Origin of the sequence: Microcoleus sp. D2_18a_B4, assembly GCF_036702475.1 — a bacterium.
GTDB lineage: Bacteria > Cyanobacteriota > Cyanobacteriia > Cyanobacteriales > Microcoleaceae > Microcoleus.
The window spans coordinates 1-115050 of record NZ_JAUBTL010000013.1 but is presented as its reverse complement, the minus strand read 5'-3'; the positions used below and the strand labels follow the sequence as shown (position 1 = coordinate 115050).

At 45.2% G+C, this 115050-nt stretch carries 114 protein-coding genes and 2 tRNA genes; 45 read left to right on the top strand and 71 right to left on the bottom strand.

Annotated features, from left to right (window positions below; translation table 11 throughout):
• Positions 1-230: 230 nt before the first annotated feature.
• Together QUB04_RS10615 and QUB04_RS10610 are read left to right on the top strand one after the other, a co-directional pair.
• Positions 231-1499 carry a transposase gene (locus QUB04_RS10615; RefSeq protein ID WP_333283967.1) on the top strand — a complete coding sequence of 423 codons (1269 nt, stop codon included), beginning with the start codon at positions 231-233 and terminating at the stop codon, positions 1497-1499.
• 507 nt (positions 1500-2006) lie between these two features.
• The gene (locus QUB04_RS10610) at positions 2007-3365 is read left to right on the top strand and encodes a D-alanyl-D-alanine carboxypeptidase (RefSeq protein ID WP_333283965.1); all 1359 of its coding nucleotides are present in this window, start codon (positions 2007-2009) and stop codon (positions 3363-3365) included.
• A 281-nt stretch (positions 3366-3646) separates the two neighbouring features.
• Here QUB04_RS10610 and QUB04_RS10605 read toward each other — a convergent pair whose 3' ends face one another.
• Complete coding sequence (locus tag QUB04_RS10605) at positions 3647-4762, bottom strand: N-acetylmuramoyl-L-alanine amidase-like domain-containing protein (RefSeq protein ID WP_333283963.1); 1116 nt, start codon at positions 4760-4762, stop codon at positions 3647-3649.
• Positions 4763-4941: 179 nt separating this feature from the next.
• Here QUB04_RS10605 and QUB04_RS10600 point away from each other — a divergent pair, with 179 nt between their 5' ends.
• On the top strand, positions 4942-6447 hold the full coding sequence (locus QUB04_RS10600) for a serine hydrolase (RefSeq protein WP_333283961.1): 1506 nt from the start codon (positions 4942-4944) through the stop codon (positions 6445-6447).
• A gap of 526 nt (positions 6448-6973) precedes the next feature.
• On the opposite strand, the gene QUB04_RS10595 is transcribed toward QUB04_RS10600, so the two are convergent.
• Together QUB04_RS10595 and QUB04_RS10590 are read right to left on the bottom strand one after the other, a co-directional pair.
• A tRNA-Gln gene (locus QUB04_RS10595) sits at positions 6974-7045 on the bottom strand.
• Positions 7046-7146: 101 nt separating this feature from the next.
• Positions 7147-9951 (bottom strand): GAF domain-containing protein, encoded by a 2805-nt coding sequence (locus QUB04_RS10590; protein WP_333283959.1) that lies wholly within the window; start codon positions 9949-9951, stop codon positions 7147-7149.
• A gap of 741 nt (positions 9952-10692) precedes the next feature.
• On the opposite strand from QUB04_RS10590, the gene QUB04_RS10585 reads away from it, so the two are divergent.
• Complete coding sequence (locus tag QUB04_RS10585) at positions 10693-11079, top strand: response regulator (RefSeq protein WP_015175702.1); 387 nt, start codon at positions 10693-10695, stop codon at positions 11077-11079.
• A gap of 146 nt (positions 11080-11225) precedes the next feature.
• Here QUB04_RS10585 and cheB read toward each other — a convergent pair whose 3' ends face one another.
• From cheB to QUB04_RS10565, 4 genes are all read right to left on the bottom strand, one after another.
• Positions 11226-12314 carry a chemotaxis-specific protein-glutamate methyltransferase CheB gene (gene cheB, locus QUB04_RS10580; RefSeq protein WP_333284006.1) on the bottom strand — a complete coding sequence of 363 codons (1089 nt, stop codon included), beginning with the start codon at positions 12312-12314 and terminating at the stop codon, positions 11226-11228.
• A 163-nt stretch (positions 12315-12477) separates the two neighbouring features.
• Entirely contained in the window at positions 12478-14970 is a 2493-nt protein-coding gene (locus QUB04_RS10575) for a hybrid sensor histidine kinase/response regulator (protein ID WP_333284004.1), read from the bottom strand.
• A 273-nt stretch (positions 14971-15243) separates the two neighbouring features.
• Complete coding sequence (locus tag QUB04_RS10570; RefSeq protein WP_333143889.1) at positions 15244-17127, bottom strand: methyl-accepting chemotaxis protein; 1884 nt, start codon at positions 17125-17127, stop codon at positions 15244-15246.
• Positions 17128-17490: 363 nt separating this feature from the next.
• Positions 17491-18915 (bottom strand): methyl-accepting chemotaxis protein, encoded by a 1425-nt coding sequence (locus QUB04_RS10565; RefSeq protein WP_333283957.1) that lies wholly within the window; start codon positions 18913-18915, stop codon positions 17491-17493.
• Positions 18916-19014: 99 nt separating this feature from the next.
• Here QUB04_RS10565 and QUB04_RS10560 point away from each other — a divergent pair, with 99 nt between their 5' ends.
• Positions 19015-19224, top strand: a complete 210-nt coding sequence (locus tag QUB04_RS10560; RefSeq protein WP_333283955.1) for a hypothetical protein — start codon at positions 19015-19017, stop codon at positions 19222-19224.
• A 305-nt stretch (positions 19225-19529) separates the two neighbouring features.
• Here QUB04_RS10560 and QUB04_RS10555 read toward each other — a convergent pair whose 3' ends face one another.
• The 5 genes from QUB04_RS10555 to QUB04_RS10535 all read right to left on the bottom strand — a co-directional run bounded on the left by QUB04_RS10555 (position 19530) and on the right by QUB04_RS10535 (position 27525).
• Positions 19530-20660 carry a chemotaxis protein CheW gene (locus QUB04_RS10555; RefSeq protein ID WP_333283952.1) on the bottom strand — a complete coding sequence of 377 codons (1131 nt, stop codon included), beginning with the start codon at positions 20658-20660 and terminating at the stop codon, positions 19530-19532.
• A gap of 3 nt (positions 20661-20663) precedes the next feature.
• Positions 20664-22172: a CheR family methyltransferase gene (locus tag QUB04_RS10550; protein WP_333283950.1), complete on the bottom strand. Its 1509-nt coding sequence runs from the start codon at positions 22170-22172 to the stop codon at positions 20664-20666.
• A gap of 557 nt (positions 22173-22729) precedes the next feature.
• Positions 22730-24496, bottom strand: a complete 1767-nt coding sequence (locus tag QUB04_RS10545; protein ID WP_333283948.1) for a R3H domain-containing nucleic acid-binding protein — start codon at positions 24494-24496, stop codon at positions 22730-22732.
• 129 nt (positions 24497-24625) lie between these two features.
• Complete coding sequence (gene ldpA, locus QUB04_RS10540) at positions 24626-25777, bottom strand: circadian clock protein LdpA (RefSeq protein WP_333283946.1); 1152 nt, start codon at positions 25775-25777, stop codon at positions 24626-24628.
• 425 nt (positions 25778-26202) lie between these two features.
• Positions 26203-27525 carry a four-carbon acid sugar kinase family protein gene (locus QUB04_RS10535; RefSeq protein ID WP_333283944.1) on the bottom strand — a complete coding sequence of 441 codons (1323 nt, stop codon included), beginning with the start codon at positions 27523-27525 and terminating at the stop codon, positions 26203-26205.
• A gap of 323 nt (positions 27526-27848) precedes the next feature.
• Between QUB04_RS10535 and iscB the strand changes: the two genes are divergently transcribed.
• The gene (gene iscB, locus QUB04_RS10530) at positions 27849-29120 is read left to right on the top strand and encodes an RNA-guided endonuclease IscB (RefSeq protein WP_333283942.1); all 1272 of its coding nucleotides are present in this window, start codon (positions 27849-27851) and stop codon (positions 29118-29120) included.
• Positions 29121-29309: 189 nt separating this feature from the next.
• On the opposite strand, the gene QUB04_RS10525 is transcribed toward iscB, so the two are convergent.
• Complete coding sequence (locus tag QUB04_RS10525) at positions 29310-29978, bottom strand: hypothetical protein (RefSeq protein WP_333283940.1); 669 nt, start codon at positions 29976-29978, stop codon at positions 29310-29312.
• 96 nt (positions 29979-30074) lie between these two features.
• Between QUB04_RS10525 and QUB04_RS10520 the strand changes: the two genes are divergently transcribed.
• Positions 30075-31244, top strand: coding sequence for an IscS subfamily cysteine desulfurase (locus QUB04_RS10520; protein WP_333283938.1), 1170 nt, complete (start codon positions 30075-30077; stop codon positions 31242-31244).
• A gap of 135 nt (positions 31245-31379) precedes the next feature.
• Here QUB04_RS10520 and QUB04_RS10515 read toward each other — a convergent pair whose 3' ends face one another.
• Both QUB04_RS10515 and QUB04_RS10510 read right to left on the bottom strand, forming a co-directional pair.
• The gene (locus QUB04_RS10515) at positions 31380-32384 is read right to left on the bottom strand and encodes a glycosyltransferase family 2 protein (protein ID WP_333283936.1); all 1005 of its coding nucleotides are present in this window, start codon (positions 32382-32384) and stop codon (positions 31380-31382) included.
• 31 nt (positions 32385-32415) lie between these two features.
• Positions 32416-33174 carry a C40 family peptidase gene (locus QUB04_RS10510; RefSeq protein ID WP_333283934.1) on the bottom strand — a complete coding sequence of 253 codons (759 nt, stop codon included), beginning with the start codon at positions 33172-33174 and terminating at the stop codon, positions 32416-32418.
• A gap of 108 nt (positions 33175-33282) precedes the next feature.
• On the opposite strand from QUB04_RS10510, the gene QUB04_RS10505 reads away from it, so the two are divergent.
• Positions 33283-34221 (top strand): serine hydrolase, encoded by a 939-nt coding sequence (locus tag QUB04_RS10505; protein WP_333283932.1) that lies wholly within the window; start codon positions 33283-33285, stop codon positions 34219-34221.
• A gap of 154 nt (positions 34222-34375) precedes the next feature.
• Here QUB04_RS10505 and QUB04_RS10500 read toward each other — a convergent pair.
• The 3 genes from QUB04_RS10500 to QUB04_RS10490 form a co-directional block, all read right to left on the bottom strand.
• Positions 34376-34464: transfer RNA gene (locus tag QUB04_RS10500), tRNA-Ser, on the bottom strand.
• A 153-nt stretch (positions 34465-34617) separates the two neighbouring features.
• Complete coding sequence (locus tag QUB04_RS10495; protein WP_333283930.1) at positions 34618-35745, bottom strand: patatin-like phospholipase family protein; 1128 nt, start codon at positions 35743-35745, stop codon at positions 34618-34620.
• A 47-nt stretch (positions 35746-35792) separates the two neighbouring features.
• Complete coding sequence (locus tag QUB04_RS10490) at positions 35793-36641, bottom strand: mechanosensitive ion channel family protein (RefSeq protein ID WP_333225227.1); 849 nt, start codon at positions 36639-36641, stop codon at positions 35793-35795.
• Between the two features lie 81 nt (positions 36642-36722).
• Here QUB04_RS10490 and QUB04_RS10485 point away from each other — a divergent pair, with 81 nt between their 5' ends.
• A complete protein-coding gene (locus QUB04_RS10485) occupies positions 36723-36935 on the top strand; it encodes a hypothetical protein (protein WP_333283928.1) in 213 nt (70 codons plus the stop codon).
• A 22-nt stretch (positions 36936-36957) separates the two neighbouring features.
• Here the strand turns inward: QUB04_RS10485 and QUB04_RS10480 are convergent, their stop codons facing one another.
• Positions 36958-37107 carry a hypothetical protein gene (locus tag QUB04_RS10480; protein WP_333283927.1) on the bottom strand — a complete coding sequence of 50 codons (150 nt, stop codon included), beginning with the start codon at positions 37105-37107 and terminating at the stop codon, positions 36958-36960.
• A 58-nt stretch (positions 37108-37165) separates the two neighbouring features.
• Positions 37166-38368, bottom strand: a complete 1203-nt coding sequence (alr, locus tag QUB04_RS10475) for an alanine racemase (RefSeq protein ID WP_333283925.1) — start codon at positions 38366-38368, stop codon at positions 37166-37168.
• Between the two features lie 134 nt (positions 38369-38502).
• Between alr and QUB04_RS10470 the strand changes: the two genes are divergently transcribed.
• Positions 38503-40083: a peptidoglycan-binding protein gene (locus QUB04_RS10470; protein WP_333283923.1), complete on the top strand. Its 1581-nt coding sequence runs from the start codon at positions 38503-38505 to the stop codon at positions 40081-40083.
• Positions 40084-40179: 96 nt separating this feature from the next.
• Here QUB04_RS10470 and QUB04_RS10465 read toward each other — a convergent pair whose 3' ends face one another.
• The 5 genes from QUB04_RS10465 to QUB04_RS10445 all read right to left on the bottom strand — a co-directional run bounded on the left by QUB04_RS10465 (position 40180) and on the right by QUB04_RS10445 (position 44127).
• A complete protein-coding gene (locus tag QUB04_RS10465; RefSeq protein ID WP_333283921.1) occupies positions 40180-41199 on the bottom strand; it encodes an S-layer homology domain-containing protein in 1020 nt (339 codons plus the stop codon).
• Between the two features lie 77 nt (positions 41200-41276).
• Complete coding sequence (locus QUB04_RS10460) at positions 41277-41357, bottom strand: DUF3370 family protein (RefSeq protein ID WP_333284001.1); 81 nt, start codon at positions 41355-41357, stop codon at positions 41277-41279.
• Between the two features lie 24 nt (positions 41358-41381).
• On the bottom strand, positions 41382-42263 hold the full coding sequence (locus QUB04_RS10455; RefSeq protein WP_333283999.1) for a hypothetical protein: 882 nt from the start codon (positions 42261-42263) through the stop codon (positions 41382-41384).
• 140 nt (positions 42264-42403) lie between these two features.
• Complete coding sequence (locus QUB04_RS10450) at positions 42404-43009, bottom strand: DUF1517 domain-containing protein (protein WP_333145013.1); 606 nt, start codon at positions 43007-43009, stop codon at positions 42404-42406.
• Positions 43010-43581: 572 nt separating this feature from the next.
• Positions 43582-44127: a hypothetical protein gene (locus QUB04_RS10445; RefSeq protein WP_333283919.1), complete on the bottom strand. Its 546-nt coding sequence runs from the start codon at positions 44125-44127 to the stop codon at positions 43582-43584.
• A gap of 789 nt (positions 44128-44916) precedes the next feature.
• Between QUB04_RS10445 and rfbB the strand changes: the two genes are divergently transcribed.
• A complete protein-coding gene (gene rfbB / locus QUB04_RS10440; RefSeq protein ID WP_333145016.1) occupies positions 44917-46023 on the top strand; it encodes a dTDP-glucose 4,6-dehydratase in 1107 nt (368 codons plus the stop codon).
• A gap of 248 nt (positions 46024-46271) precedes the next feature.
• Here the strand turns inward: rfbB and QUB04_RS10435 are convergent, their stop codons facing one another.
• Entirely contained in the window at positions 46272-46412 is a 141-nt protein-coding gene (locus tag QUB04_RS10435) for a hypothetical protein (RefSeq protein ID WP_333283917.1), read from the bottom strand.
• Between the two features lie 139 nt (positions 46413-46551).
• Here QUB04_RS10435 and crtA point away from each other — a divergent pair, with 139 nt between their 5' ends.
• The 3 genes from crtA to hpsJ-A all read left to right on the top strand — a co-directional run bounded on the left by crtA (position 46552) and on the right by hpsJ-A (position 48927).
• Positions 46552-47403 carry a cyanoexosortase A gene (crtA, locus tag QUB04_RS10430; protein WP_333283915.1) on the top strand — a complete coding sequence of 284 codons (852 nt, stop codon included), beginning with the start codon at positions 46552-46554 and terminating at the stop codon, positions 47401-47403.
• The gene (locus tag QUB04_RS10425; RefSeq protein WP_333283913.1) at positions 47403-48071 is read left to right on the top strand and encodes a cyanoexosortase A system-associated protein; all 669 of its coding nucleotides are present in this window, start codon (positions 47403-47405) and stop codon (positions 48069-48071) included. Before crtA ends, QUB04_RS10425 begins: the two co-directional genes overlap by 1 nt.
• A gap of 178 nt (positions 48072-48249) precedes the next feature.
• A complete protein-coding gene (gene hpsJ-A, locus QUB04_RS10420; RefSeq protein WP_333283912.1) occupies positions 48250-48927 on the top strand; it encodes an HpsJ-like protein, cyanoexosortase A-associated in 678 nt (225 codons plus the stop codon).
• Between the two features lie 371 nt (positions 48928-49298).
• Here the strand turns inward: hpsJ-A and QUB04_RS10415 are convergent, their stop codons facing one another.
• Together QUB04_RS10415 and rpaB are read right to left on the bottom strand one after the other, a co-directional pair.
• Positions 49299-49940 (bottom strand): cofactor assembly of complex C subunit B, encoded by a 642-nt coding sequence (locus tag QUB04_RS10415; protein ID WP_333154030.1) that lies wholly within the window; start codon positions 49938-49940, stop codon positions 49299-49301.
• A gap of 176 nt (positions 49941-50116) precedes the next feature.
• A complete protein-coding gene (gene rpaB, locus QUB04_RS10410) occupies positions 50117-50848 on the bottom strand; it encodes a response regulator transcription factor RpaB (RefSeq protein WP_071587789.1) in 732 nt (243 codons plus the stop codon).
• A 163-nt stretch (positions 50849-51011) separates the two neighbouring features.
• Here rpaB and radA point away from each other — a divergent pair, with 163 nt between their 5' ends.
• From radA to QUB04_RS10360, 10 genes are all read left to right on the top strand, one after another.
• The gene (gene radA, locus QUB04_RS10405; RefSeq protein ID WP_333283910.1) at positions 51012-52565 is read left to right on the top strand and encodes a DNA repair protein RadA; all 1554 of its coding nucleotides are present in this window, start codon (positions 51012-51014) and stop codon (positions 52563-52565) included.
• A gap of 49 nt (positions 52566-52614) precedes the next feature.
• Entirely contained in the window at positions 52615-52851 is a 237-nt protein-coding gene (locus tag QUB04_RS10400; protein ID WP_333145024.1) for a hypothetical protein, read from the top strand.
• A 3-nt stretch (positions 52852-52854) separates the two neighbouring features.
• On the top strand, positions 52855-53187 hold the full coding sequence (locus QUB04_RS10395; RefSeq protein ID WP_333283908.1) for a type II toxin-antitoxin system PemK/MazF family toxin: 333 nt from the start codon (positions 52855-52857) through the stop codon (positions 53185-53187).
• 78 nt (positions 53188-53265) lie between these two features.
• Positions 53266-53496, top strand: coding sequence for a type II toxin-antitoxin system prevent-host-death family antitoxin (locus tag QUB04_RS10390; RefSeq protein WP_333283906.1), 231 nt, complete (start codon positions 53266-53268; stop codon positions 53494-53496).
• A gap of 102 nt (positions 53497-53598) precedes the next feature.
• On the top strand, positions 53599-53850 hold the full coding sequence (locus tag QUB04_RS10385) for a DUF4258 domain-containing protein (RefSeq protein WP_333283904.1): 252 nt from the start codon (positions 53599-53601) through the stop codon (positions 53848-53850).
• Positions 53851-53863: 13 nt separating this feature from the next.
• Positions 53864-54103 (top strand): DUF2283 domain-containing protein, encoded by a 240-nt coding sequence (locus QUB04_RS10380; RefSeq protein ID WP_333145028.1) that lies wholly within the window; start codon positions 53864-53866, stop codon positions 54101-54103.
• 120 nt (positions 54104-54223) lie between these two features.
• Positions 54224-54382 carry a hypothetical protein gene (locus QUB04_RS10375; RefSeq protein WP_333283902.1) on the top strand — a complete coding sequence of 53 codons (159 nt, stop codon included), beginning with the start codon at positions 54224-54226 and terminating at the stop codon, positions 54380-54382.
• 3 nt (positions 54383-54385) lie between these two features.
• Positions 54386-54643 (top strand): type II toxin-antitoxin system PemK/MazF family toxin, encoded by a 258-nt coding sequence (locus QUB04_RS10370; protein WP_333283900.1) that lies wholly within the window; start codon positions 54386-54388, stop codon positions 54641-54643.
• Between the two features lie 128 nt (positions 54644-54771).
• Complete coding sequence (locus tag QUB04_RS10365; RefSeq protein WP_333145030.1) at positions 54772-55626, top strand: TIGR02587 family membrane protein; 855 nt, start codon at positions 54772-54774, stop codon at positions 55624-55626.
• The gene (locus tag QUB04_RS10360; protein ID WP_333283898.1) at positions 55623-56027 is read left to right on the top strand and encodes a TIGR02588 family protein; all 405 of its coding nucleotides are present in this window, start codon (positions 55623-55625) and stop codon (positions 56025-56027) included. The genes QUB04_RS10365 and QUB04_RS10360 overlap by 4 nt, the downstream gene beginning before the upstream one ends.
• Before the next feature lie 171 nt (positions 56028-56198).
• Here the strand turns inward: QUB04_RS10360 and QUB04_RS10355 are convergent, their stop codons facing one another.
• The 14 genes from QUB04_RS10355 to QUB04_RS10290 form a co-directional block, all read right to left on the bottom strand.
• On the bottom strand, positions 56199-56792 hold the full coding sequence (locus QUB04_RS10355) for a CPBP family intramembrane glutamic endopeptidase (protein ID WP_333283896.1): 594 nt from the start codon (positions 56790-56792) through the stop codon (positions 56199-56201).
• Between the two features lie 234 nt (positions 56793-57026).
• On the bottom strand, positions 57027-58265 hold the full coding sequence (locus QUB04_RS10350; RefSeq protein ID WP_333283894.1) for a DUF3326 domain-containing protein: 1239 nt from the start codon (positions 58263-58265) through the stop codon (positions 57027-57029).
• A complete protein-coding gene (locus tag QUB04_RS10345; RefSeq protein WP_333102814.1) occupies positions 58262-58453 on the bottom strand; it encodes a hypothetical protein in 192 nt (63 codons plus the stop codon). The genes QUB04_RS10350 and QUB04_RS10345 overlap by 4 nt, the downstream gene beginning before the upstream one ends.
• Positions 58454-58510: 57 nt before the next feature.
• The gene (locus QUB04_RS10340) at positions 58511-58828 is read right to left on the bottom strand and encodes a 2Fe-2S iron-sulfur cluster-binding protein (RefSeq protein WP_333054544.1); all 318 of its coding nucleotides are present in this window, start codon (positions 58826-58828) and stop codon (positions 58511-58513) included.
• 243 nt (positions 58829-59071) lie between these two features.
• A complete protein-coding gene (locus QUB04_RS10335; RefSeq protein ID WP_333145038.1) occupies positions 59072-59617 on the bottom strand; it encodes a Uma2 family endonuclease in 546 nt (181 codons plus the stop codon).
• A gap of 286 nt (positions 59618-59903) precedes the next feature.
• Positions 59904-61085, bottom strand: a complete 1182-nt coding sequence (locus tag QUB04_RS10330; protein WP_333283892.1) for a GTPase — start codon at positions 61083-61085, stop codon at positions 59904-59906.
• A gap of 290 nt (positions 61086-61375) precedes the next feature.
• Positions 61376-61873, bottom strand: coding sequence for a DUF29 domain-containing protein (locus QUB04_RS10325; RefSeq protein WP_333054540.1), 498 nt, complete (start codon positions 61871-61873; stop codon positions 61376-61378).
• A 208-nt stretch (positions 61874-62081) separates the two neighbouring features.
• A complete protein-coding gene (locus QUB04_RS10320; RefSeq protein WP_333283890.1) occupies positions 62082-62621 on the bottom strand; it encodes a Uma2 family endonuclease in 540 nt (179 codons plus the stop codon).
• A 55-nt stretch (positions 62622-62676) separates the two neighbouring features.
• On the bottom strand, positions 62677-63060 hold the full coding sequence (locus QUB04_RS10315; RefSeq protein ID WP_333283887.1) for a hypothetical protein: 384 nt from the start codon (positions 63058-63060) through the stop codon (positions 62677-62679).
• A gap of 11 nt (positions 63061-63071) precedes the next feature.
• Complete coding sequence (locus tag QUB04_RS10310; RefSeq protein WP_333283885.1) at positions 63072-63509, bottom strand: CdiA C-terminal domain-containing protein; 438 nt, start codon at positions 63507-63509, stop codon at positions 63072-63074.
• Between the two features lie 302 nt (positions 63510-63811).
• Positions 63812-64270, bottom strand: a complete 459-nt coding sequence (locus QUB04_RS10305; RefSeq protein ID WP_333283884.1) for a hypothetical protein — start codon at positions 64268-64270, stop codon at positions 63812-63814.
• A complete protein-coding gene (locus QUB04_RS10300) occupies positions 64267-65865 on the bottom strand; it encodes a hypothetical protein (RefSeq protein WP_333283882.1) in 1599 nt (532 codons plus the stop codon). The genes QUB04_RS10305 and QUB04_RS10300 overlap by 4 nt, the downstream gene beginning before the upstream one ends.
• Entirely contained in the window at positions 65858-67057 is a 1200-nt protein-coding gene (locus QUB04_RS10295) for a restriction endonuclease (RefSeq protein WP_333283880.1), read from the bottom strand. The genes QUB04_RS10300 and QUB04_RS10295 overlap by 8 nt, the downstream gene beginning before the upstream one ends.
• 349 nt (positions 67058-67406) lie before the next feature.
• Positions 67407-67895, bottom strand: coding sequence for a hypothetical protein (locus QUB04_RS10290; RefSeq protein WP_333283878.1), 489 nt, complete (start codon positions 67893-67895; stop codon positions 67407-67409).
• 151 nt (positions 67896-68046) lie between these two features.
• Between QUB04_RS10290 and QUB04_RS10285 the strand changes: the two genes are divergently transcribed.
• The 3 genes from QUB04_RS10285 (at position 68047) to QUB04_RS10275 (ending at position 68885) form a co-directional block, all read left to right on the top strand.
• On the top strand, positions 68047-68259 hold the full coding sequence (locus tag QUB04_RS10285) for a helix-turn-helix transcriptional regulator (protein ID WP_333102803.1): 213 nt from the start codon (positions 68047-68049) through the stop codon (positions 68257-68259).
• A gap of 54 nt (positions 68260-68313) precedes the next feature.
• Positions 68314-68526: a helix-turn-helix transcriptional regulator gene (locus QUB04_RS10280; RefSeq protein ID WP_333145052.1), complete on the top strand. Its 213-nt coding sequence runs from the start codon at positions 68314-68316 to the stop codon at positions 68524-68526.
• Between the two features lie 146 nt (positions 68527-68672).
• The gene (locus QUB04_RS10275; protein ID WP_106149042.1) at positions 68673-68885 is read left to right on the top strand and encodes a helix-turn-helix domain-containing protein; all 213 of its coding nucleotides are present in this window, start codon (positions 68673-68675) and stop codon (positions 68883-68885) included.
• Between the two features lie 35 nt (positions 68886-68920).
• On the opposite strand, the gene QUB04_RS10270 is transcribed toward QUB04_RS10275, so the two are convergent.
• Positions 68921-69289 carry a hypothetical protein gene (locus tag QUB04_RS10270; RefSeq protein WP_333145053.1) on the bottom strand — a complete coding sequence of 123 codons (369 nt, stop codon included), beginning with the start codon at positions 69287-69289 and terminating at the stop codon, positions 68921-68923.
• Between the two features lie 63 nt (positions 69290-69352).
• Between QUB04_RS10270 and QUB04_RS10265 the strand changes: the two genes are divergently transcribed.
• Together QUB04_RS10265 and QUB04_RS10260 are read left to right on the top strand one after the other, a co-directional pair.
• Positions 69353-69655 carry a DUF2442 domain-containing protein gene (locus tag QUB04_RS10265; protein WP_333145054.1) on the top strand — a complete coding sequence of 101 codons (303 nt, stop codon included), beginning with the start codon at positions 69353-69355 and terminating at the stop codon, positions 69653-69655.
• Positions 69656-69695: 40 nt separating this feature from the next.
• On the top strand, positions 69696-70274 hold the full coding sequence (locus QUB04_RS10260) for a Uma2 family endonuclease (protein ID WP_333283876.1): 579 nt from the start codon (positions 69696-69698) through the stop codon (positions 70272-70274).
• A gap of 295 nt (positions 70275-70569) precedes the next feature.
• Here the strand turns inward: QUB04_RS10260 and QUB04_RS10255 are convergent, their stop codons facing one another.
• The 9 genes from QUB04_RS10255 to QUB04_RS10215 all read right to left on the bottom strand — a co-directional run bounded on the left by QUB04_RS10255 (position 70570) and on the right by QUB04_RS10215 (position 77779).
• Positions 70570-71520 (bottom strand): F0F1 ATP synthase subunit gamma, encoded by a 951-nt coding sequence (locus tag QUB04_RS10255; RefSeq protein ID WP_333283874.1) that lies wholly within the window; start codon positions 71518-71520, stop codon positions 70570-70572.
• A 385-nt stretch (positions 71521-71905) separates the two neighbouring features.
• Positions 71906-73423, bottom strand: coding sequence for a F0F1 ATP synthase subunit alpha (gene atpA, locus QUB04_RS10250; protein WP_333037344.1), 1518 nt, complete (start codon positions 73421-73423; stop codon positions 71906-71908).
• 111 nt (positions 73424-73534) lie between these two features.
• Positions 73535-74080, bottom strand: coding sequence for an ATP synthase F1 subunit delta (gene atpH / locus QUB04_RS10245; protein ID WP_333233762.1), 546 nt, complete (start codon positions 74078-74080; stop codon positions 73535-73537).
• 3 nt (positions 74081-74083) lie between these two features.
• Entirely contained in the window at positions 74084-74611 is a 528-nt protein-coding gene (locus QUB04_RS10240; RefSeq protein WP_333225261.1) for a F0F1 ATP synthase subunit B, read from the bottom strand.
• Between the two features lie 86 nt (positions 74612-74697).
• Positions 74698-75183, bottom strand: a complete 486-nt coding sequence (locus QUB04_RS10235) for a F0F1 ATP synthase subunit B' (protein ID WP_006631106.1) — start codon at positions 75181-75183, stop codon at positions 74698-74700.
• Between the two features lie 97 nt (positions 75184-75280).
• A complete protein-coding gene (gene atpE, locus QUB04_RS10230; protein ID WP_242717122.1) occupies positions 75281-75526 on the bottom strand; it encodes an ATP synthase F0 subunit C in 246 nt (81 codons plus the stop codon).
• Positions 75527-75654: 128 nt separating this feature from the next.
• Positions 75655-76413: a F0F1 ATP synthase subunit A gene (gene atpB, locus QUB04_RS10225; RefSeq protein ID WP_242717111.1), complete on the bottom strand. Its 759-nt coding sequence runs from the start codon at positions 76411-76413 to the stop codon at positions 75655-75657.
• Between the two features lie 55 nt (positions 76414-76468).
• Complete coding sequence (locus tag QUB04_RS10220) at positions 76469-76930, bottom strand: ATP synthase subunit I (RefSeq protein ID WP_333102792.1); 462 nt, start codon at positions 76928-76930, stop codon at positions 76469-76471.
• 399 nt (positions 76931-77329) lie between these two features.
• On the bottom strand, positions 77330-77779 hold the full coding sequence (locus tag QUB04_RS10215) for a nitrate reductase associated protein (RefSeq protein ID WP_333283872.1): 450 nt from the start codon (positions 77777-77779) through the stop codon (positions 77330-77332).
• A 176-nt stretch (positions 77780-77955) separates the two neighbouring features.
• On the opposite strand from QUB04_RS10215, the gene moaA reads away from it, so the two are divergent.
• The 3 genes from moaA (at position 77956) to QUB04_RS10200 (ending at position 79961) form a co-directional block, all read left to right on the top strand.
• Positions 77956-78945 carry a GTP 3',8-cyclase MoaA gene (moaA, locus tag QUB04_RS10210; RefSeq protein ID WP_333283870.1) on the top strand — a complete coding sequence of 330 codons (990 nt, stop codon included), beginning with the start codon at positions 77956-77958 and terminating at the stop codon, positions 78943-78945.
• 94 nt (positions 78946-79039) lie between these two features.
• Complete coding sequence (locus QUB04_RS10205) at positions 79040-79528, top strand: hypothetical protein (protein ID WP_333283869.1); 489 nt, start codon at positions 79040-79042, stop codon at positions 79526-79528.
• Positions 79521-79961, top strand: a complete 441-nt coding sequence (locus QUB04_RS10200; protein WP_333283867.1) for a DUF7689 domain-containing protein — start codon at positions 79521-79523, stop codon at positions 79959-79961. The genes QUB04_RS10205 and QUB04_RS10200 overlap by 8 nt, the downstream gene beginning before the upstream one ends.
• 130 nt (positions 79962-80091) lie before the next feature.
• Here the strand turns inward: QUB04_RS10200 and QUB04_RS10195 are convergent, their stop codons facing one another.
• On the bottom strand, positions 80092-80289 hold the full coding sequence (locus QUB04_RS10195) for a DUF433 domain-containing protein (protein WP_333283866.1): 198 nt from the start codon (positions 80287-80289) through the stop codon (positions 80092-80094).
• 577 nt (positions 80290-80866) lie between these two features.
• A complete protein-coding gene (locus tag QUB04_RS10190) occupies positions 80867-81502 on the bottom strand; it encodes a hypothetical protein (protein ID WP_333283864.1) in 636 nt (211 codons plus the stop codon).
• A gap of 340 nt (positions 81503-81842) precedes the next feature.
• On the opposite strand from QUB04_RS10190, the gene QUB04_RS10185 reads away from it, so the two are divergent.
• Entirely contained in the window at positions 81843-82238 is a 396-nt protein-coding gene (locus tag QUB04_RS10185) for a hypothetical protein (protein ID WP_293206210.1), read from the top strand.
• A gap of 361 nt (positions 82239-82599) precedes the next feature.
• Here QUB04_RS10185 and QUB04_RS10180 read toward each other — a convergent pair whose 3' ends face one another.
• The gene (locus QUB04_RS10180; RefSeq protein WP_333283861.1) at positions 82600-82851 is read right to left on the bottom strand and encodes a hypothetical protein; all 252 of its coding nucleotides are present in this window, start codon (positions 82849-82851) and stop codon (positions 82600-82602) included.
• Positions 82852-83293: 442 nt separating this feature from the next.
• On the opposite strand from QUB04_RS10180, the gene QUB04_RS10175 reads away from it, so the two are divergent.
• Complete coding sequence (locus QUB04_RS10175; protein WP_333283859.1) at positions 83294-83437, top strand: hypothetical protein; 144 nt, start codon at positions 83294-83296, stop codon at positions 83435-83437.
• Positions 83438-83608: 171 nt separating this feature from the next.
• Here the strand turns inward: QUB04_RS10175 and QUB04_RS10170 are convergent, their stop codons facing one another.
• Complete coding sequence (locus QUB04_RS10170; RefSeq protein ID WP_333283857.1) at positions 83609-84877, bottom strand: class I SAM-dependent methyltransferase; 1269 nt, start codon at positions 84875-84877, stop codon at positions 83609-83611.
• Between the two features lie 656 nt (positions 84878-85533).
• Between QUB04_RS10170 and QUB04_RS10165 the strand changes: the two genes are divergently transcribed.
• Entirely contained in the window at positions 85534-88311 is a 2778-nt protein-coding gene (locus QUB04_RS10165; protein WP_333283855.1) for a phycobilisome rod-core linker polypeptide, read from the top strand.
• A 108-nt stretch (positions 88312-88419) separates the two neighbouring features.
• Here the strand turns inward: QUB04_RS10165 and QUB04_RS10160 are convergent, their stop codons facing one another.
• From QUB04_RS10160 to QUB04_RS10145, 4 genes are all read right to left on the bottom strand, one after another.
• Positions 88420-88863: a hypothetical protein gene (locus QUB04_RS10160; RefSeq protein WP_333283853.1), complete on the bottom strand. Its 444-nt coding sequence runs from the start codon at positions 88861-88863 to the stop codon at positions 88420-88422.
• Positions 88864-89078: 215 nt separating this feature from the next.
• The gene (locus tag QUB04_RS10155) at positions 89079-89531 is read right to left on the bottom strand and encodes a DUF732 domain-containing protein (RefSeq protein ID WP_333283852.1); all 453 of its coding nucleotides are present in this window, start codon (positions 89529-89531) and stop codon (positions 89079-89081) included.
• Between the two features lie 159 nt (positions 89532-89690).
• A complete protein-coding gene (locus tag QUB04_RS10150) occupies positions 89691-91031 on the bottom strand; it encodes an alkaline phosphatase PhoX (RefSeq protein ID WP_333283850.1) in 1341 nt (446 codons plus the stop codon).
• Positions 91032-91654: 623 nt separating this feature from the next.
• Positions 91655-92539 (bottom strand): LysR family transcriptional regulator, encoded by an 885-nt coding sequence (locus QUB04_RS10145; protein WP_333283848.1) that lies wholly within the window; start codon positions 92537-92539, stop codon positions 91655-91657.
• A 108-nt stretch (positions 92540-92647) separates the two neighbouring features.
• Between QUB04_RS10145 and QUB04_RS10140 the strand changes: the two genes are divergently transcribed.
• The 4 genes from QUB04_RS10140 (at position 92648) to QUB04_RS10125 (ending at position 97046) form a co-directional block, all read left to right on the top strand.
• Positions 92648-93328: a type 1 glutamine amidotransferase domain-containing protein gene (locus QUB04_RS10140; RefSeq protein WP_333283846.1), complete on the top strand. Its 681-nt coding sequence runs from the start codon at positions 92648-92650 to the stop codon at positions 93326-93328.
• Between the two features lie 592 nt (positions 93329-93920).
• Complete coding sequence (locus QUB04_RS10135; RefSeq protein ID WP_333283844.1) at positions 93921-95285, top strand: P-loop NTPase fold protein; 1365 nt, start codon at positions 93921-93923, stop codon at positions 95283-95285.
• Positions 95286-95511: 226 nt separating this feature from the next.
• Positions 95512-96507, top strand: coding sequence for a shikimate dehydrogenase (locus tag QUB04_RS10130; RefSeq protein WP_333283842.1), 996 nt, complete (start codon positions 95512-95514; stop codon positions 96505-96507).
• 107 nt (positions 96508-96614) lie between these two features.
• Positions 96615-97046 carry a hypothetical protein gene (locus QUB04_RS10125; protein ID WP_333283840.1) on the top strand — a complete coding sequence of 144 codons (432 nt, stop codon included), beginning with the start codon at positions 96615-96617 and terminating at the stop codon, positions 97044-97046.
• A 17-nt stretch (positions 97047-97063) separates the two neighbouring features.
• On the opposite strand, the gene QUB04_RS10120 is transcribed toward QUB04_RS10125, so the two are convergent.
• The 4 genes from QUB04_RS10120 to QUB04_RS10105 form a co-directional block, all read right to left on the bottom strand.
• Positions 97064-97318 carry a hypothetical protein gene (locus QUB04_RS10120; RefSeq protein ID WP_333283839.1) on the bottom strand — a complete coding sequence of 85 codons (255 nt, stop codon included), beginning with the start codon at positions 97316-97318 and terminating at the stop codon, positions 97064-97066.
• A gap of 89 nt (positions 97319-97407) precedes the next feature.
• A complete protein-coding gene (locus QUB04_RS10115; protein WP_333102770.1) occupies positions 97408-97695 on the bottom strand; it encodes a YggT family protein in 288 nt (95 codons plus the stop codon).
• Positions 97696-97925: 230 nt separating this feature from the next.
• Complete coding sequence (locus QUB04_RS10110) at positions 97926-98249, bottom strand: hypothetical protein (protein WP_333283836.1); 324 nt, start codon at positions 98247-98249, stop codon at positions 97926-97928.
• 172 nt (positions 98250-98421) lie between these two features.
• The gene (locus QUB04_RS10105; RefSeq protein WP_333283834.1) at positions 98422-98790 is read right to left on the bottom strand and encodes a YkgJ family cysteine cluster protein; all 369 of its coding nucleotides are present in this window, start codon (positions 98788-98790) and stop codon (positions 98422-98424) included.
• 343 nt (positions 98791-99133) lie between these two features.
• On the opposite strand from QUB04_RS10105, the gene psb30 reads away from it, so the two are divergent.
• On the top strand, positions 99134-99274 hold the full coding sequence (gene psb30 / locus QUB04_RS10100; protein WP_333054512.1) for a photosystem II reaction center protein Ycf12/Psb30: 141 nt from the start codon (positions 99134-99136) through the stop codon (positions 99272-99274).
• Positions 99275-99395: 121 nt separating this feature from the next.
• Here psb30 and recJ read toward each other — a convergent pair whose 3' ends face one another.
• Entirely contained in the window at positions 99396-101492 is a 2097-nt protein-coding gene (gene recJ, locus QUB04_RS10095; protein ID WP_333283832.1) for a single-stranded-DNA-specific exonuclease RecJ, read from the bottom strand.
• Between the two features lie 377 nt (positions 101493-101869).
• On the opposite strand from recJ, the gene QUB04_RS10090 reads away from it, so the two are divergent.
• Positions 101870-102775 carry a bestrophin family ion channel gene (locus QUB04_RS10090; protein WP_333283830.1) on the top strand — a complete coding sequence of 302 codons (906 nt, stop codon included), beginning with the start codon at positions 101870-101872 and terminating at the stop codon, positions 102773-102775.
• A 201-nt stretch (positions 102776-102976) separates the two neighbouring features.
• On the opposite strand, the gene lnt is transcribed toward QUB04_RS10090, so the two are convergent.
• From lnt to QUB04_RS10075, 3 genes are all read right to left on the bottom strand, one after another.
• Positions 102977-104728, bottom strand: a complete 1752-nt coding sequence (gene lnt / locus QUB04_RS10085; protein WP_445301044.1) for an apolipoprotein N-acyltransferase — start codon at positions 104726-104728, stop codon at positions 102977-102979.
• Between the two features lie 195 nt (positions 104729-104923).
• A complete protein-coding gene (gene psbA / locus QUB04_RS10080) occupies positions 104924-106006 on the bottom strand; it encodes a photosystem II q(b) protein (protein ID WP_333283828.1) in 1083 nt (360 codons plus the stop codon).
• Between the two features lie 885 nt (positions 106007-106891).
• Positions 106892-107239 (bottom strand): histidine triad nucleotide-binding protein, encoded by a 348-nt coding sequence (locus QUB04_RS10075; RefSeq protein ID WP_006631073.1) that lies wholly within the window; start codon positions 107237-107239, stop codon positions 106892-106894.
• Between QUB04_RS10075 and QUB04_RS10070 the strand changes: the two genes are divergently transcribed.
• From QUB04_RS10070 to QUB04_RS10060, 3 genes are all read left to right on the top strand, one after another.
• A complete protein-coding gene (locus QUB04_RS10070; RefSeq protein ID WP_333283826.1) occupies positions 107238-107450 on the top strand; it encodes a hypothetical protein in 213 nt (70 codons plus the stop codon). The two genes, QUB04_RS10075 and QUB04_RS10070, sit on opposite strands and share 2 nt — an antisense overlap.
• A 58-nt stretch (positions 107451-107508) precedes the next feature.
• Positions 107509-109038 (top strand): YifB family Mg chelatase-like AAA ATPase, encoded by a 1530-nt coding sequence (locus tag QUB04_RS10065; protein ID WP_333283825.1) that lies wholly within the window; start codon positions 107509-107511, stop codon positions 109036-109038.
• Between the two features lie 951 nt (positions 109039-109989).
• Positions 109990-111375 carry a hypothetical protein gene (locus QUB04_RS10060; protein WP_333283823.1) on the top strand — a complete coding sequence of 462 codons (1386 nt, stop codon included), beginning with the start codon at positions 109990-109992 and terminating at the stop codon, positions 111373-111375.
• Positions 111376-111808: 433 nt separating this feature from the next.
• On the opposite strand, the gene QUB04_RS10055 is transcribed toward QUB04_RS10060, so the two are convergent.
• Together QUB04_RS10055 and QUB04_RS10050 are read right to left on the bottom strand one after the other, a co-directional pair.
• Entirely contained in the window at positions 111809-112651 is an 843-nt protein-coding gene (locus tag QUB04_RS10055) for a hypothetical protein (RefSeq protein ID WP_333283821.1), read from the bottom strand.
• Positions 112652-113414: 763 nt separating this feature from the next.
• The gene (locus tag QUB04_RS10050) at positions 113415-113813 is read right to left on the bottom strand and encodes a DUF4342 domain-containing protein (RefSeq protein WP_333283819.1); all 399 of its coding nucleotides are present in this window, start codon (positions 113811-113813) and stop codon (positions 113415-113417) included.
• A 398-nt stretch (positions 113814-114211) separates the two neighbouring features.
• Between QUB04_RS10050 and QUB04_RS10045 the strand changes: the two genes are divergently transcribed.
• Positions 114212-114337 (top strand): hypothetical protein, encoded by a 126-nt coding sequence (locus tag QUB04_RS10045; RefSeq protein ID WP_333283817.1) that lies wholly within the window; start codon positions 114212-114214, stop codon positions 114335-114337.
• Between the two features lie 244 nt (positions 114338-114581).
• On the opposite strand, the gene QUB04_RS10040 is transcribed toward QUB04_RS10045, so the two are convergent.
• Positions 114582-115050 (bottom strand): transposase (locus tag QUB04_RS10040; protein ID WP_333283815.1); only part of this gene is annotated, 469 nt, incomplete at its 5' end.

The window sequence follows — 115050 nt, the reverse complement described above, 5'->3', positions numbered from 1 at the left end:
CAGGCGCTGAAGATCATACGATTTTAGATTTTAGATTTTAGATTTTAGATTTTAGATTTTAGATTTTAGATTTTAGAATGGCTTATAAGATAAGGGTTTGGAGCTTGCCTAGAGTTGCATTATTTTTGGGAACTTGTATTGTGAAACTTCATTAAGTTTGTAAGCATCAATAAACAATAGTAGTATCCTTTAGTCAGAGAAGTTAGAGAAATGTTGCGAGGAAGTTCTGAATGCAACTAGCAGAGCGGCACATCATTAAATCTACGGAGTACCGTTTCCCTGAGATTGATGAATTAGCTTTTAAATCCAAAAATCTCTACAATGCTGCTAACTACGTCATTCGTCAGAGTTTTGTTTATGGATGGAGTTACATCAATTACAACGAGATGAACAGTTTGATGAAGTCTCATCAAGCATACAAGGCAATGCCCGCAAAAGTCAGCCAACAAATCTTGATGATATTGGACAAGAATTGGAAATCGTTTTTTGAAGCGGTTAAAGCTTACAAAACTGATGCCTCTAAATTTACTGGTCGCCCAAAGCTGCCGAAGTACAAAGATAAGGTCAAAGGGCGAAACATTCTCGTCTACACGATCCAAGCAATTAGTAGCAAACAATTAAAAAAAGGGATCGTCAAGCTTTCGGGTACTCATCTCTCAATCAAAACCAAAGTAAATCCCGATCAAATCTGTCAAGTTAGAGTGGTTCCCAAATGCGATTCTTATGTAATTGAGGTAATATACGATGAACCGGAGTCCACCGCCAGCGACGATAAATTCGTAGCTAGTATTGATTTAGGACTGAATAACTTAGCGGCGTTAACTTCAAATCAGCCGGGCTTTACGCCTCTCCTGATTAACGGGCGACCATTAAAATCAATCAATCAGTTCTACAACAAACGTAAAGCACGGTTACAATCTCAATTGAAAGGAAGTCGCAAGAGTTCACCCCGCATTCAACGATTAACTCGCTGTCGCAACCAAAAAACTGACAATTACTTGCATCATACCAGTCGTTTAATTGTTGACCTTTTGGTCGCCAAACAAATTGGGACGTTAGTAATTGGCAAGAATGCACAATGGAAAACTGAGATTGATTTGGGAAAGCAAACTAATCAAAATTTTGTCAGTATTCCCCATGATCGACTAATTGAGATGTTGGAATATAAAACTCGATTGGTGGGGATTAAGGTCGTTATGCAAGAAGAATCTTATACTTCTCAATCAAATTTTCTCGGTTTAGATCCAATTCCTGTTTATGGAAAAACTGATAAGGATGATGTATTTACTGGCAAGCGGATCAAAAGAGGTTTGTACAAGACCTCAGCAGGTCAATTAATTAACTCCGATGTTAACGGGTCTTACAATATTCTGAGAAAAGCAATCCCAAATGCGTTCAGCAATGGGATAGAGAGCTGCGTAGTTCAGCCAAGGCGGGTCAATCCGCTCAAAGTACAAGCGAAAGGGGAGGGACTTGATGCCTCCCATGTCATGTCATAAATGACTATACTTTTATTAGCTATAACAATACTTCGGACTGTTTTTGATTACCAACCGTAGAATAAGGGTTTCAAGGATCTGCGGCAAGTTCGCTACCAACTGACATCTTGCACCATTTTCAATAAGCTTTTTATGGGGGGGCTCTCCTGCCCAACCCCTACTCCCCACAAAAAATTGCACTTGTTGTGGAACAGGCATCTTGCCTGTTCTTGAGAATGATCCAAGATGTGAGCTACCAACGAAAATTCAGGGTTTCAGATTACGAACTAAAAACAGTCCGGGCTATTGGTATAAAATCCCGCAGTATTGAAACAATATCTATTTAACGAACCACGAAGACGCCTTCGGCGAAGCCGTTCCCGTAGGGTAGAGCGCGAAGAAAGATGGAGAAGAAAATAGCTAATGCCAGCGCTTCCGGATTCTGGTAACGCAGATGCGGATGCTCCAAAACGCGCGGGCTAGTGCTAAACTTTCCATCGGGCGTGCTGACAGACGATCGTACATTTTATGAAAAAAATTAAAGTAATGCTGAAAAACCGCTACTTGACTGCTGCGAGTTCGATCGCCCTTCTCACAATTATTGCCGGATGTGCAGCTACTGAATCACCTCAACTTGCATCTTCTCCCTCTCCTGTAGCTGAATCTTCCCCGCCGCCGGTTAAACCAAGTCAGCCGAAGCCCTTACCCTTAATAGTCTCTGCTAGCAATCCCGAAACCCCCACAAATACCAAAATTCAGCAATATCTCAACGAGTTGGCAGCCCAAGGTTTTGCAAAAGAAAACCAAGGCGTCTGGATACAATCTGGCAATACTTTGCTAGCCAATCATCAAGGTACCGTTCCTCTGTCAGCCGCTTCTATTACCAAAGTAGCCACATCTCTCGTAGCGCTGCAACAATTCGGGCCGGAACATCAATTTATTACCTTAATTGGTACAACGGGAAAAATTGAAAACGGCGTATTAAAAGGCGATTTAATTGTTGGCGGAAGCGAAGATCCGTTGTTTGTCTGGGAAGAGGCGATCGCCCTCGGTAACGCCTTAAATCAAAAAGGCATCAAGCGAGTCAGTGGCAATTTGATAATTGTCGATAAGTTTTACATGAACTTTGAACTTGATCCCCTCAAATCGGGAGAATTGCTCAAACAAGGATTAAACAGTGAAATCTGGCCCAGCGAAGCCGCCGCCCAGTATCAAACACTGCCTCCAAATACGCCGAAACCCCAAATAGCAATTGAGGGTACTGTAAAAGTTTTGTCAGCACCTCCCAATGACGTGCAGCCTTTAGTAAAACATTATTCTTTGCCCCTTGCTGAACTGATCAAAAAAATGAATCAGTACAGCAACAATCTCATGGCAGATATGCTAGCTGATACTGTCGGTGGCGCTAAAACAGTCGCGCAAAAAGCAGCAGCAGCAACCGGAGTTCCGCCCGCAGAAATTCAACTCGTCAACGGTTCGGGATTGAGCGAAGAAAATCTCATTTCTCCCCGGGCTGCTTGCGCGTTGTTTATAGCTTTAGAACGCTATCTTGAACCTTACAGCATGACAGTTGCTGATGTCTTAACTGTAGTTGGTAAAGATGAAGGAATACTGGCAGAACGGGCGCTTCCCCAATTAGCAGTAGTCAAATCTGGCACGTTGGATAATGTTAGCGCTTTGGGCGGAGCGCTACCAACTCAAAAACAAGAAACTGTGTGGTTTGTGATTATGAATGGAGGGGCAAATGTCGAGACATTTCGCACTCAGCAAGAGGTTTTGCTGAAAAGCTTTTTGAATGAGTGGGGAAGTGTTCAAGTTTCGCCGCCCGAATTAACGCCAAATCCTACTAGAAAGAGTAAGGTATCTCGCAGCGAAATTGTCAATTGATTTGAGGCTTACGCATGGGGCCCAGAAACCGGGTTTTTTTAGAAAAAGACACGTTGCAACCCGCAAGTTCGGCAAAAAACCCGGTTTCTCTACTTGGTAGGGTGCGTCATATCGTTTCCGGTTGCATCGGAATGATTTAACCGCAGAGGGCGCAGAGAACGCAGAGGGAGAGAATACAGAGATGAATAATTCCGATGCTACCGGATTTGATATCAGTACAGAAATTGTGAATTGGCAGCTAAAATAATGCAAGCTGATGCAACCTAGGAGTACAAACTAATTTAATTAGGGGTTTTTGCCCTAGCGACTACAATGCCGATCGCACTTTCGACTCTGCTAATATATCTCTGCAAGTCGTAAGCAACTGTCACATCCCCAGCCGGGGAAGCGTGAATTAAACCCATATTGCCGTCAGCATTGCGGTAGACTAAACCCGTGTGGGTGACATCCAATCCTTTAACATCCGTGGCTACCGCTACAATATCCCCTGGTTTTAACTGAGAATAAAGACTTTTTATCTGATTTGTGGGGATGTAATTAACAGTAGTTTTGGCTAATTCTGCTTCTTGATTGACTATGCACTGATAAGTTGCTTCGTCTTTGGCCATTTGCGGGTAACTGCTGCGGTGCTGACTCATGAAATTTAGTGTTTTATTCATGGGCACTCCGCCTAATTCAGCGGTGATATTTTCCACAGTTTGCCGTTTTTGATTGTCGTTAATCCATTCGGAAAAATAGTGCAATCTGCTGCAATAACCGTTCATTTTACCGTTTAAATACCGCTGTTCTTCTATGCGATTTACAAAATTTTGATAGTCGTAATCTTGTACTGCTACGCCCCTGGCGATCGCCAAAACGGTTTCTACAAATAAAACGCAATCAAATTTATTCAAAGTTACGATCAACTTTTCTTCGCCGGATTTGTCCAGCAAACCAGCGGCGTAGGGCAATCCTTGGAACTTATCGGCGATCGCCTGGACGATTTCTCCCATCGAGCGATCGTGCAAATTTTGTTGTTTTGCATACTGTACAACCTGTTCAAAACGTGCTATGTCTTCAGGTTGTGCAGCGGTTTCTCTCTCCGTGTTATTTGAATTATTTGAGTCCGATCGTCTCGCCAGCACTTTCAGCAATTCGGAATAGGAAATTTCCGCTAAATTGTTGAAGTCCCACAACATACTCGGAAAAGTGGAAACAGTTGGCTTGTTTGTTATCTCCAGATTTTCGCTTTCTCCCGTCAAGGAAAACGCTACATCCGCGCCCTGTCCTGCTGTTTGTCGATCGACAACATATCCCGCAGCAGATTGAGACTGAAATGCCCAAACATCAGGTATCAAAGAATTATTCACGCCGACGATCGCAAATCCCAAAACAGCCAGACTCCAAAAATTTCTCATGTTTTTCAAAGGATTTTGCTTCAACTCAGTGCTATCCTGAAAATTTTACAATTACTAGAAGTCTCAATCAGCCTAGTAGACAGATAAAATTGGCAACAGCGGACTAGATCGATACACTTGTCATTTAGATGCCGCCCTATTATAAACTGATCGTGCGAGTTTGATAGCACAAAACTGTAATGCAAGTAGAACGCCGACGCCGCCCCATCGGGCCGCAACCCCCAATCGAGTCCCGACGCCAAAGCACCGAGCGCCCATTCCAGTCCCGACGCCAAAGCACCGAGCGCCCAGTGCTATCTCGTCGTCGCCCAATCCCGACCCGACGCCCCATAGACCTCTTGCAAAAGTCGCTCTCAATTCTGGGAATTATCTGGGTTAATCTGCGTTCATCTGCCTTGTATCTGCGGTTGACCGATCGAGCAAAGATTCATGCAACAGGTCTAATCCAATCCCGACGCCAAAGCAGCCAGCGCCCCGTCGGACGCCGACGCCAAAGCAGCGAAGGCCCAGTGCCATCTCGTCGCCGAGTGAGGACGAAATTTTCTCGGCTAAAATACCGTAACATTTTGTGTTTAATTGCCGGGGCGATCGCGTTCTTTTGGGTCGTCACAATACCCTTCAGAATTCGCCGTCCCCCAGAACCGCCAGTCATATTGCCTCAACAGGCCGTGTCGCCTCAAGAAACACTCTCGCCTCCGACAATTGAACCATCGGAAAATTTAGCCGATCGTCAAAGCGAGCCTACCTTTAGCTACAACATCAAAACACCTCCCAATCCAGTTTACTCTCAAGAATTGCAAGGGATTGTTGATGAATCTGTGAAAATTGCAACCAGCAAAGGACTGCCTGCTGAACGGCTATCAATTAGCCTATTTGATGTCAGCAATTCCCAAAGTCACACATTTGCCGGATATCAAAATCAAACTCTCCGATTTCCCGCTAGCGTTGCCAAGTTATTTTGGATGGCAGCGTTTTACGCAGCCATAGAAAAAGGCATCATTACGCAAAGAGAATCTGCCTTTAAAAACGACCTAGAGCAAATGATGCGCGTCTCCAATAACGATGCTGCTAGCCGACTTTTAGACAAAATCACAGATACAAAATCCGGCGGCAGGCTCGCAGGAGAAGAGTTGCAAACCTGGCTGAAAAAGCGCACTCAAATTAACACATTTTTCCAGTCGGCCGGCTACAATGATCTTCGTATAAGCACCAAAAATTATCCCATATACTATTTAAGACAAGAAGGGCCAATCGGTCGCGACTTGCAATTGCGGGGCGATGCTTCTGTGCCGATTCGCAATCAAGTAACTACCGACCAAGCCGCCAGATTAATATATGAAATCTATACTAGACAAGCCGTTTCCAGCGTCGCCAGCCGCAAAATGGCTTACTTGCTAACGAGAGACTTAGACCCCAAGGCGTGGAAAAAAGACCCTCTCAACTCGATACAAGGATTTTTGGGCGAATCTTTACCACCTAATATTTATTTTGGTTCCAAGGTTGGCTATACTTCCAAATCCCGCAGCGAAGCGGCATTTGTCAGAACTTTAGACGATCGCGCCATTTATATCTTAGTTGTTTTCGCAGACGATCCTGCTTATTCCAAGGACGAAACAGCATTTCCGGCAATTTCCCGATACGTTTTCGATCGGCTAAATGCTCGTGGCCCCAGCACTTTGCAGTGATATGGAGTAGGGCCGGTTGAGTGTTGAGTGTTGAGTGTTGAGTGTTGACTGTTGACTGTTGAGTGTTGAGTGTTGAGTGTTGAGTGTTGACTGTTGACTGTTGGCTGTTGACTGTTGACTGTTAGTCGAAAAACTCAAGGATGGTTAGATGCAATCCGGTAGCATCGGAATTATTCGTCTCTCTGTTCTTTTCCTCTGTGTTCTCTGCGTCAACAGCGGTTTAATCATTGCAATGCAACTGGATTTGATATTACTTGTTTCCATTGGTGGCCTACAACCAAAGCTATATCATTCCGGTGCAACCGGAATTGATATAACTTATATCTTGCACCCTTATCAATTAGTCTTTTAGGAACAGGCTTTCCGGCCTGTTCCACAAGAAAATCTACTCTTTGTGGAACGGGCATCTTGCCCGTTCTTGAGAATGGTGCAAGATGTGAGTAGTAATGAAGTTGTTTGTCTCTCGTCTGCCAAGACCTAACTCTAAACGATGAGTTAAACAATTGATTGACCGGACACAATTTAACTGGGGCGAAAGGATTCGAACCTCTGAATGGCGGGACCAAAACCCGCTGCCTTACCACTTGGCGACGCCCCAATGTCTTAACCTTCACTATCTTAACATTCAAACACAGCAATCTGTCAAGCATTTTGACAAGAAAATTTAAAAAATGTTTTTGGAAGCGATCGCCCGCAGGTTTATGCTTTGATCGCACGGGGGCGAGCTACCGGGATTTCAATCCTGAAATCCGCTCCCTGTCCCGGTTCCGAGATACACTTCAAACTTCCTCCGTGTTTTTCCACCACTATCTGGTAGCTGATAGACAAGCCGAGCCCCGTACCCTTGCCTACAGGTTTAGTGGTAAAGAAAGGGTCAAACAAGTGGCATTTAGCTTTTTCGGGCAATCCGGGCCCGCTGTCTTGAATCCGAATCACCACAACTTGACCCCTCGACTTTCCTGACTCATCAGCCTCCGAGTCTGGGTTCACCACCGCCGTCGAGATTTTGATCGTCTTGGGCGGAGGCTGATTTTCCAAAGAGTCGATCGCATTCGCCAAAATATTCATAAATACTTGGTTGAGCTGTCCGGGATAGCACTCTACCTTCGGCAAGTCGCCGTAGTCTTTAATGACCTCAATTCCCGGCACTAGCCCGTTTGACTTCAAGCGACTCTGCAAAATCAGCAGCGTGCTGTCAATCCCTTCGTGAATGTCCACCGGCTTCATCTCTGCTTCGTCGTGCCGCGCGAAGTTCCGCAGAGACAGGACAATTTGGCGGATGCGTTCAGTTCCCATCTCTATTGAAGACAGAATTTTCAGCAAATCCGGCACTATGAACTCAACATCGATTTCTTCGTTTTTGTCGAGTATTTCGGGGCAAGGCTCAGGGTAGTGCTTTTGATACAGGTGCAGCAAGTCCAGCAGATTTTTCATGTACTGCTTGCAATAAGTCAAGTTGCCGTAAATAAAATTAACCGGATTGTTAATTTCGTGGGCGACGCCGGCGACCATTTGACCGAGAGAGGACATTTTTTCGTTTTGGATGAGCTGAGCTTCTTTCTGCTGCAACTGCTGCAATGTTTCCGTCAGTTGGCGGGCTTGAGTTTGAGCGGCTAAGGCGGCAGCGCGGGTTTGGGCGTAGAGTTCGGCTTGGTCGATCGCGATCGCCAATTGATCCACCACCGCTTGCAGCAATTCCACTTCGCTCGTGGCCCAGGAACGGTGGCTGCTGTAATGGTTGCAAACTACAGCACCCATTTGACCGGAGCGAGTCTTGAGCGGCAGCAGCAGGTTAGAAACAATACCGAGACTGCTCAAAAAAGCTCGCGTGGACGGTTCGATGCACAGTGCTGTGGCAGCGTCGCCGATCCGGAGCGTTTGGCGGTGGCAAATTTTCTCGGCCAGCAGGGTTACTTGTTCGATCGGGTATTCTGTAAGCCGGTCTTTCAGTTCGGGATTTGCCGCTTCGTGGGTGATTGCAAAGCTTGGCTGCCCGTCTCGCGAGATGGAATACCACAAAAAGTAGCACTGGTCAACCTGCAACAAGCTGCGAATTTCGTTGACAGCCGTATCTAAAATTTTGTCGAGATCGAGGGAATTCCGCATCTGGCTGGCGAGGCCGAAGAGCAGGGCTTCGCGGCGGCTCAACAATTCTTCTCGGGCAGTGACGCGATCGATCGCCACGGCGATGGCGTTAGCCATGCAGCCCAGAACTTCTAGCGCTCCCTCGCTTGCCAAAGCGTTACTGCACAGAGCCATCACTCCCACCAACCGATCCTCCACAATCAGCGGATAGGCGGCGCAGAGAGACGGGTTCGACAGTAGGCACACAGGAGCCGTTTGGAGGTTTCCGGCTTCTGTTCGCACCCAATCTTCTATTTCCCGTGCCCACTCTTGGCTGCTAAGTCCTGAATTTGCCTGCAATTCTAACCGCTCTGTCTGCTGGTTGAAAGTCCAGATGCTCACCCCTGTGGCGTCTAGGTACTCTACCATTGCCTCGGTGCAGCGGTTGAGGATGACCGATATTTTCCCGCCTTGTCCGAGGGCTGCACCGACTTTAGCTTGCAGGGTTCCCAAGCGAGCTCGCTCTTGTAGGGATGCTGCCGTTAGTTGGCGATCCGAGGTGTCGCGGGGGCCGGCAACGATTTCTCGGATTTGTTGGGTATCGTCCGCGCGCCCGATGCCCGCTGAAGCTTCCCACCCATATTGAGATTTGCCTGTTTCCCCCAGCGTCGGGAGCTTTTTTGTTCCGTATATTGTCCTGCTACTCTGTGGCGTATGTACCGCATACCAGCTCGATCGGTTAGAGCCAGGAACTAACTCCGAGATTTGCTGGCTGTTCGAGCTGATATCTTCTACCTCTGGCAACTGTTTCTGGGCTTTGACTAATTGCCAGCGCAGCTCCACCAAACTCGCAACTTGCCGACTTAAAGCTTGGAGAGCTTCTATCGTTTCTTTTGTCAAGTCTCGCGGCACCGAGTCCATGACGGATAGCACTCCCAGCACCTGCCCATCTGAGCTAACAACTGGGATTCCGGCGTAAAATTTCACGAAGGGGTAGAAAACGATCAGCGGATGCTCGCCAAATCTCACATCTGTGGAAGCGTCTCGAACAATGGCTGCAGGCAGTCCTTTAAAGGAATTTATAGGGAGTTCGATCGCCAATTCGGGAGCAACTGGCGGTTTTTGCAGGGGAATTGCCCGGTCAAATTCCGAGTTTGAGTTTGAGCCGACTGCGAACTCTTCGGGAATTTGATCCAGGGCGCGAGCGCAAAAATTCAGGTAACGGTGGGCCAAAGTTCGATCGATACCTAGCTGCGACTTCAACCAGTGGCGGTTTCCGTCAATCAAGCTCAAGAAAGCAATAGGAGTTCGGCTAAGCTGAGCTGCCAAACCTACCAAATTGTCCAAGCAAGCGTCTGGAGCAGAGCCGAGAAGCTGATACAAGTCAATGTTATGGAGCTTGAACACTTTTTTATCAAGAGGCAAGGGTGCTTTCATCATGTGTAACTGCCCGTCTAGTTGCTGGCAACCGCCCTTCTCAATACTTTCGAGAAAAACAAGCTATGAATTGTGTGATGGGAGACTGTGGGCGCAAATTCGGCGCAGGCTGCTTGCGCCAAATTCCGACTAACCTCTTGACTGATCTGGAAACTTTTGGGTTATGGGAGTTAGAGCACCCCAGATCTAAGACTATATAAATTATACTTCCAGTTGACTATGCTTTTGAATACCTCCGGCTCTCTAAATCTAAGAGCCTCTGTTGGGAGGAAGCCGCTTTCCCAAATATATGACTATTGCTTACCTTTAATTTTTTAATCAGTTTAATTGTATTTTAACAGACTTGTCTAATCGTGGGTAGCTGGCTTGCTGGTAGATTTAAATCAGGGGTTTGTGCCACAATACCAGTGTCCTTTACCGAGCTGTGCCGATTCCGACCGTTCAACTACAGTTAGGAGATGAATTACAAAAGATTGGTAAGATGTTAAACTTTGTAACAAGAGTTGTTCAAACTCGACCTTTTAGGGTTTATGGGCCCGGATGCACATTTTGCAACTGTTGTAATTGCCGATCGACCACTCTCCCAATCCCTTTTTTTGGGCTTGAGGTAAAAAAAACCGGGCTAAAGTTTCAACTAACGCTCCAACGGGGTTGACAATTATTGCACAGAGACAACTCTCAAAAAATGACGGCGGGAATTATGTTTGGTATTTTCAACAACTATAAATAAACAGGGAGAAGAATATGTCTGCAAGTAGCAGTCAAGTACCAACTATTTTGGCAGTTGATGATAGCGTCGTGATGCAAGGACTTGTTAAACAGGCCTTAAGCAAAGAGTTTCGAGTTCTCGTAACCGACAATGCAGTGGATGCTTTGTCAACGATTTATCACGAACAAATTTCGGTTTTGTTGCTCGATGTTTCGATGCCTGGTATTGACGGATTGGAACTCTGCCGCACGGTGCGGAGCTTGCCTCAGTTTCAGAATTTGCCGATCGTAATGCTGACAGCGCGAGATGGAGCCTTTGATAAGGTACAGGGGCGTTTGGCGGGAGCAACAGAGTATTTAACTAAGCCTTTTGATGCTGATAAGTTACGCGAGGTAATTGGTAAGTTTATCAAAATCAAATAATCGGAATAAAAAAAAATCAGTTTTGAGTAATTAATGAAGTAATTTGAGTAATTAATTAACTAAAAAGTTGGGTTCGCGCTCTCTGAGCCTCGACTTCTTTAACAAGTCGGGGGGCGGGGTATTCTGCACTATTTGCGAGGTAAGTCCTAAATTTTTAATTTTGCCAGGAGTAGGGGAGCGATCGCACTGACAGGTAGAACATATTGGGCGGCACCGAGGGCGATCGCCTCCTTGGGCATTCCGAAGACAATGCAGCTAGCTTCGTCTTGGGCGATTGTCAACCCCCCTTGTGTGGCGATAGCCAACATTCCGTCAGCACCATCTCTACCCATTCCTGTCAGCAAAACCCCCGCTGCTGCCCGACTATAAAAATTAGCTACCGACTTAAATGTCACCGTTACAGAAGGGCAGTGTCCCGCGACATGAGCCGATTCTGAATAAACAAATCGCCCTTGAGAGTCCAATTCTAAATGACGTTTTTCGGGCGGGAAATAAACAGTCCCTGCTTGTGGCAATTCCCCAAAAGAAGCTATCTTAACAGGCAGTTTCGATTCATTACCCAGCCAATCAACTAATCCTTGCAAAAAACCTTCACTGATGTGCTGGACACAAATTATAGGCACTGGAAAACTAGCCGGAAGTTTAGAAATAATCGTGTACAGTGCTTGCGGTCCCCCTGTTGAAGCCCCTATAGCCAATACTTTAATAGTTGGAGATTTAACATTTTCGTTGGAGAACTTGTAATTAGCAACTGGTGCTTGGTTGATTTTTACAACTTGATTATTATTATATTCTGTTGGCATCTTTTTTTGATGCCGTGTAAATACTTTAACTCCTGAGAGGATTTTAACTTTAGCTATTAATTGATTGGCGAGGCGAGCGTAATCAGATACCAACCCGCCAATCGGTTTCGGAAAAACATCCAATGCACCAGCCTTTAACAGTTGAAATACATTCTGAGTATCATTCGCTTGCACTGAAGCACTAATTACTAAAATTGGTAGCGGATATTTCTTCATTACTTCTTCCGTAAATTCTAACCCGTTCATTGGTACCATGTTCAAATCCGTACAGATTACTTGGGGCTGAAGTTTGGGGATTAATTCTAGTCCTTCTAATCCGTTGCAAGCGGTTCCTACAACTTGGATGTCTGGCGAGGACTCAAAAATTCGTTTGAGGACGAGCGTAACTACTGGAGAATCTTCAACTAACAATAGTTTAATGGGCGATAACATCAGTTTGCTGGGAAATGGGGAATGGGGAACGGGAAATGATAAATTCGGCATCCATGCACGGGGAATTTTTCACTAGACACAGGGCATTGGGCCTTGCTAATTGGTAGTAAATAACAAATAGCTAATAACTAATGACTAATGACTAATGACTAATGACTAATGACTACACTAACCTTTTTAGTGTCTCTACCAGCACATCTTGATTGAAAGTACCTTTAGGAATATAAGCATTTGCCCCCGCATCAGCACCTCTTTTTTTATCTTCATCCGATGCCAAAGATGTCACTAAAATTATCGGCAACTCACTGTATTCTTTTTGCTCCCGAATCTTAATAGTCAGGGCCAAGCCGTCTAAATTTGGCATTTGTATGTCAGAAATCACAGCATCAAAATCGCGAGTTTTCAATTTATGGAAAGCATCCAATCCGTCTACCGCAGTCACAACTTCGTAACCCGCACCTTCCAGGATGCGTTTTTCTTGAGTGCGCGTGGCGATCGAGTCTTCTGCTAATAGTATAACTTGTTTTCTGCTGGCAGTCTCAAGTTGCGATCGCGCACTCCCAACCCCACGAGACGAAACTTGCTGGCGTACAGATTTTATCAAATCGTGGGGATTGAGTACCATACAAACTTCCCCAGTAGCGAGAATGGTGGCACCCGAAACATTTCGCACCCGTTTCAGCAATTGACTTTGAGGTTTCATCACCACATCCTGTTCGTCTATCAAAGCATCTACAAATAATCCCAATCTTTCCTCCCCGACTTTCAAAACAATACAAGGCATTTTTGAAGTGGAATTTACGAAGTATTTTTGATTTTTTATCAGACTTTCACTCCCGGTTTCCTGTCTCAAATACCGATTCTTTTGCCAGCCTTGTCTAGTGTTTAATTCTAGTAAATCTGTCAGATGAGCAACTGACAGAGGCTGACCCTTTGAAAGTATAGTTTCCTTACCTTCTATAGCAAATATATCAGACGGAGACACCTGTTGTGCCGTGTCTACAAACTCGACTGGCAGAGCATAAGGAATGTCTTCAACTACGACAATTAATACATTTGCTGTAGCTAAAGATGTGCTGATTTGCAGCCTCAAAGTGCATCCTTTTCCCGGCAAAGACTCTACTTGAATACTACCTTTTAGGGCTTCAACATTAGTGCGAACTACATCTAAACCCACCCCGCGCCCCGAAACTTCGGTAACAAATTTTTTTGTCGAAAAACCCGGAGTAAAAATTAAAGATTGTACTTGATTTTCTGTCATTTCTGCCAGTTGTTCAAGCGTACAAAGATTACGTTTGACAGCCGTTTGTTTAATGCTCTCTAGATTTAGTCCCCGACCATCATCAGCAACTTCAATAATAATATTGCTAGCAATATTATAGCCTTTGATTCGGAGAGTAGCCACGGGAGGTTTACCTAGTTGTTTCCGCTCCTCAACAGTTTCAATACCGTGGTCGATCGCATTTCTAATCATGTGCATTAAAGGGTCTTTCATTTCCTCTAAAATGCGTTTATCGGCTGTAGTTTCGCCTCCTTCAATCACTAATGCAACTTCTTTACCTTCCCGTTTCGCTAAGTCTCGAACAGTTCGAGGAAATAAATTAAAAATAGTAGACAAAGGCAGCAGTCTCAGAGTGCGAATTCCTGATTCTAATGCCTCGGCGATTAATTCGAGTCTGGCAGTATCTTCATAAACTCGATTTCTCAAGCGGTTGACTAAAGTTCCGAGACGTTCCAAACGTTCTTCTGTACGTTGATAGTAATCCTGCAATTGGCTAAACTTACCGTTGGCTTTAATACCGTTTTCATCTATTTGCATCCGATCGAGAGTCAAGCTCGTTACAAAATATTCTCGGCTCCACTCTTCCCACAAAGTTGTAATTTGTTCGAGCTCTGCAACTCGGTGTCCTAGCCGAGTTTTTGTGACAGTAAGTTCCCCTGCTTGAGTCATTAAATCGTCTAAATTTTGAGTAGCAACGCGAATGGTTTCAATGCGGTAAGATGAGGTAGAGGATGCAGTAACTGCCGACTGCGACGCCGACGCAGGGGCGGGTTCAGAAGGTGCAGGCAAGTTGTGAGCTTGCAGTGGAAATTCGGGCTGGGATTGTCGGGGTAAAAAAGAGGAATTCTTCTCTAAGTTAACGACTTCTGAATTTTCAACGTTGGTTTCTGGTTGTTGGGTAGGAGGCTCAGTAAATTGCGGTTCTACCAACGGTTGTTCTGGTACTGGTGAAGATGATGGCTCTACTATTGAGGCGGCCGCCTGTGGCTGTAACTGACTAGAAGCACCCATCATGCTAGCGAGGATATAAAATGTATTAATGCCGGAATCTTGGCCGGTAACGGCTTCGTTAACGAGTTTGCGGATGGCCTCTAAACCTTGCGAAAGTCGATCGCTAATATCTGAATTTAGTGGAGTTTCTCCCCGCTTGACACCTCCCAAAATATGCTCCATTTGATGAGCTAAAGATGCTACATTTTTTACTCCCAGCATCCCAGCATCACCTTTAAGAGAATGGGTTTCCCGCAACAATTGTTCTAACTGAGCGAAGTCGTCTGGATGTTGTTCTAAGTACAGCAATCCGTCATCTAGTTTCTGTAAGTGTTCTTGACTAGCGACTTTAAATACATCTCGAAGTTCTTGATCTTCAATCATCATATATGTTTTTGAGTAATAGGTAATTGAGCATTGCTCATGGGTAATTGGTAATGATAATTCTCTTGACTACTCAGTCGCTCGCTAATGACTAATGACTAATGACTAATGACTAATGACTAATGACTAATGACTACTGACTACTGACTAATGACTACTGACTACTGACTACTGACTACTGACTAATGACTAATGACTAATGACTAATGACTAATGACTAATGACTAATGACTAATGACTACTGACTACTGACTAATGACTACTGACTACTGACTACACTACTTTTTTAAGATTAAATGCAGCTTCTGTGAGTTGTTGAGTACCGATTTTAACTTGATTAATGCCGCTGACTGTTTGAGACGCGGATTCCTTCATAGAACTCATGGCATCACCTACTTGCTGAATTGCGCTCGCCTGCTGTTTAACATTAAAAGAAATTTGCTGGTTGCTAGCAAACACCAGATTGCAAGCTTCCCTCACACCCGTAAAAGCTTCGGCCGTATCTTGTGCTGTTTTCACCCCTTCTGCAACCGTTTTGCGACTATCTTCAGTTGCTTTCACCGTAGAGTCGATCGCGCCCTTAATTTCTGGAACAATACCATTAATCTTTTGTGCTGCTTGTTGGCTTTCATCTGCTAACTTACGAATTTCGCTTGCTACCACCGCAAAACCTTTACCGTACTCACCGGCTCTGACTGCTTCAACAGCAGCGTTGAGAGCCAGCATATTAGTTTGGCTGGCTAAATCGCTAACCAAACTTGCGAGAGTCGATATATTGCCAATCTGACTCGTGCTGTCGTCGAGTCGATGATTTTGCTTAGAAATTGCCACCACAGCTTCTCTAAGATTCAGCATTTGATTGAGAGTTTGATCTACCTTTTTAGTACCTTCTTCGGCGAGATTTAAAGCTTGGCGAGCGGCAGCGGCAACAGACTCAGCTTGCTCGGCTGTTTGCTGAGAAGATCTGCCCAAATTTTCTAGAGTTATAGTTGTTTGATTGACAGAGACAAATTGCCGATCTGCTATTTGCTCTTGCCGATTCATATTAGATTCTATTTGCAGTGAAAATGACGATATTTGGTAAATCAACCCCCGAATGAGAGCAACAATCTGTTGCAAAAAAAACCAGCCAAATCCCAGCACCACAGCCAGGGAAACAATAGCAATAAACGCTGCTATTTTCTGAAGAGAATCAATAGAAGAAAATAGCAACCTTTTGGGTGAAGTATCCACAATTACTAAAAATTTATTTTTATTTTCCTGGCTGGGAAAAACTGTATTATAGCTAATCACTAGATCCGTCTTGTCAATATTTCCCTTGCCACCTGAGAGTATTTTAGCAACAATGTCTCCTGAATAATCATTTTTGACATTTTCCTTAGTTTTGAGTTCCAATCCCCATGCTTTTTGAGGATTGGGATGAGCCAGATAATACCCATCTTGATTTAAGATAAAAGATTGGTCTGATAGTTCAGGATTAAAATTTTTAACCATATCGAGCAAAGTGCTACCCAGAGCATTCGTAATGACAAAGCCTTGTCTTTGTCCTTTGGCATTAAAAATTGGAGTGGCGTAGCGAATGGTTGGCTTGTAAGGAATTTCTATTTTCCCCCTTTCCTCATTCAGATTTAAGGAAGACACATAGACTTCTCCTGATTTTAGCTTCATAGTTGCCGAAAAGTAATCTGCGTCTGCTTTATTTTGTAGTTGAGAATCTGGAATAACTTGGAGATTTGTGCCGTCAGAATCTACGCGCACGATCTCCTTACCGCTGTTATCTATGTAACGCAATTGCATATAATAGGGCTTGGCTTCCATCAACGATAAAAATGTGAGTTGCATTCGATAAACCCAATCTTTATAAGTTGAATTAGTTTGTTTGTCTACTCCCTTTCCTTCTCTAGCTCTAATCATTCCCTGAACTGGGGGAGTTTTGCGGAGAAACAAAATATCGGCTCTCAGATTGTCAAATTGGTTAATCATTTGATTGGCGGTGGAATTAACACTGTCACTAAGGGTTATTAATGCTAAATTTTGTAGTGCTTCTGTTGAAGAAGAAATTCCATACCAACCAACCAGAGATACTGGAATCAAGGTACTTAAAATTAGGAGTAGGAGCAGTCGGTGCTGCATTTTTTGGAAAAATTTGTTCATCATTGGTTACGGAGGATTGGTTACTGGGAACTTGTACGCTCGCATAGTCTAAGTATAGGGAATTGGGAACTTGTACGCTCGCGTAGCCGAAATATAGGGAATTGGAAAATTGTACGCTCGCGTAGCCGAAGTATAGGGAATTGGGAATTGGTACTAAAGAAAAAATAACAACTCCCAAATAATAACTCACAAATCACAACTAACTACACTGCTGATTTGAGATTAGGTCCTGATTTGCCCAGAAACAAGTTATTACTCCCGTTAATATCGCTGGAATTGTAGCGATGCCGATCGCCAAAGCAATTGATTTAATTTTTAAGGATATATTGGGCCTTTTTTGGGAACTACTCATAATTCATCGATCTCCTACAAAACTGCTTTCAAATCTAAGGCTGCTTCATTCAATTTTTGAGTGCCGACTTTAGTTTGACTGATACCGCAAGCGGTTTGGGCTGCCGCTTGATTGAGGGAGTTCATAGCTTGCACTACCTGTTCGATCGCGATCGCTTGCTGTTTGGCATTCAGAGAAATTTGCTGAGAGCTCAAAACCACATTGTTAATGGCATTCGCAACTCCTGCAAATGCCACTGCGGTTTCTGAGGCAATATTCACGCCGGATTCCACTGTTTTAGTTCCTTCGTCTGTCACCATTACCGTTGAGTTAATCGCCCTTTGAATATCAGCAACTAATAGATTAATTTGCGCTCCAGATTTTTTACTGCGATCGGCAAGTTTGCGAATTTCTGACGCCACCACGCCAAACCCCTTGCCATGTTCCCCCGCCCGCACGGCTTCCACAGCAGCGTTGAGTGCTAACATATTAGTTTGATTGGCCAAATCGCTAACTACAGTTGAGATATTACCAATGTGATCTGTTTGTTCGCTCAACTCTATAATTTGTCCTTGGATATCCTGAACTTTAGTTTTGAGAGTGGCCATTGCTTCTAAAGTTTGTTCTACAGCTTTTGTGCCACCTCCCGCTAAATTCAAAGCTTGCATTGCTTGAACCACGGCTGTTTCTATCTGCTGTGATGTCGCCCTGGAAGATGCTCCCAATTCGTCCATTGTTGTAGTAGTTTGATTTACTGAAGCTGCTTGCTGACTTGCCATGCGTTCCTGTTCTTCCACGGTGGCTGCAATCTCAGTGGAAGAAGTGGCGATCGAGCTAATTGCCCGATCGATAGTTTGGGCAATTCCTGACGAAATCAACCCAGCTATAATAGTACCTAACACCAATAAAAGTACGGAAGCAAATACCACAGCCCAGAGCAAGAAAACTAAAGATTCCTTCGTTTTTGCGGTGGCTTGCTTAATCGCATTGACTTCAATGTCGCGAAATTGCTTATTCACTTCCACAAATTCATTCACAAATTTTGTCTGTTTTCCGGTGTTAAATATAGCCACGGCTTCCGCCATCTTATTTTGTTGTAAAAAAACCATCATTTCGTTAGAACTCTCATAATATTGGTTGCAGAGTTGTAGCATCTTCTCTAAACGTTCTTTTTGTTCAGGATTTTGGATCATTGACTCAACACTATTAGCCGACTGGCGAGCTAATTCTAAACCTGTTTGAAAATCATTTAAAAAGTCCGTGTTTTTATTATTAATTAAATACCCGCGCAACCCCCGTACCATTTGCTCGGCACCTGCAGACATATTATTTGTGTGTCTGATCACATTTTCGATCCTTTCTACTTCTTGAAAATTACTCAATACCTGATTAGTGGTTGTATAAACTAGCACGGGAAAACCCAAGTATATAGTTGCTGGCGCTACATATGCAAGCAGCATTCTCTTTCTAATATTGAATTTTATTAAGTTAGCAAACATATTTTTCTCCTTAATTTTAGTCCAATATGGCTTGAAAAGCGAGGGGATTTGGTATAGCGTATGTTGAAGGAAGAAGGAAGAAGCCGCTTCGGCTCGCTTCCCTTTGACTACGCTCAGGGGAGGCGAAGCCGATCGCCATTCGGTTACGATCAGGGCGCGATCGGCCCCCTGATCGTAGTCGAATGGCAAGTTAAAAAGAAGGAAAAAGCAATAAAATCCATGATTGGGGCCAGGAACAACTTCCTCACCGTATTGGCGGTTGCTATATAGCAAGTCTAAATCATTTATGCAGATTGGTAGGGTTAGTGGCAAGAGTGCCTACCCCGATCCGCTTAAGCACGGGGGGAGTGGACATACCTTAATTTTACAACTCATTTAGACGCACTATATAAGATAAAATCTGCTAGCATCGTCGTGGTAAAGTCGAGTCAAGTCGTCTCCATATGTATCTTCCATATATCAGCGCAATTTGCAGCTTTTCGACTCACTGTCAATCGTTCAGTCTCAACCGTGAAACCTCAACAATCATCGCGATCGTGCAACCAGAATTGATATAATTGAGATAACTTGTTGATTCAAACCTCCTCATCAACAACAAGTCCTCCTTTGGTAAGGAGTTTGGGCAAGTTCAGAATAGCCATCATTTTTTCCCCGTAAAGAGCTGTCCCCCTTAGATATTCGCGGTTGGCAGAATACAGTGCAGTCGGAACAGCCGCAATTTCCGACACATTTAAGTATATAATATCTAATATTTCGTCAACAACTATACCAGTGACTAAATCCCCAACTTCAACAACGATCGCCTTAGAGAGATAATTGGCAGCATCCGACATATTTAAAGACATATTTAAAACACTACGAATATCAATTAGCGTCACAATTTCTCCCCGTAAATTTATATTTCCCACTATGCGATCTGGAGTGCAAGGAACAGGAGTTACTTGACCAATGTCAGTAAATTCGCGCACTAAATCTAAAGGAATACCCAAGTATTCGCCATTCAAAGCAAACACTGCCAAAGACATATTAAGTGCAGCACCATTTTCCCCCTCGCCTTGCCGCCTTAAATTATTAGCCCGCAATTTAAAAATTGCCTTTTCTTCCGGCGTAGCCTGCGGGCAAAAAACGTCACGCTTGCTCAGAATTTTAGGATTTTCGCCTAACCATTTTCCATTTATTTGCCACTTTAAATTTTTCGTCTCTGCCTCACCTGCTGTTTCTTCACTACCTGCACTGCTTGGAGAAAGAGGCCAGCTTTCCTCTGACTTTTTGGGAGAATATCTAATTAAGGAATCGAGATTCAGCAGCATGATAATATCGGCTTCGCAGCGGGCCAATCCCGCTACAAAATGATGAGAGGCTTCTGAATTATCTCGCCCGTAAGATAGCTGCGGAGTGATGGCATCTTCTGAGATTTCCTTAACTTCGCGAACTTGATTGACAATTATACCGAGTTTCGATTCTTGCCACTCTAGGACGATCGTACTATCTGTCACAGAATACTCTTGCCAAACGTATCCAAAACGAAGATTCAGATCCATCACGGGCAGAATTTCGCCCCGAAGGTCGATCGCCCCAACAATATCTTGAGGTGCTTCTGCAATTGCTGTCAACTCCGGCAGAAAGAAAATTTCCCGAACGTAACAGGCTTCTATACCGCAGAGAAAACCGTTCTGTTCAAAAATAAGATACGGTTTAGTTTCCATATTTTAGTGTACAGTTTCTTTACTGTATAATTTTAACAATTTTTTTTTAACATTCATCAGCACTTGATTAGCTGTCATTTTTCCCTGTGAATCTATGGGAGTATTTGGCGGTAGTGCTTTCAGGATTTCACAAGATGAATTGTACATTTTAATAGCTCTTTTTACTTGACCTTCTTTATTGTATATATTCCCTAGTTCTATATAAGCTGAAACAAAAGAGGGACACATATAAATAGTCCTCTTTAATAAATTCTTTGCTGTTTCCAATTGCCCCTGTTCTTCAGCAATGTGAGCTTGTAAATAATCAGTAAATACTGAGCCAGGATCGACTTTTCTAGCTCGATTACAGTATTCTATTGCCTGAGAATAATTGCCGGAATTTGCCTGAACTTGAGCCATCAAATAATAAGCCTCAAAATTCTGTCCCTGCAAGTCTATTGCCTCTTGTGCCTTGTTGAGCGCCTCAGCATAATTTTTATTCTTAAATGACTTTTTAGCCTCTAAAATTAGCATTTGAGGCGTTTTATTTTGAGTATTTTCTGCTATTATTTTTTCTGTAACTGAAACGGCATTGTTCGGCAAGCCCTCCTCCAGATAGGGAGATGGCAGCATCTTCCCCAGCGGATTACTTATTTTTAATACGGGCGGCATCTCTATCTCTGTAAAATTGCTGTTAGTAGTAACACTAGGTGGCATCGTTTCCCATGTTAGCAACTCACCACTATCATCGCCCATAGTATCTGCTTTCGGGAATTCCCGAAATGCCGAGTTGGCTTCCCCTACCGTTGCAACCCTAGACTCTATTTGACCGCCTTCCTCCGGTACTGCCTCCCGACGCTGATAAACCACCGACTCCGGAAAAATCTTGGGTTCAAACTCGTTCATAATTTGACCGTAAACTTCAGCGTGACCGGTCATTAAATATCCTCCAGGTCTCAGGGTATTGGAAAATTTTTTCAGTACCAGTGAAATATACTTATGTTCAAAATACACAAAAACGTTTCTACACAAAATTAAGTCTATGTTATAAAGATTTTGGTAAATATTAGGAAACTCATCTGTGATTAAATTTACACAGCTAAAGTTTACACTTTGGCGCAATTCTAGATTAATTTCCCAATCATTTTCCCTCTGATGAAAATACTGCTTTTGTATCTGCGGTTCAACCAAGCGAAACGACCAATGACTGTAAACTCCCTGGGGCGCTTTTTTGATGACTTTTTCATTGATATCTGTACCTAAAATTAATATTTTCCATTGCTCCCAATCGGGAATCAACTGTTTTAAAACAATAGCTAAAGAATAAGGTTCTTCACCGGTGGAGCACCCCGCACTCCAGATTCGCAGGGTCGGCTGCATTCCCAAGGTCTTGTGCAATTTTCTTTTCTGCTCTATCAATTCAGGAAAAATTACTCTATTTAACAGAGCAAACTGTCCTTTATCTCGCATAAAATAACTTTCAATTGTTGTTAATAGCAATACTAATTCTGTCCATTCGTTTTTACTTTCCAAAGTTGTGGCAGTTAAAAGTTTATAATATTTTTCGGGTTCGGCGATTTTTTTTGCTCTCATCCTAGTCAAAATTTTGTGAGACAAAGCCGAACGATCTTGCGAGCGAATTCGCAAACCAATCTGAGTAGTAATTAAGTTAATAAATAGCTGAATTATTGAATCATTCATCTCAACTCAGGTAGATTCTTTTAATAATTGGGAAATTGGGAATTTTTACTGAGCTGTTGCTGAGTTTGTGCTGAGCATAGCTGCTAGCCTGCGGCTCGTCCGTTCGCAAAGCCAAAGGGAGCCGAAGGGAAGTGCGTAGCTGAACTATTGGGAATTGGGGAACTTGTAAGCTCGTGCAGTCGAAGTATTGGTAATTGGAAATTGGGGAATTGGAAATTAGAAATTGGGAATTTAGCCGATCGCCTTAACAAGAACAGTATCACACAACATCATATCAGAAAGTGGTCAGCTACTTAAAGGAAAAAGGCAAAAGGTAAAAGACAGAAGCCAGGAAAAAATTCTCCCTTCTGCCTTCTACCTTCTACCTTCACAGGCATCAACCTCCCACTTTAAGCTGGATATATCCGCAGGCGGCGATTGGGTTCTTCCCCAAAACTGTGGGATTTCAGGTGATAGTGTTCCACAAGTTCGTGCTGCATTTTGCGGACGTTGGGAGAACGGGGCAGGAGTTCCACCGGCTGTCCCTTCGGAATGACAATTTGCTCCACTGCTAAGCGGGTTTCTTCGAGAGCTTCGAGCTCGTCAGAAGAACCGCTGCGGGCGAATAAAGCGAGGTCTGCCACTTCCGGGGTACCTGGGTCATCCATGTCCAACAGGCGCCGCAAAGCTCTCGCTACGTGGGGAATAGTGGCGGCCTTAATTGTGTGCAGGGGAACTTGGCGAGTTTTGGCCAAGTGCCTCAATTTCGACTGGTTCCGAACGTTCGATCGCAAAGCCAAAACCACGTCAGCACTCTCAATATCCTTCGTCAGCAGCACCGGCAGATTCAGCGTCGAAATCACCTGTTCGAGCTGGTGTCGAGGTATGCCGTAAGGATAAACGTGGAGGGGCAAATCTTCGCCGTTAGGGCCGACATTATGGGAATAGCGTCCGGGGGTGGGTACTGGTTCGACGGACAGGGATTCTTCGAGCAGTTGCTCGAAATACCGAGTCTCAGAAACCGGCGCGCTTTTAGCAGCGAAGTTCTCGCCTTGAGCGGGCATCGGCACCATTTTGCCAGCACTCCGCCACCCTGAGAGCGGTGTGACGGGCCGGATTGCCGATACAGCAGCCGGGCCGCCGGAAGCTGCCATCCCCGGAAACCGGGCGGGGGGAGCGGCTGAGTCGCGCTCGATAATTACTTCTCCTGTCTCGCTGACGCTTCTGATTTGCTGGTTGGGTTCGCGTCCCCGCAGCAGAGTGTCGATCGAATCTGCAACTCGCTCGTGTATTACCCAGCGCTGGCGTTCCAGCATTTCGACGGCTATTTCAAAAGTTGGCGGTGATTTGCGCTCCAAAACCGTCTTTTGAGAACCGCGCCGTCTTGCTTCGTCATCTCCCAGCGTCACCGCTTGGATGCCCCCAATTAAATCGGCCAGAGTCGGGTTTTTCATCAAGTTTTCGAGCCGGTTCCCGTGGGCAGTACCGACCAACTGCACGCCCCTTTCGGCGATCGTCCGAGCCGCCAAAGCTTCGAGCTCCGTGCCGATTTCGTCAATCACGATCACTTCCGGCATATGGTTTTCCACTGCTTCGATCATGACTTGGTGCTGGAGTTCGGGGCGGGAAACTTGCATTCTGCGAGCTCTGCCGATCGCTGGGTGGGGAATATCTCCATCTCCGGCAATTTCGTTGGAGGTGTCGATGATTACCACCCGTTTTTCCAAGTCATCGGCGAGCACGCGGGCAATTTCGCGCAGGGCCGTGGTTTTACCGACTCCGGGGCGGCCGAGCATCAAAATTGACTGACCGGTTTCCACCAAATCGCGGATAATGCCGATCGTCCCGAACACAGCGCGGCCCACCCTCAACGTCAAGCCGATAATCTCGCCGCTGCGGTTGCGAAGGGCGCTAATTCGGTGCAGGGTTTGCTCGATACCGGCTCGGTTGTCGCCGCCGAAGTGGCCGACTCGCTCGATGCAATAGTTGATGTGTGCCTTGGAAACCGGCGTTTGGGAAAGAGGTTCGGCCAAGGATGGAAAACGAGCTTCTGGTTGGCGGCCCAAATCCATGACAATCTCAATGAGATTGTTGCGCTGCGGGTGCTGCTCTAAGGGCTGCCGGATCTCATCTGGCACGATGTCTAATAATCTGTTGAGGTCGTCTGTAATCTGCATTCGCCTCGATGTGTTCGGTGACTTTTTCAACTTTTTAGTCAGTTGTCAGTTGTCAGTTGTCAGTTGCCAGTTGCCAGTTGTTTTTTACTTGTAACTAATGACTAATGACTAATGACTAATGACTAATGACTAAATTTCTTTGAGCTGGGAAACTAGAGAACAAGCTAAACTCACGGCCTGTGAGAGAAGTTCTGGGACGGCTTCGAGCTGAGGTAGCCGAGATGTTTGAACTCCGGCTGCTGACCGCGCGACTGCCACCGGAACGGCATAGGCTCGATCGGTCTGCATTGTTTCTAATTGTTCTAAAACTGGCGATAGCAAAACCCTGGCATAGCTGCCGTAAGCTACACCTGCAATGTATGGGACAGGGGGAACTGACAAATTTTTCCCGGCATCCTTCATCAGTCCCTCGGCTCTCAACTTGCTGACAGTGTGAGCATTAGTGCCGCCTGCAAGTTGCACGTATCCCGGCAACTGGGCAGCCAAAACTTTTTGACCGAGTTTGACCGCGGCTCTAGTAGTTCCTGTTCCGATATCTCCGCTCATTGGCCTACCGTCCGTTTGCCAAATTAGGGGACAAGGGAGGGGGGAAATTATTTGATACAGTGTCCGCAAATAATCAATCAAACCGTCTCCATCGGGGCAACTAATTGCTATTACCTTGAGTTGAGCGACCCAGGGAGCTATGCTCGACCAAAGTCGCGCAAAATCTGCCTCTCTGCCTACTTGCGTGTGAATTTCTAGGGCATCCGCACCGGATTGCAAGATTAAAGGTGCGATCGCGGCGGGAGCAGACACGTAAGAACGAGTATAAATCAGTTGGCTCGGACAAATCGGCAGACAGCGACCGCAGCCATAGCATTGCTGGTCTATCACCCCGGAAAAACCACTGCCAGCACTCTGAAAAACTATTGCTTCGGCTGGACATATTTTTTCGCACGGCCGCCAGCAGTCCACCGGACAATCGGCTGGGTTGAATTCGGCTTTGCGAAAATGCGGGTCTTCCCCATCGTTTAAACTCACCATCAGCAACGGCAACCCTTTGCCGCCAAACCTGCGGTTTTGAGTTCTTGCCTGTAAGTCGCTGGCCACTTGTAGGGCTTCTTTCGCTGCGGCGACGGCGGCGGGATCTGCCGCGACATCGATACAGTCAGCGCCTGCTAAGGTGTAAGCCAAGGTGAGATTCCGTACAGCAGGCAGGTGTTGAAAGCTCGCCCCACAGATCAGCTTGAACCAATGGCCATCTTTTAATGAGTTTAGGGGATGATAATGTTCTGTCACCCTTATATGCTAATCCTTTGAGCTGAAAATTACTATGTGAAAATTTCTACTTAATTTTAAAATTTAGGCTGATACAAGCTGGAAACGCTACTGATAGCAGTAGCTGTGGCGCTGTTGGCTCTATATGTAGAGTTCTGCCTTAATTTTTTTTCCTAAATTTGATTTTTTGGAGAGCGACTGCTAAGGCGGGATTTGGAGATGGGGCGATCGGCTTTAGTTACACACAGACTCTCTATAGTATCATAGTTTGGTGCATTTGGCAAGGAAAAAGTAGGCTAGAGATTTTTTTTGAAGTGGTCGTGCAGTGGCAGTTCCCATAAAGTTCGATCGAGCATGGAAACCCATCGACCAACCGCAGATGAACTGTCTACTCCCTTACTAGAAGCTAAATTCATCTGGGTTAATCGGCGATTCAACGAGCTATACTACTTGCTCAGCCGCTTGTAAACCGTAGCCAAAGCATGGCTATCCCCCACATTTCCCGGAAACAAAACAACTGGTAAATTGGGAAACAGAGGATGGTTGGCCTCGGTTTTTACCACCGAACAACCTGCGATAATTTGACCAATTTGCCTGACACTTTTGAGCGCCAAACCTGTACTCAAAACATCATTAGAAGTAATGCCGCCCTTGCTAATCAAAAACCCGATATCGGCAGGCAGTCCCCGCACGATATCCATCAATAAAGCAGAAACCGCCTCTCCAAATTTTAACCGGACTTCGGTATTTTCAAATTCGAGTTCCTTGCGGCTGGTATAAATTACAGGCGTTTTGCCATCGGCATGAGAATTGCGGGCTTTTTCGAGAATTTCATCGAGCAGTTGGGTGCGATACTCTGGTGAATCTTCTAACAAGTGAGAGACATCTATTTCAATGCTAACTATATTGGGTTCTTTTAACAAGCGCTCCAATTGTTCAGTAGTTTTCTTAACGTGGGAACCAACTATTACGGCACCGGGTTTGCCGCCCCTGACGTATTTTGCCATTTCGTCGGCTGCTACTGGCTGCGGGCCGAGGTCAGCTAAGGATGTTAAAATACTCGCCGCGCTGCGGAATAAAAACTTTTTGCCTTGACTGACTGCATTGAGAATGTGTTTGGCAAATGTGTCTAAATCGCCTTGGCTTTGGCCGTCAACAACCGCACATTGGTTGTCTGTCATATCCATCAGTCGATCTAAACTTCCGTAGCGAATGTCTCCGAGTAAAATGCGATCGACTGCATCAGCGGGGATGCGACCTTTGGTTTTTTCTTCTACATAGTCTGGCAGGTAACTGTGACTGTACCCGAAGACTGAATCTTTGGCAAATTCGGTTTCGTGTACTGGTGTCGGGACACTGTTAACTATTAGGTAGTGCACGCTGTGGCGGGTAATTCTGCCTCCTTCAAAAAAGGCGGGAATTAGGAAATGGGCGTCGAAGGGGCCGAGTTCTTCGGCGATCGCGTCGGTTTCGATGGGATAGTGACCGCGCAGGGTAGAATCGGAACGGCTAACTATTAGGAAGTCTTCGATTTTTTCGCTGGCGATCGCCCTTTTTAGATTTTGGCACACTTCGCGGGTGACGGAGGCTGCTTTTTCGGGAGTTAGCGATCGAGTATTTGTCAGTATGAAGAAAATCGGGCACTTGTCCCGCAGCCCCAAACGCAGGGTGTCTTCGTCCCAACGTGTCAGAAGCAAGCAACTGTGCACGGTTTGAGAACCTGTCGGATCGTCGTCGAGAACTATAATCTTGGGTTTGGCAGAAGACATACTGACCTGGTTGTTAACGTCACCTTTCCAAGATATCCTTACCTGTTACGTAACAGGAAAAAATTTACAATAGTTGTCAATCACCCGGCACCGATCGGATTACCGATACAGTGCGGGCACAGAAATTGCCTAGTTGACCAGTCTCAGTGGTTCGCCCACTACGTTTAAGGCAAGTGTTCAAGTACCTACCCGAAGATGCGTGCTAGTTTTCGGCCCTAGAAATCAGAAGTTAAACAGGTGTAAGGGTTAAGCCAGTGCTTTTGATATAGTTACCGACCTTAAACATTGACAAAGCAAACATTACCCCGCGAGGGAGGACTTCAATGTCTAATTTTGTTTTTGTACTTGATGCCAAAAAGCGACCGCTCAATCCAATCCACCCAGGATTGGCGCGTAAATTGTTAAACAATGGCAAAGCTGCTGTTTTTAGAAGGTATCCATTCATAATTATTCTCAAGGTAGAGGTGACACTACCGCAAGAACCAATCACACTCAAAATAGATCCAGGCTCTCGAATTACGGGAATTGCATTAGTGCAAGGAGAGAACGTAATTTTTGGCGCAGAGATAACACACCGAGGTCAAACTATTAAAGCCAGTCTTGAATCTCGTCGTTCATTGCGTAGAGGGAGAAGAAACCGCCATACCCGCTATCGTCGGGCCAGATTTTTAAACAGGACTCGCCCTAAAGGTTGGTTAGCTCCGAGCTTGCAGCATCGCGTCGAGACAACTCTAACTTGGGTGACTAAGTTAATAAAACTTGCCCCCATTACTTCTATTGCTCAAGAACTTGTCCGGTTCGATTTGCAGCAACTAGAGAATCCAGAAATTAGTGGAACCGAGTACCAACAAGGCGTTTTGCATGGCTACGAGATCCGCGAATACTTGCTCAACAAATGGGACAGAAAGTGCGCTTACTGTGGCGTTACTGATACAGCCCTACAAGTCGAACATATTCATCCCAAAGCCAAAGGCGGATCTAATCGCATTTCTAATCTTTGTCTTGCTTGCGAAAAATGCAATATCAAGAAAGGAAGTCAAGATATTGAGCAGTTTCTCTCGAAAAAACATGAGATTTTGAAACGGATTTTGTCTCAAGCAAAACGTCCTTTAAAAGATGCAGCAGCAGTTAATTCGACTCGCTGGGCCTTATTTAATCGGCTTCGTAGGACTGGATTCCCTGTTTCTACTGGTAGTGGTGGGTTAACGAAGTTCAACCGCACTCGATTGAATTTAGCTAAAACTCATTGGCTAGATGCAGCTTGCGTCGGGAGCATTGTATCGTTGAAAGTTTTAACAAACAAACCGTTGCTAATTAAAGCAACTGGACACGGGACACGCCAAATGTGCCGTACCGACAAATTTGGTTTCCCATCTCGTTATGTTCCCCGGTTTAAGTTTGTCAAAGGTTTTCAAACGGGAGATATCGTCAAAGCAGTCGTTACCTCTGGCAAAAAAATTGGTACATACGTTGGACGTGTTGCCGTAAGAACGAGTGGCTCATTCAATATTTCCGCATCCGAATTGGTGTCGGGAATTAGCTACAAATATTGTTCAATTATTCACAGAAAGGATGGTTATTCGTATGCAGCATAGACATTGCCCCCCTTGGACTCTCACCGCTGACCTGGGTACAGGTACAGCGGGAGTCTCCAAGGGGGAAGACAGATGATATTTGTTTCACAATTCTCATAACTTATAATTTGGAGAATGTGTTTGAGTTCGATCGGTTCAGTAAGCTGCATAGTGCTACTGGGTAAGAGGCGCACGCAGCCTTGCACGCTACTAACTTTTGCCATTTTTAAAATTAGCAGCGTTTCGCTCTTGCAACTTTTTCATTTCTGCTTGAACTCCCACGGCTACCTGCAAAGCTTCGTTGAGCAATCGTCCTTGTTCGCTGGCTCGATCGCTAATTTGCAGGGCATTCAAAGTTCTCAAATTATTGGCAAACAATTCGGAGTTAGTAGCGACAAATTTTTTGTTTTCCCTGAGAATTCTTTCGGTTTTCAACGCTCGAACTAAATCGTCTCTGATTAGCTGCAAGGCTTGAATGACTTTTGCCCGATCGCCGATTTTGACTTCCGCATTGCCAGCATCTTCTATCCGATCATTAATGGCGATCGCTTGGATTATACCATTATAGCGATCCACATCATCAAAAAGATTGATTAAATCTTTGTTTTGCCGACTGCATCGAATTTTCCACGCATCCTCAAGGATTAAACCGAGTATCGCAACCAAGTGGAGGGCGAACCACAACAAATAAGCTCTAGGAAATATCGCAACCAGCAGCCAACAACTGATTAGAAGCAAAACAATTAAACCGACAGTTTTCAAAGCTTCGCGAGCAAACTTAGTCGCTGTCGGCGGCCGGTATACGCGATCGGGCCCCGCGCCTGTGAGGTGCTTGAGCTCACCGACAGTAATTTCTAATCCCTGAATGTCAGCTCGCATAAATCTTCACAAATATTTCTTAATTATAAAGTTTTGTAGTAGAACAAGGGGCTCGTCTACAATAAACCTAACACTTTTTTCAACCAAAACTGCACTATGTCCGCACGTCCTATATACCTCGACAACCACGCCACAACCCCCGTAGATCCACGGGTACTTGATGCGATGCTGCCGTATTTCACCGAACAATTCGGCAACGCAGCCAGCATCAACCACGTCTACGGCTGGGAAGCAGAAGCAGCAGTAAAACAGTCACGACAAATCATAGCAGAAGCGATCAACGCCTCCCCAGAAGAAATTGTTTTTACCAGCGGCGCCAGCGAAGCAAATAACTTAGCGATCAAAGGTATCGCCGAAGCTTATTTCAGTAAAGGAAAGCACATTATCACAGTAAAAACCGAACACAATGCAATTCTCGACCCCTGTACCTATTTGCAAAAATTGGGGTTTGACATTACTGTTTTACCAGTGAAAAGCGACGGGCTGATTGATATAGGCGATTTGATCAAAGCGATTCGGGCCGAGACAATTTTAGTTTCAGTGATGACAGCTAACAACGAAATTGGCGTCATTCAGCCGATCGCAGAAATTGCAGCAATTTGTCGCGGAAATGACATTCTTTTTCACACAGATGCGGCACAGGCGATCGGCAAAATTCCCCTCGACGTAGAGGAGATGAATATCGATCTAATGTCCTTGACAGCCCACAAAATCTACGGGCCAAAAGGCATCGGTGCTCTCTACGTGCGCCGCAACAAACCGAGAGTGCAGCTAGCGCCGCAAATGCACGGAGGAGGCCACGAAAGGGGAATGCGATCGGGAACTCTCTACCCACCGCAAATAGTTGGGTTTGCCAAAGCAGTAGAATTGGCAATTGCGGAAATGGAGTCGGAAACAGAACGAGTGGTTAATTTGCGGCAGCGTTTGTGGGAAAACTTGAGTGAATTGGGCGATGTTTTTCTCAACGGTCATGCTACTAAGAGATTGCCGGGGAATCTCAATATTAGTGTAGCCGGGGTTGACGGTCAAGCGTTGATGTTGGGTTTGCAACCGGCGGCGGCAGTTTCTTCGGGATCTGCTTGCACTTCGGCGAAAATATCTCCATCTCATGTTTTAGCAGCGATCGGGCGATCGGACAAATTAGCTTATGCTTCAATTCGGTTCGGTATTGGCCGGTTCAATACCGAAGCAGAAATAGATGCAGTTTCCGAACACGCGATCGCAACTATTACATCTCTCCGACAAGCTCAAAAAGTAATGAGTTAGCAAGTAGTTTTGAGTTTTGAGTTTTGAATTATTTAACTTAAAACTCAAAACTTTCCCTCTTTTTCTAGTTGGCGCAGGCGGACTTTGGTTTTGTAGGATCGATTTCAATCACCGAGTATAATTTGGATCAACCCCTTATTTAGAACCAAACACCTCGCGCACCCGATAAATCGGTTTTCCCTGCGACTCGTGATAAGTCCGCATCATCACTTCCGCCAACAAACCAAAACAAAATAACTGCACGCCAGTTAACAGCAAAACCACAGCCAAAATCAGCAAAGGACGATTGCCAATACTTTGACCAAAAGCAAATTTCAGGAAAGTCAAATAAATTCCTAAAACCGTTCCCAACGTCATAGAACTCAGTCCCAAAAGTCCAAAAACGTGCATCGGTCGAGTCAGGAACTTTTTCATAAAAGAAATAGTTAACAAATCCATCAACACGCGAAAAGTCCGCCAAATTCCGTACTTACTTTGACCGAAACGGCGGGCGTGGTGTCGCACCGGAAGTTCTGCAATTCTCGCCCCTTCAATAAACGCCAAAGCTGGCAAAAAGCGGTGCAATTCCCCGTAGAGATTCAAGTCTGCTGCCAACTCGGATTTATAAGCTTTCAAAGAACAGCCGTAGTCGTGCAAAGTTACGCCTGTAACGCGACCAATCAGCCAGTTCGCAATTTTAGAAGGAATCAACCTACTAATAGTATTATCCTGCCTATTTTTCCGCCAGCCGCTAACTAAATCGTAGCCTTCATCTAACTTGGCCAACAATAGCGGAATATCAGCCGGATCATTTTGCAAATCGCCGTCTAGGGTAACAATAGCACGGCCGCGAGCGCGATCGAAACCTGCCGACATGGCAGCAGTTTGCCCGTAATTGCGGCGCAAAATTACAGCACAAAGGTCATCGCGAGTGCTGGCTAACTGCTGGAGAAGTTCACCAGAACCGTCCTTAGAACCGTCATCTACACAAATAATTTGATAGCTGAGTCCAGAGGGTTGGATAGAAGAGGCGATCGCCTCAATCAAATGAGGCAAACTTTCCACCTCATTATACACCGGCACCACCACTGAAACGTCGAGAACAACCTCAGCGCCAGCCTGCTGTGCAGCCAATTTTTCCAAAAATAATGCAGCGTCCATTTTTTTATTCGATAATATCAACAGTCAACCGTCAACAGTCAACCGTCAACAACTCACTAGGTTGATAACTTGCCACAACTTTACCATATCCCCGCAATTGCTGGTAATAAGCTTGACTGACTAGATCGCCATCCTCCGACAAAACATCGATACCGATACCGTTGCGACCTTGTGCTTGTCCCGAACTGTGAATGTAGCGATTATCTCCGAGATACAATCCTACGTGAGTGGCTTTTTCGGGCGTACCAAAAAATACTAAATCCCCCGGTTCTAAAGCACTGATACTAACAGGTTTAGTAAAAGCTTCCTGCTGATAAGCATCCCTCGGCAACCAGATGCCCGCAGCCACAAACGCCGCTTGCATCAAGCCCGAACAATCATAATTCGGCCCGACTGTACCGCCCCAAAGATAATAATTGGATTGGTTCATAGCCTCGCGAGCGAAAGTAATTACAATTGGTAATTTTTCCTTGATTTGGGCCTCAGAAAGCACCAGAGGATGATACACTGTTTCTGCCCGATCGAGCAACTCGACATCTCGAATATCCAGCCATCCAGGATAATCATCTTCGCACAGCCGCACCATCACAGCCGTTGTATCCCCCTCAACAACCGAGTCTATGCCATTTGTCATCCCCTTGATAAGGGGGGGCTGGGGGGGGTCAACTACTCGCAAATGCCGCCCCAGGGCTGCTTGAGTGGCCAATCGATCGCACTTTGGGGAATCGTAAATATTTATGTGCGATCGGGCTCGGTACTCCTGAACATCAGATAATTGATAATTGGCCATTGCTAATTGCTCATTGTTTGCTGTTAATTGTTCGCATTTATTGTTCGCATTTAACGATAGATTGCCATTAGCTGCTAGCCGTTAACCGTTAACCGTCAGCCATTAACCATGACATTTTTTCACAAAGACGAACAATTAGAAAACCTCGGCAGTAGCATTATAGACTCCGCATTGTCAGAATTTACAGGATTAAGTGGCGATCGTACAGCCATTACCTGGATAGTCTACGATCCGCCGGTGCGAGTCAATACAGGCGGTGCCCTGAGTCCAGAAGAATTTTGGAAATATCAACCGCGAGGTTTTAGCGCTAGAGCTTCCGAACGAATTTATCCAGCCAGCATCGTCAAATTATTCTACCTCGTTGCCATCTGGGAATGGGCGCAAAAAGGCATGATTCAAACATCGCCAGAATTAGAACGCGCCGTCCGAGATATGATAGTTGATTCCAGCAACGACGCCACCAGTTTAGTAGTAGACGCGCTCACCGGCACCACCAGCGGCCCAGAATTATCACCAGGCCCCTTTGAAAGTTGGAAACAGCAGCGAAACATCGTCAACCGTTACTTTCAATCATTGGATTGGCCGGAATTACAAAATATTAACGCCAATCAAAAAACCTGGTGTGACGGCCCCTACGGTCGCGAGCGAGCATTTGTGGGAGAATTAATGGAAAATAGAAATATGCTGACCACAAATGCAGCGGCGCGTTTGCTGCACAGTATAATCGGCGGCGTAGCTGTTTCTGCCAAAGCATCGCAAGAAATGATGGGTTTAATGAAACGCAGTTTAGACCCAGCAGAATTAGAGGCAGATCCTGAAAATCAAGTTACAGGTTTTTTAGGCGGCGGATTGCCAGAATCAGCAAAATTGTGGTCAAAAGCGGGACTGACAAGTCAAGTGCGTCACGATGCTGCTTATATTGAAATATCGGGCTTGCGACCGTATTTGTTGGTTGTATTTACCGAGGGGAAAGAGAATAGCAAGAATGAAGAGATTTTGCCATTTATATCGCGGCAATTTGTCGAAGCGATGAAGACACTGAATTAGATTTAGTAGTTGATTATTGCGGCTAGACTAGACTTGAACTGCAAAAATAATTTGGACGGGCTAGAAGCCCATCCCACAAAATTTTCTTGTGGGATGGGCTTCTAGCCCGTCCAAAAATTTGATTAAAAGGAATTTTTTCCTAGAAGCTCTAAAACGGAGAGGGAGGGATTTGAACCCTCGAAGGATGTTAACACCCTTAACAGATTAGCAATCTGCCGCTTTCGACCACTCAGCCACCTCTCCAAGATGACAGTAACTAACTATAGCACACACATCTTCTTCTTGCCAACCCCTAATTTAAAAATTCCTCAATCCCTTACTCTGTATGCTTTCCGCCGAAGGAAAAAGGCAGATGTTACCCAAAATCCGCCTCTGACCCAACTCCCGACTCGAAAGCTATTCCCCAAAGCCCCTAGCCTTCAAGTGCTTTTGCCAACTAAAATTGGAACTCAAAAAGAACCTCTTAGTATACAAATACCCCAAGCGGTACAGGTGAGCCTTGCGATCGCCATCGAGATTAAAGTCCGTCGTCGTCACCCCAGCATCAGTCACATCAATATTAATCACCCTGCCCTTATCCATTTCTCGCTGGTGATAGCGGTCTCTTGCTTTCATCATCGTTCTGAACATCGCCGCCAGCATCGACAGGGGAGTATCAATCTTAGCTTTAGTCTCAATTCCGGTATCGACTAATCGAAACCCAAAGGTAAACCAGCGCGGCATAGCAGGAGTCGAACCGACGGATTGTTTGTCATAAATCCACAGGGGGAAATTGCTCAAAATTCCGCCATCTACAATTAAGTCATCGCCGAGTTTTCCCGGTTCAAAAAATAGCGGAATACTCATCGACAACCGAACGGCTTCAGCCACGCTAAAATCTTCAGCGCTTTTGAGTCGCAACTGCTCGTACAAAGGATCGGAATCCGTCGATTCGCGTCGGTGTAAGTCGTCGGGCAGCACCAACATTTCACCGCGACTGAGGTTGGATACTACTACTTTTAATTCCCGGTCTTTTACGATTTGTTTGACATCGGCAAAAGTGTGCAAGTTACCTCGACCGAGCATTGCTTCCAGCCACTGCCGGAACGGTTGCGCCGAATATTCTCCCATCTGACGGCTAACTGTTAGGAAAAGCAGCGTCCAAGCCGGAGATTGCAAGTCGTCGGCGGGGTCGCCGTTTAAAATTAGAGGACTGTTTTTTTGAGTTAAAAATATGCTGTAATCGAGCTGTCCTAAAATTTCCTCTAAATCATCTATTGACAAGTCGGTTGCCAATACTGCGGCAGTAATTGCACCTGCCGAAGTGCCGGCCAATTTTCGCCACTGGATGCCCAAATCGCTACAGCACCTGAGTGCTCCTAAAAACGCAACTCCGCGCACGCCGCCGCCTTCAAAAACCCCGTCGGCATAGATTTGACCGTTTTCGTCGGGAGGCGGAAATTTGCTGAGAATTGTTTGTTTTTCGGTGGCGGTGATTCTGACACCTGGTTCTTGCAAAATTTGCTGCGGATACCACTTGCTCATGGAAAATACCTCGGATCAATTGGGGGTTTTAGATTTTAAATTGATATCTATTGTTCTTGATTTTTGTCGGCATCCATTGCCTCTTTGACGTATTGTTGAACTTGCGATCGCACTTGTTCGTAGGCCACCGACGCGCACCAAGGTCGGAGAGATAAAATAGTTGTATCGGGAGTAATCTCGGCTACCAAACAAGTCGGGGGCGGATTCTCCAACACCAGCGGGTGAGAGTGGGCAATTTCTAATAACTCAGCTACAGTTGGACGAATTGGTCGATCGCCAATATCAATCTTCAAGTCTACTCGCCTCGTTCCCATTGCCGTTGTATTTTTCAGTGTACCGTTAAACAACTGATTGTTCGGGACAATAATTTTTATGCGATCGTCTGTTACCACGGTGGTTGAAAAAATCCCGATGCTGTCCACCACTCCCTTAACATCGCCAGCTTCAATCCCATCCCCGACTTCAAAAGGCCGCAAACTAATCAACATTACCCCAGCAGCAAAGTGCGACAAAGTATTTTGCCACGCCAAACCTATCGCCAAACCCGCGGCACCCACCACCGCAACCACGCTGGTAGTTTGAATTCCCAACTGACTCAAAGCGGCGACTACTCCCACTACCAAAATCGTAATTTCAGCAGCTTGAACTAAGAATTTCCGCAGGGTGGCTTCGGTGCGACTCAGTGCTCGGCGAGTCACGCGGCCCGCAAAGCCGATCGCAAATCGCGTAATTAACAAAATGCCGATCGCCCACAGCAGTTGAGGTACAATTTTAAACCCCAATTCTACGAATTTTTTCGAGAATTCTTGGGCTACTTCCAAGGCTTGTGTTCTTTCTGCATTTAGCTGAGAATAGAAGGTTTGGGCTATTGGTAAAAACGTCTGAATAACTGTCATATCAATTGGGAATTGGGAATTGGGAATTGGGCATTGGGAATTGGGAATTGGGCATTGGTAAACGCGGTCGGGAGCATCTCAATGAAAGCAGCAAAGCTCGAAATTGGAATTAGGAGTCAGGAGTCAGGAGTCAGGAGGAAAGAAGAAGAAGGAAGAAGGAAGGAGGAAGAAGGAAGGAACCATAATAAGTGTTTTTACAAATATGAGATGCTCCCACGCGGTCTCAGTCTTATCGCTCACTCCGAGAGTCCGACAGGGGTTAAAAACCCCTGTCTCATAGCTAAAGTCCTCTAAAAGAGGACTAAAGTCGATAATTTTATCCTTCAAACTCTTGAGTCGGTTTAAACTGATATCTTGCACCCTTGTCAGCAACAGGCTTTCCGGCCTGTTCCACAAAATATAAATTTTCTTGTGGAACAGGCCGGAAAGCCTGTTCATAAAAGGCTAATTGAGAATGGTGCAACATATGAGTTTTAAACGACTTTTGCTATGAGGCAGGGGTTTAAACCCCTGCCGGACTACTTTTAATAGTGTACTGCTACGCGGGGCAATCGGTGTTTAAAACCGCAGAGAATTTCCCACGAAATAGTTCCCAAAGTCGCGGCCCAATCGTCAGCACTAATTTGATTTTCCCCATCCTTGCCCAACAGAGTCACCACTTCACCAACTTCTAAATCGGGAATATCCGTTACATCCAGCATTAATTGATCCATCGTCACGGCTCCCACTTGCCGCACGAATTGACCCCTGACTAAAACCTGCATTTTATTAGAAAGATTGCGCGGAATACCATCTGCATAGCCGATACCAATTACGGCAATCTGTGTCTGCCGCTGAGCTATAAATTGATAGCCGTAACTGACTCCGGTTCCTGCTTCAATTGTTTTCACCTGCGTTACCCTAGCTTTTACCTGCATTGCGGGCTTCAAATTGGATCTCGACTGCAAGTGAGGCGCTGGATAAAGACCGTAGGTAGCTAAACCGACCCGCACTAAATCGTAGTGCAAATCCGGGTCAGCGAGGGTGGCTGCTGAGTTTGCCAAGTGGAGGCGAGGGGGGTTAATTCCTGCTATTTTAATTTGCTCGATCGCCTGTTGAAACCGCTGGTGCTGCTCTCTCATAACTGTGGGGTCGGGACTGTCGGCTGTCGCCAAGTGAGAGTAAATGCTGGCTAATTTTAAATTGGGCAACCGATTGACTAATTGCACAAATTCTGTTGCTTCCTGCCAGGGCGTACCCAAGCGAGACATTCCCGTATCCAAGCTAGCGTGAACTGGCAAAGATTGGTTAATGCCTGCGAGAACTTCTGAAAAAATTAGGGCTTGTTTGGTAGTAGCAATAGTGGGCTGCAAGTGCCATTGGGCGATCGCCTTTACCTGTTCCGGTGTATGGGTTGCCCCCAACAGCAAAATCGGCGCTTCTATCCCAGCTTCTCGCAATTCTATTCCTTCGGGAATTGTCGCCACTCCCAGCCAACTAGCACCTGCTTGCAATGCTATTTGACTGACTGCAACAGCACCGTGTCCGTAAGCATCCGCTTTCACAACTGCCATCAGTTCTGTGTGGGGAGATAAGAGCTTTTTAAGCTGTTTTACATTGTGAGTTAAAGCTGCTAAATCGATTTCTACCCAAGCCCGCTGGCATAGTCCCCCGTAACCGTCCCCCAGCAACGTCTGGCGGGATTGTTTTGTCGGTGATTCTGCGGCTGTTTGTTCCCCACTCAACATTGTCGATCGCTCCTACTTGCTTACACCATTAAAAACTGCTCGGAGATTTTACCCTAAGTTTGATTATAATAATATTCTCTCTTTAATCAAAGTTAACTGGTGTATCATAGCACCAAAAATACCCGGTAAAAACTATGGACGGACTGGCCTACCTACATTTAGCTGAAACTTGGGAAACGGCTGCGAGTCAAACTCGATCGACAAACTCAAAAATGCACCGGAATTTAGCCTCTGCTCCTTTACTTTTCTTTACGATCGCTCTCACAATTTTCAATTTAGTTAATCCCGCACTCGCCATCAAAAAAGGTGATTCAGGCCCGGAAGTAGCCCAACTTCAGAAAACTCTACAAAACGCAGGCTATTTTCGGGGTAAGGCTACAGGATTTTACGGTTCTCTCACCCAGGCTGCTGTGAAAAAGTTTCAAGCAGAGAACAACCTGAAAGTTGACGGAATTGTCGGCCCTAAAACCTTGTCAGCGCTCAAAGGTAAGCCGGAAGAGGCGAGTAGTGAAGCTGCGGAAAAAATAGCGCCAAATGTCGATCGACCTTCGCCATCTCCTACCGCCACAGAAAACACAAACGAAGTCGAAGATAAAACTAAAAGTCAGGCCCAAGAACCTCTCTTTCAAGAACCATCTTTGCCACCTTTTAAAACAGAAAATTCCGATGATCAAGAAAGTGGCTCACAACCCCAAAGGCTAGTAAATCCTCCCGACAACACTCAAGGAAAAATGACATTGAAAAAAACAATTTACGGCAACATATCGCCAAAATCAATCGTTTATTCGGGAGCGGGTTTGTTTTTTGCTCAAAACATGATGTACCGCCACACAATCACAGTTTACGACAGGAACTTTAATTTAGTCAAGACTATTCCCGATACAGTAAACTTGTCGAAGTTCGGCTTTTCTAAATTCAAAGGCAATTATAAAGGCTCTCCCGTAGAAGCGGCTTTTTCAACCGATGGCAAATATGCCTACGTCTCCAACTACAAAATGTACGGTTCGGGGTTTAGCAATCCGGGAACCGACAGGTGCTCTCCAGCGGCCAAACACGACCAAAGTTTTCTGTACCGCATCAATACCCAAACTTTGAAAATAGAAAAGGTAATTCCTGTCGGTGCAGTGCCGAAATTCAATGCTGTTTCGCCTGACAATCGCTTCGCCCTCGCTAGCAATTGGTGCAGTTGGGATTTGAGCGTAGTTGATATCAATAAAAATATCGAAATCGAGCGCGTGAAACTGGGTGCATATCCTCGCGGTATTGTTGTTACTCCCGACTCAAAAAATGCCTATGTTGCCATCATGGGTTCTTCCAATATTGCGAAAGTGAATCTCATAGACTTTTCGGTAGAATGGCTGAGAAATATTGGCAATGCGCCGCGTCATTTGACGATCGATCCCAACGGAAAGTATCTTTATGCCACTTTGAATGGTGAAGGAAATGTGGCAAAAATTGACCTAAAAACTGGTAAAGTGGTGGACAAAGTTTCGACAGGAAAAGCACCTCGCAGCATGACGATTTCCGATCAGGGAAAACTGCTTTATGTGGTCAACTATTTCTCGAATACTGTTAGCAAAGTTAGGACGAGCGATATGAAAGTGCTGCAAACAGTGAAGGTTAATTCAAGCCCGATCGGGATTACTTACGATCCGGAAACTAATCAGGTTTGGGTAGCTTGCTATTCGGGCAGTATTATGGTGTTTCAAGATTAATTTAGCAGCTTCGTAGTTAGAGCTTCAGTCCTGACTACAAACAAGAGCGATTAAATGTTATTGTGGGGCGTTGCTCAGAGCAACGCCCCTAAAATATTACTTGGACAACTTTACAGGCTTCACAACATACTCAGAAGACTTAGCAGGTACTTGCCCTTTTTTGGCCATAGCTTGGTAAATCATGGCTGCTACTTCAGCGCGAGTTGCTGTTCTATTAGGCTGCAAAAGTGCGCGCTTCGGGTGATTGACAACAATGCCAGCTTCTGTGGCTGCTGCTACCTTATCAACTGCCCATTTCGGCACTTTTTTCCTGTCTGTATAAATCTGCAAAGTTTTGCTTGTTTTCGCTGACCGTTTCAAGTTTAAACCGCTCGCCAATGCTGCGATGACTTCGACGCGGGGAATATTTTTGTCGGGACGGAACTCATTGTTTGGGTATCCTTTAAGATATCCAGTTGTGACGGTGTGGTCGATCGCAGGAGCGACAGGACTCTTGTCTTTTACGTCTTTAAAATCAATTGGTTTTCGGATCGGTTCTTTGTCGTCGGACATTCGCTGAATTAAGCGCGCTAGTTCGGCTCGCGTCATCGGTTCGTCGGGACGAAATTTGTTGTCGGTGGAATCAGCAAAAATTTTCCGATCGACTAAAGCTACAATGAACGGACGCGCCCAATATTTGTCTGGAACATCGGAGAATCTAACGGGCCCAACTTTGGGTTTATCAGCTTTCGGTTTGGTAATTGCTGGATTGGGAGTAGATCGCGCAATTGGCTTGGGAGGAACAACGATTACACCCACCGGAGGAGTTGCCGGTAAAATCCGCCCTAAAGGTGCAACAGGTGCGACATCCGGTTTTGACGGAACGGGGGTTGCAGCGGGCGATCGCAAATCCGAATTTGGCGATTCTGGCGTTAATATTCCCGGAGTCGCGGGCGTAACCGCAGGCTGAGAGAAAACGGCTGGAAATTGCCAATTTCTGGCATTCAATCGATCGGGATTTTTACCTGTTACCCAAAATAAAATTGCTCCCATCGTGCCGAAGGCAACCAAGATAGCAATCAATTCATCCAATCCTAGAGGGTTTCTTTCCCCTGACGGGGGTTGTGAAGAAGACATATTGTCACCTACATATCAATGTAGAAATTAAATCACATATTTTTTGGGTCTGGTGGAAACAGAGAAGGCTAAATCAATTATTCCAAAGTTCTCACTGTCAATACTTGCGGCGGCGTGGAATCGGGAGGATAAATAAAATCAACTTTTACCGATGTCAGTTGCTGATTTTTTCCATCTTCAACTCAGCGCCTTCTACTCCCGAAAGAGCGATTCCGACTCGGTTGACGAGAATTTCTGCCGCTACCAAAACTCGGCTGCCGCTGGTATCGATTTTGACGCGGCTGCCGCGATCGCCTCAAAGTGCTGCCACCGTAACCCGAACCGGTCGATCGATTGCCATTTGGACGTACTGAGGGTCTTACTGGCTGGTTGTATGTGGGCGATCGCAAGCGGCCTGTCGTCCTTAAAACTTGACGGTTTCTCACAACCGGAGGCGGAGTTCGATAGCGAGTTTGATACTGCTGAACAGCTTGGTTGTAAGTATTACCATACCCGCCATATCCTGTCATAATTCCCGGCTGATAGACTGGCGGCATATAATATTGCGGTCTAAATAACAAACTGCCGATCGCCTGACCAGCTATAGCCCCAGCAAACGGTGCCCAGAAGCCAGATTGCTGCCGCACTACTACGGTTTGTGGCTGACCTGTTTGAGGATTAGGAACTGTTTCGGTAACGTTGTGAACGTACTCAATTTTAAAATCTTCTGTCAAATGCAAAACCGCTTGATTGTTATCCACATTTAGATAACTTTTCTTGCCTGCCGATATTTCTTCATTTGTTAAGCGAGCCATTTGCAAATCCCTAGTGCGGTAAACTGGGGGACTGCCGGGGGGAGTATTCAGCAACATCAAACTGTATTCGCCATCAGCATCGTCGTAGGTAGCTTGCTGTACAGGATATTGACCTTGACTCAAGTTATTATTTGGTGCAGGACGCACTGTGTTAATATTCGGATTTCCCGCAGGATTTGTAGAAGTTTGTGTGCGAGGTGAACCGCAGCCGGTTGCCGTCCACAAAAAAGTTAAAGCCATTAAATAAATTGTCAGTTTTCGCAGCATCATAAATAGTAATTGGGAATTGGGAATTGGGAATTGGGCATCGGGCATCGGGCATCGCGCATTGGTAGCAAATAACCCTTCGACTCCGCTCTGGGCACCGCAAATAACTAATAACTAATAACTAATAACTAATTACTCCTTCCTTAAAGGGGAATAAGTTCTGGGAAATTGACCAACACTTGGTCGTTGGTAAGTTCGTCTCCCAACTGTGCGGGAGAAAAGTGAACTTGCACAGCTCGGAGCCTTTCTTGGTAATGTAAATTAATCAGTGCTTTTAAACCGACTTTCAGCGCGCTGATGTCCGCAAGGTCAGTTTCTAGGGCAGGAACTTCGCCTTCATAAGCAACTGTCAGCATCACCACCACATTTCTCGTTACCGGCAAAGACAAGGGGGAATTTTTATCGTAAACAGATGTACTGTATTGAGGCTCGCTGAGATAGCGATCGGCTGAATCAATGAAAAGTTCATCCACATAATCGCCGGCTTCGCCTTCATTCCAAAAAACATCGCCTTCATTGGCGGCTGATTGCCAGTAGTTGTCGTACTGCAACAGGTGATTGCAAATTTCTACCAGACCTTCTCCTAAAACTACTATGTCGCCATCGGCATCAATTGCTTGTCTGGCGGTGCGGTTGAGAACTCCTAACAGCGGTGCAACATCTTCGCCTGTTAGGTGAACGAACACGCGGCAAACTGCCAATCTAGTTTTACCTGTAAATTGATTGAATCGATCGCGCCAAGCATTCATAATAACCTAGAGTTGTAATCTGTAGGGCTATATTTCCAACCATAGCAGGGGATTTGAACTCTTGCCGTCTACCCTCAGATTGATCTGAAGAGTATTTTTAGCGATCGCCTCGGCCGCCTACTGTCTCGCTTTGACTCATCTAATTTTATAGCAGTTTTCAATCGGATCAAATACAGTTCAAATACAGTAGGAAAACCGCACAGCCTTGTCCTGACTGGGAGCAGCGACTTTTAATAATTGGTATGAGATTGATGATGGTAGCAAGAGTTTTTTTTATTGATATTAATTCAGCGCTCGTTTGCTTAGCCGGAATATGATATTGTGTGCGATCGATTCATCTGTCTATTGTTTGCAGTGCTTCGCGATCGCAGTGATATCAATTCCGGTAACACTCATACAGGATGGGGAGTGGGGAGTGGGGGAATGTGGAATTGCGCGACCTTGACTTTATCATTGCCCTGCAACCGGAAACGATATGACAGGAAATTGTTGGGGTAGATAATTTCAAATCAAAAAACCTCCAATCTTGGAAGATTGGAGGTGCGCTAAGCGAATACTTTGGTTTGAGATAACTATTTGAGGCTCGCGCTTTGGACTTGTTCGATCGCAATTTCAGAACTTAACTCAGCAACTGGCGAAACAGGCAAATCCAGCTCGCCGCCTGGAGCTTCTGGGTGTTCGCGAACGACCAAAATCGCATCTGCTGACTCAGCTACAGCACCCGCCGCCGCCAAATCGAGCAAGGCAGGAACTTCCATGTGTCCAGAAACACCTGCATCTGCGATCGGAGCGATCGGCTCTTCAAAAACTTCAAAATTATCGGTCATCGCAGCGCAAGCAGCAGAAGCGCGCTTGCCGGCACGGTAGCTCATGTAGGCCGCACCGCCACCCAAAACTCCAGCCAAACCTAGGAAACCGAGAGCTGCTGTTTTGTAGGATTTCCACGGATTAATGCGCTCCGAGCCGCCGGAACCTAGGAGGGTTGTCGCAGAACCAGATTTAGACGCGCTAGATTTGCTGTAGGAACAGGGGAAAGCAGATGCGGCGTCACCTATGGCGATGCTGCTTGCGATCGCGACGACGGAAGCAATGCCAGCTAACACTTGAAACTTCTTCATAAAAAAAATTCGGTAAGTGGGAAACGAGCAAGTGGGAAACAGATCGGCGGTTTTAACCGCCTTGAATCTTTCCATTACACGGGGAGTGCTTAAGTCGGTGTAATGAATGTGATGTACTTTCACGCTTGACAATTACCATGTCAAATGTGGCAATCCCGCGAGCGCAGAATGTTTGCTCCTTGCGGAGCCTCCCTTTCGGGGTAATGTTAGCTTCGACAATGTTAACTGCCGGTAACTATATCTAGGACACTGACTTAACCCAATAAATCTGTTTAATCCTAAATTTCGCTTGGCAAGGAACTAGCGAGAGCATCCCTTGGTAGGTCTTTAAACTCTTACCGTTAACGTAGTGCAAGGCACTTAGTCTGGTCAACTGTGGTTTAAGTCTTAGGCTAGAAGCCTAGTGTGTGTCTTTAGACCTGGGTCGTTGACGGTGCTTGGGAGATTGTAAAGGACCATTAAAAAATTAATGGTAACAGCTCTTTACAAATCTATCAACTCTGCGCGCCGCCCATATCGCGGATCGATCGCAAAAGTCAGCTATAGCCTCACGCTATTCAAATTTAAAATTGCCCGCTTAAAAAACTGGAATGGTTACTATGTAAGCGTTTGGGGTAACAGATCGGTAGAAGTTCAAGTTTTGTGAACCCATACTTGGATCGCGCCCACATTAGAAAATCTGAGGTGAGACAGTAGAAATTTTAATTACAGAGCGGCAAACACTTGGTGACAAACTACTTTTAAGGCTACTTTTGTAAAGGCTTAGTTATTGGAAAAACTCTTATTTTTATGACAGACAACGCGAATCAAGGCATTGAGCGCTCCGCGCGCCGATTGTTGGTGACGGGCGGGGCTGGATTTATCGGCTCGAATTTTGTGCATCACTGGTGCAGCAGCTATCCGGGCGATCGAGTAGTCGTACTCGACGCTTTAACCTACGCCGGAAACAGACAAACCCTGGCAACTTTGGAAGGAGGCGAAAATTTTCGGTTTGTGCAGGGGGATATTTGCGATCGTACCTTAGTCGATACCTTGCTCAAAGAAGAAAACATCACCACAGTCGCGCACTTTGCCGCAGAATCCCACGTTGACAGGTCAATTATCGGGCCCGCAGCCTTTGTTCAAACAAACGTTGTCGGAACCTTCACACTGTTAGAAGCCTTCCGCAAGCATTTTGAAGCAATTGATGAGGCATCTCTCAAAGCACAAATGCGCTTCCTCCACGTTTCTACCGACGAAGTTTACGGCAGTCTCGGCCCCGATGACCCAGCCTTCACAGAAACAACTGCCTACTCGCCCAACAGTCCCTACTCAGCCTCCAAAGCTGGCAGCGACCACCTCGCCCGCGCCTATTTCCACACCTACGGCGTCCCGACAATTATCACCAACTGTTCAAACAATTACGGCCCCTATCACTTCCCAGAAAAGCTCATTCCATTAATGTGCATCAATATGTTATTGGGCAAACCGCTGCCAGTATACGGCGACGGTCAAAACGTGCGAGATTGGCTCTACGTTCTCGACCACTGCCGCGCTTTAGATGCCGTTATTCACCGCGGTCAGCCTGGGGAAACCTACAATGTTGGCGGCAACAACGAGGTAAAAAATCTCGATTTAGTAAAAATGCTGTGTCAGCTAATGGACGAATTAGCTTCTGATTTACCCGCCCGTCCTTGCGAACAATTGATCGCATTTGTCAAAGACAGAGCCGGGCACGATCGGCGTTATGCTATTGATGCCACCAAAATTCAAACAGAGTTAGGTTGGACTCCCTCAGTAACAGTTGAAGAAGGTTTGCGACAGACTGTAGAATGGTACTTAGCCCATCGGGAGTGGTGGGAACCCCTGCTTTCGGAGGAATATCAAACTTACTACCGGAAAGTCTACTCTAACTAATCTACTCCTGGACGCACGGGCTACCACAAACCCGAACCAGTAAAAAACTGGTTTTCCAGCTCAAGAGTGCGTCCAGAAAGGTTTCTGTCTTGCCTTCAATCTTGACATTTAAACTCCAGGCACAAAAACCCGGTTAGAGAAAGGAAAATTTTTAGTTGCGTGCGATCGATCCGAGTTAAAAAACCTGTTTTCTTTGGTCTTTGCTCCTAACTTCAGATTTAATTAGGTGCAGGTGACTAGGGAGCATCTCATATTTGTAAAAACACTTCTTCTGGCTCCTTCCTTCTTCCTTCTGACTCTTTTCTCCTAGCTCCTGACTCCTGACTCCTAACTCCAATTTCTAGCGGAGGGCTGCTTTCATTGAGATGCTCCCGGTGACTATCACACACATTCGCCCTTGTCAATCTTTGTGAAGATTTAGTTAAAAATCACCCCAAACGCATAAATTTAAGTGTTTGTAGCTGATAATTTTAATAGAGTTACAAGATTAAGCATTTTAGAAGCTTTTAGGAAAAACAAAAAGCAGCAATGACTGAAATAAACTGGCTCAAGCACGTCCAAGAACCTAAATACTGGCTGTTAGGCATCGGCTCCGGTTTGATGGCCCTACACTTAACTCTAACTTCCAGAACAAACGACACAGACCTGTTCGGTACAATGTTACTGTTTTGGGGAGTCGTAGCATTTCTCATTTGGGAAAGGCACGAATCCTTAACTTTTGAAAGTGGAGTTTTCGCCAGCTTCTTTGGGACATCGTTAATTGCTTTAATATTGCTCAAAAGTTCCTCGATATCGGGATACGACTTTTTTATCAGAGCAACGCCTTTTTTGTCCGGAATCAGTCTCGCCTTGCTTGCTTCCGGCACAAAAGGACTGAAACAATATTGGCAGGAACTTCTAATTCTTGGCTATACAGCTATTCCTCCAGGATTGATCGGAGTATTGGTTGATGTCCCCCAATTAACCGCTAAATTTTCAGCTTTCATCCTGCACTATGTAGGATTTGACGTGGTGCGGAAAGGGGTTTATCTCATCCTGGAAAAGGGCAGTGTGGAAGTGAATCACGGCTGTTCCGGGGTGAATGCGATGCTACAAGTGTTAGGACTAGCTCTGGTTTTCTTACTGATGTTTCCTACCACTACGGGTCAGAAAATTGTCTTGCCATTCGTGGCAATAATTACTGCATTTGTAGTGAATGCCGCCCGCGTTGGTCTCCTGGCAGTGCTGGTATCGCTATCTCAACCCGAAGCATTTAAATACTGGCACGAAGGAAATGGTTCGGTAATATTTTCGATGATTGCTGTATTTATTTTCGGGTTATTCTGCTGGTTTGCAATTTTGAAAGACCAACCCCAAAATAAGGAAGGACAGAATTGCTAATGGCTATTACCTCTTGGAAACCACTTAGGCTTTCCCTGTTGGCTGTTACTTTGGGAGGGGTTTTGTTGGTTGCCGGAAAATTGGTTTTCTATCCATCGGACGGCAAGCATGTGGCCACCCCGTTTGAGTTTCCCGAGTCGGTGCCTTTAGCCGATTGGAAACTAAACAAGAGCGCGCCGATCGAACTTAGCGACAATTCAGAATTCAAAGCTGCCAGGAAATATGAATATCAAAAAAATAGCATGGCTCTAGAAATAGAGATGCGCTATGCGGTAGACACCATTGGGGCAGTGGAAGGTATGATGAGGGGACATACAGTTCTCAAGTCGTCTCCTGGTAAACTAGCATTAGTAAACACTCAAGGCGCGGGGTTTCACGGAATTTTGCAACAGCAAAATCGACTGTATTTGAGTTCGTGTATCAATCCTAATGGCAGTGCTACAGTAACTTCCCAACAGTTTAGATATAATCGAAATACTCGCGATTGGCAGCCAAACCGTATTCTGTTTTGGTTGTTGGGTAGGGGAAATATTCAAGACCGGCGCTGTTTGTGGACTCAGATGTCTGTGCCTTTGGATCAAACAACTCCAGAAGATGCCCAAAAAATTCTAGAGAATGCTTGGGTTTCTTGGTATGAGTGGTGGCAGCCGCGATTCCCCGATCCTTGACTCGATTCAGTCGATTTTAGCTTTTAGCTTTTAGCTTTTAGATTTACTCCACAGGTGAATCGGGAAGCTGGAACAAGAGTCTAAAATTTTAGACTCTCCACGACTGTTGTCGGGGGCTTGTATCCGTTCTTGAGCGGGGTCAAGAGACATTTTTCTTAACAACAACTCTGATTATTTTATGAATGACTTACAAGGCGAACAAGGTTTTTCTATCTACAGACTGCGTTGGATTGGCTACGGTCTATTAATTCTGTCTGTATTAGATACGATCGCAACTCTTATACCAGCAAATTTTGGCAATCGCCTCTGGGAATTGCAAACGATTGGGGCTGTAGTGGAACGGGTTCCCGTTCCTTTACTGGCAATGGCGCTGATATTTTTTGGCGAAGGGTACGATCGCAAAGGTTTGGAAGAAGTTTTTTTGAAGGTTTTGTCTTGGGTTTGTCTGCTGCTAGGTCTGGTTTTTCTGTTGATGCTGCCTTTGGGAATTTTTGGCACTATCTACGTCAACAACCAAAACAACCAGCAAATTACTACTCAAGCAAACCAACAATTAGCTCAGTTGCAGCAGGTGGAAGAACGGCTGAATAAGGGTAGTCCTGAAGATTTAAGGAATTTGGCGGGGGAACTTACTCGTTTGGGGGTACAAGCGGATACGCAAAACCCACAGCAATTGAAAGAGCAAATTCTTTCGAGAATTACTCCGGCTAAGGAACGGTTACAGACGCAAAGTGCTGCGGTTCAGCAAAGTCAGCGCTTGGGGTTATTTAAAAATGCTGTTAAGTGGCTGCTGGGCGCGCTGATTTCTAGTGTTTTGTTTTTTACACTGTGGCGCGGTACTGACTGGGCTCGCTAATAGTTTTGAGTTTTGAATTGCGATTTTTGAGCTACTAAGGTGCGCTAGGCGCACCCGGAAAGTCTTGTTGAGGACTAAGGTGCGCCCTGTACACGCCGCCCGCGTCTTGGTGGTTAAGAAGACCCTCAAACCCTGGAAATTTCGTTGGGGGCAGCGCTGGCTCTTCTTCTTTTGAAAAGATATCGGTAATAAATCTTGTTTATTGCCGATAGCAAACACCGAGAATGAGGCAAATCCGTCGTTAGCGCAGCCCTCGAAGACGATCGCACCAAGACGCGGGCTGGATTGTGCAATCCACAATTTAAAATCTAAAATCCACAATCTAAAATCCACAATCCACAATCCACAATCTAAAATCTAAAATCTAAAATCTAAAATCGATTGATGGTATTTTCTAGTTTGTCGGCAATGCCTTCAACCCAGTTTTCATCTTGTTTTGTATAGCTGCGGGGCGCGTTAGCACCTAAGATTAAAACGCCTTGGGTGCCGATGGGTTGACAGATGACTCCTTGAGTATTTTCTGGCAAATAGTCAAATTCAATTTTGCCGGGATAAATATTGAGATTTACTAAATAAACTGGTTTATTTTTGTCGAGCACTCGCTGCAAAATCGGCCCTGGTTTGACTTCGGGATTGATGCCTAAAATACCGCGCCGCAATAGAACTTTTCCCTGATACACAATTACGATCGACCTTGTGGCGGTATTTGTCAACAGCAAACGCGACGCCCAGGCTAATTCTATTTTCACAGCCTCCGGCAAATCCGGCGCAAATTCAAAACCTTCCTCGCCGATAAGTTTTACGGAATCGGGCGATCGCGCTTGCACCTGCTGCCACAGCAAACCTGTTAAAATCAGCAAAGCGCTGATAATTACTCCCAAAGCGTCCGATCGAGCTTGAGAATCTGTAATTTGCTCTGTCAGCAAGCGGTTTACCATTAGCAGCGTACCTGCTAACCCTCCTGCAACTAAGGGCAATTGCCGCAAAACTTTATTGGGATCAGATTTAGTCATTAGTCATTAGTCATTAGTCATTAGTCATTAGTCAGCAGTCAACAGTCATCAGTCATCGGTCAACAGTCATTTAGTCATTTAGTCATTAGTCATTAGTCATTAGTCATTGGTAATTGGTAGTTGGTAATTTAACTAATGCCAACTGCCAACTGCCAACTGCCAACTGCCAACTGACTTTATCCTACTTCTCCAATTTCGACAATTCGCTGGAAGAGATAGCCGGTGCCGCGGGCGGTGAGAATTAATTCGGGATTGCTGGGGTCGTCTTCCAACTTTGCCCTCAGCCGCGAGATGTGAACGTCCACTACGCGGGTGTCTACGTGGCGTTCGGGCGTGTATCCCCAGACTTCCTGCAAAATTTCCGATCGCGAAAAAGGCTCTCCCGAACGGCTGACAAGCAGTTCTAACAGGCTGAATTCCATGCCCGTGAGGCGAATTCGTTCGTCGCCTTTGTAAACTTGGCGTTTGTTGGTGTCAATCCTGATATTGGTGACGTGGATGACTCCAGAGCTGGGAATTCCCGATGCTCCGTTTTTGTCAACCCTCCGCAGTACCGAACGGATGCGGGCTTCAAGTTCTTTGGGAGAGAAAGGTTTGACGACGTAATCGTCGGCGCCCAATTCTAAACCGGTGATGCGATCGGCTACGTCTCCCAAAGCAGTTAGCATGATGATAGGCACGTCTGACTCTTTACGCAACTCCTGACAGACGCCGTAACCGTCTAGCTTCGGCATCATCACGTCCAAAACCACTAAGTCGGGTTCGGTGTTGCGAAATGTTTCGAGAGCTTCTTCGCCGTCAGCAGCGGTGACGACATCGTAGCCAATCATGGAAAGGCGAGTCTCCAGAATGCGACGGATACTGGCTTCGTCATCGACTACCAGAATTTTTTCTTTATGGTTTTCCAAGTTACCGAGCACTCCTTAAGTTACATTTCAGATAATGTTAATTTTTTGTACCCTATCATAGAAGACACAAATTGAATCATGGGCGGCGATCGGTCTGAAAGCTTGATAATTGCTTTAACTCAGACTTTTCCAAATTTTAAGGGTGACTATTTATCATAAAACAATGCCTAAGCCTCGAATACAATATATTTGTCGGGAATGCGGCTATGATTCACCACAATATTTTGGCAGATGTCCTAGCTGTCAGAAGTGGGATTCTTTTGACGAGCAGTTAGAACAACCTACTGCTGCTGTGTCGCGAGTGGGTTTAACTGGGGTGACAACTAAGACAGTGGGCGGTTCGCCCCCTGATAAGTCGAAGGGTCAACCAAGGGTATCTTTCAGATTATCGCAGATTTCCGACCAAACTCAGTCTCGCTGGCCTTCTGGTTACGGGGAGCTCGATCGAGTTTTGGGAGGCGGGATTGTTCCGGGATCGCTGGTGTTGATTGGGGGGGAACCGGGAATCGGGAAATCGACGCTGCTGTTGCAGGTGGCGAATATGTTGGCCCGCAAGGATCGGATACTGTATGTCAGTGCGGAGGAGTCCGGCCAGCAGGTGAAGTTGCGATCGCAGCGTTTGGGCGTCGCTAATCCGGTTGAATTGTCAAGCAACGGCGGGCATAAATCTGGCAGTAACGGGGAAGCTAAAAAGGATTCCGAGGACAATTCAGCGGAGAATTTCTACTTGCTTCCAGAGACGGATTTAGAAGTTGTTTTGCGGGAGTTGGAAGCGCTGAAACCGAATGTGGCGGTGATTGACAGCATCCAAACTATTTATTTTGCTAGTTTAACATCTGCTCCGGGTTCGGTGGCTCAGGTGCGGGAATGTACTTCTGCTTTGATGCAGGTTGCGAAAAGGGAAAATATTACTTTATTTATTGTCGGTCACGTTACGAAAGATGGAGCTTTGGCCGGGCCGAGGGTTTTGGAACATTTGGTAGATACTGTACTGTATTTTGAGGGCGATCGCTTTGCTTCTCATCGACTTTTGCGCTCGATGAAAAACCGTTTTGGCGCGACTCACGAAATCGGTGTTTTTGAAATGGTAGCCAACGGTTTGCGAGAAGTAGATAATCCGTCGGAGTTGTTTTTAGGGAATAGAGATGAATTTTCTCCGGGTACTTCGACTACAGTTACTTGCGAAGGAACTCGACCGATTTTAGTGGAAATTCAGGCGTTAGTCAGCCCTGCAAGTTTTGGTTCGCCTCGCCGCACTACTACTGGTGTGGACAATGCTAGATTGCAGCAAATTTTAGCTGTTTTGGAGAAAAGGGTGGGGATTCCTTTATCTAAACTAGATGTGATTTTGGCGACGGTGGGCGGGTTGAAGGTGGATGAACCAGCGGCGGATTTGGCAGTTGCGATCGCCGTTGTGGCCAGTTTTCGCGATCGGGTGGTTGATGCGCGCACTGTTTTGCTTGGGGAAGTTGGTTTAGGGGGACAGGTGCGGCCGGTTTCGCAATTAGAGTTGCGGCTGAGGGAGGCGGCGAAATTGGGTTTTAAAAGGGCGATTATTCCTAAGAATCAACCGGTGCCAGAGTTAGGAATGGAGATTATTCCGGTGGCGAAGGTAATTGATGCCATTATTGCGGCGATTCCGGCTACTCCGGCTCAGTTGCAGTCTGGTGATATGGAATTACAGTCTGTTGATTTGGAGGAAGATTTGTCTAATTGAGATTATGTTAAAGTAGCAATAACTGGGTAAACACAAATCTAAAATTCACATGATGAAAGCATACGAATTTCCAGCAAAAGTTACATCGGAAGGAAAAATTAACTTGACCGATGACATTTTAAAATACTTGGCAGTCAACCAAGATGTAAGAGTGATAATTCTGGTGAATGAACAAACAAACTCAGAAGCAGATGAAGTAGAGGAAAAAACAGATTGGCAGCGTCTTGCCGCCGAACAATTCTTTGCTGATTGCAGCGAAGAAGATGCAATTTACGCTGAGGATTGAGCAATGACTAATTATCAGTTTGGAGAATTAGTTATAGTCGCATTCTTGTTTGCGGGTACAGCCGAAACTAAACACCGTCCTGGTTTGGTACTGTTGGACACAGGAGATGAAGATATGATTGTTGCCAAGATAACCAGTCAAATCCCTCGTACAACCTTTGATGTCGAAATTCAGGAATGGCAACAAGCAGGATTAAAGCGACCTTCAGCGGTTCGCTTACATAAACTAAACACATTACAAAAAAGTTTAGTTGAAAGGAGACTGGGAATATTAACCCCTGATGATTTGGTGCAAGTGCGAGATAGAGTCAAACAAATCTGGTCTTTCATTGGATGAAAATACAGGATCGCAAGCTTCATTAGTCACGGCAAATCTCAAATCTCAAATTTCCAACTGTATGCGGAGGCCCGAATTATGTATCAAGTAGACATTATTGAGGCAAAAGAAAAGCTTCTGGAATTAATCGCAGCGGCGATGAGAGGGGAAGAAGTGGCGATTACTCAAGATAACCAGCCTGTTGTAAAATTGGTAGGAATTCCCAAACAAGCTAAACCCAATCGGCAAGCAGGAAGTGCCAAAGCAATGGTTTGGATGTCCGATGATTTTGACGAACCGCTAGAAGAGTTTAAGGAGTACATGGAATGAGGCTGTTGTTGGACACTCATGCCTTTATTTTGATGCTTATGCGCGGCTGTGGTGAATTAAGTTAGTGCAAAAATAAAGAGGCAAAAAGGAGGTAATAGCAACGTGAGCGTTAGATTACATCCCCATGCTCAAGCACGATTGATTGAGCGAGGTGTAACTGAGGCAGAAGTAATTGCTACTGTTGAAAGTGGCACAACTTTTCCGGCTCAATTTGGCAGAACCGGATTTAGGCGCAACTTTTCCTTCAATGCTGAGTGGCAGGGAAAAGTTTATGCTATGAAGAAAGTGGAGGCGATCGCAGCCCCAGAAAGCGAAGACTGGATAATTATCACTGTAATTGTCAAATTCTTTTGAGCAGGAGGTTCCCGTGAAACTGACTTACGATCCAAGATACAACGTAGCTTATATATACCTGAAAGAAAAAACCGCACAGGTAAACACTATCCAGGTTAGCGATCAAATGAATGTGGACATTGCCCCCGACGGTACTATTTATGGAATTGAATTACTCAATGCCAATCAACAATTAGGGGCAGATAGTCAAGGAAAACTGATTGTAGTCAACGAAGCTTTGGGAGATTACTCTGAGATTAAACTCGCACTATAACTGCCTTAATAAAATTAGGTTAATAGAGATTAAAACCTACCAGGAAACCCTACGAATTTTTAGCAAAAGTCACAGATGAAGGGAAAATAGAATTTATTTCCCGATCGCATCTTAAAACACTTGGCAGCTAACCAAGAAGTCAGAGTTATTGTTCTGGTAAAAGGATCAACTGACACAGAAGAAGATGAAGAAGAGGAAAACGCTGCTTGGCAGATCCTTGCTGCTGAGCAATTATTGGCTGGCTACAGCGAGGAAGATGCTATCTACGACAATATTTGAAATATGCCAAATTATCAATCAGGAGAAGTTCTCTTACTGGCACTACCTTTTGCCGATGTAACAACATCAAAACTCCGTACTGTGCTGGTACTTTTGGATGCAGGAGATGAAGATATTGTTGTTGCACGAGTGACAAGTCAAACAAATAGGACTGTTTTTGATGTTGAGATTGTAGAATGGGAGCAGGCAGGTTTCTTGCGTTCGTCAGTGGTTCGGCTGCATAAGGTGAACACAATAGAAAAGCGTTTTATCAATCGTTGATTGGGAATTTTAACCGCTAGCGACTGGACGCAAGTTAGAGAAAGAATACAACAAATATGGTATTCTATTTTAGCAGGTTTAAAAAAATATTTACTTGCCAAATTTTTGAGGTGCGTTTTCACTAAAAAATGAAGAAATCAAAAAGACACAAAAATCAGTGGTCAAATGAACTAAACGACATCATTAGAGGTGCATCTGGCGGCTTTTTATTCGGGATTCCGCTTCTTTATACGATGGAGGTTTGGTGGATCGGTTCGCATACTGAACCAGCGGAAATGTCGATCGCGATCGCAACTACTTTTATCGTCGTTTTCTTGCTGACTCGCACAGAAGGTTTTCGCAAAACTAAGGACATCCGCTGGCTAGATGCTGCAATCGATACCGTAGAAGCGATCGCCATCGGCATTGTCTGCGCGGCTTTTGTCCTATTTTTGCTCAGGGAAATTACGCCGGAAACTCCGCTGCAAGAAACTTTGGGGAAAATCATATTTGAAGGCCTGCCGTTTGCCTTGGGAGTTGCCCTGGCAAGCGGTTTCTTGAGTGGCGATCGCTATCAAAGCTCAGACAGCGAAAAGGAACCTAGCATCAATCCAACTGTAGCAGATATCGGCGCTACTTTAATCGGCGCGATGATCATTGCTTTCAACATCGCCCCAACTGACGAAATTCCCATGCTAGCTGCAGGTATTTCGCCGCCTTGGCAATTAGCAATTATCGCCGCTTCGCTGCTAATTTCCTACGGAATTGTATTTGTAGCAGGCTTTACTTATCAAGCAAAACGGCAGCAACAGCAAGGAATTTTTCAGCGTCCCCTCAGCGAAACTGTCATGGCCTATTTAGTGTCGCTGGCGGCTTCTGCATTTATGATGTTTTTCTTCCACAAACTCAGTTTTGACGACCCGTGGTCGATTTGGTTGAACTATACGTTAGTATTAGGATTGCCGGCGGCTGTTGGCGGCGCGGCGGGGAGGTTGGCGGTATGAGTGAAAGTAATAACGAACAGCAAGAAAAAAGAACTCCTGCTGAATGGGTGACATTTGCGATCGCCTGCTTGATCCTTTTTACCCTCACCGGACTCGTAATCTACAACTGGGTGACTAAAAAGCAGGAACCTCCGATTATTTCTGTCACTCGGAACACACCAATTCGCGAAAATCAAGGGCAATTTTACGTACCGTTTACAGTGACAAACACGGGCGGCGAAACGGCTGAATCAGTGCAAATTATTGCCGAATTGCGCGTAAATGGCGAAGTTGTAGAATCCGGCGATCAACAAATAGATTTTTTGTCAACCGGCGAAACTCAAGAAGGAGCTTTTATTTTCAGTCGTAACCCCAGTCAAGGTGAGTTGATTGTGCGATCGAGCAGCTACAAACTGCCTTAACACAGATAAAACTCGGCGGTTAAAATCTTTTTACCTCGGTGAACTCTTTCTCTTCCTTCGCGCCCTTCGCGTCTTCGCGGTTCGTTCAATCTCAAAACCCCCTTGCGCGTTGGCATTTATTGCTATATTCCGCGCAGGCGCGATTTCAATCGCTTTGGAATTGCGATCGAGCTAACGCTTCACCAGATCGTGTTCCCACTTCCAAACACAGCTAGAAATCAAATTCGTGCAGATATGAGCCGTAATTGGCACTAACAAATTCCCAGTAGCTAAAACGCTGTAACCCAACAGCAATCCCACAGCCGTTGCCCAAACAGCATAAGGCCACTGATCCAGGGCTCCCAAGTGCAGAATGCCGAAACAAAAACTCGATAAAACTAAACTGGTAACATTCAATCCCAAAGCAGACAGCATCACGCCTCGAAATAGCAATTCTTCGCTAAGTCCCGGCAGCAGTCCCAGCCAAATCAAATCCGGCCAAAACAAAGGTTTGAGCACTACTTCCAAGTAAACATCAGCACTCCGGCGATAACCCGGCCAGAGGTGATAAACGATCGCACTACCGCCTGTAATTGCCAGTCCGAGCGCACATCCTTGGAGCAAGTCGATTCCTATCAATTTGACTGGCAAAAGCGATACCGATCCAAATAGCAACCACAATTTAGCTACCGCCAGCAACATAATTGCTGTCACGCCCATTGCTACTAAAACTTGGGTGCGCGTCAAGGGTTCAATTTCAGGATTTCCGGGAAGTTTTTCTGCCACTTAATCACTTTTAGATTTGAGGTTTGAGATTTGAGATTTGTTGGGTTTATACCAATTTTTTATGAGGCCCCGTAGAATCCGATCCCCCCTAGCCAAGGGCGGGCACGGGGAGTAGGGGTCGCACCGCCCCTACTAAGGGGGGGACAAGAGCCGGATCAAAGTCAACCCCTACTCCCCAACAATCAGGGGGATTTAGGGGGATCGAGATATGTGCAACTTCACATTAAATTGGTATTAGTCAGATAAACAACGCAGGGAGGAGATGTCTGCACCCAAGGAAGCTGGACTGATGCCGGCTCGCAAAGCGACCAAAACTCCGATCGCCTCTAAATATGAGTTTACCTGCAAAGCTTTGATTCCGAGTTTTTCTGGAGTCGCCTGCATCTGGGTTTTGTTGTCGCCGACAGCGATGATTTGTACGGACGATCGCGCACTCAAACTCAGAATAGCACTGCCGCCGCAGGCTGTGGCGGGTATCACCACTGCATCGACTCGATCGGCCCACAAACCCTGAGACTCGAAATCTCGCCTGTTTGCATAGAATTTCTCTCTTGTGGGGAGTAGGGGTTGGGCATCTTGCCCGCCCAATACCTGTGACAGGCAAGATGCCTGTCCCACAGTAGGAGTGACAAATTGTGACAGGTCAGAGGCCTGTCCCACAGTAGGAGTGACAAATTGTGACAGGCAAGATGCCTGTCCCACAGTAGGAGTGACAAATTGGGGAGCTTTGCCCAGGCCGGCAAGCACGCAAGGTAGGAAAGTATAGCCGATTTCCTCAGCAGCCGATCGCGGGGACAGGTGCGGATCGAGGGGAAGCGCAGACAGCGCCGGGGCGTGGGCGCAAGGGATTTTAAACGTTTTGACGACGAGGTGGCTGATCACAGCTTCCGCGCCGGCGAGGGGGTCAACTCCTTTGCCGCGGCGGTAGTTTTCGAGGGCGAGGCTGCCTTCATCGTCGGGAAATCTGGCCACAACTGCGATCGCCTCTACTCTTGCTTGTGTGATTAATTTTTCTGCAGCGCGCAATAAACTGTCGGGATTGCCGATCGTCCCCCAGGATGCCCCTGATTCAGAAATACGCAATTCTACTTGCAGAGGGCGATCGGTTAAAACACAATCAGTTATATTCAAACCCAATGTAGCTCTCGCTGCATCAGCCGCTTGCAAGTGCCGCAACTGCAAGTCTGGTTCAATGCCGGCATCGAGGATTAAGCCGATGCGATTTTGATGTACCGGTTGCAGACCCCAGCATCCGGCAGCAAATTTGTCAAGGGCGTAACCTTCAACGTAGAGAGCGTTAGGTATCGGCCAATAAAGTTGAGCGCCGTTGAGGACGTTGGGGTGAGTGATCAAGGTGTCTGAAATTTGGGCGATCGCCCTAGCCACGGGGAGCGCATCTCCTGCAAACCCACCAATCGAGGCTCCAACGCCTGTGGGGACTATCAAAACCACTGTTAAAGGGCGGGGGTTCACGGTGTTGCGGGGGATGCTTCCACGAGCACGTAGCCTTCTACCACAGCCTTTTGCCGATCGACATCCACGTCTGTGACTGCCCACCGCAGGGGTTCGCCGTGCTTTTGCAGTTCAATTTCAATCGCCGAGTGCAATTCTTCGGCGGTATCGTGGAGGTCAACTTCTGCGGAAATGAAATGGGTAGTCATCGGGCGATCCATAGTGATTTTACTGTGATCGGTACTTAGCTCAATTTTAGCTTAGCCCTAGGATTTACCGAATTGGCGATCGTACACAATGTCTTCTTTTTCGGTTTCTATCTTCAAGTTCGATCGGGGATAAGCAACACACAGCAACACATAACCTTCTGCTTGAAGTTCGGGACTAACGCCCATGCCATCAACTTGATCGACTTGACCCTCAATAATTTTAGCAGCGCAAGTAGTACAAACCCCCGCATTGCAAGAACTCGGCAACTCAATGCCGGCGGCGTTGGCGGCGCGGAGAATTTGTTTATCTTCGGGTACTTCTACGGTATAGGTAGAGCCTTGGTGGATCAATTCAACAGTGTAAGTCTTAGACATATTTCAATTATTGGTTTTAATTCCCCAATTGGAATTTACGCTAGATTTGGAAACAAAGCAATCAGTATTTTACCGCTGTTTGTGCTTTTGTGCAATTTTACAACTGCATTTTTTATTGATAATTTTTTTTATTAAATGGCTGGGCGAGCGAGTGGCATTTTGTCAATGACTTTTTCACAAATTATAACGATCGTCACGGGCGAACTCTGCCAGAAAGCACTTATACCTAACTAATTTTTGCCTTCAAGCCAACAACTCGTCAACAGCAACACTAAAACCCGCCAGCACTAACTGAGTGCTGACGGTAGAACCCTGGTTAAAGGTTAACTTTTGAGTTTTAGTCACGATCAATATCCAGCGACTTTCTGGAAAAACTATCCAAACTTCCAGACAACCCGAATCTAAATACTCTTGTGCTTTAAGAAAAATCTCTTCCGCACTATCAGTAGGAGAAACTATTTCAGCAATTAACGGCGGACTTTGAGGCAAAGTAGGAACATCGCCAAATTGAGCAACAAGTTCAGGAGTCAGATAAGCTACATCAGGACGGCGCACTCGCCTGTCAGTACGACAAGGAACTTCGACATAAACTTCGCCTCCTTGTCCGCTAGAATCTTTGTAATTTCCCCAATAACGATCTAGTCTAGATTGGATGAGACTGTGTTTTACTGTCATGCCATTTTTCTCCGCGATTTGCCCGTCCACCCATTCCATATCGTCGGGGGGATTAGCCATAAAGTCTTCTAGAGAAATATTTTCTGATAAAACGGCAGCCATTGCCATAGCCATTTACTCTCTTTTGCAGAATTCACTCATATTGTAGCAATCAATTGGTAATTGGGAATTGGTAATTGGTAATTGGTAATTGGGAATTGGGAATTGGAACTGAGATATTGCACCATTTTCAGCAACAGGCAAGATGCCTGTTCCACAAGAAAATCAATATCTTTGTGGAAGAACAGGCATCTTGCCTGTTCATAAAAGGCTTATTGAGAATGGTGAAATATCTCAGTTGGAGTAAAAAAATAACCTATGCCCTATGCCCCAGCCCTATGCCCCATGCCCCATGCCCAATTTACTCAATATTAATTTGATTGGGAGGTTTAGGTTGATTCGGTTGCTCATCCTTCAAAGTTTTACGCCCAGAACTAGCATACTCCTTGTACATTTCCACAAACATCTTGGTTAACTGTTGCAAAGAAAGTTGTTCGCCATTAACTTGAGCTTTCATGTAAGCTTTAAGCACTTCAATGTAAGCCAAACCGAGGGCAAGGGTGAGAGTTGCTGCCGTTGCACCGGAGATAGCACCGCCGACAACAGTACCCGCACCAGGAATCATTTTAATCAAATTAGTAACAATACTTCTGCCGACAGCAGTAACCCCGCCAGCGCCGCTAATAGCAGACAGCATCGCCGAAATAAACCCCTTATCAAAGGGCATTCCAAAAATCACAGTAATATTAGCAATCATTGCCGTTTGCATCGTCATCAAAATCGGCGCGTCAGCAAACGGTACAGGAGTCGCGCCGACAATTGCAGAACCTGCAACATAAGCACTTAGATACTTAAATGCCATATCGGATTTGAGGGCAATATTAGCAATTTGTTCTTTAACAAAAGCTTTTTTAGCTACTTCCGGCAGCAGTTGAACAGTTGCATCTACCAACTTGTCTAAACCGTGAGACTTTACTGTATAATCCTCATCAATTTCTTCCGGTTCAGCCATGACGGGGATAATTTGACTGACGGGCAAATTCATGTGTTCCAGTTGATTGAAAAACTCGCTGGGCTTTTTAGATGTAGTTTGAGTCAAAACTAAAATCACTGGTACATCTTTGACTTCCATTTCTTTTAGCCAGCTTTCCTCGACAGATTCTATTCTATTGGCGTTGTGATTGATGCAGTACCAGATAACGTGAATGTGTTCTTTTGGGTGCAGGAGTCTTTGGTCTTCAATCAGTTTAGCAACGTTTAATTGAATAACTTTAATTTGTTCGGCGTTGAGTTCGAGTCCGGGAGTATCGTAGACTGTAATTGGGCAATTCGGTTTTGTATATTGGCGAATGCCTTGAGTTATGGGGCGGCCGACTCCGGTTTCTGCTAAGCGTTGGCGAAAAACGGAATTTATCAGGGTACTTTTGCCGACACCGGTTTTGCCGATAACTAAAACATTGCACTGTCCCACTTGGTTTTCTGCGTCTTTGAAGGCGTAGTAACTTCTATTTAAAAGCTCGTCTAAGGAAAAGTCGTCTGACATGGCGGTTGGCTCCGATAAGGGTGGGATATCGAATCTGGATTAAATACCACCGAATAGAATTCGGAGGCTCTATAAACCAAGTCCGAGCCGAGGGGGACAGGGGAGTAAGCTGTTCGACATTTAAAGGACGATTGTAGGGTGCGGAGCGTACATAAGCGTTTCCCTTGTAAGCGTAAGTGTTCTAGCTGACGCACCTTACCCGGTTCGTTAGTCGTTTAAATGCGTAACAGCTTATTAAATATATTGTAGCAATTTGATTTCAGAAGCACTGGAAAGGATATCTGATTTAATTATTCAATATTTTCAGGATTTTCAGGCTGCTCGCTGTCAGGCGGTAAAAAATCAGGATTAAGAACTTCTTCTTCAGTAAATGGAGACTCTGGGGGAAATATCTGAATAGATAAACCTGTTTCATCTGCGGCTAATTCCCTAGCATCTTGATAAGATTCATTAAAAATCTCTTCAAAAAAACGATATAAACTCGGACTTGTTTTGAAGGTATCTCGGATGCGTTGACGATGTTCACGAATGGTGTACACCCAACTATTTGTTCGTTTTTCTGGCTGATATTTATACTTAAGTAAGTGCATTAAAAGTACCCTTAAATTACTTTTTAAAGCATTCTTATCGCTTTTCCCCATACTTTCCAGTTCCTCTAGTAAGTTCTCTAAATCTATTTCAGAAAACTTTCCCTCTTTTAATAAGTTGATTGTTGTCTGTAACCAAAGATAAAAATCCCGTTCATAAAGAGATGTTATTGCAGTTGTTATTGATTGGATAGTTGTCATTTTGTTTGACTCCATTTCTTGGTCATCAACCTAAGAATATTGTAGTAGTTGCGTAGCCCTTCGACGGAGTTTATCCTGAGCGTAGTCGAAGGGTTCAGGAACCGCGACAGCGAACCCTCCGCTAAATGCTCCGCCCAACAAATCCCAGAAATTGTTGGGTTTCGTAAACTCAACCCAACCTACTGAGTTTCGGATTTCATAATTTAGTTTAACCTAGCAATCCATCGACCTCAATGCTAAAACCGATCAGGATTTGTTGGGTGCGGGCGGTATCGCCGGATCTAAATGTCAATATTTGATTTTGAGTCATCACGAATATTAAACGACTTTCGGGAAAAACTAACCAGACTTCCTGACAGCTAGATTCTAAATATTCCTGTGCTTTGAGAAATACATCTTCAGCGATATCGGTGGGTGAAACTATTTCGGCAACTAAAGGGAAACTTTGGGGTAAAGTGGCAAGGTTGCCAAATTGTGCAACTAATTCGGGTGTGAGATAAGCGACATCGGGGCGGCGAATTTGTCGGTTAGTGCGGCAAGGAACTTCGACATAAGCTTCTCCCCCTTGTCCGCTAGAATCTTTGTAAATTTTCCAAGCTTCCCCCAGGCTTAACTGAATTTTACCCGTCTTTAGTGTCATGCCATTTTTCTCCACAAGTTGGCCGTCTACCAATTCCATGTTATCGGGCGGAGCGACCGTGAACTCTTCTAGAGCTAAATTGTCTGATATTATGGTAGCAGTGACCATAGTTATTCCCTCGTTTTTACAAATCGGTTTCAGAACTTGCCTGTATGATGTTCGATCAAACCTTCACCAATGGCGCAAACTCCTCTAACTTCACTTGTAAGTCATCCACCAGCATTAAACGATACCTTTCGGTAGTTTTCAACTTGTGGAGAACATAACTAGCAAACTCATATCGCCACTTTTTTCTATCAAGTTCATTCGAGATGTTCAGCGCTCTGATTGATAGGTTGTAAGGGTATTCTTCAAAGTTGATCTCTTTATCATTTTCAAAATCATGCTTTCCTACTGTAAGAGTGATTGTTGAGTTACGAAACTCATACCAGTGGTCAATGCCATCAGAAACCAGCTCTAATTTTAGAGCCAATATAAACTCTAATTCTTTGATTAAATGTTCGATGTCCTGTGGAAAGTCTACAAAAATATCTAGTGTGCGAGACATAAAAACCTCCTTTATTGAAACTCAGTAAAAGTGATGTCATAGATATCGCCAATAATTCGGACGCTATCAATTTTTCCGCGTGTAATATTTTTCGCCCTCTGCAAACCTCGTTCAGCCTCAGCCTCTATCAACCCAGACACCCTAGCATCTATAATTATATCCCTAGCCTGTCCGCCTCGTCTAATCGAGTTGTTGATCTGATTTTTTACTGTCGCGCTTGTAGCACCGGCATCTAGACTTTTGAATTCAGTGAATTTTCCATCTACCTCAGCATCGGGATTTCTACCTCCATCGGTTTTTTCTACCAAGGCTTTAACATTTTTTCCCTCTTTTTCCAGAAATTCCGCGATGGCTCTTTCGGTTGCAGCAAAAGCTCTTTCTGATTCATCAATACTGCCACAATTAGCCGAATTTTGCTCAGGGGTTTGGTTAGTCCCGTTATTCACCATTTTTGGTTATTTAAAATTTTGGTGAATTATCGCACATTATGAGCCAAGTCACTTGAGAAAAAGAACCGGGTTTCTCACTTAGTCAATACTTTGAATTAGTTTAATGTTATTCCTCAGCCATTCATTGACCAAAACTTGAACCTCAATCTTTTTGCTATCGGCAATTTTAGTCACAAATTACTCGACATTGGATATCAGCATTACTTGTGTCAACTCCTTTCTGCCTAAAGTCTGTAATTCCTAGTTCTAAGCTCTCTATTGATACTATTTCACTCGCTATATTTTCCTTGGTTTATGTCACATTATCTTACATCAATTGGAATATTCTTGATAAATCGTATGAGTTCCTGTAAATCAATATAAATAAAATATAAAATAGCCGCGTTTCCTAGTCTCAATTCTCCGTATTTGATACCCCTTTTTTCTTGAAAGTTTGTTAAGTCTTGGTCAAAAGAAACAACATATCTGGGCTTGAAATTTATCGTACCATCATCATTTTTACTTATTGTATTCATCACTTCTTTGTAAACATAGGATTTTACATAGCTTTCTATGGTATCCTTTTTTTTAAACTCAATTTCAGTTTGAATCTTATCAGGATCTAACTCTTCATAAGAATTAATTCCTCCTTTATCTTTAAAAAAATTATCTAAAATTGGATAAATAAACTCTTCATTCACTATTTGCCGAACTTGCGGATTTAGTGAAACAACTGGATTAAAAATACTGATAACACTACTCGCAGAATTATGTTTAATCATACCAATCCTTGCTTAATATAAAAATCTTGAAGTGTTTTGAAATTAATTTTCACCAGTTTAATCTGGCTTTTGTTAAAGTAAGTATTATCTACTGGATGTCTCTTTTCAAACTCTAACGGATCATTAGAGAAATAAGGTATCCAAAACTCACTTTCAGTTTTTACCTCCCAATTCTGCTGTACCGACCATTCATAGACTAACTGTTTCTGTATATCATCTTTTACTTTGTTCTCACCATTATTATCAATATAGTTTTGTGAGTACCTTTCATAATCCCAAATACGCATATACTTGTAGTCGATAATTTTAATAGAGGAGCCAACAGTTTGCTTTAAAAATTCTTTAAAAAATTCTAAATCTTCATTAAACATATATCTAGGTCGAATATTTACCGTACTTGGTTTATTTGGTTCACTCCGAGAAAGTTTCATATATTTATCGAAGATTTCTGGATAACTTATTTTTAGGGAAAGCTTTACCAGTCTTACTCGAAAGGCTGGCTTGCCTTCTTGCAAACCTATTGAAGTGGCTTCATAAAACTTCTCTATTTGGTTTTCTTTCTCTTTCAATACTAAATCAGGACGCAAGTAACGTACTCTTGTAAACTTATTTAATTTCAATTCAAATGGATTAATGGGGTATTCATTTGGGAATTGTTCAAGATATCCTCCAATATCTGCAAACATTGCTCTTTTTTTATATTCAGGTGTATTGAGCACATAAGTTTGGCACATATCCTCCCATATATCATAGAAACTGCTAAAACCCCAGTAAATACCTTTATTATCTTCTTGTCGCTCTCCGTATAAAAATGCCTCTACTGCTTCAAAAAAATGCCAATAATCATCATCTTTATAGGCTGTTTTAGTGTCAATATCTTCTAGTGTTTCCCTCAAAATATCTACGGTTTCGGCAAATGTATCTTCGCCAAATAAACTACTGTTAGGTTGCAAATAGTTTTCTTTAAACTCCTCGGCAAGCTCGGCAGCCCTATCGGAAATATTTTCTAATTCTTCCAACTCTCTTTTGATTTCGGTGTAAATAAAACAAAAAAGTTGTAAAATTGGCGGACTTTCTTTGATTAAAATATTTTTAGCAATATTCATTTCGTCAATATAAATCACATCCTTATCAAGATAGATAGCTTGGTGCATATACCGATGAATCTTTGAGTAGTCAATTTCGGGGCTTCTCATTTGTTTTTTTTCTAAAGACGAAATTCGCAATTCATCATACCCCTCAATTATTTTATCTAACGAATTTAGTTTGCCATAAAAAACTACCTGTTCATTATTTTCATTAATAAAACTAAATCCGTTTTCATTTTCAATAATTCCGTCTCTATCAATAGTTATGTCTTTGCTCTGCATATCATTCTGTTTTCTTTGCAGATACGTTTTGAACGTTCGGTACATCTTGAAGAAGAAACCTTTGACTAGGTTAAAATCTGTATGATCAAAATCATCAAATCCTAACGGAAGCCAAAACTCTAAGCGATCAGTTTCCTTATTTCTCTGAAGACCGACGAACGAATAGCTACTGTTGCCACGTTCTTGATCGGTTTTAATGATATCTATTTTACTGAGGTCAAACATTTACAAAATCAATTACTTTTTTAACAAATTTTTGAACAACATCTTTTTGGGTAAACTGTCCAAATGTAACTAAATCTCTTTCTCTTTCAGTCATTCCCAAAAGTTTAGTCAAAGGCTTACGATTGTTACTAAAAACACTATCCCAGATAAAGAACATCAATTTATTTTTGATGTGTTCTTCCGTTATAATTTCTTCATTAATAAAGAAGTAACCAATCTGTTTATCCTCAATTTTCCTGACTGTTTTGTAATGACTGCGGATGAATTCATTTAACTTATCAACAAAATCATTCCATGCACAAGTATCATTGTTGTAAAGTTTTACTCTTTTGCTGGACACTACGTTTCTTTGGTTGTCATCCTCAATATTTACAAACTCCCAATCCCAACGACGTTTAAAGGCACTATCCATGAAATAGATTGAGTTATCAGACGTATTCATGGTAGCCAAGAATGATAGATTTGGGGGCAATTTAATTTTGCATTCTTGAAGTCTAACCCTTTTTTCTTCGCTTAAATCGCTGAAAATATAGTCAAGATATTTATTGTAAGTTTCCTCTTTACAAGAATCTCCATCATACTCAAATGAGTATCCCTTGTCTTTAGAAAGAAAATATTGTTTAAAGCTTATTGCTTGCAACAATCCAGTTTTTTCTAAATCTGAAATTGTTATTGGATATTGTGACCAACCGTTTTTGTTTCTATCAAGAAGTTGAAATACAGTACCAAAAATTGCTGCTGAGTTACCTCTATTAATTTCATCAATGACCAAAACAACATTTTCGGGTTGTTTGATTATCTTACTATGTTTTTGTTTTAGAGTAGACCTTTCTTCGATAGAGAAATCTTCTTGACGGGTTTTTCCGATTTCTTGCTTGTATTCTTCTGTTACTTCTTTTTTATCCTTTTCATACTTAATACAGCTTATTATTATATTTTTGTATGCTTTAGCTAGTGCTTTTAAAAAATGTCCTGAGTAGTATTTATACTCAACCTTGCCACTATCGTCAGTTAATGGCATCAGTTTACCCATGAAATCACCATAGGTGTATTCTGGGTGAAACACAGTTGGAATAATATTTGATTGGTCAGTTATCTTCAACTCATCAGGAATTATTATATTTTCAACTCTATAACTTTTGCCTGTTCCGGGGCTTCCGAAAAGAATTTTTTGAATGGGACTATTGGGCATAAGGTCTAATCGTTTTTTGGGAAATTGATAATTATATTGGCGCTCGCAAGACAGTCAAAACACAACCATCTTAGTGAAAAAACATATTCTTAAGAGATTATAGCGGTTTTGGAGTCATAAGTAAAATGCAATTATTGAATTTGCCTTCTGACTTCTGTGATAAGTCCTAGAACCGCCTTCTTGCTATCCTTCACCAACGCGATCGCAAAATTTCTCTGCCAATTCAAAGAATAGCCGAACCTTCGCCCCCTCATTGCCTGCGTTTCTGACTTGGGCTAAGAATTGGGCTAAGGGAGCGCGATCGCCCCTAGCCCCCTTAACAAGGGGGGGACAAGAGTTCAGACAGCATTTAGAAATGTTCCAGCAAAGATTTCTCTTGTGCATAAACCTTTCGCAGCGACTCCAGGGCGATCGCACTTAACATCAATTTAATCACCCCCACCAAATTTCCCCACTCCAACAATTCAGAAACACAAACAGCTTTCTGAAATCTATCCGCATAGAAATCCACCCAAAAATCCGGCGCGTGTCTCTCTTTCTGACTCGCTATCCGGCGCTTCCAATAACCAAAATCTAAACCAGAGGGCGATTCCACTCCCAAAACTGGCGGAAAGTCGGCATAACTCACAAACCGACTCATCCCTTTAGCGTGCACGTACAGGATATGCGCCCAGCACTCGAAGCGATATATTTGTTCTACCTTGATTTTCAGCAGCCGCGCGATCGCCTCTTTCGTCACAAACCGGCTCAATCTGTGTCTGGGGGTTGATTTTGGTCGAAAGCTTGCTAACATAGTTGGTACATCCCACTTGATGGGAATTTTCAATGGTTGGTACATCCCACTTGATGGGAATTTCAGATGGTTAATAAATCCCAGTTGATGGGATTTGAACTTTGATAGGCGATCGTCCTTGAGTTTTCCAGGCCTAGGGGCGATCGCTTTTTACAGTATAATTGTATGACTTATATCAATCATCTGTCAAGAGGTTATGGGTTTAATTAGATTGCGGGTTCGAGAGTTTGCTGCTGAGAAAGGCTGGACGATCAAAGAGGTTTCAGAGCGATCGGGCGTAGTCTACAGCACGCTGAGAACCTATGCCCGATCGCCCGGATTAGCAACAGTTGACGTGACAGCCTTGCACAAGTTGGCGAGGACTTTTGATGTGTTGATCGAAGATTTGTATGAGATTGTGCAGGAGTGAGCGATCACTCTTTACGATAAAATTTTATCCCAGAGTAAATCTAGTTTTTTGTCAATGGGTTTAATTAGATTGCGGGTTAAAGAATTTGCTGCTGAGAAGGGCTGGACGATCAAAGAGGTGTCTGAGCGATCGGGAGTCATTTACAGCAGACTCACCACCTATTCACGTTCTCCGGGAATGGCAATGGTTGATTTTACTTGTCTGCTGAAGTTGGCACGTACTTTGGACGTGATGGTGGAAGATTTGGTTGAGGTCGTCAAAGAGTAGCTTTTGGCTGAAACCAGGCTAATATCATAGATAAATCCTTTTTCAAGGGATTTGAATCGGCGATCGACCGTCAGTTGTGCAGACCTTGGGGCGATCGCTTTTTGGGATAAAACTATCCTATGATGGTACACCATCATTTGTCAAGTATGGGTTTAGTCAGGCTAAAAGTCAGAGAATTCGCTGCTGAGAAAGGTTGGACGCTGAAAGAAGTTTCAGAGCGATCGGGAGTAATTTACAGCACCGTCAGACACTACGCCCGCTGTCCGGGAGTGTCCACCATTGACTTCATTTCCATACACAAATTGGCCCGAACCTTTGATGTGATGATTGAAGACTTGGTGGAAATTGTGCAGGAGTGAGCGATCGCTTTTACGAACTAATTATCCAGTCAATATTACTCGACAGTTGCTAGCATCTGATTGACAGACACGCTTTGTTGTAGCGCTTCCCAATCCGATGTAACAGGTTGGTAAGAACAGTAACACACCACAATTCGCTCCTCAGTATCAGAAGCAGAAAACTGCTGAACGCGAGTAACTACCCAATCTCCATCTTTCCCGTGGGTGACTCCATTACCGGGGTCAGATAAATTTTCATAATCGCGGGTTTTGTCCCCTACTTGAGGAATTTCTGGGTTTTCTTCCCAAGTCCAATTTTCCCAAAGTATATTAGTGAGACCGCCCCTCGGCATAAGCTGACGTTGTTCCCAGCCGGGAGCACTCATGCTTTCGGTTTTGTAGACAATCCAGATTTTTTTGGCCATTTTTCCTCCCTTTCCTTTAATCTTGGTAATCTTGCCACATATCCTGAAATAATAACTTTTTTAATGGTTGAGTTGCTAGAAATCCCCCAAGCACAAAACGTAGTTGTTACAGACGACGCGCTAACAGTCGATCTATCCGATGGTCGTACTATTTCTGTTCCTTTAGCTTGGTATCCTAGGCTATTGCATAGCACACCAAAGGAACGCAATAATTGGCGATTTATTGGTGGAAATGATGGAATCCACTGGCCTGATATTGACGAAGACATTAGCATCAAAAATATTATTCTCGGTAAACCATCTGGAGAAAGTAAGAAGTCATTTCAGCGGTGGTTAGAAGAACGTAAAAAATCCGATAGAACCTGAGTATATCGCCTAAAATAAGTTAATTCAGCAAAAAGTCATAGTGAGATATAAGCAAGGAGCGATCGCGATGACATTAACTACAGCAAAATGGACAATAGATCACTACCATAAAATGATCGAAGCCGGCATTTTAAACGATCGCAAAGTCGAATTACTAAATGGAGTAATAGTCGAAATGGTACCCGAAGGAACGGCGCATACTTATTTTAGCGATCGATTTGCCAACCGATTGCGAGTCGCATTATCTACGAGAGCCCAAATTCGCGAAGCCAGACCGATTACTCTGCCAAATAACTCAGAACCAGAACCCGATATTGCCGTCGTTCAACCTCTCAACGATATCTATCTGGAACATCACCCATATCCAGAAAACATTTTTTGGCTGATTGAATATGCTGATTCCAGTTTGACTAAAGACTTAGAGGAAAAAAGCAAGATTTATGCAGCAGCCGAAATTCAAGAATATTGGGTTGTTAACCTGCGCGATCGACAATTAATTGTGTTTCGCTTCCCGGAAGGCGATTTTTACCAGCAGCGAAATACTTTCCGAACGGGCACCATTGAACCCCTTGCTTTTCCCGATCTTACCATCCATATTTCTCAACTAATGAACAGGTAAATTATTGCCACCATACATCCCACATTCCGCACCCCCAACTGGCACACTACGAATTTTGGTTATTCGATCGCCTGAAACTGCCGATCGTTGCCACGAGTGATCGGTATCTTTGTATAAAAAAAAACTTAATTTTCGATCCAACTCCCGAAAAAAACGATTGTGACAGTCTCCGTGCGGAATGTGGGATATCTCAAGGTAAGTTTAGATCGTCGAATTTTTTTGTATTTTTACTAAAAAAAAGCGCCTGAGTTCCCTCAGACGCATACCATAAAATTAACAAATTGTCAACCCTAACCTAACCATTCAAAGCCTCAGCACCGCCGCAAACTTCCAGGATTTCCTGAGTAATTGCCGCTTGCCGCGCCTTGTTATAAGTCAGCGTCAAACTACCGATCAAATCGCTAGCATTCTCACTAGCATTGTTCATCGCCGTCATCCGCGCCGCCAACTCGCTAGCAGCAGACTCTTGCAAAGCCCGCAGCAATTGGTTGTTCAAATACAAGGGCAAAAGAGCCTCCAGAATTTGCGCCGGATCTTGCTCGAAAATCATGTCTCTGGGCAAGCTCTTCATAGGTGAAGCAACCTTCTCGCGCGATACTTGAAACTGTCCGCCTTGCGATGTCAAGCGGAAGATTTCATCATCGGGAGTTTCCAAACCTTGGGGGTCGAGGGGTAGCAAAGTTTGAATTACCGGACGCGAACTAATTAGGGACACAAACTTGGTGTAAATTAGCTCAACTCTGTCCACAGTTCCCGACAGGAACAAAGAAAGCAATTCGTCAGCAATTTGCGCGGCTTCCGGTGCTGTGGGAATTTGTTCTAAGTTAGCGTAAGTAGCATCGATCGGCTGTTCGCGGCGCTGGAAATACTGAGTAGCTTTGCGTCCTACCAACACGTATTTGTAGTCTAAGCCTTCAGCTTTGATTTCCTTAGCGCGATTTTCGGCGTATCTGATGATGTTGCTGTTGTAGCCGCCACACAAACCCCGATCGCCCGAAACTACCAACAGTCCCACAGATCGCACTTCGCGTTTTTTCAGCAGCGGCAAATCCAGGTTTTCAAACTGCAAGCGTTCCGCCAAACCGTATAATACCTCTGCCAGTCGATCGGCAAAAGGTCGAGTAGCAGTCACCTGTTCTTGAGCGCGGCGCACCTTAGCGGCGGCCACCAAGCGCATTGCTTCTGTAATCTTTTTAGTGTTCTTGACCGACTTAATGCGATCGCGAATAGTTTTCAGATTTGCCATAACTTTCTCCTTAGTTCTTAGCCTTTATTTCCGAGTTTTTAGTTCCTAGTCATCAATTTTTAAGCTTAGCTACGGTAGATACACGGCACCGTGTCCTTCTTCGTGTCAACTTAAGACCGAAACCACCTGTATCTCTCGTTTTTTTCAAAGTCTCGATCCCCCTAAATCCCCCTTAAGAAGGGGGACTTTGAATGCTCTTGTCCCACCCCCTCCCTACTCCCCTTATTAAGGGGGAGTAGGGGTTGAGTAGGGGGCAAGCTAAGGGGGGATCTGTGACTTAACTGGGGACTTTGAATGCTCTTGTCCCCCCCTTATTAAGGGGGGCTAGGGGGGATCTGTGACTTAACTAATGACCAATGACTAATGACTGATGACTAATGACTAATTACGCAGAAACCAAGAAACTTTGCTTGTATTCAGTGATGCCTTCTTTCAGCAGCTTCTCAGCTTCATCAGTCAAAGCCTTTCCGCCTTGAACAATTTCGCCGTACTTCGGCTTGCTAGTCCGCAAATAGTCGCGCAAACCAACAGTAAACTTGCTGACTTTTTCCACTGGAATGTCATCCATATAGCCGTTAATACCGGCATAGATTACAGCCACTTGTTCGTTCATCGGCAGAGGCGAACTTTGCGGCTGTTTCAACAGTTCCCGCAAGCGCTGACCGCGCGACAATTGATTCTGAGTAGCTTTATCCAAGTCAGAAGCAAACTGAGAAAATGCTGCCAGTTCTTCAAACTGCGCCAATTCCAGTTTCACCTTACCGGCTACTTTTTTCATAGCCTTAGTTTGAGCCGCCGAACCTACCCGCGATACCGAAATACCAGGGTTTACTGCGGGACGCAAACCAGCGTTAAACAAGTCAGAAGAAAGGAAGATTTGACCGTCGGTAATCGAAATTACGTTCGTCGGAATGTAAGCAGAAACGTCACCAGCTTGGGTTTCGATAATTGGCAAAGCAGTCATGCTGCCTTCGCCCAAATCGTCGCTCAATTTAGCAGCGCGTTCTAGCAAGCGAGAGTGCAGGTAAAACACGTCTCCGGGATAAGCTTCGCGACCGGGAGGACGGCGCAGCAACAGAGACATTTGGCGGTAAGCTTGTGCTTGTTTGGAAAGGTCATCGTAAATGACCAAAGTGTGCTTGCCTTTGTACATGAAATACTCGGCTAAGCTAGCACCTGTGTAGGGAGCCAAGTATTGCAGGGTTGCGGGGTCGCTAGCGTTGGCTGCTACTACGATCGTGTAGTCCATCGCGCCCTTTTCTTGCAGGACGTTGACGATGTTAGCTACTGTAGAAGCTTTTTGACCGATCGCCACGTAAACGCAGATCACGTTTTCCGATTTTTGGTTAATAATCGTGTCGATCGCGATCGCAGTTTTACCGGTTTGTCTGTCACCGATAATCAGTTCCCGCTGTCCTCTTCCCACCGGAATCATCGCATCAATAGCGGTAATTCCTGTTTGCATCGGTTCGTAAACAGAACGGCGAGAAACAATCCCCGGTGCCGGAGATTCAATCAAGCGAGATTCAGTAGTTTTAATTTCTCCTTTGCCGTCAATCGGACGGGCCAAAGCATCAACTACCCGTCCCAACATTGCTTCACCCACGGGGACTTCAGCAATTCTGCCAGTAGCAGTAACTGCCGAACCTTCTTGAATGCCGAGGCCTTGGCCCATCAACACTGCACCCACGTTATCTTGTTCGAGGTTCAGTGCAATACCCACGGTGCCGTCGGCAAATTCTAGCAATTCTCCAGACATGGCTTTATCCAAGCCATAAATCCGGGCAATGCCGTCGCCTACTTGCAGAACAGTACCGACGTTAGAGACTTTTACGTCTTGGTCGTACTGTTCAATTTGCTGGCGAATAATGCTGCTAATTTCGTCAGGTCTGATTGCTGCCATGTCAGTTGTTTTTTGTCAGTTGTTTGTTGTCAGTTGTCAGTTATCAGTTGTTCAAAACTACCAACCGTTAACTGCTAATTAAATTAGCTAATAGTCATCAGCTATTAACTCTCAGGAATTCAAGCGAATTCCTAGACGGCGCAATTGTCCCCGCAGGCTGGCATCAATTACTTGAGAGCCTACTTTGATTACCACACCGCCGATTAAATCTGCGTCTATTTTGGTTTCAATTTCTACGCTTCTAGCGCTGGTCATCGCCTGCACTTTCTCGCGAACAGTCTGCTGTTGAGCGTCTGAAAGCGGGACTGCCGATGTAACTTCAGCCAATACTGTTTGGTTTAGTTCTCGGAGCCTTGCCAAGTATTGTTTGCCAATTCCTTCTAAAAAAAGAATTCTTCCTTTGTCTACTAATAGCTTCAGAAAGCTGTGCATCAAGGGGCTCATTTCTTCACCCGCTATTTGCCCAATTACGGCTTTTTTAGCATCCGGTTTTATCAGCGGATTGGCTAAAAATTGACGCAAGTCTTCCGAACCTTCTAGCAGGCTCAGCAAGGAACGAATATCTTCGCCGAACTTCTCTGAGAGATTGTTGGACTGAGCCAGTGACATCAAGGCAGATGCGTAAGGCTGTAAGACTTCTGTGCTGACTGTACTCACGTTTTAGCCTCCCAGTAACGCAATGCTGCGATCGATTAATTGGTGTTGAGCGCTGTCGTCTAAGCTAGTTTTTAGCTGGCTTTCCACCTTTGCTAATGCCAGAGATACAACCGCCGATCGCAGTTGGGCGATCGCTCTTTCCCGCTCCGCTTCCAACTCTTGACCTGCTGTTGCTCTCATGCGTTCAACGTCTTGCGCTGCCTGAGCTAGAATTGTTTCTTTTGCTTTCTTGGCAGTTTCTTCAGCAGCGGCACGAATTCGTTCGGCTTCTGCTTGCGCTTGAGTCAGTTTTTGCTGTTGCTCTGCTAGAGCTGCTGCTGCATCTTTTTGGCGTTTTTCTGCTTCTTGAATCGCCTCTTGGATGGCCGAACGCCTCTCTGTCAGGATTTTACCTACAAATCCGCGCCCGAAATAAAACAGCACTGCAATAATAATGACCAGGTTAATCAGGTTGGTTTCTAAAATATCGAAATTTAAACCGAAACCACCTTCGCCGCTAGCTTCTGTGGCTAGCAATAAAACAGTCCCCATGATACTCTTCCATAATTGCGCGTGCAGATTGGGTGAAGCGATTTTAGATTTGAGATTCTATCAAAAATCTAAAACTCTTCGGCTCGCTATTTGGCCAGCGACTGCCCTAATAGCTTTTCGAGAATTTGGCCGCTGAGCGCGTCTACTTGTTGTTCTAGTGAGCGCATTGCTTCTTGCTTTTGCTGCTCTATTTCTTGCCCAGCCTTTTCTCGCGCGACTTGAGCTTCTTGTTGAGCCTCAGCTACTTTTGCTGCCCCAATTTTTTGGGCATCAGCTTGAGCAGCAGCAATTACTGATTGAGACTGTTTGCGAGTTTCTCCCAGTTTTTGCTCGTACTGCTGCGCTAGTTGCTGAGCTTTTGCCAAGCGTTCTTGGGCGGAGACTTGAGTGTTGCGAATGTAATCGGCGCGATCGTCAATTGACTTGCTGAGCGGCTTGTAAAAAATTACATTCAAGACTGCGACTAGAATTAAAAACTGCACCGCCATCAGAGGCAGCGTAGCATCTATATCAAACAGTCCCCCTTCCTTAGCCGCTTCTTCAACTGCTAGTAATACTGTCCAGTGCATCATGATTTTTTGACGGCTTCCATCTAATTCGCTTAATCGATTTTAGATTTGAGATTTTGGATTAGAATCGCCAAAACCTCAAATCTAAAATTTCCAATTATTATGCGAAGGGGTTGGCAAACAGCAGCACTAGGGCTACGACCAAACCGTAAATTGTGAGCGCTTCCATGAACGCCAAACTCAACAGCAAGGTGCCGCGAATTTTACCTTCTGCTTCCGGCTGACGGGCAATCCCTTCTACAGCCTGACCTGCTGCATTACCTTGACCGATGCCAGGGCCGATTGCGGCTAAACCTACTGCCAAAGCGGCGGCAATTACGGAAGCGGCAGCAACTGTTGAGTCCATGATGATTTTCCTTATCTAAAGTACAAAATTGAGAACAGAAAGTCTAGAGAATTGTCCGATTTAACGGGAGTAAGTTTGAGTTCAGAAATTTTATTTTTCCTCCTTCATTCTTCGCCGTTTATCGTTAGTTAATCGTGGTGTTCTTCGCCGTGACCGCCTTCTAGAGCTTCACCTATGTAGGCGGCGGCTAAGGTAGCAAAAATCAAAGCTTGAATTGCACTCGTAAATAGTCCCAGAACCATCACTGGCAGAGGAACAAATAAAGGCACTAGCAAGACTAGCACTCCGACCACCAATTCGTCCGCAAGAATGTTGCCAAACAAACGGAAACTTAGGGACAGAGGCTTAGTGAAATCTTCTATGATTTTGAACGGCAACATGAAAGGCACCGGTTCAACATAGTGGGCGAAATACCCCAAGCCGCTTTTGCTGAGACCTGCATAAAAATATGCTAGAGAAGTCAGCAGTGCAAATGCTACCGTCGTGTTGATGTCAGCGGTAGGAGCTCCCAATTCGCCTGATGGCAGCTTAATCAGCTTCCAAGGAATTAGAGCACCAGACCAGTTTGACACAAAGATGAACAGAAATAATGTACCAATAAACGGTACCCAAGGGCGATATTCTTTTTCCCCAATTTGGTTTTTAGCCAAGTCCCGAATAAATTCCAGCGCATACTCCATAAAATTTTGCATTCCGCTGGGAATTCGCTGGATTTTGCTGGTTCCTAAAATCGAAACTACGACTAAAACAGCAATTACAAACCACGAGGTTAGAAAAACCTGTCCATGAACTTTCAGATTGCCGAGTTGCCAGTACAACTGCTGGCCAACTTCCAATTTGGCGAGGGGGAAACGATTAAAGGTGTTTAGAACGTCAAGCATTGCCATTCAACGGGCTTCCCCATACAAATCGATGAGTTGAGTTTTGCTCTTCTTACCTGACTTACCTGTAATCTAGTGCTAATGCACTTCGGATCACGTAAACCATCAGCGCAGCTTTGTAAGTCAGAAATCCCAAAAATATCGGTAAAATCTGTAGCTGATTCCACTGTGTTCCTACTATCATCACCGCGAAAAACAAACCGAGCCTTGTCTTGCTGATGCGTTGATTTTGGCTGCCGATTCGTTCAACGTCTCTAGCCAACATCTTTAAGTAAACCACACCTGTGCTCGCCCCAAGCAAATAATTCAGGGCAATATTGAGCGAGTAAAAAATCCAAACGGAGATAAAAATAATCGCCGTAAAAGCAAGGGTGTACGCCAACAACTCTTGTTGGAGGCGATAAAAGTCTTGCATGGGATTCGTTGTCTCGGACGAGACTGTCGAGACTGTCGAGACTGTGCCAGCTTGAGGAATATCCTCGGTTGCTGGTGTGGGTTCGGTGGGTGTGTTTTGCGTGTTCACGAAGCTCAGAAACTAATGCAGGTAGCAGGCGAGTGCTTTGCAAACTCAGAAAAATCATACCACGCTGCGGTAACAATACTTAAAATAAAATTAATCATATTTTCAGAATTTGGTGTCTGGCGCTTCGGAAACCTCAAGCCGTTAAATGTCCGATCGACCTCACCCTACCTCTCCAACCGCCCGATCGCACTATATTACACATTGTTCTCGTTTCTCTCACTAAGCAAATCTCACTTAGTGAGAAGTGAGAAAGGCCGATCGCCCGAATCGATGAGGTAACTCTCCCTTGTCTGCCTCTGCGCGCTACAAGAGTTAATTCAAATTACTGGTTCCTAGGCTCTGCCTGGGAACCTATATCCAGAGGCTCTGCCTCGCCCGGTAACGAGTAGAAATTAGATATTATTCAATAATGCCAAACTCTCGAACAGCGGGGAGAAAGTTTTTATTCTCGTGGCTCGATCGACTAAGCTTAATCAAAGCAAATCGCTGTAGAGGCTGCAAACTCGCCCACTGGGCCAAAGAAATTGTCACGCCGAGCTCTTGCGCTTTTGCAGAAACCGACTCCGGTACAGTTGCAGCGTCCATCCACGGGGGATTTTCATCAAGCGCCAAATCAGTTCCCGGTTTGCCTGTGTTTTGAATTAATACTTGGTTTAGCTGTTCTCGGTAATCGATAATTTCTGCTTCTGTTAAGCAAGGTTTCTCTACAAGCATTTGACGTTCTGCTTGGTTAAAATGATTCCAATCCTGCAACTTTAATTTAATGCCGCAAGTATCTAATTTGAGACGTACCTGCATCGGAATGCAGCGCAGGGCTTCTACAAAGTCAGCTTCAAATTCAAAGAACATAAATATACAAATTTGTGAATGAGATTTTTTTTATTAACCGCAGAGGGCGCAGAGGGCGCAGAGTAAGAGAGGGGGGGGAAGGTGAAAAGAAATTGATGCAGGTTTATTGCTCTCTATCAATAATTGCAGAAAATCGAGTCAGCATTTATAATTAAATAATATTACAAACTATTGACATGGATACCGTAGACTACCTTCGGATTAGCTTGATTGACCGCTGCAACTTCCGCTGTCTCTACTGTATGCCAGAAGGTAGCGAGTTGGACTATGTATTGCAACAGCAGTTGTTAACTCACTCGGAATTGCTAACTCTGCTGCGGGAAGTTTTTATACCCGTGGGATTTACCAAGTTTCGCTTGACTGGAGGGGAACCCCTGCTGCGGCCTGGGGTGGTGGAATTGGTAAGGTCGATCGCCTCAATGCCCGAAACGCGAGATTTGTCAATGACAACTAATGGCTTTTTGTTGGCGGGAATGGCGGAAAATCTCTACAATGCTGGTTTGCGCCGGATTAATATTAGTTTGGATTCCCTGGAACCGGAGACTTTTGATAAGATAATTGGCAGTCGGGGACGATCGCGATGGACGCAGGTTTGGGAGGGAATTCAAGCAGCTTATCAAGCAGGATTCGACCCGCTGAAACTGAATGTTGTGGTAATTCCCGGTGTGAATGACAGCGAAATATTGGATTTAGCGGCGTTAACAATTAACCGCAATTGGCACGTCCGTTTTATTGAGTTTATGCCGATCGGGAATGGGGATTTATTTGGCGATAAAGGTTGGGTAGCATCAGCAGAATTGCGGCAACAAATTAGCGACAAATACGGGTTAGCCGAGTCGGGAGTGCGCGGAAATGGGCCGGCGGATGTGTTTCAAATTCCGGGGGCGAAGGGCACTTTAGGATTTATCAGCCAAATGTCCGAGTGTTTTTGCGATCGCTGCAACCGGATGCGTTTGTCTGCTGACGGGTGGCTGCGGCCTTGTCTGCTGAACGAAACTGGTCAAATTGACTTAAAAACTGCTTTACGGAATGGGGTGTCTACAAGCGAATTGCGCGATCGAGTGCAGCACATATTAGAGATTAAACCGGAGATTAATTTCAAGCAGCGAGATTCGGGAACTACTCAAGGAAATTACAGCCGCACCATGTCTCAAATCGGCGGGTGATATCAATTCCGATTTTAGTATTCCCTCGATATTCTCTCCCCCTCTCTGTAATCTCTGCGTTCTCTGTGGTTAATTATAAATCAGGTTTTTAACGATGAACACCATCTCGATCGCCATTTCAGACCGGCTGATGCTGAAACTACAAAAAGTTGCTGCCCAGATGAATGTATCCATCGAAGAATTAGTCTTGATGAACATTGAAAGCTCGATCGCGCAACGAGAAAATCCCGCAGCAAATACCGATCGAGATATTCGCAATCAAAATGCTGAAATTGCGATCGAGGTAATTGACAAGTTTTATACTCTTGCTACGGAATGGCAGAGTGAAGTTGGGGGGATGTCTTCGACAGCTCAAATGTCTCAGCATCCTGCATATCAGGAAATTATTAATATGGGTTCTCAAGTCGTACCGCTGTTGCTATCGGAACTGAAAAAAAATCCCCTTTACTGGTTAGCTGCATTGAATGAAATTACGGGTGAAAATCCCATTAAACCGGAACAAAGGGGTAGGGTAAAACAGATGGCATCAGCTTGGATAGAGTGGGGGAAAGATCGAGGCTACGCGATTGAAGAGAATGTATAGAAGACCGGAACTTGAAATTAAATGGCCGAACTTGTCTCGCACTGATTATCGAGTTACTAGCCAAAAGTCAGAGGAATATAACTGCTTTGCGTGGGCTGCTGGTGAAGAAGATCGCTGGTGGCAACCGATACCTGGAGAGCAATTCTATTGGCCAGAAGGCGTGCCGCAAGAGGAGACTTTAGACGCATATATTCAGGCTTATCAAACACTGGGATATGAATTTTGTAATGGTGATATATTAGAAGCTGGATATCAGAAAATAGCAATATATGTTGACTCTAGCGGTATCCCAACTCATGCAGCCAGACAGTTACCTAATGGTAAATGGACAAGTAAACTTGGATGGTTGGAAGATGTTGAACACGAATTGGATGGATTGACAGGCGACAGGTACGGAGTTGTCGGTCAAATTCTTAAACGTGCGATAAATTAGGGAAGAGCAATTATAGCCGCACAATACGCATGGGGCCCAGAAACCGGGTTTTTTTACCAAATTACTTGGTTGTACCGACAGATTAGGTAAAAAACCCGGTTTCTTTGTCGGAGTGCGTCCAGGATTGTATCTATCCGCCCGCCGCAAAAGCAAGGCAGGCTTTGATGTCTGCCGAAGTTAATTCCGAAAAATCTTCCAGAATTTCTGCTTCCGTCATGCCACATGCGAGATATTCTAAGATGTCGTAGACGGTGATTCGCATTCCCCGAATACATGGTTTGCCACTGCGTTTTCCCGGTTCAATTGTGATGAGGTCGTGGTAGTCCATAAAGCAATATTTTGTACTAATAAGCGTAATTATAACTGCAAAAAATCCTGATTTGTTTAGGTCAGGATTTCAGGTTTGAGCAAGTTGGGATAAAAAAACCTGACGTTGAAAATAGCCAAGGCGGATCAGTTTTCTCATGGTCTGCGGCAAAAGCAAGACAGGCTTTGATGTCTGCCGAATTTAGTAGGGTTTTCCACCAATAAGACTCCAAAATTGGCGGCAGTCCGATCGACACGGGGCGATCGCCCCGACACCACAGGCAAGGCTACAAAATGCACCATCTGGCGGGGTTTAGCGGGTTTGGGGATGATTCCACCTTTGGCAGTGGCAAGCGCGTCACAAGCGCACAACTCGCGGGTCTAGTGTGGGTTTAGCGGCATCGGTCGGAGTGTTGGAGCGGTGGCAGGCAGTGTCGAGCGATGGCAGGCAGTGTCGAGCGATGGCAGGCAGTGTCGGTCGGGGTGATCGGAAAAGTCGAGCGGTGGCGGTCTAGCTTTTTTGCGTCACACTCACGACTGAGAACCCACAGCTTTTTTAAAAACTGGATGCACTGGGACGGTTGGCATTAAAATTAAAGTTATGGTTGCCAAACCCAATTTATATTTCCAAATCCTAAACCTGATTTTTTAGGAATGAAAAGTTTCGGTGTAAATACGGGAGGAAGGGAAACATGATATTTAATAACGTTTTCACCCTCATTTTCATTTACAGGTTTTTTGTAATACTCGAAAAGTAAACACATTAAAGCAGCCGTAGAAGTTAATGTATTAGATAGATTTGCTAAATGATAATTAGACACTATATCATTCGCGCGTCCATGTTTTACATCATTATGGTCTTTCCACCATTGAGGTGGATTTTCGGGGGTGTTCCAGGCTGTCCAAGGAGTGAAATTTAAACTATAAGCTGGGCAATCAATAGTTTGGTTTGGTAATTCGCGGTAGGTGGAAATGTTCATTATAGCTTGTTGTTTTTTCTTAATATCTCCCTTGATATTATTTACAGAAGAGTTTTCTTTTGCAAGAATAATCTTAAGTGTATTTTCACATTCAGCACAAGCAGCTAAAAATATTCTAAGTAATTCAGTAGAAAAAGTTTGAGTATTATTCACAACATTGCTATCATTAACACCAGTAAATTCAATATAGCGTGATGTATTAATCAAATCTGTTTCTAAATTTAAGAAGTATTGCCAGTAATGATAATTAGTCATTGTTTATCTCTATAGGACGTTCTTTATTGTGATTATAACATAGTACATTTGGGGGCCTGTGTCAATCCATTTGGGATTTGGGATTTTACCAGGCTCTAGTTCAAGTAGGGTGCGTCAGTTCGTAGATTGTCGATTTTCACCGAAAATAAGGACAACTGACGCACCCTACGGCTCAACTGAAACTTGTAGGGTGCGTCAGTTCGTAGATTGTCGATTTTTACCGAAAATAAGGACAACTGACGCACCCTACGACTGACAGGATAGATATACCCATTAATGTTAAGTTTTGTTACACCATTCAACATTTCTGGATTATGTTATATTACTATGTGCCTAAACAATGCTATTTGTAATTAAAGTCTATATGTTTTTTAAAAGAAGCCTTGCTTTTTCAATTTTAAGTTTGATCCTAGTTAGTGGCTGTTCAGCGCCATCAGTTCAGATATGTGGATTACGAATTGCTGAAGGCGAAAAATTACCTGTGCGTACTAACAACAGAGAATTGATTAATACTTTAGCAACTATCGATCAGGCAGACAAAGCAAGAAGAGAAGGCAAAGTATCTTCCTTTTCTATGAATGAGAGTAATGATGGGGCATTATTACTAGCTAGTAGTCTAAACTTAATAGGGATTGGCTCAGATGGTCAAAATTTAATTTTAAGACGAGCGAAAGATTGGGAGTCTAACGAAGCGCTTCGCGCTCAAATAGAACCTGCTCTTTGCCGAACTAAATGAAAGACTTACTTGTACTCTTCTTTTTAAGTAGGTAGGCAAAATTAATTGTATGTTTTTGTGTTGATTTTACTTAACCACCGATTTTGTAGGGACTTGGCATGCTAAGTCCCTACAACTAATAATAAAATATACAATTAATTTTGTGTAGGTACTTAACAGTTCGCTACACCAGGGATACGGCGATCACCCTCGCCACTCGCTGCGGATTAAAAAAAGACCTCCTGTTTTTTAACTGGTTCCCAGGCTAGAGCCTGGGAACCGAGATCCAGAGGCTCTGCCTCGCTAGCGGATAAAAACAAAAACAGGAGGCAGATGCTCATGGAATGTGTTCCCAAGCTCTAGCCTGGGAACGAGCAAACACCTACGCTTTGCGCTTCCGACGGCGAATCAGCACACTCATCACTTGCTTCGGATTAGCTGCACGTTGTAGGGGACTCCAATCGCCAACTTGGGCAAATCCCAGCCGGTACAAGGTGAGTATGGTTTCCCTGACACCCTTGGGCGAACCTGTCACCGTTACACAAACCACATCCTGTTCCGATTCTGCTGCTGAGTCGTCATTTGGCCGATCCTCTTCGATGGCTGCGCTAACGAATTTGTTGTCGTCAGGCAAGAATTCCTGTGACCGAGAAAATGGGATGCCAGCCCCGTCCTTTTAGGACGGCTTTATGCTATAGTTTAATTGGTTGAAATCCCCACCTAAGATTGCAGCGATATATACTCATCTTGAGTTGAAACCGGGACTGATCCAGTAATAGGGAAAGACCCAAGGGCAATGGTTAAAATCCAACCTGGAAGCAAAACAAAGTATTGTTAATGTTTTTTAAACAAAACGATACATATAGTCGGGATAGGGCATTGCCACGACTTAAAATGAACATGGAGGCTGAGTAAGACTACTTCGGTAGCATTGGTCGGTGAAGTGTTAAGAATCCTCTCGCCTTTAGGCAGGGGAGTATGTCAAATAATTATGTTCTCCTGGTTTTAGGTTTTCTAGAAAAACCCAAAAACCCAGCCGCCCCGCTTTTCAACGCATAGCAGGGCGGCTACAGAGAGTGTTATCATACTCCGTTAGCCTCCAGACTGCTGATACCAGTTTGGCGGTTAGCTGTCCATTGCTGTTACCAGCAGCTTTGGGCAGTGCAACTAGATTTTTGGGCGACGCGGGCTACTTCCTCTACAAGCAAAGCAACCTCTAACTTCAAAGCGTAGCCGCAGACGGGGGCCTGTGTCAATCCATTTGGGATTTTAGGAGTAAGATAAAATGAACCACGAAGGCACGAAGGACGCGAAGGAAGAGAAAGAAGCAGATGCAGTTCTTCCTTCGCGCACTTCGCGTCTTCGCGGTTCGTTCACATAATGAAAAAGCCCTATAATTTCGGTGTGAGCAAAATTAGCTGTTTTGATAAGATCGATCGCACTTCATCCAATCCCATCTCCACATCCGCCAAAATCTCCCCAACACTCTTCCCACATTTACCTTGCCCAAGCGAGGTTCCCTCTTTCTCCCCCCCTTGATAAGGGGGGGCTGGGGGGGGTACACAACCTTGCAAAAACTCATATTCCGCACTTGACAAATTGAGCAATTGGTAATTGCAATCAAACACTTGTTGACTCGGCCAACCGTGCATACAACCACTCAACTCTGGAATTGCCGCCAAAAATGCCTTATCGTCCGACCAATCAATCTTATTAACAGGCTTTTTGCCCAAGAAAAACTCGTAATGAGTAATTTCCGTATCCAACAATTCAATTAATCGATAAAGCTCCCGTTCCGTCAAACCCTGAGCTCTTTCTATCAATTCCGGCGCTTTCCCCAAAAGTCTTTCTAACTGCCAATATCCAGGATTTGAGAAACCGATAAATTCCAATCCCGAAGCGTCAATTAACTCGAACAAAGTCTCGATATTGTAGTCAATTTCCTGCGGGTGAACGTACATATCAGCAAAACATTCGTCCCGCTGATTTTCTCCTGCCCAACGCTGTTTTTCGTACTTGACAAGACGGTTGTTTTCTGGTAAGGAAGCAAAGATTTGACGGCCGACTTTCACACCATCGGGATAGTCACCTTTTTGCGGGCCTTGGAGAAGGGCGATCGCCCTTTGCATCAATTGAATTTCCCAGCGTCCGAGCTCAGCATACACAAAAATGTGCATCAAACCGCCCGCCGCCAACTTCGCCGCCAGCGCTTGAATGCCCCGGATCGGATCGGGTAAGTGGTGCAGCACGCCCACGCAGTTGATCAAATCAAACTCGCCCTCTAACTCAGCCGCATCGTACAGGCTGAGGTGGCGAAAATCAGCTTCCCGCGCTCCCGTTAGCGAAGCCCTCGAAGAGGATCGGCGACAGCGTTCTTGTGCTACCTTCAAAGCACCCGCACTCAGGTCGATCGCCGTTACCGAAGCTTCAGGATTGAGGTGAATCAGATAATCAGTGCTCGAACCAGTGCCGCAGCCAGCATCTAAAATCCGAACATCTAGTTTGGGCGGCTTTTGGCCAGTGCAAAAATTGTAAGCATCAGGCCAACTCCAGCGCCAGTTGTACCCAGGGGGCGGTTCATCGGACAAAGGATCGGGCGGGAAAGGGAAAGTATCGTACAGCCGCCGCACGGCAGCACTGATATCGGGTGTAGTATCCATAGGTGACATTTGTTGCGCTTGGGGATTCGGGATTGGACTGACAACTGACCGCTGACCACTGACCGACAGCAATTTGATCCGCGCCCCCGGATTTATCGGTGGGGTCGATTCTTCAATCTAAAATCTAAAATCTAAAATCTAAAATCGGTTGACAGCTTCTGCGTAATAAAACTTATCATTTTTTCTCATATAAGCTCTCTTAAATCTATACAATAAATCTCGACAGGCTTTTTAACAAACGAGGACTGTCAATAGCCCACCGCTGAACTGTCGGGTAAAGCGGAGGCGTCTTTCCGCAGAAAGTCAACAGCCCCGAAACAGGCAGAAGAAAATTTTTGATTTTCTTTTCCTTTAATTCAAGGCACTGGCTGCGATCGCCCAAAGGCAACTCTCCTGCCGAGTCTTTTTTTCCACGGGTATGCCGGCGGAGTGCAGCGGAGGGAGTACCCCGTGCCTGCCTTCGGATCGGACATTTCCCCGCAGGCAGAAAGATGAAACCAAAACATTTTAATCTAAGAAAGTAAGCGCGCCCGAACCTCGTGACAGGTAAAGGCAAAAAGTAAACAAAGCAAAAATACCTACTTTGACCTGCATGAGAAGGCAAGGTTAGTCTGGTTAAATGCTGCAACGATTTAGATAGGGAGCTAAGGAGTCTAATGACTGTAAAAGCAAGTGGTGGAAGCTCGGTTGCGCGTCCGCAACTATATCAAACTGTACCGGTCGCAACAATTTCGCAAGCAGAACAGCAAGACCGCTTTCTACAGCGGGGCGAACTCAGCGAACTGGCAAGTTATTTCAGTTCAGGGGCTCTTCGGATCGATATCTCTGCGACGCTGACCCAAAACTCGGAACTGATAGTATCCCGCGCAGCCAACCGGATTTTTACCGGCGGTTCCCCGCTGGCATTTTTGGAAAGACCACAAGAACCTGCGATGGCTGTAGCAGGCGCGGCTCGCGGCGGCTCGGGCAATGTCTCTGAAGGCATGAAACTGGGAACTGTTACCTACGTTGAAGGTCGCGCAGGCGGCGGCAACGGCGGTGGCGGTGGCGGCGGATTCTTAGGGCTGGGAAATCTATTTTCTGGCAACGGTGGCGGCTACAGCGGCCCAATCCCAGCAGGATTTCAGCCGATCAATGTCTCGCGCTACGGCCCGGGCAACATGACCAAATCTCTGCGGGATTTGAGCTGGTTTTTGCGTTACATCACCTACGCAATTGTCGCTGGCGACCCGAACATTATTTCGGTGAACGTGCGCGGATTGCGGGAAATCATCGAAAATGCTTGCTCTTCGGCGGCCACAATTGTGGCAATGCAGGAAATGAAGGCAGCATCTTTGGGCTATTTCCGAAACAATGCAGAGGCAAGTGCGATCGTCGGACAGTATTTCGACGTAGCAATTACCGAATTCAAAGCTCCCACACCTTCAGACAAGGTGCGGCAGCGCGAAAGCAACGACCAGCAAGGGCTGCAACTGCCTCAAATCTACTTCAACGCAGCCGAGCGCCGATCGAAATTCGTCATGAAAACCGGTCTGTCTTCGGCAGAAAAGCTAGAAGTAATCAAAGCAGCTTACCGCCAAGTATTCGAGCGCGATATTACCCGCGCATACAGCCAAAGCATTTCTGACTTGGAATCCAAGGTCAAAAATGGCGAAATCTCGATGAAAGAGTTTATTCGCCGCCTTGGCAAATCTCCTCTGTACCGTCAGCAATTCTACGAGCCGTTTGTCAACAGCCGCGCTGTAGAACTTGCCGCCCGCCACTTCCTCGGCCGCGGTTTGAGCTCGCGGGAGGAATTTAGCAAGTATTTTGCGATCGTCAGCAAAGGCGGCCTGCCAGCCCTCGTAGACGCGATGGTCTATTCCCAGGAGTATTCCGATTACTTCGGCGAAGAAACAGTGCCTTACCTGCGCGGTTTGGGCCAAGAAGCTCAGGAGTGTCGCAACTGGGGCCCGCAAATTGATTTGTTCAATTTCAGCGCTCCGTTCCGCAAGGTTCCTCAGTTCATCACCTTGTTTGCAGGCTACACCCAGCCTCTGCCAGACCAACACGTTTACGGTGTTGGCAATGACCCCTTAGAAATTCAGTTTGGCGCGATTTTCCCCAAAGAAACTCGCAATCCCAAGAGCCGTCCAGCTCCCTTCGGCAAAGACACTCGCCGCATCCTGATCCGTCAAGGTGCAGGTATTGACAATCAGTTGAGCAATCCGGCGGCTCGCGGTGCTGCTCCGGGTTCTCTGGGCCCCAAGGTCTTTAAATTAGACCAGTTACCGAGCAACTATGTTGCTTCCAAGAAAACTGCCCGCGGTGTCTCCAGCAGCTACAGCAATGCTTCCAGTGTCAAATTTACCGAAAGTTCCACCCAAGCTGTGATTCGGGCAGCTTACCTGCAAGTGTTTGGTCGCGATGTGTTCGACGGTCAGCGCCAAAAGGTAGCGGAAATTAAGCTGGAAAACGGCGAGATTCCGATGCGCGAGTTTATTCGGATGTTGGCGAAGTCTGACGTGTTCCGCAATATGTACTGGAGCAAGCTCTACGTTTGTAAGGCGATCGAGTACATTCACCGCCGACTCCTGGGACGCCCTACCTATGGCCGTCAGGAAATGAACGCTTACTTTGACATTTGCGCCAAGAAGGGTTTCTACGCGCTGGTCGATAGCATCATGGACAGCATGGAGTACAACGAAGCTTTCGGGGAAGATACAGTGCCCTACGAGCGCTATGTAACTCCCGGTGGTTTGTCGATGCGGACGATGCGATCGGGTTCCGTCGCTGAGCAAAATTTCCAAGCTCAGACGCCCGAAACTCCTCGATTTATCGAACTCGGCACTGCGCTCGATCGCGGCGAATTCGAGTTACAAAATAGCCTCGCTCAAGGTGTCAGCAAGCGGCGCGAACAAACTAAGGTGTTCAAGCTGACGACTACTTCGGACAAGGTAGCTTTGAAAACTTTAATTCAAGCTGCTTACCGTCAAATTTTTGAGCGCGACATCAACCCGTATGTTGTGAAGAATGAATTCACGGCGCTGGAAAGCAAACTGGGCAACAATGAAATCAATCTCAAGGAGTTCATTGAAGCTTTGGGCTGCTCATCGCTGTACATCAAACAGTTCTACGCACCTTATCCCAATACTAAGGTGATTGAGTTGGGAACCAAGCACTTCTTGGGTCGCGCTCCCCGCAATCAAGCGGAGATTCGGACGTACAACCAAATCTTGGCAAGTAAAGGGATTAAGGGCTTTATCAACGCGATGTTGAACAGCGTTGAATATGCCGAGGCGTTTGGCGAGGATACTGTTCCTTACCGTCGCTTCCCGACTCTGCCGGCTGCGAATTTCCCGAATACCGAAAGGCTGTACAATCAACTCACTAAGCAGAATGGTGAGTTGGTGGTTCCAAGCTTTGAGCCAGTAGCTGCTACTGACAGAAGCTAGATTGATTTGAGGTTTTAGATGTTAGATTAGCAATAATTTAACATCTCAAATTAGTTGAAGGGCTGGTGTAATTGCCAGCCCTTTTTTATTACAGGTTTGAAGTAAGGGCTATTTTTCTATCTTTACCTCAATTCTGTCAGAATCCCTAAAACTTATGTTTAGAGGATCGTCCTCAGTTTGTAGTCGCGCTGTAACCTCTATTTCTCCATCAATGGATACGTGAGAATCTGGCTTCCTATATTTAAGTTCTGCACACTCAAAATAGATAACAGATTCTAACAATGAAAGAAGATACTCTCTTAATTCCTTCAGATCGAAGTCCTCAATCAAAATTATGTGACCGCTTTTTAACTCAATTTCAATCTTATCGTATGTCCCATTAAACTTTGTTCCCTGGGGATCAGCCAACTCTTTTCCGGTTAGTTGAGTGTAGCGTTTGGCTAGCTTGCTATGAGGGTAAAGAGTCCCTATCTCTTTTGCTGTAAACTCGATAGATTGAATCTCAGTAATATCAAATATGTGAGTGTTGTTGATGTTGATAAATTTTCCCATCCTGCTTCACCGAAAAATTTCATAATAAACCATTATCTAAGAATATCGCTCCACAACAAAGAAGATTATTCTCTGTTTACCCCATAACCGCCAAGGCGGTTGCTATACATGGCATAAAGACATCTTGTAAATCTAAGTGATTGTTAGCAAAAATCAGAAAAAGTTTTACCGTTAATCAACCCTTTCTTCCCTTCAAAATCTAGTTACTTCCTTGCTCAGTCGTCAAACTCAGGGCAGTAATATTTAGGAGCCAGAGCGTTAAGTGCATCAACTTCAGCATTGCCTTGAGGTTGCAGCAAGTCGATCGACATTCCCGCACTCAGCGCATTACATATCCCGCGCGCACGTTCGATAGCAGCTTGGGGATTTCGCTGAACGCGAGACACGGCATCGGATGAGGCTGAATTGAGCCGTTTGCTCAACGATCGTTGGTAACTATTAAGAAAGTCTTGGTCATTGGGCTGTAAAGCGATCGGACGGCCTCTATCACTACTTCCACAAAGCTTACCTAAGTCGATCGTTTGACCATCACTTTTCTGTATATAGCAAACATAATCAACGGGTATTTGAGCGACTGAATCACTAGATTGAGATAAATCAACGCCAAAGGCGATCGACACCATTACCAGAGAATAAAACACTCGTTTCGACTGGCGGACGTATTGCACTACTCTTTAAACTCCCACAAACCGTTAAACTTTCATAAGCTTATAGAGAACTCACACCGGATGTTTCCACAATCCGGCGTGATTAACCATATTCTGCATAGTGCGAACATAAGAGCGTTTTACAGGCAAATAAAATGCTCGCACTATAAGACAGTAATGTTATGCTCCTCGTTGAGATTTCCAAGGGCCCCAAATGGCAAACGTGATGCCTGGGGTTTGGATATTAACGAACATAGTTCGACCGTCCGGCGAGAAGCAGGCTCCCGCAAACTCCCGATCGTTGAGCGCATTTTTTGCGAAACGATACAGTTCCCCGTTAGGAGTTACGCCCACGACGAACTGCTCATCATCGCCATCTTCGCAAATGATCAGATCGCCATGAGGTGCCACAACAATGTTGTCAGGACCATCGAGTTCGTCATCCGATTTAGCCTCAACAAAAAGTTCGATCGCATCTTGATCCGGAAGATACCGCCAAACCTGACCAAATCCGTTGGGTATGCCAGTGGCAGCATCAACAGAGCCACCGTCCGAACAACAGAAGTAAACTTCACGATTGCCGTACCAGATGCCTTCCCCACGAGTAAATTGGGCAGCACCTTTACCGAAACCTTCGACCCGTACCGTATCCGTAGCAGGGTCAGGATTGTCAATTGTCACCCATTCCACCGGAATCGGTTGCCGCTTGGGAAACCCTGCAAAAGTTTTTGCCTGCGGCCTATTCTTAATCTTCAGCGCTTGCAGAGTGCCCCCGGCGCTTAAATTGTTCCGTTGAGATGGGATAAAGCGATACAAAAGGCCATCTCCTCGGTCTTCAGTCTCGTAGACAATTCCGGTTTTGGGGTCGATCGCCACCGCTTCATGGTTAAACCGTCCCATTGCAACTAAAGGTACGGGATTCACAGGAGCCGTTGCCTGAGCCGGAACTTCAAAGTTGTAGCCGTGAGATTTCGAGACATTTGTCGGATTGCCCGGTGGTCTATTAGTCGCCACAGTCGAGACATTTTCCTCGCAAGTAATCCAAGAACCCCAGGGAGTCGGGCCGCCCGCACAATTTCGATAGGTGCCACTAAGCGAAGCGTAGTGCTTGACGAGCTGACGATTAGGTCCAACCTGTAGTGTGGTTGTTCCGCCTTTGCAAAGAGGATCGTAAGGATTTGGGCCCACAACTTGGGTTGAAGAATTCGGACTCAGTTCGTGATTGCGAACCAGAATCACCGTGTTTTGGGGACCTGGGAAAGCCGCCATGCCATCGTGACCGCCGGGCACAGGGGAACCGTCGCTCATCATTTCGCCCGTTCGTGAAAAAGCCCGATACTGAAAGTCAAGGGGTAAATCTAACAATCCATTCGGATCGGGTACGAGGGGCCCATACCCTCCTCCAAATACTGATTCACCATTCGCCTTTCTGGCATAAAGCGCTTCTAGAGGAGACATCATCAAAGTGCCAGCAGCACTCGCTCCTGCCAAGGTAAAAAACTTTCGTCGTGATAGTTGCATCAGTCTTTTCTGGTGAATTAAACAAAGCATACTAAACCTGCATCAAGAGCAAGATAAGGTTGGTTTAACTTCTCATTAAGGTTGTCTCATAGTTGTTCAATGTCAATCCCAGCGGCTCGTAATTGCGCGGCTAACCAGGCTGTTCATTGCTCTGTTTGTTCAGCCCGTTGACGTTTTTTTTAAGTAGGGAGTTGTAGAGTGGAAAACACGTTAATCAGCTTTATACAAAAACATTTCTCTAAAAGGAATGTATGTCTATTCACTTGTCAAACTTTAGGAGAATTCACTAACATTTATGAGGCTTTAATTGCGCCGTTTATTTTTTAGCCTCGCTATTTTATACATTGTTTTTAACAGATTCTATTTCTTCAACCTCTACCCGGATAATAGCCGTTTCAAATTCTACGCCCACAACTCGGCTGACTTCGAGGATTTCTACAAAAATGGCACATTGAGATAGCAGTTGGCAATTGGATGAAGTACACTCCAAACGAGGAGCTTCTTCTTTTCGGCATTCTGAGCCTGTACGTCATCCTAATGAGAACCGCTATAAAGTCCTAATTCTCGTTCGCAAGGAGTGCCTGGGAATACGGGTTTTGAGGCTTAGCCTCGCGTTGATAGAATTATTGAAATTGGTAAAATTCTAACATCCGTTTGATTTTTGGCAACTGTCTTTCAGATTTTCGGAAAGCCAGCCAGATGCGATTGGTAACAGCCTGTGCAGGTTTGAGAACAAGTGTCAAGCGATTTTCTTTCACCCAATCTGCACACAAGTAGTCGGGAAGAACGCTAAAGCCAAATCCCAATACAACCGCTTGTCTAATTGCTCTTAAATCGGGCACGATCAGTTTCGGATGAACGTCAATTCTTCTGCCAAATACAACTCGCCAAAAGCGGCGGGCGATCGGCAATTCTTCGCTGTAAGCAATCCAAGGTTGGGTTAGAAGCCATTGAGCGAGTGGATTCAAATCAGCTTGGCTGGTTCCTTCAGCAATAGGATTTGCAATATTTGGCGGCCCAATAAGCCAGAAACTTTCCTCGAATAGCAGTTGACATTCAATATCGGATAAAGTGATTTTTTGAGTGGCAATTACAATGTCTAGCTTTCCTGCTTTGAGTTGTTGGATTAACTCTGCTGTTAACCCAAATTGCACGGTGTAAAAAGTGCGATCGTCCTGCGGTAGTCGATCGAGAATTCGTTCTGTGAAAAATTCTTGGGGCGTACCGATTCTGATTGTTTGCGGAGTTTGGGATGTTGAGTTTTTGTGGGGAATTGATTCGAGTTTCTCGATCGCACCAGCAATTTGAGTATAAAGTCTTTGTCCCGCTTCCGTGGGAACCATCCGCCTCGGAGTCCTTTGAAACAAGGGATTTCCCAAAGCTGACTCTAGGGCTGCGACGTGTTGGCTAACAGCCGGTTGTGTGAGGTGGAGAACTTGGGCGGCCCCCGATACGGTTCCCACGCGGTAAACCTCGATAAAGCTGCGATACCATTCAAAGTTAATCATAAATAGATTTATACCAGCTCTAAAATTTTATAATTTGTATTTTAGATAAATTCGACCTAGGATCAGAACAACAAGCACAAACACACCTGATAGTAAGAGGAATAGACGATGACTACCCAAAAAGTTCTGATTGTTTTAACCAGCCACGATACTCTCGGCGACACTGGTAAAGAAACTGGTTTTTATCTCCCAGAGGTGACGCATCCATTGGACGCATTTACTCAGGCCGGATTAACGGTAGATTTTGTCAGCCCCAAAGGCGGCAAAGCTCCAATGGTTGGGGTTGATTTAGAAGACCAGCTAAATAAGGCTTTTTTAGAGGATTTGCAACAGGTGGCGCGAGTGGAAAATACGCTCAATCCTGCACAAATTGACCCCGCAGAATATAGCGCTATTTTCTACGCTGGGGGACACGGTACAATGTGGGATTTTGCAGATAACCAGGAACTTGCTGCGATTGCTGCTGCTATTTACGAAGCAGGTGGCATTGTGGGTGCTGTCTGTCACGGGCCGGCGGCGTTAGTTAATCTTAAGTTGTCGGATGGTGAGCACCTGATTGCAAATAAGACTGTGGCTGCTTTTACTAATGAAGAGGAAGCCGCTGTGGGACTGACTGAAATAGTGCCGTTTTTGCTGGAGTCGAAATTAATTGAACGCGGCGCTAATTTTACGAAAGTTCCTAATTTTCAGGCTCATGTTGTCGCCAGCGAGAGGCTCGTCACAGGCCAAAATCCCGCTTCGGCAGCAGGTGTCGGTCACAAAATGGTAGAATTGCTCAAAAATAAGTAGTGCCCAAAAAAATATCACACCGAGACACCCGGTTTCTTAAACAACACCTTCACGCCCAAGTCACGATGCTCTAAGAAAGTAGGTTGGGTTGAGGCACTCGTACCCAACGCCATCAATTTTAAATTTTGGATTTTAGATTTGAGATTTTAGATTGGAGCAAAAATCTAAAATCTCAAATCTAAAATCAGTTGTTGGTTTCGCTTCACAAGGGCCCAACGTGCTGTAAAAAGGGCGAAGGTATTATAAAAAAAACCGGGTTTCGGGCTACAGAATTACTACCTATTTTCTTCGGTTAACCGTACTCCAATCGCCACTTTTATCCTAGAACATTACTGCCAAATTTTCGTCTGTGATGTCAATGAAGTCGCGCTCGCTGTACGAGGATAAATTACTTATTTATGGGGGTATTAGTAAATTCAATTCATTCCGTGTACGCAAAAATTTCGTATAATTGGGGAGTGCAGGTTTAGGGAGGAATCAAGATATTGAGAACCCATAAAACCTCATAAAAAGTTGGAAACTTGTTCGGATTATTACCATAGCGAAACGAATAAGGTATTAGGGCATAATGTTGTGAAAGATGGAACAGGGTATGGAACTAAATTTACAGAAATTTTATAGCGCCTGCAATCCCAGCTACACCCTGGCAGTAGCAAATCAAGAAGACCGACAATACTATATCGATTTCTCATCAGTGCGGGGCGGCACAATCGTAGAACAATTGGAGCGCACCATCAGCAGTCTGTCCCCGGATGCACCTACCTGTCAATTATTCACCGGTCACATCGGCTCTGGTAAATCAACAGAATTGCTGCGGCTGCAAGCTCAATTGCAGCAACAAGGATTTCATGTTGTTTACTTTGAGTCGAGTAAAGATTTAGACATGGCAGATGTAGATATCACTGACATTTTGTTGAGCGTTGCTCGTCAGGTGAGCGAAAGCATCGAGAAAATGAAAATCAAGCTGCAACCGACGGGTTTTAAAGCTTTGCTCAAAGGGGTTGCTGATGTTTTTCAAACTCAAATAGACTTGAGTGCTGAAGCTAATGTCCCCGGTTTTGGGGAAATAAATGCCAGCACGGAGGGAGAATTTTCTCTGGCGTTGGGAATTGGCAAAATTACTGCTAAGGCGAAAGATGCTCCGAATCTGCGATCGGAGTTGAGGCAATATTTGGAGCCGCGAACTAACGTAATTTTAAATGCACTGAATAAGGAGTTGTTGGAGCCGGCTAATCAAGAACTCAAACGCCAAGGAAAACAAGGACTTGTAGTAATTATCGACAATCTCGATCGCATACACCTGTGCGCGAAACCGACGGGGCGACTGCAGCCGGAATACCTGTTTGTCGATCGCGGCGAACAATTGGCAAGACTAAATTGCCACGTCGTGTATACAATTCCTTTGGTGCTGATTTTCTCTAACGATTTGGGCCAGTTGACCAATCGATTTGGGGTAGATCCGAAGGTTTTGCCGATGGTGCCGGTGCAGTTGAGCGACGGTTCTGAGTGCTCTGAGGGTGTGGAATTGCTGCGGCAGATGGTTTTGGCGCGGGCCTTTCCGACGGTGCATCCTTCGCAGCGCTATGCTTTGGTGGGCAAAGTTTTCGACTCTGCGGAAACTCTCGATCGCCTGTGTCGAGTCAGCGGGGGTCATGTCCGCAATTTGCTGCAACTACTGTATGGCTGTCTGCAGAAACAAGACCCTCCTCTGTCGCGGGAAACTTTGGAAAATGTGATCGTCCAGCGCCGCCACCAGCTTACTTTGGCGATCGAACCTGATGAGTGGCAATTGCTGCGCCAAGTATCCGCTACCAAAACTGTGAACGGGGAAACTAAATACCAAATATTGCTGCGGAGTCTCTGGGTGTTTGAATACCGTTACGGCGAAGATTATTGGTTTGATGTCAATCCGATTTTGGCTGACGCCAAAGAGTTTCGGGAAACAGTTGACAGTTAACAGTTGACAGTTGACGGTTGACAGTTGACAGTTGACGGTTGAAATCGCTCTTCGGTCAAACGAAGTTCACTTCTAGCGGACTAAAGAATAAGGGCGTTATTGTAGCAGGATGTGCTATGAAAACTAACAAAAGTCAACACTCAAAAGTCAACAGCATTGCCCGATCAACAGTCAACAGTCAACAGTCAACAGTCAACCGTTAACAGTCAACACTCAACTAACAAAAATGATTAAAGGCACTACTAAACTGTTGGGAGTAATTGGTCATCCCGTCGAACATTCTCTGTCGCCGGCGATGCACAATGCTGCTATTTCCCACTTGGGAGTCGATTTTGTTTACTTGCCGTTTCCGATAAAACCAGGGGATTTAAAAGCTGCTCTTGCAGGATTTGCGGCGATCGGCGTTCGGGGATTTAGCATCACGATTCCGCACAAACAAGCAATCTTACCGCTGCTGTCGGAAGTTTCCCCGATCGCCCGATCGATCGGCGCAGTCAATACCGTGTACCTAACTGACAAAGGTTGGTGCGGCACAAATACTGACGTTGAAGGCTTTCTCGCGCCGCTGCAAACGGGGGGTTTTCAAACTTTCCAATCAGATTCAGATCCCCCTCCTAGGGCGGGCACGGGGGCACCGCCCCTACAAAGGGGGGAGAATTGTGTCAAAGTCCCCCTTCTTAAGGGGGATTTAGGGGGATCTCCGGGTTCCGATTGGAGTCAGAAAGTAGCGGTAATTTTGGGGAATGGCGGGGCGGCGAGAGCTGTTGTGGCTGGATGCGCTCAATTGGGATGTGCAGAGATTCACGTTGTCGGCCGCAGCGAACAAAATTTAGGGGAATTTCAGCAGAGTTGGGTCAATTCTCCGATGCCCGTGCAGAATTTGCAGGTGCATACTTGGGAGAATTTGTCAAGGTTAATCTCGCAGGCAGATTTGCTGGTGAACACGACGCCTGTGGGGATGTATCCGCAGGGGGAAAAGTCGCCGGTTGCGGCTGGTGAGATCGATCGAATTTCAGCAGGTGCGATCGTCTATGATTTAATTTACACCCCTAATCCTACCCAGTTTCTCAAAGATGCACAGCTTAGGGGAGCGCGAGCTATTGACGGACTCGAAATGCTAGTTCAACAAGGAGCAGCCGCCTTAAAAATTTGGCTGGATCAAGAATCTGTCCCAGTTGATGTGATGCGCCAAGCCTTGCGACAGCATTTAGGTCTAGATTAATGCCATTTCTTCAAAAAGTAGCTTTAGTTTTCCGAATTCCTATAAGTAGGAATTTGAGGCTGAATTCGCGCTAAGCTGAGAATTAAAATATACTTGCCCCGCAATTTATGAAATTTCGAGCTATCAGCCTTTTTTTTGCTACTTGCCTAATCGGAATTTTTAGTTTGGTCTTCACTCCACCTGCTTGGGCTCTGACGCAGATTAAACTTTCCGACCTTTCTTATCGCGAATGTCCTGCCGAAATGGGAGAAGGAACAGTCACCAGCGGCAGTTCTATGGAAGCTAACTGCTTTTTGATTACTGGGAAAGCTGAAAATACCACCGGCAAACCAGTTGTCAATGCCGATATTTTCGGACGCATTTATGATGCCGACGACAACCCGGTGATGCAAAACCGGACTCGGTTGGGTTCTATAGAAGAAGTTCCTCCCGGAGTTAGCGATTTTCAGCTCAGAATTTCCGTTGCAGCCAATCAGAGAACACCTTTGAAGCTCAAGCAATTTAAAGCTACAGGTTTTACTGGCGTGGTTCGCCGCTAACGAAACTATTTGAGATTTTAGATTGCTGATTTGAGATTTTGGGTTGGCTGGCCGTGAAATTGCGATGCAGTTTTCGATTTGAGATTTGAGATTGTTTCTGGTTGGATGGGAATGATAAAGTCAAGGTCAATAATTCCACATTTCCCCACTCCCCACTCCCCACTCCCCATCATTCCGGTAACACCGGAATTGATAGGAGATTGTTGAGTGGCTGGCAATTTCTCATTTCTCATGTACGATAAACTCCCCAGCTTTTCAACCGGGGAGTTCATCTAAAAATGTCAAATCTAAAATTTAGTTGTCGGCAGCTAGGTCGGCAAAACAATTTACGCTCGATGCTGAAAAACTTAAGCTTTTCAAACTACAAGGATGTTTGCAAGCTGGTCAAAAGACCGATCAAGAATTCCGAGCCGAACTGCAGTACAAAAAACGCAATTAGTGGCGAAAAGTCAATCCCTCCCAAGGGGGGGATAATCGAGCGGAATAGATTGAGGTAAGGGTCTGTTAACTGACTCAAAATTGAAAACGGGGGGTCGTACCAATTGATGTTAGGGAACCAGCTTAACAGCACCCGAATAATCATCAGGGCTACATAGATTTGCAGAAATGTGGACAGCGTGGTTGCCAAAAGGCCTATGGAAGAACTCATAAATTTTGCTTGTAGTTTGAGTAAAGTTTACAGACACTTTAACTTAAAGTTTAGCATAGGTGGGGGAGAGGGGGAGCATGAGGCTGTTTACGGGCGGGCTAGAAGAGTAACGGCCCAGAATAAAATTCACTCTTGGCTTCACAGGCCCGAAAGGCCTGTGAAGCGAGAATGGTGCAAGATGTCAGTAGCGCGCATCGATCGGCCCGACTAATCTAAAATTTTAAAGGGATTCAGGAGTCTTTGGCGGTCGAACCCTCGCTGCCGGGCGCCGGCGCATTCCCGTTTACGTCGCCGAGTTGCAGCCGCACGTCATCTATTGCCTGATTTAGCTGAGCAATTTTATCTTCTAAACTCAGCCTTGCTACTTCCATACTGTCGGCTTCGAGTTGGCTGGCTTTCCTCTGGCGGATCTTTCTTGTCTTTGCGTCTGAAGGTTCACTCAGCAAAGCTTCAGCAGCGCGCCGCGACAGCACCGCGCCCAAAACTGCACCCACCAAGCCGCCAACAGCAGCTCCGGCAATAAATCCTCCTGTAAAACCCTCTCGATTGCTCATGGATCAACTCAACTGCGCGATATTTCTTTGATTTGTTTATTTTGACACTCTCCCGGTGAGAAACCGGCAGACGATCGTTCGATTTGAGATTTTAGACTTTTGATTAAAGAATTGAGATGGCGATATCGAAAATGAGCCGAAGGGACAAAAGCCCAAAGGCGCATCAAGTTCGTTAGTTGTCAGGTAAGGCAAGAATTCCGACTTCCGAGTTAAAGCGGATCATTTCCAAAGATCGATCGCCATAAAGATCTTCAATGTGCTCCAAGCAGCACTCGATCGCGAAATCGTTCAATTCAGTCGGCTCAACGCCGTACATATCCTGAAACACCTCTGAGTCTACCCGACAAAAGCGCGGTCGATCGGCATAAATTCCGCATTCTCGCGTCGCTCTGTCAAAATTGATACACCAACCGTCCTCTCCGACTAAGCTCAAATAGAGCGCTAATTCGTCTTCAGATAAATACTCGTCTAAGTCTGGGCGCTCTGTTGGGTCGAGGTAACAACAAGCACCGCACTGCTTTACGCAACGCCAAGTAGCCATAGTTTGATTTTAGATTTTAGATTTTAGATTTTAGATTCGGAGCACTATGTGGAAAATGCCAAACTTTAGGAGACTAGAGCTCTTCAAGTATATCAATTGCCAGCGCCGGGGACGGAGATCCCGAAGGGGCGGTTCGATTTGAGATTTGAGATTTGAGATTGGGGGGACTTTCCGGGAAGGGGCATCAAGTCCCTGGTTTCCTGTGACTGAGAGGTCGATCGTAGTTTACATTTTGTTGAATTTTGTAAAGTTCCTTAAAAAATATGGTCGATCGCCCGGTAAAATCAGAAGCGGATTTTCTAATGCAACAATCTAGACTTAATCACTACAGTCAGGAGGACAAATGGACTTTATAACCGATCTTTTCAGTGGTATGGGTGGTGTAGACTACCAACTCATTGTTCAGGTAGCTTTACTCGCAGCAGTCGTGCTTTCTGGCCCGATCGTGATTTTTCTCTTGGCTGCTAAAGGCGGCGACCTGTAATTATAGCACGCTAGGCGGCGATCGATAGTTGGGAGTTTTGAGTTTTAAATTAGGCAAAATTCACAACGCTCGATCGCCAATTTTCGCTGCTGCACGAGATTTCCGATCAAATACCGACTGATCAAATACCCAGGGCGTGTTTAGCAGTTTGAATCAAATTCTCAAAAAAAGGTAGAGATACATCGACTTCTCTAGCATCTTTGCGGGAGTTGCCTAACAAACCGATGTTTTGTCCGGGTGCAACAGCCAAAACTTGCCCTTGAGAGTTGCGAATTCTCAATTCCTCGATCGAGCCTGCAGGAGACAGACTGCAAGAATAAGTGCGATCGCAGTAATCAAACTCAACTTTTCCGAACCTCGGTGGCCTCGAAGTAGCAGCATTTGCCGGTAGCCGAACGCCCAACAATTCTAACTCCACCGATGTCTTGCCATTAAAACTATTTTCCCGCAATCGGTAAGCAATATCAACCCGCCGAGGCAAAGGAAAATATTCCCCCCAACGCCAAGCAATCGCCTTCACACTAGCCGATACATTTCCATCTTGAGTTGCAGTTAGTTTAACGTGACCTCCTTTACCAACAATTTTCTGTTCAGTTATGCAAACATTAGGCGTCCAAAATACAGGAGCCTTATTTTCAATCCCGCAAGGTTCTAGAGCATCAATTTGTCGGTAAAGGTCTAGATTTATCTCTGCCAAATTTGCCTGCACATCTACTGAAACCAGCGGTTTTAGGTGTTCCGGCTGCAAACATTGATTGGCAAAAATTGACAGTTGATTGCGGAATTGGTCGAGATTCTCAGCAGGCATAGAAAAACCGCCAGCCGCTTTGTGTCCGCCAAATTTAGTTAATAAATCCGCGCAAAAATTCAGCCCGTCAAATACATTAAACTCAGGAATTCCCCTCGCCGAACCCCGGACAATTTTATGGGCTACCGTCCCTACAGCCTCGTTTTCGCCAGCCTCATCCTCAAAAGTACCAATAAACACAGGTACGCCGTAGCGTTCCACCAACCGAGAAGCTACAATCCCGATCACCCCGTGGTGCCAACCCGGTTGCACGACAACTAAAACTCGTTCTTGCTGCAAGTCTATCGCCCTTTCCTCGCACCAAGCAATGGCTTCCTGCTCAATTTCCTGGCACAACTCCTGCCTGCGCTGATTAATTTGTTCGCACTGCATCGCGTTTTTAAGAGCTAATTCGCGATCGTCCGTAGTCAGCAACTCTATCACAATTTGAGGGTCAGCCAGCCGCCCCACAGCATTAATCCGGGGCCCCAGCCTAAAACCAATATCTTCAGGCTTTAAGGAATTATTAGTTTTATTTTGCGAGTTGAGAATTGAGGGACTTTCTGCACTTCCCGGCTGCACTCCCGCTACCTGAATCAAAGCCTGAATACCCGCCAATTGCGAGTGAGGCAACAGCCGCAAACCACGCTTTACCCAGCGCCGATTAACTCCTGTCAAAGGTGCTAAATCCGCAATAGTTCCTAAAGTAAATAACTCCAGCAGGGGATTCACCAACCCCCCAACTTTTTTCAGATCCTGAGCCAAAGTAATCGCCAAAACATAAGCAACGCCTACGCCAGCTAAACCGCGATAAGGTGAACATTCCGCGATTAATTTCGGGTTGAGAATAGCATCAGCCGGCGGCAGTTTTGGCGGCAAATCGTGGTGGTCTGTAATAATAACTTTGACACCGAGTTCTCGCGCTCTGGCAACCGGGCCGTAGGCTGCAATTCCGTTGTCAACAGTGAGAATGAGAGCGACACCTTCGGAGTGAAATTCTTCTACAATGCGATCGTTAATCCCATAACCTTCTCGCATCCGGCTCGGAATAGCATAATCCACATTGGCGCCCAGAGCCCTGAGAGCTCGCAGCAACAAAGCCGTGCTCGTCATCCCGTCAGCATCGTAGTCGCCGCAAATCGCAATTTTTTGCCCTCCCGAAATCGCCTCCCGCAACAGTTTGACACTCGCAGCCAAATCGGGAAACTCATCTTTTGGTGGGGGCAAAACCAGAGATTCCGGTTCGATAAACCCTTGCACTTCTTTAAGCGAATCGATTCCCCGGTTAATCAGTACCTGTGCCAGCAAGGGCGACAAACCGATTTCAGTGGCAAACTGTTCGGCTTGCTGTGGTTGAGGCGAATAAATTTGCCACCGTTGGTTTGGCAATCGGTGAAAATGCGGGGGCACAGATGTCGGTAGCTCTTGCACGGAAGCTGAGGTTTAAAGATACATGATTAATCTTACCGAATTAAGTGCCTCAGTCAATCAATTTTAGATTTTAGGTTTTAGGTTTTAGATTTTAGATTGATCCTAAATATGAGTTTTTTGGGTAAAATCCAAAGGTTGTTTGTAGGAAAGCTTTTTTCGGAAGCTCTCACCGCACCCCAAGAGGGATACAAGCCCTGACAGCAGTCGTGGAGACCAAAAAATTTTAGACTCTAGTTCAAACCCCCCAGATTTATCTGTGGAGTCAGTCTAAAATCTCGAATCTCAAATAGACTGAGGGGAGCTGCAAAACTAAGTGTAGCAGGCATTTGTGCGGCAGGCCCTAGGGCGCAGACTACTAATTTAATGAGGAGACTTGCATGAGTGGCGATCGACCGCCTTGGTTTCAAATTGCATTACAGGTTCGGGTGTCTGTGATCCCGTCAATTTGGCCCCGCGTTTTGCTGTGCGGTGGCTTTGGAGTTTTTATTTCCCTGCTGCACTTTTTAAAGTTGCCGGTTTCCTTGCCCATTTTGTCAAGTATGGTACCGAGTATTGTGCTGGGTTTACTGTTAGTTTTTCGGACAAATACAGCCTACGACAGATTTTGGGAAGGTCGAAAATTTTGGGGGACTTTAATCAACAACGTCCGCAATTTGGCGCGCCAAATCTGGGTAGCAATTGAGGAAAAAGACCCGCAGGATATCGAAGTAAAAAAGTCAGCCCTGCGCCTGTTACCTGCCTTTGCAGTGGCGATGAAACTGCACTTGCGGCAAGAATCAGTAAATCCAGAATTAGAGCCGTTAATGTCCTCCGCGCAGTACCAACATCTCAAATCGATGCACAATCCCCCGCTAGAAATTGCCTTTTGGATTGAGGATTACTTGCACGAGCAGTACGAGCGCAATTGCCTCGATGTCTATCAGTTAACTGGTATGAAGGACTTGATCAACTCTATGATTGATGTATTAGGCGGCTGCGAGCGGATTTTGAAGACGCCTATCCCTTTGGCTTACGCGATTCACCTGAAACAACTATTGTTGCTTTACTGTTTGGCACTGCCCTTTCAAATGGTGCAAGATTTGGCTTGGGGAACCGGCCCAGTTGTGGCTTTAATTAGTTTTACTTTGTTCGGCATCGAAGAAATCGGCATTGAAATAGAAAATCCCTTCGGGCACGATACCAATGATTTGCCTTTGACCAATATTTGTGCTACCATGCAGCGCAATATCGACGATTTAATTTCTTTATCTCCTAGCATTCACGAGCGCGTGAAAGATAAGTAAATATAGCCTTTCTCAGTAACATGAGATACCCGACGTGCATAGGGCATAGGGCATAGGGCATAGGGCATAGGGCATAGGGCATAGGGCATAGGGCATAGGGCATAGGGCATAGGGCATACCTTATCACGCTTGAGAACCGCTATACATTCCATTTTAGATTTTCGATACCAATCTCAAATCTAAAATCGTATAACCTACTGGTTAATTTCTAACAATTAACCGCATTAACCCCGCCAATACTAACAATAAAGGCGTCAGCCAATCTCCCCACCGCACGTACAAAGTCCGAGTTTGCCGCCGATAAATAGTAGCATCTCGGACTTCATAGGTATTAATTCCCGACTTCCAAACCGTCTCGCCGCGAGGATTTACAAAAGCAGAGTAACCCGTATTAGTTGCGATAACTGCCCATCTATCCGTCTCAATTGCCCGCATCACATCTAGAGCGTGATGTTGATCCAACATTGGGGGTTTGTAATGGGCATTGTTGGAAGCTGTGATCATAAATTCGCCTCCCTTCGCCGCCTGATATCGGAAAATTTCCGCAAACGCCGAATCGTAACAAATTCCGACAATGGCGCGGCCAAACGGCGTATCAAACACTTGTTTAGAATTACCGGGTACTAAATGAGCATCTAAGGGAGAAAGCCGATTAATAATCCCGCCTAAAATTTCGTAAAAAGGGATATATTCGCCTAAAGGCACTAGCTTTAGTTTATCGTAGCGGCCGATAATTTCTCCAGTGCGATCGATCGCCAATAAGCTGTTAGTGATACTATTATCTTGCTGTCCGAATCCTCCAACCCAAGCCACAACGCCGCGTTCGAGAATAGCTTGGTAAAAGGAAAGAGTAGAACGCTGATACTCGTTTGTCCAGATAAAAGGCAAAGCCGTCTCTGGAATTAACACAGCATCGACTTTCCTGTCTGCTAACTGTTTGTATCCAGTGGTGTAACCTTCCAAAGCGCGCCCCCAACCCCCTGAATCAAACTTAATCTCGTTAGGAATATTGCCTTGAACAATGCCAATTTTTAAAGCAGTTGCAGCTTCTTGATTCAAAGGGCGGCTGTATAAACTCCATCCTGCAATATGCAAAACTAAACACAAAGTCGCAGGCAAAATATAAGCAATCCAATTCTTCCTTCTTCCTTCTTCCTTCTTCCTTCTTCCTTCAATAAAAGCTTCGGCGATTAAGCCATTTACTGCTACAATAGCGGCTGTTACTGCGCTGGGGCCGGAGAGTTGACCGAGGTGCAATATTGCTAAATTGTGCGGGCTTTGCGTATATGATAGAGATGTCCACCACAGCGAACCTGTACTCCAAATACTTTCTAAGGCGCACCACAAAGCTGTGCCAATTAAAACGCGAGTTAATGCTGAAAATTTAGAGCTACCCCCCCCAGCCCCCCCTTGTAAAGGGGGGGAGTTAAGAAGAATAAGATCGGAGCTACCCCCCCCAGCCCCCCCTTGTAAAGGGGGGGAGTTAAGAATAAGAATTGGATTTTGGCCGGGTAAAGTGAGGGAGTTGAGAATTACAAATAGCCACGCCCAAACGGCGACTAAGGCGGCTCCCCAGAGGGTGATGAATGCCCAGCAAAAAAGTGCGATCGCCAAACTCGGCCACCAAGGAACTCCCAACCAAGTCATCGGGTGAATTCCCATAATCCAAGATAAAGCTAATCCGTGATAGCCAATTCCCCAGAGTGAAGGAAGAAGGAAGAAGGAAGAAGGAAGAAGGAAGAATTTTTGTTTTTTTACTTCTTGAAGAGGCCTTTCATAACTAACAACCAAAATCCAGAGGGGAACTAGGGCTACCCAAGCCAATAGCCAAGCATTTACTGGTGCGGTTGTCAATGCCATCAAAATGCCGCTAAAAAATGCGATCGCCCAGGCTAATGTTTTTGATTTATGAACCGCGAGTTTTTCAAATTTGTGCCTGTTAAATATCGCCACTTTGATGATTGCCAAAAATAATAATTCTTAATCAATATATCAGATTAATCAGGAAGAAGGAAGCTCGGCAACTCGCAGTGTATGGGATTTAACGGATTTAACGAATTTAACAGAAAAAAATCTCTCAACTTCTACTTGCCCAAACAAAAAGCGCCCCTATTTCTAGGAGCGCTTTTTGTTAATCAAAAGCTAAATTTAGCCGTTGATGGAAGGAGCAACCATTGCTACTGGGGTGACTTCACCAGCAGCCAAGTCAAGGGGGAAGTTGTGAGCGTTGCGCTCGTGCATTACTTCCATACCCAAGTTAGCGCGGTTGATGACATCAGCCCAAGTGTTGATGACGCGACCTTGCGAGTCGATAATCGATTGGTTGAAGTTGAAACCGTTCAAGTTGAACGCCATCGTGGAAATACCCAAAGCGGTAAACCAGATGCCGACTACTGGCCATGCACCTAACAAGAAGTGCAGAGAACGGCTGTTGTTAAAGCTCGCGTATTGGAAAATCAAACGACCGAAGTAGCCGTGGGCTGCAACGATGTTGTAGGTTTCTTCTTCTTGACCGAATTTGTAACCGTAGTTCAAAGATTCAGTTTCGGTTGTTTCGCGAACCAAGGAAGATGTTACCAAGGAACCGTGCATGGCGGAGAACAAAGAACCACCGAAGACACCAGCTACTCCCAACATGTGGAAGGGGTGCATCAGGATGTTGTGCTCGGCTTGGAACACGATCATGAAGTTGAAGGTGCCGGAGATACCCAAGGGCATACCGTCAGAAAAGCTGCCTTGTCCGATCGGGTAAATCAAGAATACTGCGGTGGCTGCTGCAACTGGTGCAGAGTAGGCGACGCAGATCCAAGGACGCATACCTAAGCGGTAGGACAGTTCCCATTCACGACCCATGTAGCAGAAAATGCCAATCAGGAAGTGAAATACTACCAATTGGTAGGGGCCGCCGTTGTACAACCATTCATCAAGGGAAGCTGCTTCCCAGATGGGATAGAAGTGAAGCCCGATCGCATTCGATGAAGGAACAACAGCACCAGTAATGATGTTGTTGCCGTACATCAAGGAACCTGCTACTGGTTCGCGGATGCCGTCGATGTCTACTGGAGGAGCAGCGATGAAGGCGATTATGTAGCAGATGGTGGCGCTGAGTAGAGTTGGGATCATGAGCGTCCCGAACCAACCTACATAAATGCGGTTATCCGTGCTAGTTACCCAGTTGCAAAACTGCTCCCAAACGTTGGCGTTTTCGCGACGCTGTACGGTTGTTGTCATAAGAAACATTCGGTAAGTGGGAAACGACTCGGCGGTTTCAACCGCCTTGAATCCCTTGCGGGGTTGGAGAGGTATGGTTGCCTCTCCGGTGAGGTATGGTTGCCTCAATCTCCTTTTCGGGGTAATGTTCGCTTCGCCAAGGTTATCGGGGCTTGTCACGCTTACAGCACTGTCTCAGTGACTTTAAGGCTGTTTAACTGTAAACAACAGAGCGGAAAACTAGCGTCGCATTTTCCGGTGTTATGACCCCAATAACGTAGTCAGTGAAGACTTAGGCTGGTCAATACAGCTTGCTTGATTTCTCTTACAAGCTCAGTGGCTTTAGCCCTGAGTTACTGACTTGGTTTATGATTGCTTAATTGAATTTTCAAGGTTCGTTGTGGGGATGCCCCACGCTTATATTAGTAACACCATTCACTAAAGTTTGCCAAGGGATTACTGCTGACAATTTAAATATTTTACAAACATTTACAAAAATTGGATTCTTGGTAAATATTTATAGTTTTTTACAAAGCAATATTACCCACATAACCGGTTAAATATAGCGACCTGAAGAACTGAATCTATTAGCTGTAGATGGGTTCAGCAGTTTTAGCTAATTATTTTTTTTCAGGTCGATTCTCTTTCTGTTTAAATATCTCTTAATTACGTCTGGGGGAGAGGATTTTTAATATTTATTCACATATACCCGGTGGATTCTGCGAGGGGAAATTTTTATCGGGAGAATAGTGAAAAGCGGGTTTCTAGTGCGGGCTGCATTCTCAATAATCTCCAATCCACGGGGTTTATTGACGAAAAAAGAAACCCGGTTTCTGAAGCGCTGGGCAATAGAAATCAACCGGGTTTCTGAGGATGAGTCCGCAAGTTCTGCGTAAAAATTAGGCTTTAGCCTGGGGGCCACTTCATCTGCCGTCCGCCGAGAATGTGAAGGTGCAGGTGGTCTACAGTTTGGCCGCCGTCGCTGCCGCTATTAATGACGACGCGATAGCCGTTGCTAAGTCCGAGTTGTTCTGCTACCCGTTTGACAGTCAGCAGCAAGTGTCCCATGAGAGCATGATCTCCCGACTCGGCATCGGCTAATTTGGCAATAGGCTGTTTGGGAATGACGAGGATGTGGACGGGTGCTTGCGGATGGATATCTCTAAACGCGAGGGCCAAGTCGTCTTCATAAACGATGTCTGCGGGAATCTCTTTGCGGATGATTTTGCTGAAAAGCGTTTCTTGAGTTGTCATGGGTGTTAACGAAGGAAGAAGGAAGAAGGAAGAAGGAAGAAGGCGGAAGGGGGAAGAGGGAAGAAGGCCCAAGTGGGAAGTGGGAAGAGGGAAGGCCCAAGTGGGAAGGGAGAAGGGGAAGTGGGAAGAGGGAAGAGGCAGCAGGAGAGAGGGAAGAGGAGAAAAAGAAGAGGCAAGGAAAAGTTTTCTTGCCTCTCCCGATATTCATTAGTCATTGTTAATCATAATAGATGATGAATCAAGGACAGGCAAATTAAGGATAAAGAAAAATGCTTGCTAGGGTTTGGAGTGCATCGATCGTTGGAATTGACGCGGTAAAGGTTGGTGTTGAGGCTGATGTGTCAGGGGGGCTACCGAAAATCGTCGTTGTGGGGTTGCCCGATTCTGCGGTGCAAGAAGCTAAAGAAAGGGTTAAGGCTACCCTAAAAAATTCGGGATATGCTTTTCCGATGCGGAGTATTGTGATTAATTTGACTCCGGCGGATTTGCGGAAGGAAGGGCCGAGTTTTGATTTGCCGATCGCCATTGGCATTTTAGCAGCATCGGAACAAGTCAGCGGTCAACTTTTGGGAGATTATTTGTTTTTAGGGGAACTTTCTTTAGATGGGAGTTTGCGGCCTGTGGCTGGGGTTTTGCCGATCGCCGCTGCTGCTCAAAAAATGGGTATTTCAGGGTTGGTTGTACCGGCTGGTAACGCGCAGGAAGCGGCTTTGGTGCACGGAATATCTGTTTATGGTTTTGAGAATATTTTTGCTGTTACTGATTTTTTGAACAATCCTGAAGTTTATTCGCCTGTAGAAGTAAACGGTCGAGAAGAGTTAGCTAAAACGCGGTTTTTTGGCCTAGATTTAAAGGATGTAAAGGGGCAAATTCACGCGCGGCGGGCTTTGGAAATTGCGGCGGCGGGGGGACACAATTTAATTTTTGTGGGGCCGCCAGGGAGCGGTAAGACGATGTTGGCGAGGCGTTTGCCTGGTATTTTGCCGCCGCTGACTTTTGAGGAAGCTTTGGATGTGACTCAGATTCATTCGGTGGCGGGGTTGTTGAAGGATAAGGGAAGCTTGGTGGGCGATCGACCTTTTCGCAGTCCTCACCATTCAGCATCTGGCCCTTCTTTGGTAGGTGGCGGCAGTTTTCCGCGTCCGGGTGAAATTTCTTTAGCACATCGCGGCATACTTTTTTTGGATGAATTAACTGAGTTTAAAAGAGATGTTTTGGAGTTTTTGCGACAACCGCTGGAAGATGGTTATGTGACGATTTCTCGAACTAGACAATCGGTGATGTTTCCGGCTCAATTCACTTTAGTTGCAAGTACGAATCCTTGCGCTTGCGGTTATTACGGCGATTCGATTCAACAGTGTACTTGTTCGCCGCAAAAGAGGGAGCAATATTGGGCCAAACTTTCGGGGCCTTTGATGGATCGGATTGATTTGCAAGTGGCCGTAAATCGTTTGAAACCCGAAGAAATTACGCGACAGCCGACGGGGGAGGAGTCGGAACCGGTGCGGGTAAGGGTGCAGCGGGCGCGAGAGCTCGCTACTCGCCGTTTTCAGTCGGAATCTAGTTTGCGCTGCAATGCGGAGATGCAAAGCAGTCACATTAACAGATGGTGTCAGTTGGATGATGCTTCTCGGAATTTATTGGAGATGGCGATTCGGAAGTTGGGGCTGTCGGCGAGGGCTAGCGATCGCATTTTGAAGGTTGCTAGAACTATTGCTGATTTGTCGGGGGATGAAAGCTTGAAAACGAATCATGTGGCGGAGGCGGTGCAGTATCGGACGATCGATCGGATGCAGTAAGTCAATCGATTTTAGATTTTAGATTTTAGATTTTAGAGGCGACCCCACGGATAAATGCGGGGGCAATAAGTGATTTTCGATTTTCGATTTTGGATTGATTCCACGGATAAATCACGTGGCGGGTACGATCAAGAAATTCTTGGTCAGCAACGGCTCAAAAGACACAATCCCCCGATCCCCGACTTCTTAAAAAAGTTGGGAATATAACAGTTGATTCGCCGATTTAAATCGCTGCTAAACATACTAAGTCCCAGCCGAGGGGGAATGAGGGATTAAGGGGGTATTTAAGCTGGATTGATGTTGTCCAATTATTTAATTGAGCCACTGAAACGCCCCGATTTTCCCATGTTTATTGTCGGATTTTGTGCTGCATAGTACCAGGAACACTGGTGACACTTGTGTAAGTTCTGTTAGTGTTAGATTGGGGATGCGACAGCCAACCAAGGCAGCAGTTAAAGTGGCGATCTAGGAAGCTTTAGACCAACTGCCCGAAAGCTAATCAACTCAAGTGTATCAGCGCAAATATCAAGAGGTTTATCAGCACGTCTAGGAATCTTATTCTGAGGCCACACGCAGTATTTATAGCACCGCAGCTTGAATCTGGTGTCAATGCCACCCACCCACAGCTTTTGTCAAAAACCCCTCATAATTTCATCAAAAATTCATCAAGTTTATACCCCCTTTTTGTCATTTTTACTGTAATTTATGATACCGATCGCCCAAGTTGCCCGAAGATCCACAACGGCAGAATTTTTAATATTTAATTTCTCGCTCTCTCTCTCCCTCGCTCTCCCTCGCTCTTCCTCGCTCTTCCTCTTTCTCTCGCCCCCTCTCCCTGTTTCACCCTAAAATTTGAAATTTTTGAGTGACGAATTATGGCACGATCGCAGCGCGTTTTGATACCATTCAATCAAGCGCAAGACAATCAGGGAATGCACTGGAGGTGTGTAAATGGAGCTTTTGGCAGAACAAAAACGGTGCTTGGATTGCTTGGTAAGCTCGATCGAGCAATTGGGAGGTCGAGTAGACATTCCAAAGCTGGAGGAGATAGCTGAGCTAATTATTCAAACGATGAGAGGGCCTTGGCGCTACTTTCACACGTCGGAACACATTTTTGAGGTCGGGGGGTCAGTCGATCCGATCGAGGTGCTGGCTGCGCTGTTTCACGACCTCGTGTACGTGCAAGTCGATCAGGGCGTTAGTTTCAATATTAGCAGCGCCCTTTGTCCTTTTGTCAAAGAAGTGCGATCGCAGTTAGTTATTAGAGATGAAACCGAACTGCCCGACGATGCCATGTATCACCTAGTGGCCTCAGTCTTTGGGTTTATTCCCGGCAAGACTCTCTCTCCGTTTGGCGGCCAAAACGAATTTTTGAGTGCCGTTATTGCTGCCAAATCTTTGGAGCCTTTTTTGCCAGCTAGTACGATCGCCGAAATCGCCGCTTGCATCGAAGCTACTATCCCTTTTCGTCCCGTTTCGCCCAGCGGTTTGAGTGCGATCGAACTTTTGCACCAGCGTTTGGTAAGTGCGAACCGCGATTTTAACTTGGGATGGAGCAATGCCCAAACCGTAGAAATTGTCAAGCGATCGGTCAGGTTAGCAAATAGAGATGTCGAGAATTTTGCCTCTCGAAATTCCTCTAATTTCTTAGACAATACCTGGAATTTGATGCCAGAAACTAACCACGAATTGACCAATGTTAATTCCTATACTGTTGCCGGATATCGCAGGTCTCTGCAAAAAATGGAAGGATTTTTGAACTTCCTCAAACCCGAACTGGTTTTCCAGCAGTTTATGCAAGAGCCGGACGATGAAACCTACGCTAACCTGATTGCCCGAACTCGCAAAAATATCGAAGTTGCTAAACTTTATCTGGGTATCAAGCTAATTACCATCGCCATTTTAGAAGCTCTTTCCTACCGTTTAGGCCGCGATATTCCGCTTTCAACTATGATGGGAGAATTGCGCGCCCCAGGATTTAAAACCTCGGTTTTGGAGGATTACTTGCCTAACCAACAGATCGCCTACCCATTAGAAACTCAGTTGGAAAAAGAGGTTTTAAATTTGTTAGCAATAGGACGAAATCAAGAATCTCCCTATGATATTAAAAACTCTCCCGTAGCTACGTTTATTATCAAATCTATCGGCTTTGCTGAAACGGAAAACTTTTTGAAGAAAGCTCAAGAGTTTTTTGCAGGTCATATTTCGTCGGAAGAGTTTCTGTCTTACTGTTCTCCCGATGTAATAGACACCATCTCCTCCGGCGTGATGAAACTCTTTGACAGCAGGAAGACGGCTTTAGGGAAAGTTAAATTAGCTCACCAAACAGTTTCTTAGGATAGGTGGGCACAATCTTAAAACGTTTTCCATTGCAGAAACCAGGTTTCTTGAGTTCAGCCACAATATCCGGTTAGTCTGAGATGTTGCACCATTCTCGCTTAACAAGCTTTCGGGCCTGTTTCACAAAGAATGATTTTTCTTGTGGGGAGTAGGGTTTGGGCAGGAGATTCCGCCTATAGCAGGCTGATTGATAATGGTGCAAGATTTCAGTTTAAACCATAAAAAAAAGTCCTCTTTAACTAATATGTTGCACCATTCTCAATTAGCCTTTTAGGAACAGGCTTTCCGGCCTGTTCCACAAAATATAAATTTTCTTGTGGAACAGGCCGGAAAGCCTGTTGCTGACAATGGTGCCAGATATCAGCTTTAAAGGACTTTAGCTATGAGTCTGGGGTTTGAACCCCAGGCGGACTAATTCGACATCCAACTTCTATTGCGGTGAACCAGTCGCACCCTCTGCGCCGGAGTTGCTATCAGGTACACCCGTATCCGTAGGATTAGACTCGCTCCGGCTTTCGGTATTAGTTTCGCCGCTGGTACCTGCACCAGGAGCGCCCTCATCTTGAGTTGGAGATGGAGTAGCTGAACTCTCAGGTGCTGCAGTTGGCGGAGTGGAAGCTGGCTCATCCTGCGGATTCGGAACCGTAGTATTGGTATTATTTGACGGCGAAGATGGAGCCGGCGCTGCTTGTTGAGCGGGTGCATCTTGCTGCTGTGAATTTGGAATTGTAATATTGATATTGGGAGCCGGACTTGGTTGAGGAGCCGGAGTTGCGTTTTGAGCTGGACTTGGTTGAGGAGCAGGCGTAGCCTTTTGAACTGGAGATGGTTGAACCGGAACCGGAACAATCTTTTGAATGATCGTTTTTTCTCTCTCTATAGTCCGAGTCGGAGCTGGTGTTGCTGAAGGCTGATTCGCTTTCGGTACAACAATCACAGGAGCAGCAGTAGGAGTAGGAGCCTCTTCGCTCCGATTGAAGTAATATACACTGCCCAGAACTAAGCCTGCCAAAGAAGCAAGAAGAATTCCTAACAGTAACCCGCGACCAGCATTCTCATTATCGCGGACTTCTTGGACTCCAAGTTGGCGGTGGTTTTCCGCCATTTCACCCTGTACATAACCTTGGTGATGAGCTGCTTCTTTAGAAGCCTTCGCAGTTGTACTCGGAACATTTGTAGTGGTTCGCGTTGTACTGACGTGACCGTTACTTGCATCTGTGTGAACTTCTTGATGAATTTCACGGCTAGAGCTATTTTCTTCGTTAGGTTTCATAATTATCTTCGCCACAACTATTCAAAAAATATTTGTCTGTAGGAGATGCTCTGGTTGGACAACTTGAGCTAAGCTGTTCAGCATTTAAATCACTTACTTCGATTCACTGTCAAGATTCACGCAAGATTCATCTGTAACCATTTGGCGTTTTGCTCATACCCAGTTTAAATGCTTAACAGCTTTCTGCTTAGGGAGTTTAGAGAACTTTTGGCTTTTCCTTCATTTGTATCCAATCTAACTTGCCAATATATTAACCAGGCTCTACCCCCAGAGTGATTGCCCAAGTCCCCAAAGGAATAGAATTAGCCGGACTTCAACAAAGAAGACCGGCTAAATGAGTTATTTATAATGCTTGCTGTGCAAGCATATAGCAATCCTTGCAGGAGTCGTAAATTTTTTACCCCACCCCCACCCTCCCCGAACCCAAGGGGAGGGAGTAAGAAATTCACAAATGATGCGAGGATTGCTATAGATGATTCCTGACACCCTTACAAGTGGCAACTTTACTGCCGGAGTGGGAAGACAATTCATGTCATCAGAGAAATCGGGAAAAAGAGAAGGGAGTATTAACAGTTACTAGCCCTGTATTTATCAAGCCAGTTTGTGCTTGAAGTTTGTTTAAGTCCGGTTAGATAACCACAATTAAGTTTTTAGTAAGACAAGTTTTTTATCATCCATCAACAGACGATAGTCGTACTCGCTACAAACAAGCTTTATTACGGGAAATTAACCGGACATCAGCATTACTGACAACTGAGTTTTTTTACTCGGTTCTTTCAATGATGATGGTAAGGTGAGCGACTAATGCACCGATCGCTCCTACAGCAGCAATGACTGGAAACAAGGCCGCACCGATGACTCCACCCACTACTCCCACCGTCAGAGGAACTTCTACCAAAATCCGTCCCTCTTCATTTTTGATAATGATGCGGCGGATATTTCCTTCGTGAATCAGTTCTTTAACTTTAGCAACCAAATCGTCGCCGTTAATCTTCAACTCCTCGACGCTAACTTTTTCTTGAGTATAAGTAGGGGTTTCTAAAGGAGTCGTTTCAAAATTAACTTCACTAATTTTGTCGGCCGAAACTTTGTCAGATACAGGTATTGATTCGAGTTCTCTTGTCCCGACTGGTTCTTGTAGGCGTTCTGTAGGTGTGTCCATTTTTTGTTCTCCTTTTAGGTAAAAGTATTTTTGTATAGAATTATATTGAAATATAACACGCAACTATTTTTGAATCAATCATTCTTTTGGGTGATCTTGCTGCTGCTGTCGTGATTTTGTGAAGGTATGATGATGAAAATTCCCTCACTCTCTCGCTTCTGGGCTGATCCCATCTGTCCCTCTCTCCTTGTGCGGTTTAGTTAACTGTCCGCTTCTAACCCTCGCACCGCCTAACCCTTGAAAAACTTCCAATCCAGACAACGAAAGGATGAGAGCGACTTTCACACTCTCTGAGGCTCAGACTCAACAGGTGTACAGGTTGAAATACTGACATTGTACTGAAAGTACGATCGTCCCGCCGTGTATACAGTTACCACCTCTCGTTCGGGAAACCGCACATGGAAACCGTCGTTTACTTTCCTCAAATGTCATTTCAATTTAGCTCAGTGCGATCGCCCAACCAAACCCCACCCCCCGATGTTCCTCAAATCAACATCTTAGAGTTTCTAATGAGAATTGCCTAAAATCAAGGGGGAGAAGAAATAATAACGATCGAAATATTATCGCAACCAAACCAACTTCCTCAAATTGAAGTTGAAGTTGGGGAAAAGTCGGGTAAAATAGAATTATTTTTTCTGCTTCCTCTTGATTCTCGGTGTCGGATTTGCCAGCGACAGAATTTGAATCTCAAGTTGGTGGCCCGACGGTACTTTTCGGGAAAGTTTTAAGGCACATCAAGCGGATGTGTGGAATTTGACACTCCCCATGCTAAAGCAGCGGGGATTCTCCGGAAATTAATCCGGATATCCTTTTTTCTGGATAACCGCTTTCTACATTAGATAACTGCGAGTTAACCGATAAATTAAGGTTCCTAGGCTCAACCCACTGAGGGATTGATATTTCCAAAGGCGTTACTTTCCCGCAGTCCGCAGGTAGTCTTTTTTGATTACGCGGAAATGATAAACCGCTTTTCTTGGCTATTTTCCTAGAGGCTCCTGTATCAGCGTGTTCAGCATAACCACAGGCGCGACACACGAACTTTTCTCCGTCTCGGTTGCCTTTCTCTGTATGTCCACATTTAGGACACTCTTGAGAAGTGTGTCGGGGGTTAACTGCAAATACAGGCTTGCCAGACTTCGCAGCTAGCCACGCTATTTTTGCAAAAATATCCCCCCAAGCACAATCTAGGATTCTTTTATTAAGTCCACTCTTGGCAGCAGCACCATTCTTCCTATAA

What these genes read in the sequence shown, in the direction of transcription:
- QUB04_RS10315 (WP_333283887.1), bottom strand. Translation starts at nt 63,060, where the DNA reads ATGTCTCGCACACTAGATATTTTTGTAGACTTTCCACAGGACATCGAA.
- QUB04_RS10165 (WP_333283855.1), top strand. Translation starts at nt 85,534, where the DNA reads ATGACTGTAAAAGCAAGTGGTGGAAGCTCGGTTGCGCGTCCGCAACTA.
- QUB04_RS10505 (WP_333283932.1), top strand. Translation starts at nt 33,283, where the DNA reads ATGACATTTTTTCACAAAGACGAACAATTAGAAAACCTCGGCAGTAGC.
- QUB04_RS10335 (WP_333145038.1), bottom strand. Translation starts at nt 59,617, where the DNA reads ATGGCTATGGCAATGGCTGCCGTTTTATCAGAAAATATTTCTCTAGAA.
- QUB04_RS10320 (WP_333283890.1), bottom strand. Translation starts at nt 62,621, where the DNA reads ATGGTCACTGCTACCATAATATCAGACAATTTAGCTCTAGAAGAGTTC.
- atpA (WP_333037344.1), bottom strand. Translation starts at nt 73,423, where the DNA reads ATGGCAGCAATCAGACCTGACGAAATTAGCAGCATTATTCGCCAGCAA.
- QUB04_RS10160 (WP_333283853.1), bottom strand. Translation starts at nt 88,863, where the DNA reads ATGGGAAAATTTATCAACATCAACAACACTCACATATTTGATATTACT.
- QUB04_RS10390 (WP_333283906.1), top strand. Translation starts at nt 53,266, where the DNA reads ATGTATCAAGTAGACATTATTGAGGCAAAAGAAAAGCTTCTGGAATTA.
- radA (WP_333283910.1), top strand. Translation starts at nt 51,012, where the DNA reads ATGCCTAAGCCTCGAATACAATATATTTGTCGGGAATGCGGCTATGAT.
- QUB04_RS10325 (WP_333054540.1), bottom strand. Translation starts at nt 61,873, where the DNA reads ATGACAACTATCCAATCAATAACAACTGCAATAACATCTCTTTATGAA.
- QUB04_RS10120 (WP_333283839.1), bottom strand. Translation starts at nt 97,318, where the DNA reads ATGAACTCCCCGGTTGAAAAGCTGGGGAGTTTATCGTACATGAGAAAT.
- QUB04_RS10490 (WP_333225227.1), bottom strand. Translation starts at nt 36,641, where the DNA reads ATGACAGTTATTCAGACGTTTTTACCAATAGCCCAAACCTTCTATTCT.
- atpE (WP_242717122.1), bottom strand. Translation starts at nt 75,526, where the DNA reads ATGGACTCAACAGTTGCTGCCGCTTCCGTAATTGCCGCCGCTTTGGCA.
- QUB04_RS10270 (WP_333145053.1), bottom strand. Translation starts at nt 69,289, where the DNA reads ATGGCCAAAAAAATCTGGATTGTCTACAAAACCGAAAGCATGAGTGCT.
- QUB04_RS10255 (WP_333283874.1), bottom strand. Translation starts at nt 71,520, where the DNA reads ATGGCAAATCTGAAAACTATTCGCGATCGCATTAAGTCGGTCAAGAAC.
- QUB04_RS10200 (WP_333283867.1), top strand. Translation starts at nt 79,521, where the DNA reads ATGTATAGAAGACCGGAACTTGAAATTAAATGGCCGAACTTGTCTCGC.
- QUB04_RS10370 (WP_333283900.1), top strand. Translation starts at nt 54,386, where the DNA reads ATGCCAAATTATCAATCAGGAGAAGTTCTCTTACTGGCACTACCTTTT.
- QUB04_RS10330 (WP_333283892.1), bottom strand. Translation starts at nt 61,085, where the DNA reads ATGTCAGACGACTTTTCCTTAGACGAGCTTTTAAATAGAAGTTACTAC.
- QUB04_RS10565 (WP_333283957.1), bottom strand. Translation starts at nt 18,915, where the DNA reads ATGCTGCTTGCATATGTAGCGCCAGCAACTATATACTTGGGTTTTCCC.
- QUB04_RS10485 (WP_333283928.1), top strand. Translation starts at nt 36,723, where the DNA reads ATGAAAGCAGCAAAGCTCGAAATTGGAATTAGGAGTCAGGAGTCAGGA.
- QUB04_RS10215 (WP_333283872.1), bottom strand. Translation starts at nt 77,779, where the DNA reads ATGTTCTTTGAATTTGAAGCTGACTTTGTAGAAGCCCTGCGCTGCATT.
- QUB04_RS10150 (WP_333283850.1), bottom strand. Translation starts at nt 91,031, where the DNA reads ATGCAACTATCACGACGAAAGTTTTTTACCTTGGCAGGAGCGAGTGCT.
- QUB04_RS10105 (WP_333283834.1), bottom strand. Translation starts at nt 98,790, where the DNA reads ATGGCTACTTGGCGTTGCGTAAAGCAGTGCGGTGCTTGTTGTTACCTC.
- psb30 (WP_333054512.1), top strand. Translation starts at nt 99,134, where the DNA reads ATGGACTTTATAACCGATCTTTTCAGTGGTATGGGTGGTGTAGACTAC.
- QUB04_RS10365 (WP_333145030.1), top strand. Translation starts at nt 54,772, where the DNA reads ATGAAGAAATCAAAAAGACACAAAAATCAGTGGTCAAATGAACTAAAC.
- QUB04_RS10275 (WP_106149042.1), top strand. Translation starts at nt 68,673, where the DNA reads ATGGGTTTAGTCAGGCTAAAAGTCAGAGAATTCGCTGCTGAGAAAGGT.
- QUB04_RS10395 (WP_333283908.1), top strand. Translation starts at nt 52,855, where the DNA reads ATGACTAATTATCAGTTTGGAGAATTAGTTATAGTCGCATTCTTGTTT.
- QUB04_RS10590 (WP_333283959.1), bottom strand. Translation starts at nt 9,951, where the DNA reads ATGATGAAAGCACCCTTGCCTCTTGATAAAAAAGTGTTCAAGCTCCAT.
- QUB04_RS10130 (WP_333283842.1), top strand. Translation starts at nt 95,512, where the DNA reads ATGATTAAAGGCACTACTAAACTGTTGGGAGTAATTGGTCATCCCGTC.
- QUB04_RS10145 (WP_333283848.1), bottom strand. Translation starts at nt 92,539, where the DNA reads ATGATTAACTTTGAATGGTATCGCAGCTTTATCGAGGTTTACCGCGTG.
- QUB04_RS10515 (WP_333283936.1), bottom strand. Translation starts at nt 32,384, where the DNA reads ATGGACGCTGCATTATTTTTGGAAAAATTGGCTGCACAGCAGGCTGGC.
- QUB04_RS10535 (WP_333283944.1), bottom strand. Translation starts at nt 27,525, where the DNA reads ATGTCTTCTGCCAAACCCAAGATTATAGTTCTCGACGACGATCCGACA.
- QUB04_RS10300 (WP_333283882.1), bottom strand. Translation starts at nt 65,865, where the DNA reads ATGTTTGACCTCAGTAAAATAGATATCATTAAAACCGATCAAGAACGT.
- QUB04_RS10070 (WP_333283826.1), top strand. Translation starts at nt 107,238, where the DNA reads ATGGGTGTTAACGAAGGAAGAAGGAAGAAGGAAGAAGGAAGAAGGCGG.
- QUB04_RS10285 (WP_333102803.1), top strand. Translation starts at nt 68,047, where the DNA reads ATGGGTTTAATTAGATTGCGGGTTCGAGAGTTTGCTGCTGAGAAAGGC.
- QUB04_RS10240 (WP_333225261.1), bottom strand. Translation starts at nt 74,611, where the DNA reads ATGGGGACTGTTTTATTGCTAGCCACAGAAGCTAGCGGCGAAGGTGGT.
- QUB04_RS10310 (WP_333283885.1), bottom strand. Translation starts at nt 63,509, where the DNA reads ATGGTGAATAACGGGACTAACCAAACCCCTGAGCAAAATTCGGCTAAT.
- QUB04_RS10585 (WP_015175702.1), top strand. Translation starts at nt 10,693, where the DNA reads ATGTCTGCAAGTAGCAGTCAAGTACCAACTATTTTGGCAGTTGATGAT.
- QUB04_RS10140 (WP_333283846.1), top strand. Translation starts at nt 92,648, where the DNA reads ATGACTACCCAAAAAGTTCTGATTGTTTTAACCAGCCACGATACTCTC.
- QUB04_RS10125 (WP_333283840.1), top strand. Translation starts at nt 96,615, where the DNA reads ATGAAATTTCGAGCTATCAGCCTTTTTTTTGCTACTTGCCTAATCGGA.
- QUB04_RS10190 (WP_333283864.1), bottom strand. Translation starts at nt 81,502, where the DNA reads ATGACTAATTATCATTACTGGCAATACTTCTTAAATTTAGAAACAGAT.
- QUB04_RS10265 (WP_333145054.1), top strand. Translation starts at nt 69,353, where the DNA reads ATGGTTGAGTTGCTAGAAATCCCCCAAGCACAAAACGTAGTTGTTACA.
- QUB04_RS10610 (WP_333283965.1), top strand. Translation starts at nt 2,007, where the DNA reads ATGAAAAAAATTAAAGTAATGCTGAAAAACCGCTACTTGACTGCTGCG.
- QUB04_RS10060 (WP_333283823.1), top strand. Translation starts at nt 109,990, where the DNA reads ATGGAGCTTTTGGCAGAACAAAAACGGTGCTTGGATTGCTTGGTAAGC.
- QUB04_RS10510 (WP_333283934.1), bottom strand. Translation starts at nt 33,174, where the DNA reads ATGGCCAATTATCAATTATCTGATGTTCAGGAGTACCGAGCCCGATCG.
- QUB04_RS10455 (WP_333283999.1), bottom strand. Translation starts at nt 42,263, where the DNA reads ATGATGCTGCGAAAACTGACAATTTATTTAATGGCTTTAACTTTTTTG.
- QUB04_RS10450 (WP_333145013.1), bottom strand. Translation starts at nt 43,009, where the DNA reads ATGAATGCTTGGCGCGATCGATTCAATCAATTTACAGGTAAAACTAGA.
- QUB04_RS10110 (WP_333283836.1), bottom strand. Translation starts at nt 98,249, where the DNA reads ATGAGCAATCGAGAGGGTTTTACAGGAGGATTTATTGCCGGAGCTGCT.
- crtA (WP_333283915.1), top strand. Translation starts at nt 46,552, where the DNA reads ATGACTGAAATAAACTGGCTCAAGCACGTCCAAGAACCTAAATACTGG.
- QUB04_RS10520 (WP_333283938.1), top strand. Translation starts at nt 30,075, where the DNA reads ATGTCCGCACGTCCTATATACCTCGACAACCACGCCACAACCCCCGTA.
- QUB04_RS10345 (WP_333102814.1), bottom strand. Translation starts at nt 58,453, where the DNA reads ATGACTACCCATTTCATTTCCGCAGAAGTTGACCTCCACGATACCGCC.
- rfbB (WP_333145016.1), top strand. Translation starts at nt 44,917, where the DNA reads ATGACAGACAACGCGAATCAAGGCATTGAGCGCTCCGCGCGCCGATTG.
- psbA (WP_333283828.1), bottom strand. Translation starts at nt 106,006, where the DNA reads ATGACAACAACCGTACAGCGTCGCGAAAACGCCAACGTTTGGGAGCAG.
- QUB04_RS10400 (WP_333145024.1), top strand. Translation starts at nt 52,615, where the DNA reads ATGATGAAAGCATACGAATTTCCAGCAAAAGTTACATCGGAAGGAAAA.
- QUB04_RS10605 (WP_333283963.1), bottom strand. Translation starts at nt 4,762, where the DNA reads ATGAGAAATTTTTGGAGTCTGGCTGTTTTGGGATTTGCGATCGTCGGC.
- QUB04_RS10525 (WP_333283940.1), bottom strand. Translation starts at nt 29,978, where the DNA reads ATGCGAGCTGACATTCAGGGATTAGAAATTACTGTCGGTGAGCTCAAG.
- iscB (WP_333283942.1), top strand. Translation starts at nt 27,849, where the DNA reads ATGTCTAATTTTGTTTTTGTACTTGATGCCAAAAAGCGACCGCTCAAT.
- hpsJ-A (WP_333283912.1), top strand. Translation starts at nt 48,250, where the DNA reads ATGAATGACTTACAAGGCGAACAAGGTTTTTCTATCTACAGACTGCGT.
- QUB04_RS10135 (WP_333283844.1), top strand. Translation starts at nt 93,921, where the DNA reads ATGGAACTAAATTTACAGAAATTTTATAGCGCCTGCAATCCCAGCTAC.
- QUB04_RS10195 (WP_333283866.1), bottom strand. Translation starts at nt 80,289, where the DNA reads ATGGACTACCACGACCTCATCACAATTGAACCGGGAAAACGCAGTGGC.
- QUB04_RS10055 (WP_333283821.1), bottom strand. Translation starts at nt 112,651, where the DNA reads ATGAAACCTAACGAAGAAAATAGCTCTAGCCGTGAAATTCATCAAGAA.
- QUB04_RS10045 (WP_333283817.1), top strand. Translation starts at nt 114,212, where the DNA reads ATGGAAACCGTCGTTTACTTTCCTCAAATGTCATTTCAATTTAGCTCA.
- QUB04_RS10065 (WP_333283825.1), top strand. Translation starts at nt 107,509, where the DNA reads ATGCTTGCTAGGGTTTGGAGTGCATCGATCGTTGGAATTGACGCGGTA.
- QUB04_RS10305 (WP_333283884.1), bottom strand. Translation starts at nt 64,270, where the DNA reads ATGATTAAACATAATTCTGCGAGTAGTGTTATCAGTATTTTTAATCCA.
- QUB04_RS10545 (WP_333283948.1), bottom strand. Translation starts at nt 24,496, where the DNA reads ATGCAGATTACAGACGACCTCAACAGATTATTAGACATCGTGCCAGAT.
- QUB04_RS10470 (WP_333283923.1), top strand. Translation starts at nt 38,503, where the DNA reads ATGGACGGACTGGCCTACCTACATTTAGCTGAAACTTGGGAAACGGCT.
- QUB04_RS10090 (WP_333283830.1), top strand. Translation starts at nt 101,870, where the DNA reads ATGAGTGGCGATCGACCGCCTTGGTTTCAAATTGCATTACAGGTTCGG.
- QUB04_RS10235 (WP_006631106.1), bottom strand. Translation starts at nt 75,183, where the DNA reads ATGATGCACTGGACAGTATTACTAGCAGTTGAAGAAGCGGCTAAGGAA.
- alr (WP_333283925.1), bottom strand. Translation starts at nt 38,368, where the DNA reads ATGTTGAGTGGGGAACAAACAGCCGCAGAATCACCGACAAAACAATCC.
- QUB04_RS10465 (WP_333283921.1), bottom strand. Translation starts at nt 41,199, where the DNA reads ATGTCTTCTTCACAACCCCCGTCAGGGGAAAGAAACCCTCTAGGATTG.
- QUB04_RS10290 (WP_333283878.1), bottom strand. Translation starts at nt 67,895, where the DNA reads ATGTACCAACCATTGAAAATTCCCATCAAGTGGGATGTACCAACTATG.
- moaA (WP_333283870.1), top strand. Translation starts at nt 77,956, where the DNA reads ATGGATACCGTAGACTACCTTCGGATTAGCTTGATTGACCGCTGCAAC.
- QUB04_RS10495 (WP_333283930.1), bottom strand. Translation starts at nt 35,745, where the DNA reads ATGAGCAAGTGGTATCCGCAGCAAATTTTGCAAGAACCAGGTGTCAGA.
- QUB04_RS10615 (WP_333283967.1), top strand. Translation starts at nt 231, where the DNA reads ATGCAACTAGCAGAGCGGCACATCATTAAATCTACGGAGTACCGTTTC.
- QUB04_RS10050 (WP_333283819.1), bottom strand. Translation starts at nt 113,813, where the DNA reads ATGGACACACCTACAGAACGCCTACAAGAACCAGTCGGGACAAGAGAA.
- QUB04_RS10170 (WP_333283857.1), bottom strand. Translation starts at nt 84,877, where the DNA reads ATGGATACTACACCCGATATCAGTGCTGCCGTGCGGCGGCTGTACGAT.
- atpB (WP_242717111.1), bottom strand. Translation starts at nt 76,413, where the DNA reads ATGGCAATGCTTGACGTTCTAAACACCTTTAATCGTTTCCCCCTCGCC.
- QUB04_RS10560 (WP_333283955.1), top strand. Translation starts at nt 19,015, where the DNA reads ATGTTGAAGGAAGAAGGAAGAAGCCGCTTCGGCTCGCTTCCCTTTGAC.
- QUB04_RS10480 (WP_333283927.1), bottom strand. Translation starts at nt 37,107, where the DNA reads ATGTTGCACCATTCTCAATTAGCCTTTTATGAACAGGCTTTCCGGCCT.
- QUB04_RS10280 (WP_333145052.1), top strand. Translation starts at nt 68,314, where the DNA reads ATGGGTTTAATTAGATTGCGGGTTAAAGAATTTGCTGCTGAGAAGGGC.
- QUB04_RS10600 (WP_333283961.1), top strand. Translation starts at nt 4,942, where the DNA reads ATGCAAGTAGAACGCCGACGCCGCCCCATCGGGCCGCAACCCCCAATC.
- QUB04_RS10425 (WP_333283913.1), top strand. Translation starts at nt 47,403, where the DNA reads ATGGCTATTACCTCTTGGAAACCACTTAGGCTTTCCCTGTTGGCTGTT.
- QUB04_RS10445 (WP_333283919.1), bottom strand. Translation starts at nt 44,127, where the DNA reads ATGAAGAAGTTTCAAGTGTTAGCTGGCATTGCTTCCGTCGTCGCGATC.
- QUB04_RS10360 (WP_333283898.1), top strand. Translation starts at nt 55,623, where the DNA reads ATGAGTGAAAGTAATAACGAACAGCAAGAAAAAAGAACTCCTGCTGAA.
- QUB04_RS10185 (WP_293206210.1), top strand. Translation starts at nt 81,843, where the DNA reads ATGCTATTTGTAATTAAAGTCTATATGTTTTTTAAAAGAAGCCTTGCT.
- QUB04_RS10570 (WP_333143889.1), bottom strand. Translation starts at nt 17,127, where the DNA reads ATGATGAACAAATTTTTCCAAAAAATGCAGCACCGACTGCTCCTACTC.
- QUB04_RS10575 (WP_333284004.1), bottom strand. Translation starts at nt 14,970, where the DNA reads ATGATTGAAGATCAAGAACTTCGAGATGTATTTAAAGTCGCTAGTCAA.
- QUB04_RS10555 (WP_333283952.1), bottom strand. Translation starts at nt 20,660, where the DNA reads ATGGAAACTAAACCGTATCTTATTTTTGAACAGAACGGTTTTCTCTGC.
- QUB04_RS10295 (WP_333283880.1), bottom strand. Translation starts at nt 67,057, where the DNA reads ATGCCCAATAGTCCCATTCAAAAAATTCTTTTCGGAAGCCCCGGAACA.
- QUB04_RS10340 (WP_333054544.1), bottom strand. Translation starts at nt 58,828, where the DNA reads ATGTCTAAGACTTACACTGTTGAATTGATCCACCAAGGCTCTACCTAT.
- QUB04_RS10115 (WP_333102770.1), bottom strand. Translation starts at nt 97,695, where the DNA reads ATGAGTTCTTCCATAGGCCTTTTGGCAACCACGCTGTCCACATTTCTG.
- cheB (WP_333284006.1), bottom strand. Translation starts at nt 12,314, where the DNA reads ATGTTATCGCCCATTAAACTATTGTTAGTTGAAGATTCTCCAGTAGTT.
- QUB04_RS10415 (WP_333154030.1), bottom strand. Translation starts at nt 49,940, where the DNA reads ATGACTAAATCTGATCCCAATAAAGTTTTGCGGCAATTGCCCTTAGTT.
- QUB04_RS10075 (WP_006631073.1), bottom strand. Translation starts at nt 107,239, where the DNA reads ATGACAACTCAAGAAACGCTTTTCAGCAAAATCATCCGCAAAGAGATT.
- QUB04_RS10205 (WP_333283869.1), top strand. Translation starts at nt 79,040, where the DNA reads ATGAACACCATCTCGATCGCCATTTCAGACCGGCTGATGCTGAAACTA.